Below are 103573 nucleotides of genomic sequence, written 5' to 3'. Positions count from 1 at the left end.
GTTCAGGCTATGGGGGACCCCCATCGCCCCGCCGAACGAATGCCCACACCCGGGCGGGAAATTGGGCGGGTAGCGCCGGGCGTAGGTCCTGCTCAGCGGGACGCCAGGTAGGCCGGGAGGGGGACGGCCGGGTCCAGGTCGTCGGACGGGAGCGGCGTGCCGTACGCGCGCGTGACCGGCAGGACGCCGCTCCAGTACGGCAGCGACAAGTCCTCGGGCTCGTCGTTGGGCGGGCCGGACCGTATCTTCGCCGAGACCTCCTCGAGGTCGAGCCGGATCACCGCGGTCGCGGCCAGTTCCTTCGCGTTGGCCCGGCGGGAGTCGTCGGCGCGGCCCGGCAGCACCTGGTCGACGATCGCGTCGAGGGCAGCGGCGCGCTCGGCCGCGTCCGTCACCTGCCGGGCGGTGCCGTGCACCACCACCGAGCGGTAGTTGACCGAGTGGTGGAAGGCGGAGCGCGCGAGCACCAGTCCGTCGACGTGGGTGACGGTGAGGCACACCGGCAGTCCGGGGTCGGCCGAGTCCGCCGAGTCCGCCAGGCCGGAGGAGTCCGCCGGGCCCGCCATACGCAGCGGCCGGGAGCCCGTCGAGCCGTGCACATACAGCCACTCGCCCACCCGGGCGTAGAGCGTCGGCAGCACCACGGGCGCGCCGTCGCGGACGAAGCCGAGGTGGCAGAGGTAGCCCTCGTCGAGGATCGCGTGGACGAGTTCGCGGTCGTACGCCGCGCGCTGCCGTGCGCGGGTCGGCACCGTGCGGTCGGTCGGCTCGTAGGCGGCTGAGGCCCCGTCGTGGGCGGAGTGGTCGGAGTGGGCGGAGTGAGCGGCGGCGTCCGTGTCCGGCATTGCGAAGCTCCATTGAACTAGTGCATAATCTCCTTTGTGCTAGGAGAGTATCGGATCGCCGGTCGTCGCGCAGCCGAGATTGCGGCCAGCGTGGAACAGGCCGTCGGATCAGGGGAGTTGAGCCCCGGTCAGCTCCTGCCACCGCTGCGCGAACTGGCGCAGCAGCTGGAGGTCAACCCGAACACCGTCGCGGCCGCGTATCGCACGCTGCGCGACCGCGGAGTGATCGAGACGGCGGGCAGGCGCGGCAGCAGGGTGCGGGCGCGGCCTGCCAGCACGTCCCGGGAGGCGATCGGCGTCGATGCCCCGCCGGGCGTCGTCGACGTCTCCAGGGGCAACCCCGACGTCGCGCTGCTGCCCCCGCTCGGCGAGGTGCTCGCCGAGGCCGCCGCCCGTAACGCCCGCCGCCCTGCGCTCTACGGCGACGCCCCCATCAGCGCCGAGCTGGCGGAACAGGCCAGGGCCGCATTCGCGGCTGACGGTGTACCGGACGGCCCCATTGCGGTCACCTCCGGGGCGCTCGACGCGATCGAGCGGGTGCTCGCCGCCCATCTCAGGCCCGGTGACGCGGTCGCCGTCGAGGACCCCGGCTGGGGCAGCGTGCTGGACCTGATCCCCGCGCTGGGACTGCGCGCCGTGCCCGTCGCCGTGGACGATGACGGGCCGCTGCCGCAGGACGTCGAGTGCGCGCTCCGGCAGGGCGCCCGCGCGCTCGTGGTCACCTGCCGGGCGCAGAACCCGACCGGCGCGGCGGTCACCGGCCCGCGCGCGGACAGCATCCGGTCCGTCCTGGAGAGCCATCCGGAAGTCGTGCTCATCGAGGACGACCACGGCCACGGCATCGTCGACCTGCCGCTCCACCCCCTGGCGGGCAGTTCGGCCCGCTGGGCGCTGGTCCGCTCAACCGCCAAGGCGTACGGGCCCGACCTGCGGCTCGCCGTGCTCACCGGGGATCCCGTCACCATCGACCGGGTGCGCGGCCGCCTGCGGCTCGGCCCCGGCTGGGTCAGTCATCTGCTGCAGGACGTCGTGGTGCAGCTGTGGCGGTCGGGTGCCGTGGACACCGCGGCCGTGGCCGCTGCGTACGGCGCCCGGCGGGACAGCCTGGTACGCGCGCTGCGCGAGCGCGGAATCGCCGCACACGGCCGCAGCGGCATCAACGTCTGGGTGCCGGTGGCCGACGAAACGGGTGCGGTCGCGCGGCTGCTGCAGTCCGGCTGGGCCGTGGCACCCGGGGCGCGCTTCCGGATGTCCTCGCCACCCGGGGTGCGGGTGACCGTCTCGACGCTGTCGGACGACGACATCGGGCCGGTCGCCGACGCCCTGGCGTCCGCGGCCGGCCCCGCACCCTCGGTGCGCTACGGCTGAGCGGCCGGCCGGAAGAAGACCGCGGACGACAGCTGGACCTTGCTTCCCGGCGTGAGGAGTTCGACCGCCCTGGGCCACTCGGCGGGCTCGGGGAGATCGAGCGCGGCCGCGAGCCGGGACGCGAAGCGGGGCATGACCGGAGCGGCTCCGGCCGCCAGAAGGCGCGCCGCCGCGAGTTCGAGCGCCACGGCCGTACGGCTCTCGTCCCGCCACTCCTCGCTGCCGGCCAGCAGGCTCTGCCCCTGGCCGAAGCGGACCACGTCCTCGACGATGCCGCCCAGCTCTGCTGCCGCCTGGCGAAGCGAGAACCCGTCCGGGCTCAGGCTTCCGGTCAGGGCGGCCAGCCGGTTGCCGAGACGGCCGAGGAAGGCCGAGTGCTCCGGGGTCCAGTTGCCCGCGTCCGGCGCGATGCCGGCATGGCGCTCGTCGATACGGCGCCCCAGGTCGTTCAGCCACTCCTGCCAGGTCCCGATGAGGGTGTCCTGGAGCATCGACTCGTAGGCGGCGCGCCGGAAGTTGGTACGCACCCCTTCGGGCCGGGTGCTCGAGAGGAAGTAGCGGACGGCGTCGACGCTGTCCGGGCCGAGGATCTCCTTGCCCCAGATAGCGTGCCTGCGGCTGGTGGAGAACTTGCTGCCTTCGAGCAGATAGAACTCGTTGACGTGGTAGTCGATGTCCGGTGCCCAGTCGGGGAACGCCAGCTTGTAGAGGACCGGGTAGAGCACCGAGTGGTAGAAGCTGTTGTCGTAGCCGAAGAAGTGGACGATCTTCCAGTCCGGCCGGGGGGCGAGGGCCTTCCACTCCTCGCCGAGCCGCCCGCCCAGGGTCTCGATGCCGTGCAGGAACCCGTACGACATCTCCGGCCACACCCAGATCACTTGACCCTCGGTGGCCTTCTCGGCAGGAGTCACTCCCCAGGTGGACGGGTGGGTGACGGGGACGTCGAAGCGCGGCCGGCCGAAGAGCCGGTGCGCGAGCTCCCCGAGCCGCGCCGGGACACGGCCGAGGCGGTGGTGCTCGCGGACGGTCTCACGGAACTCGTGGAGGGGCAGCGAGTACCGGCTGACGGCGGCCCGGCGCGGGACGGCCGCCGACTGCGCCGACTCCGGGTCCGCCAGGTCGGCGACGAGGTTCGGCTCCCCGCACTCCTCGCAGATGTTTCCGCCGGTGCCGGACGAGCAGTGCGGACAGCCGCCGCTGACGTCGACTTCGTAGAGGTACCGGCCCGTCTCCGAGTCGAAGAGCGCCTCGCCCTCCGCCGGAGCCACCGAGCCGGAGGCGACCAGACGCGAGAAGAACTGCCGCAGTCCCGCCGGGTAGGCCTCGTCGCTGCTCGTCACCGTGTACTGGTCCAGCGGGATGTCCATCAGCCGCAGTGTCTCGGCGATTTCGGCGCTGTAGTGAGCCGCGACCTCCGCGGGTTCCCGGTTCTCCCTGCGCGCGGCGCCGAGCACATAGCTCTGGTAATCGTCGCTGCCGGTCAGATGCCATGCCTGGGCACCGTTCATGCGCTGGAAGCGCACGTACGCGTCGGCGCCGAGGTACGGGCCGGACAGGTGGCCGAGGTGCAGATCGCCGTTGGGCGTCGGCGGGGTGGAGAAGACGAAGACCGGCCGGTCCCCGAAGGACTTGCGTTCGGGAGACAATGCCGACCTCAGCGCCCGGTCGGCGTCCCGCCAGTACTGCGTCAGGAAGACCAGATCCGAGTCGCCGGTGTTCTCCAGCACATGGGACTCGAAGGGCTCGAAGAGCGCGACGGTGCCGGGCTCCGCGACGTACCGCTCCCCGTCGACGACGAACTCTCCGCGGCCCGCGACGACGACGAAGCACTCGGTCTCGTCGTGGTGATGGCTGTCCGAGCTGCGGCCCGGGGCGACTCTGCCCCATCCGGCCCCCACGCCCAGACCCTCGACCGAGCTCATCTCGATGCCGAACGCCTCGTACAGCGCGCTCGGGTCGTACGTGTTGATGATCACGAGTTGTCCCTCTCTCCGTGGTGCGGAAGCTGGAGCAGACCGGCCGCCTCCGCGGCGACGGCGGGGGCCAGCCGGTAGCCCGAGCCGCACGCCGCACCCGCGAAGACCAGACGCCGGTGGCTGTCGAGGGCCGTCACCAAGGGCCCGCCGGTGGGGCTGTACGCGTCGCAGAAGACCCGCCCGGATACGCAGTGCTCGACGAGGCCGGGCGCGTAGCGGGCCAGGACGTCCCGGGCTTCCCGCAGGTTCTCCGGGGATATCCCGTCCGCGACCGTTTCCGGGTCGACGTCCCACTCCCGGCACGTATAGCTGAACAGCCAGTGGCCACGGTGGTGCAGCGGCAGCAGAAACGCGTCCTCGTCGTGGAAGACGATCGCGTGGTCGCCTTCTTCCGGCCGGACGTCGACGTGCATCGCCACGACCTTCTTCACGCGGGCGCCCAGCGGCGCGACGAGCCCCTTCCAGGCAGGAGCGGCGAGCCACGGACCCGGCGCGAGCACGGCCCGGTCGGCGATCACGGTCTCGCCGGTGCCAAGGCCCAGTACAACGGCCTGTTCTCCGGGCCGGACTTCGGTGACCCGCACGCTCTCGCGGAAGGAGACCTGCCCCCGGAGCCCTCGGCCGAGGAGGTGCGTGAGGGCGTGCACATCCGCGTACTGGCAGCCCTCGCCCTGCCAGGCCGCGGAGTCCGGGGGGATCCGGATCCGGTCGTCCGGCGGCTGCGCGACGCGCCGCAGACGGGCGCTGCCGAGGTAGATCCCGCGCAGTGCCGCCTCCCCGGCCTGGGCGGCTATCACGGTCATGGGCAGGGGGTGGACGGGCAGTTCGGGGTGGAGCGCCAGCAGCTTCGCGTAGTGGTCCTGGCTGTAGGCGGACATGCGGCGCACCCGCTCGGTCGCGCCGCGCGGGAAGGCCAGCCCCGCCGAGCGCCGGGTGGCGCCTGAGCCGATCGTGTCGCGGTCCAGGACCATGACCGAGGTGCCGGGGCTGCGGGCCAGAATCTCGCGGGCGGTCATGCAGCCGATGACACCGGCTCCGATGACCGCGACGTCCACGGTCGTACGCGTCGCGGTCCCGTCCACGGTCCCGTCCACGGTCGTACGCGTCGCGGTCCCGTCCACGGTCGTACGCGTCGCGGCCGTCATCCCGCGAGCCACGCGTTCTTGGCGGCGGTCTTCGTCGACCACTCGATGAACGACGCGAGCTGGTCGTCGCTGCGCACCCCGCGCAGCCGGTCGGCTATGCGCTGACTGCGCCAGGCGTTGAGGCTGAGGTTGGGGTCGGCCAGGCCACGTTGCTGCCGTGCGGCGTTCTGGACGAAGATGTCGCGCCCCGGCGGGCCGTCCCACTGCACGGCGAAGTCCTGGTCGACACGGAGCTCGCCGTCCTCGCGCTCCAGCCGGCCGGCGATCGGGGCCAGGAAATCCGTCGGTGCGGACCTGAATCCCGTCGCCCACACGACGACGTCCGCCTCGTGGTGCTCCACTTCCCCCGGCTGGTCGTTGTGCTGGGTCGCGATGTCCCACGTGCCGCCGATGCCACGGGTCACCTCGGTCACCTCGCGGTTGGGGTAGAGCCCGACCAGATCCGGTAACCCCTCGACGAACCTGTGGACGTACAGCCGCTGGTAGATCGACCGGAGGGTCTCCTCGGAGATCCCGTCGCTGCTCAGGATCTGCTGGTCGTTGAACGCCCTGCGCGCGTCACGCGGCAGGCCGGAGAAGTAGTCCGAGTGGGACGGCGTGTAGAAGTCGTTGGTGAACGGTGAGTCGTCGATCGGGAAGTAGTTGCGCCGCCGCGAGACCCACGAGACCCGCCGGGGCAGTTCGGCGCCCGGCCGGGATACGAGATCGAGGAAGGCCTCCGCGCCGGACTGGCCGCCGCCGATCACGACGATCCGCTTGCCGCCGAGGTCACGCGCCTTCTCCATGAACTCGCTGACGTGATACTGGGTAGGACCCAGCCAGTCCCGCCCCTGAGGCGGTACGAACGGGCGGCTTCCGATCCCGAGTACGACGTTGTCGGCCGTCACCGTGCGGCGGTCGGTGCGGACGCGGAAGACGCCGTCGAAGCCGATTTCCCGCACCTCCTCGCCGAAGACGATGTTGTCGTTGCGCGCGCAGGCCCAGGCCAGGTAGTTGCGGAACTCCTGCCGCGGCACGGCGGAGAACTGCGCGTTGAGGAAGTGGTAGACGCGCCCCTGGGCGTGCAGATAGGCGAGGAACGAAAAGGGGTTCGTCGGGTCCGCGAGGCTGACCAGGTCCTTGAACAGCGAGACCTGCAGGGTTGTCCCGGGTAGCTGCTGTCCGTCGTGCCAGCCGAAGGCCGCCTTCCGGTCGACGAAAAGGTTGGACACCTCGGCGTGCCCGTGGAGGAGTGATGCCAGGCTCAGGTTCGCTGGCCCCACCCCGACCCCGATACACCGATAGTGCGCCGGAGGGTGATCGGGACTCTCCTGTCCCATGTCCGGACCTCTCTTTCGAGTGACGATGGACGGATCATTGACTGCCGCCGACGTGGGTCACGCCCGGCGGCCTCAACGCACCGCGGAGAAGCGGGGCTCGAAGGCGGGAACGCCGGGGGCGTGCGCCTTCCACCACTCCTGGCCTTCGGGGGGAAGGGTGTAGACGGGGTCGTAGTACTCGTAGAGCCGCGTCAGGTCGTCCGCGTCGCCCGCGTCGAGGGCGGTGCGGTAGTTCTTGGACCAGTACGAGATCCCGTGCACCCGGTCGTAGTCGGTGAGCTGGTGGACCCAGCGCTTCCCGACGAAGGGAACGTCACAGACGATGCGCGGAGTCGCGAAACCGGGGAGATACCCCATGATCGCGTGCTGCAGATCCTGGGCCTCGGCGACCGATGTCCGCCAGTGCTCGCTGTACGGGATCATGTCGCACATGTAGAAGTAGTAGGGCATGATCGCGGCACGGTCGAGCAGTGCGAAGCACAGGTCCAGGAGCGCCGCCGGGCTGTCGTTCACCGTACGCAGCAGGACCGCCTGATTGCGGATGTCGCGCAGGCCGGCATCCAGCAGCAGCCGCGAGGCCCGGGACACGCTCCGGGTGATCTGCTGCTCGGCGTTGGCGTGCGTGTGCAGCGCGATCTGCACCCCACGCGAGCGCGCCGTGGCTGCCAGTCTCCCGACACCGGCCAGCACCTTGCCGTCCATCCAGTACTGCGGCAGCCCGATCAGCGCCTTGCTGGCCAGCCGTATGTCGCGTATGGAGTCGATCTCCAGCAGCGCGTTCACGAACGACTCGACCCGAGGCCACGGGACATTGGCGACATCGCCGCCGGAGACGACGACGTCCCGCACGCTCGGGGTCTTCCGCAAGTAGTCGATCATGGCTTGCAGCCGGGCTTCGGGCTTCAGCGTGAAACTGGTCTTGCTGACCTGCGGGGTGGAGTTCCCCACGAGGTCCATGCGGGTGCAGTGCCCGCAGTACTGCGGGCAGGTGGACACCAGCTCCGCCAGGACCTTGGTGGGGTAGCGGTGCGTCAGGCCCTCCGTGGCCCACATGTCGCGCTCGTGCAGGGAATCCCGTTCGGCGTACGGGTGGGAGGGGAAGTCGGTTCTGCGGTCGGAAAGGACCGGCAGCATGTAGCGGCGGACCGGATCGGCGTAGTAGGCGTCGGTGAGCGACCCGGGCCCGTCCGCCGGCGCGTCGGGCGCCATGGTGTTGATCATGTGCGGGGTGATGAGCAGCGACATGGTGGCGCGCTCGCGCTGGTCGCGCTCCAGGTCGGCGAAGAAGGTGTCGCCGAGCAGGTCCCCAGTGACCTCACGCAACTGGCGGAGGTTCTTCACGCAGTGGGCGCGCTGCCACTGCGGGGAGTTCCATTCCTCATCGGTGACGTCACGCCACCCGGATAAGCGGCGCGGATCGGGTTCCCCGGCTTCGTGGCGCCGGTACGCGTAGGGCTGCTGGAGGCCGTCGGACATGCGTATCCTCTCGGTCGGTTCGACGTCGGCGGCAGGCGGCGGGCCGTGGCAGCGGGGGTGCCGCCACTGCCACGGACCCGGCTCACGGGGCGGGTTACGGCGTCACGCCCCCGTCGGCCTGCCCGGCGACACGAAGGAGGGCGCGCAGACACTGGCGCCGGTGGACACCTGCTCCAGGGCGGTCATCCCGCCCAGTGCGCGGCGATAGGGCTCGCTCAGTTCGGTGAGCACATCGTGGAGCGGCTGATCGACCGCGGCGAGCTGCCGCAGCGCACCCTCCACCTGTTCGCGCCAGCGGCCCCTGATCTCCGGGTCTCCGCCCTGCTCCGTCGTGATCAGTCCACGGCAGCGCGGGCCGCGGCACCGGCACGCCATGCTCCAGCCGATGTCCTCGACGAAGGTCGCGTAGTCGCACGTGACCTCTTCGCCCGCGGCGATGTCCCGGACGGCCACGCCGAAGTCGAGACCGAGGTCGAGGACGTTGGCCTCACACGAGTGGTTCATCAGGTAGGCGCCGAGGCACGGCAGCAACAGACTGCCGTCGCTGAGGAGATGCCCGTACGTGTCGAGCGCCGCGAAGCGCGCGCCGGGGAGCGCCGCGACCTCCTCCTTGGACCATCGCGAACACTTGGTGCACGGATTCCAGATCGCCGTCCCGGCGGGAATGGTCTCCGTGGCGAACAGCCCGACGTTGTGCGTACGGCTCGCGCGTACGTCGATTCCCTTGGTCAGCACGGGATCAGAGAAGTTTCAGCGCATCGGCGAGACCGGACTCCAGCTCGTCCACCCTGGTATGGCTCTTCCCGAGGATCAGGTAGCGCCACTTGCCGTCGAACGCCAGCGTGTCCGAGGTGAGGACGACTCCCTCGTCGGAGCCCGGCTTGAAGTCCAGACCGGCCTGCCGGACCCGCGCGAGACCCGCGGCGAACTCCCGCTCCACGCCGCCCGGCCTGGAGTCGGCGATCCATACGGCTGCGCCCGCCCGCTCCTCTCCGAGCAGCCGCCTGACCAGCAGATCCAGGTAGGTGCACCCGGTCTTCCTGACGTTGCTCTCGGTCGAGTAGAGGACGTCGTCCGCGGTGATCCCGCCGTCGATGTCGAACGGGCCCCGATATCCGGCCTGATGCAGATGGCGGCCCAGAGCGAGGCCGCCCTCGACCAGTTCCTCCACGGCCGAGGAACTCGCCACCAGCGGCGTGACCTGGCCGCTGAAGCTGCCGTTGGGAGTTCGCATCTCGCCGACGTGCATCACCCGCGGGCCGTCCTCGTACACCTCCATCTCCACGGTGACGACACGGGCGAAGTCGAGCCGCTCCTCGACGACCCAGCCCGGAGGCTGGTCGGCGACCGAGGGCAGGTACGCGGCGAGCTTGGCATCGAGGCCGGGCAGGTCGCCGGCCTCCCAGAAGCTCACTCCGTAGCCGTTGGAGCCCCGGGCCGGCTTCACGACCGCCGCGCCCCTGTCGGCCAGGACCTTCCGCAGGGCGGCGGCCAGTTCGTCCGGAGTGCCGCAGCTGAAGCCGTGGGCGGTCCTGATGCCCAGCTCACCGGCGAGCTCCCGGAAGCCGGGCTTGGTGTTGATCCGGTACGCGGCCTCCACGGCTCTCGAGGGAACGCCCTCCGCGCCGTAGCCCTCCACCGGTACGCCGATCTCGGCGGCGAGTTCGACGGCGGGGCGGTCCTGGGCGAACGCCTGGAACCGAATGCCGGGCCGGTCCCGCGCCTCCCAACGCAGCCTGTCCACGAGGCCGCTACGGCGGACCGCGGCGGTCAGCGGAGCCAGGTCGTCGGCGGGCGCGTCCAGCAGCGTCACCTCGGACGGGGAGAACCCGAGCAGGTCGCAGGCGTAGTCGCGCAGAGGCCCCGACATGGGCCTGGGTGTGACGAGGACATCGCCCGGCCTGGTCAGCCAGATCTTGCGCGGGGACACGGCGATCAGGGCGTCCGCGTGCCGGTGCACCGGGACGGTGACCATCAGTTCGTTGACGAAGTTGCCGAAGACCAGCAGGGGATAGTCGCGCTGCACGGTGGTTCTCCTCACTACTCTCCGGGCTTCACGCCGCCGTAGACGGCGTGGCCCGCCTTCATCCAGTAGAGATCGACTTCGCTGAATCCCGCGTCGCGCAGCCAGCCGAGTTGGTCGAAGAGTGGGGACGGCTTGTCGAGGTCGTCCGGGTACTCGTAGCAGCTCCACTCCAGGGCGTGGAACTTCTCGTACGGTTCCGTGCCCCCGGTGCCGACGAGGCTCTGGGCCTTGACGGCCTCGTTCCACATCCGGCGCGCGAGTGCCACACCGCGCTCGCCGACCGGCTGGATCAAGTCCGCGATCACCAGGACCCCGCCGGGGCGCAGCATGGCGAACACATCGCGGAAGAGCTCGCGCTTGCCGTCCCCGTCCAGGTGGTGGATGGCCAGGGAGGACACCACGGCGGCCGGGGCCTCGTCGCGCGTTCGCCAGTCCTTCCCGGCGAGGTCGAACTGCTCGGTCCGGAACCGGGACTCGTAGGCGGACAGCTCGCGTCGCGCGGTGTCCAGCATGGTGCGGCTGAGGTCCAGGCCCACCACGGTGGCCTGCGGAAAGGCCTTGAGCAGCGCCTCGCTCAGCCGACCCTGGCCGCAACACAGATCCAGGAACTCGGCCGGATTCTGCGGCTCGGGAATGAGGGAGGTCACGACGTCCATCTGCACCTGGCGCTCGGGGACGAAGTACTCACCGAGCTCGATGAATTCGCTGGAATCCTGTTCTTCCCAGTCCTGCTGCTCGCTCAACTTGCTTCCTTTCGCTTTCTCATTGCGGTCGGAACGCCGTCGCCCACAGCCCAAAGGGGCACACGGGGGCCACTCTCACCATGAAGAAGAAATCAGCTTCGGCAGTCGATGAAATGCGCAGCGAAGCCTACGAATATCTGCCGCTCACATGTGCCCCGTCCCCCGGTTTCCTTGAGATCATACCTGTATTTCGACGCCGCTCCGCAGGAATCCGCCGATCGCCGTCACTACGGCCTCGGTGGCGTCGGCATGGCACATGTGCCCTGAGCCGGCCACGACTTCGGTGCGGCAATTTCCGAAGGACCGCGCGAGCCGCTCGAGATGACTCGGGCCCGCCCAGCCGTCCAGTTCCCCGCCGACGGCCAGAGTGGGACAGCGCACCTCGTCGGCATGGCTCATCGCTTCGTCCAGCGAAGGGAATACCGATTCATTGAAGTAGCGAAGCGCGTCGACATTCGCCGGCCACCGGGCGAGCTGCGCCTGCCAGGCTCTCGTGCGCTCCGACATCGGGCCCACCCAGAGCGGGATGACGCTCGCGATCAGCCGCCCGAGAGCGGCGTCGTCGGACGGATACGCGTCCCCCTGGGCCTCCAGGATTGCCAGGGCCTCCGCCACCTCGGGCTCGGACCGCCGCACGCGCTGGAAGTCCTCTGCCATCTCCTCGGCGTCGTCGCCGCCGTAAGCGGGCGTCGCCAGCAGCACCAGGCGCCGTACGAGACGCGGGTGACGTGCGGCGGCGAGCGAGGCGACCACTCCGCCGTGCGAATGGCCCAGAAGATCGACGGGCTCCCCTCCGGCCTCCCTCTCGATCCAGGCCACCAGGTCGTCCGCGTACTCGCTTAACGCGTATGCGCCGGGATCACCGGGCCGCGGGCTGCCGCCCGTGCCGCGCGGGTGCACCACCGCGACGGTGTGGCCGCCGGCCAGGGCGGTCAACGGCTCCAGGTAGCCGGGATGCATCCCGGGACCACCGGAGTGGCACACCAGCAAAGGACCGCTGCCCCACCTCGAGTCGGCCAGTCGCAGCACCATTCAGGCCTCCCGGGGGACAAGAAGGCGGGCGCAGACCGCGGAAGCCAGGGTGAGCGCCGCCGCGGTCGCGAGCGCCCGCTCGGGTGTCGTGGCACCCACCAGGAATCCGCCCGCCGCGGTTCCGATCGGAAAGCCGATCAGATTGACGCTGATGGAGACGGTCATGATGCGGCCCAGCCAGCCGGGGGCCGTACGCCGCTGCCGGAGCGAGAGCAGGCTGACGTTGACCGTCCCCTCCATCAGGCCGAACGCGGCCAGGCCGGCGCCAAGCGCGACGACCGAACCCAGCGCGCTGACCGGGAAGATCGCGACCGCGGCCAGCACGGTCGCGCCCACCATGTAGCGGCGCTCCACCCCGGACCGTACGAGCTTCCCGGCCACCAGCGCGCCCAGCCCTCCGCACAGGCCCGCGATCGCCCACATCAGGCCGACATAGCGGCCCGACGAACTCCCGTCGTCCGTGACCCACTTCGCGATCGCGACCGGCACGATGAGGACCAGCATCCCGTACGAGACCTGGAACAGGGAGTAGGAGGCCGCGAGGCCGCGCAGCGTGGCGTTGCGCAGCAGATACCTGATGCCCTCCCACGCCGAGCGCAGCAGGTGCTGCCGCTGCTCGCCCGGCTGTGCGGGCCCGCGCGCGGGGACGGAGCCGCCGCGCAGAAGGGCGAGGCTCAGCCCGGCCAGCGCGTACATGGCGGCCACGGTGAGCAGTGTGGGGTTGGCGCCGACGCCCGCGAACAGAGTTCCGGCGACCAGCGGCCCACCCACCTCGATCACCGAGTAGGTGCTCAGGTCAAGGGCGTTCGCCCGGTCGTACGCGGCATCCGGCACGAACCGGGGGAACAGGGTCCGGATTCCGCCGTCGGTCAGCGGGCTGGTCAGTGAGAACAGGGTCAGCAGCACGTAGAGAACGACTGGAGTCAGTTTCTCCGCCAGGGAGAAGACGGCGATGCCGCCGATGAACACGGCACTCGCGGCCGTGTCGAGTGCGACCGCGCGCAACGCTCCGAACCGGTCCAGTACGGCACCGGCGATGGGGCTCACAAGGAACCCCGGGAGAGTCAGAAAGAACCCGCTCATGCCTGCGACGGAGGCGGAGTCGAACTCGGCTATCGCATAGAGCACGATGACGAACAGCAACATACCGTGCGCCAGCCTGGACAGAGATGCGGCCAGCAGCAGTTGCGGGACGTTGCGACTCGTGAGGACTTGTCTGTAGGTGATGACCGGAGTTTCAGAGTCCTGTAAGTCCTGCGGCATCGGTGTCATTGTGCGGCGTTCACCCGCGAGTCAACCGGTCATCGACAATGCTCGACCAACCACGACGCACCACGCTTGCTCCCCCGTGTCCTGAAGATGACAATGTCCTCAAGCGGACAATGTCCTGAAGCTGACAATGTCCTGAAGCGGACATTGTCCTGATGGGGACATTGTCCTGAAGATGACAGTGACGCTTTCCCCAATCGGCCGCCAATGTTGCCACGGGCAGGGGATCTATGGAAGCCTCTTCCGCGGTCAATCCGACGCGCTGCGAAGTTGATTCTTGAACTCATGCATGAGTTCCAAAGGGGGAGGGGCGCTGTGACCGAGAAGGTCTCACGACGCCTGGACAGCGTTGATCTCGACATCCTTTACCTGGGCTGGCAGCGGGAAGCGGTCGAGGCGCTGCAGAGACTCGGCGCCCGGGTGACGTGCGTCGTCTCGTCGTCCGACCGCGTCAAGCCGGCCGAAGAGGGCTTCGAGGGAACGTTGGCGGTGGCCCGCGACCACACGCATACGGAGGATGTGCTGGGGGCGCTGGCTCATCTGGGCCTTGCCCCTGACGGGTTCTGGACCGCGTGCTCCGAGGACGAGTTCGCGATCGTCACAGCCGCGGTGCTCAGCAACCTCGGCTGCGAGCGCGTGACTTCGGTCTCCGGTGCGCTGTCTCTGCGCGACAAGGCCTTTCAGAAGCGGTTGGTGCGTCAGGCGGGCATCCCGACCGCCGAGTGCGCGCGCTTCCCCGACCTCGGCGCGGTCGCGGAAGCCGTGCGGTCCGGTGAGGTCGGCACCCCATTCGTGATCAAGCCGCCGGCCGGCGCAGGCTCCCAGCACACCCGCGTCGTCAGGGACGGGGAGGCCGTCAAGGACGAGGACGTCAGGGACGGGAGAGCCGGCGCCGGCGCGCTGGACGCCTTCGCGCGAGAGGTCGGCACCGCCACCGGCCCCTGGCTGGTCGAACGGTTCGTCCGGGGCGAGGAGTTGCACATCGACGGCGTGGTACGCGACGGCGCCGTGCTGCTCGTCTCGGTCAGCCGGTACCTGCACAACGTCGTCGAGGTCCACCAGGGCAGCCTCATCGCCTCCGCGACGCTCGACGAGGACGCGGAGCGGGAACTCGTGGACGGCGCCGTCCGGCAGACCGAGCGCGTGCTCGCCGCCCTCGGCCACGCCGACGGCGTCTTCCACCTGGAGGCCTTCCACGACGACGGCGCCCTGACCTTCAGCGAGTGCGCGGGGCGCATAGGCGGTGGAATGATCCTGGAGGCCGTCCGCGGCAAGCACGGCACAGATCTCTACGACGAGTGGGCCGCGGCCGTCCTTGACGTACCCTCGCCCGTCGCGCAGAGCGTCCGCGAACCCCTGAAGGACTCCTTCGGATGGGCGAATCTCGCGGCGCCCCCGGGACGTATCCGGAGCCTGCCGTCCCGCGAAGCCATCGAGGCCAGGCCCGGCGTGGTGCAGGGCCAGTTGTGGGCGGAGCCCGGTGACGTCATCGGCGACATGCGCCAGGGGTCGCACCTCCTCGTGGCCAAGGCCCTCGTACGCGCGCCGAGCGAGGCGACCGCCCGGACACAACTGGCCTCGGTCAACGCCTGGTTCGCCGACGCCCTGCAGATGGAGCCGGGCAGTGACGATGCATGACATCAGGCTGCTGTCACTCGCCACAGCCGGGGAGCTGACTCCCTGGGCCGATCTGTGCGGCTCGGCCGACCTGTTCTGCACCCCCCAGTGGCTCGCCGTGGAACGGGATGCCTCCGGGCCCTGGGTCCCCGCGGCCAACGCGTGTCTCGTCGCGGGCGACGGCGACCGCCTCACCGCGGGAGTCATCCTCCAGCAGTTCGACCTCACGGTCGATGACGACACCTGCCGCGTCGACAAGATGGTGCGCGCCCTTCCCGAGGCGGACGGCCTGACCGATGCCGAGCTGGCCGACGGCCTGCTCCCCTCCCTGATGTGCGGCGGCTGGTTCAACTCGACCGTCCTCACCGCCCCCGGTACGCCGGCCGAAGCCGCCGCCACGGTGCGCCGCGAACTCATCGCGCGGGCCATCAGCACCGGGCAGGAGTGGGGCAGCGCCTCGGTCTTCTTCCCCTACGTCAACGCGGCCGACAGCGGGCTGCGTTCGGACCTGAGGGAGGCCGGATTCCTGGAACTCCCGGCACCCGCACGGCACATCTTCGACTGCGACCACCCGAGCCACGACGCGTACCTGGCCGCCCTGCCCTCGCGCCGCAGGGTCCGCATACGGAAGGAGCTGCGCCAGTTCGAGCAGGCGGGAGTGACGACCGACCACACTCCGCTCGACGACTCCAACGTGGAGCGGATCGCCGCGCTGGCCCACAACCTCGAGCGCAAGTACGGACAACTGTCCTCTCCGGAGCAGCTCACCAGCTGGTTCACGGCGATCGCCAAGAACCTGCGGGCCTCGGTGTTCACGGCGGAACTCGGGGGACGGGTCTTCGCGATGACCATGTGGCTGCACCACGAGAACCGGCTGTACGGATTCCATGCCGGATTCGACTACGAGATCGGTCGCGGCCTGCCCATGTACTCCGTAGTGGGCTACCACCTGCCCATCGCGTACGGCTGCTCGAGTCCGGAGACGACGGTGCTCGAGTACGGCATCAGCGCGGACGAGGCCAAGCTCCTGCGGGGTACCGAAGCCATGCCGCAGGTCCTCAGCCTGAAGCCGCTCTCGGATCGGGCGAAGGCCGCCCTCGACGGGCTGGCACCCCTCGGTCCCGGGTGACGGCCGTGCCGAACACGATCAACTCCAGCGTGGCGCCGGAGCGGAGCGCAGGCCTGCGGGCCGACCCCGGCGGAACCTCGTAGGAAAGGCGAGTTCGCATGAGGGTCATCGCTTAGAGTCCCTTACATGTTGAACCTCGACCGCCTCCGCACCCTGGATGCCGTGGCGCGCCACGGCTCGGTCAGCGCCGCCGCCGAAGGGCTGCATGTCACGACCTCGGCCGTCTCGCAGCAGCTGGCCAAGCTGGAGCGCGAGGCGGGGCAGCAGCTGCTCGCCAAGAACGGCCGCGGCATCCGGCTCACCGACGCCGGCCGGCTGCTCGCCGAGCACGCGTCGCGCATCATCTCCCAGGTCGAGCTGGCCCAGTCGGACCTCGAGGCGCACCGCGGGCAGGCGGTGGGCGAGTTGCTGCTCGGCGCCTTCCCCACCTCCGTGCGCGGCCTCTTCCCGGGAGCCATGGCCGTCCTGCGCGCCGACCACCCGCAGCTGCGGGTCCGGCTGCAGGAGCTCGAGCCCGACGAGTCGCTGCCGCGTCTGGTGCGGGGCGACATCGACCTGGCCGTCGTCCTCGACTGGTACAACAGACCGCTCTCCCTGCCCGACGGGCTCGCCAAGGCGCCCCTGCTCGACGACCCCGCGGACGTCGCCATGCCCGCCGACCATCCGCTCGCCGACCGGACCGAGGTCGATCTCGAGGAGTTCGCGGACGACGAGTGGATCTCCTGGCCGAAGGGTGAGTTCTGCCACGACTGGCTCATGTTCACCCTGCGCAGCAAGGGAGTCGAGCCGCGCATCACGCACACGGCGGAGGAGCACCATACGCAGCTGACGCTGGTCGGTGCCGGGTTCGGGGTAACCGTCGCGCCACGCCTGGGCCGCGGTCCTGTGCCCGACAAGGTGCGTGTGGTACCCGTCAGGTCCACGATGCGGCGGCACATCTACGCCGTGTGGCGCGCGGACGCGGACCGCCGCCCCTCCATCCGGGCCGCCGTGGACGCGTTGCGCAAGGCCGCGCTGACCGTGGAGGACTGAGCGGCCCCGCCGCCTGCGCTCCTGGGCGCCGTCCGCGCCCGCCGCTGAGCCCCGTCCGCTTCCCTCAGCCCTGCGGGATCTTGCGGAAGTCCCAGGAGGCGACCGAGTCCGGGGTGAGGCGCAGCCAGGCGTGGCTGCCGTCGTGCGGCATCCGGTCCATCCCGAAGTACTTGGCCGCGAACAGCCGCTCCGGGGCCTCCAGGTCCGGGCACGGCTCGCCGGTGCGCGGTGCCTCGCCCACGAAGACACCGGTGCCGGACAGCTCGGCGCCCCGCAGCTCCCCGTACTCGTGGCCGTCGTCGACCACCACCGCGATGCGCGGATCGCTGCGCAGCTGTGCCCAGCGGCGGCTGCGGGTGATGGAGTACAGCCACAGCGACGTGCCGTCCCAGGCGAACCAGAGCGGGCTGACGTGCGGCCTGCCCTCTTCGTCCACCGTGGCCACGCGGCAGGTCCGCTGCCCGGCCAGGAAGGCGTTCAGCTCCTCCCCGGTCATCATGATCCGGCGGCCCCGGCGCTGTGTGACGGCCACAACCGTCCACCTCCCCTGTCCCCAAGCATTCTGACGGTACGTCAAGAAATCATGGGTGGTCTTCCGCCGTAGCGCAATGGAGGCTAGCGTCGCGCGCTGCGGGGACACGGACGCCGACACGGGCGGATGAGGGCGGACAAGGGGGAGACGTATGGGTGCGCAGGAACGGCTCGGCGAACTGCTCGAACCGGCGGCCGCCGCGCTGCTCACCGTGGAGTGCCAGCGGGGCGTGGTCGGGCCCGACAGCGCCCTGCCCGAGCTCGCCCAGGAGGCCCGCTCATCCGGCGCGCTCACCAACGTCGCCCGGCTGGTCGCCGCCGCCCACGACGCCGGTGTCCAGGTGCTGCACGCCGTGGCCGAGCGCCGCCCCGACGGGCGCGGCGCCAACCGCAACGCGCGCCTCTTCCGGGCCGCCGAGCGCCTGCCCGTACAGCAGCTGTCCGGCTCGACGGCCGTGCGGATCGCGGACCCCGTCCCGGTCGCGGACGAGGACCTGATCGTACGGCGCCTGCACGGCCTCTCTCCGATCGCGGGAACCGACGTGGACGCCCTGCTCCGCAACCTCGGCTGCCGCACGCTCATCGTCACCGGGGTGTCGGCGAACGTGGCGATTCCCAATGCCGTCTTCGACGCGGTCAACCTCGGCTACGCCGCCGTGGTGCCGGCCGACGCCATCGCGGGCGTACCCCCCGAGTACACGCCCGCGATGGTCCGGCACACCCTCGCCCTGGTCGCGACGGTCACCGCGACCGACGAGGTCCTGGCCTGCTGGAAGCGGCCACACCGACCTCGCTGAGGGGAACCCGCGAGGTCGCGCGAGGTCCCGCGAGGTGCGGGGGTCCGGCCGGGCTCCAGCCTGGCCCGGAGGTCAGCCCAGCTTGATCGAGTCGCCGTCGACGGTGACCTTCGCCCCGGGCAGCGGCTGCGTGGCCGGTCCCTTCTTCACGCTGCCGTCCGCGATGGCGAACTGGCTGTGGTGCAGGGGGCAGTTGATCGTGCCACCGGTCACCTCGTTCAACAGGGCGCCCTGGTGGGTGCAGAGGGCGGCGTACGCCTTGAACTCGCCCTCCGTCGGCTGCGTCACCACGACCTTCTGATCCTTGAAGACCTTCCCGCCGCCCACCGGGATGTCGGCGGCCTGCCCGAGTACGGCGCCTCCGCCGCCCCCGCTGCTTCCGCCGGACTCGGGCGCGGAGGCGTCGCCCCCGGACGGCTGCTGCTGCGCGTCGCCGCCGGAGTCCTCGCCCGAGTCGCCGCACGCGGCGAGCGCGGCGGCGAGACAGGTGGCGCCGGCCGCGGCGACCACGGTGCGGCGGCTCGTGGACCGCCCCGTCCCCTGAGTTCCCGTCATGGTGCTTACGTCCCCTTTGCTGCTGGGCTTCGCTGCTGGGCGTCTTCCCTGATCCGGCCCACGTGCCACCGTACGACCGGTTCAGTCGATCTGTACGGAGGGCGGCGCTCCGGTGTTCAGATGGCTTTCGATTCCGAGCGACTTCCGTAAGAAATTGATCTGGAAGAGGAGGAGATTCTCGGTCACATCCTCCCGGGCCACCAGGTGCGAGATCCCGGGCAGCGGCAGTACGGAGTGCGGTCGGCCCGCGGCCAGCAGCGCAGCGGACAGCCGCAGGCTGTGCGCCACGACGACGTTGTCGTCCGCCAGGCCGTGGACGAGCAGCAGCGGTCGGCTGAGCCGGGGCGCGTCCGCGATCAGAGAGGACCGCTCGTAGTTCTCCGGCTCCTCATCCGGGTGGCCCAGGTAGCGCTCCTTCCAATGGGTCTCGTACAGCCACGGGTCGGCCGGGGCCGCGCCCGCGACCGCCGCGTGGAAGACGTCGGGGCGGCGCAGCACCGCGCCCGCCGCGAGATAGCCGCCGTACGACCAGCCGCGGATCCCCACACGGGCCAGATCCAGGTCCCGGAACCGGTCCGCTGCCGCGTGCAGCGCCTCGACCTGGTCCTCAAGGGCGGGGCCGAGGGCGTCGCCGCGCACCGCCTTCTCCCAGTCGGGGCCCCGGCCCGGCGTACCGCGCCCGTCGGCCACCAGCACGGCGAAGCCCTGCTCGGCGAACCACTGCGACACGCACGAGAACCAGGTGCGGGCGCGGACGACGACCTGCATGGCCGGGCCGCCGTACGGGTCGAGCAGCACCGGCAGCTTCCCGGACCCGGGCTCGTACCAGGAGGGCAGATACAGGGCGCTGCGCAGGCCGCGGTCGCCCAGGCTCAGGAAGGCGGGCCGCGGGGTGACGGCGGGCTCCTCGGCGAGCGAGCCGATGCCGTCGCCGTCCGCCCGCGGCGCCGGCCGCTGATGCGGGCGCCCCCCGCGGAGCACGGTCGTGCGGTGGCCGCCGGGCGTACGGCTGTCCAGGACGACCGTGCCGCCGCCGGCCGCGGCAGTGTGCAGGCCGGGGCCTTCACTGAGCCGGACGCAGCCGTCCCCGGGCTCGTACGACCACACGTGCGTCTCGGTGGGCTCGTCGCTCGCCGTGAACAGCACGCGCTCGCCCTCGACGGCGAGCACCTCGCGCACCTGGAGCCCGGGCGGGGTGCGGACCTCCGCGCCGATGCGCAGCTCCCGAGTGCCGTCCCGCTCCTCCGCGTGCACGAGGGCGCCGGACGCCGTACGGGCCGGGGTCCCGGGCATCGGCTCCACCCAGGCCGCATCCCGCTGCTCGTGGAGGAGCCGCGTCGCCCCGGAGGCCGGGTCCGCCGCGAGGACGCGTACGGTCCGCTGATCGCGGCTCTGCACTGTGACCAGCGGACCGTGGGCGTCCCAGTGGGCGCCGGCGAGGTACTCGAAGGCCGCCCGGTCCCATCCCACTTCCACGGCGGTCCTGCGCTCCTCGAGGGAGAGGACGTGCAGCGAGACGTCCGCATTGGGGGTGCCCGCCGCCGGGTACGGGACCGAGCGCGGCGGCAGGTGCGGATTGGCCGGATCGGCGATATACCACCGCTGGACCTGCGAGGTGTCGACGCGGGCGGCGAGCAGCGCGGTGCCGTCGGGCGCCCACCAGAATCCGCGCAGCCGCCCGGACTCGGCCGCCACGTAATCCGGCAGCCCGTACGTCACCTCGGGGCCTTCAGGGGCGGCGAGCAGCCGGTCGTTCCCCTCGAGGTCCACCACGTGCAGCGCGCCCGCCGTGACATAGGCGACCGACCGGCCGTCGGGGGACGGGCGCGGACCGACCACAGGACCCGGCGTGCGGACCGCGAACGGCGCGCCGCCATCCGTCCGTACCACCCAGAGCGCACCGCCCAGCGCGAAGGCGGCGATGCGCATCCCCGGGTCGGTCGCGTACGCCACCACGCCCTCGGCCTGCTCCCTCGCCCGCTCGCGCAGGAACCGCTCCTCTTCCGGTACGCCGTCGCGGGCGGAGCGCGGGCCGGGCGGTTCGGCGAGGACCCGCTCCGCGCCGTCCTCCTCCCTGAGCCACAGCCGGCTCACCGGGTCGGAGCCGCCGCCGGTCCGCAGGAAGAGCACCCGGCGGCCGTCGGGGGAGACGGTGAACTGCCGGGGGACTCCGAGGGAGAAGCGGCGGGTGCGGGCCAACTGGCGGGGGAACTCGGGGAACTCGGGGCTCTCCGGGAAAGCGGCGGTATCCGGGGCGGAGTCTTCGGCGGCGTCCGTGGCGGTGTCCGTGGCTGCGTCCATGCGGGGACTCTGACAGGCCTGTCCGATCGTGGGAACAGCGCCCTCTAACCTGGGGGAATGCTTCCCGAAGTCACCGCCACCCGCTATGTCACGCCCTTGCGGGAGGGCGGTTCGCTGCCGGGCATCGTCGAGGCCGACGATCTCGGCACCTACGTCATGAAGTTCACCGGCGCGGGCCAGGGCCGCAAGACCCTCGTGGCCGAAGTGATCTGCGGTCGGCTCGGCCGCCGTCTCGGGCTGCGCGTGCCCGACCTCGTACAGATCCAGCTCGACCCGGTCATCGGCCTCGGCGAGCCCGACCAGGAGGTGCAGGAGCTGCTGAGGGCCAGCGGCGGCCTCAACCTCGGGATGGACTACCTCCCCGGCTCGCTCGGCTTCGACCCTCTCGCCTTCGAGGTCGGCTCCGCGGAGGCGGGGCGCGTGATCTGGTTCGACGCGCTGATCAACAATGTCGACCGCTCGTGGCGCAACCCCAACCTGCTGGTCTGGCACGGGGAGCTCTGGCTCATCGACCACGGCGCCAGCATGATCTGGCACCACAACTGGCCGACCGCCCGCACCGCGGCCGCCAAGCCGTACGACGCCTCCGACCACGTGCTGGCCTCCTTCGGCCCCGACGTCGACGCCGCTGCCACCGAACTGGCACCGCAGGTCACCGAGGACCTGCTGGCCGAGGCCGTGGCCGACGTCCCCGACGAGTGGCTCACCGACGAGCCTGGCTTCGACAGTCCCGACGCGGTGCGCCGGGCCTACGCCGAGGCGCTGGCGGAGCGCGCGGCCACGATCCACACCCGGATCACACTCGGGCCGCGCCGCGCCGAGAAGCCCTCGCAGGCGCCGGAGTGGCTGCGCGTCCGGGTCGACGGAAAGGCCGCGAAGTGACCGGGCTCCACAAGGGACGCGATGTCTTCGAGTACGCCGTGCTGCGCGTCGTCCCGCGGGTCGAGCGCGGCGAGCGGATCAACGCGGGCGTGGTGGTGTACTGCCGCGCGCGGTCGTCCGTGATCGCTCGCACCCACCTCGACGAGGAGCGCCTGCTGGCCCTGGACCCGTCGGCCGACGTGGCGGGCGTACGGGCCGCGCTGCACGCCGTCGAGGGCCTGTGCCACGGCGGGGACGAGGCCGGTGCGGCGGCCGGCGAAGACGCGGGGCGGCGCTTCCGCTGGTTGATCGCGCCGCGCAGTACGGTCGTCCAGCCGGGCCCGGTGCACACGGGACTGACCACCGACCCGGAGGCCGAGGCGGAGCGGCTGCTCGACCTGCTCGTGCGCTAGCACGGTGTGGGCGGGCGTCCCGGACGCCCCGGTCCACCGGGCCGGCGGACCGCCGAACCGCATGTGACATGCGCCGTCGGTGGGTATGGGCCGTTGACACCGGGTGCCGCTGCTTCTAGCGTTTCGTCGACCGACCTACTAAGCGGTTGCTCACTTCACCCGAGCCGAGGAGAACCCGCATGTCCACCACCGAGCAGCGCGTCGCGATCGTGACGGGCGGAGCCCGAGGCATCGGCGCCGCCACCGCCGTACGCCTGGCCGAGGAAGGCCGCGCCGTAGCCGTACTCGACCTCGACGAGGCGGCCTGCAAGGAGACCGTGGAGAAGATCACGGCGGCGGGCGGCAAGGCCATCGCCGTCGGCTGCGACGTCTCCGACGGTGCCCAGGTCGAAGCCGCGGTCGCGCGCGTGGTCGAGGAGCTGGGCGCGCCCACGGTCCTCGTCAACAACGCGGGCGTGCTGCGTGACAACCTGCTGTTCAAGATGAGCGAGTCCGACTGGGACACGGTCATGAACGTGCACCTCAAGGGCGCGTTCCTGGTCACGCGCGCGTGCCAGAAGCACATGGTGGACGCCGGGTTCGGCCGGGTGGTCAATCTGTCGAGCAGCTCGGCGCTCGGCAACCGCGGCCAGGTCAACTACGCGGCCGCCAAGGCCGGTCTGCAGGGCTTCACCAAGACCCTCGCCAAGGAGCTGGGCAAGTTCGGCATCACGGCCAACGCCGTGGCCCCCGGCTTCATCGTCACCGACATGACCGCCGCGACCGCCGCCCGCGTGGGCATGGACTTCGAGGAGTTCCAGGCAGCCGCCGCCAGTCAGATCCCCGTCCAGCGCGCGGGCAAGCCGGAGGACGTCGCCAACGCCATCGCCTTCTTCACGGGCGAGCAGGCGGGCTTCGTCTCCGGCCAGGTCATGTACGTCGCCGGCGGCCCGCTCAACTGAACAGGACGGACACGGACATGACTGCACAGGTTCAGAACAGCGGGAAGGTCGCGCTCGTCACGGGCGCGAGCCGCGGCATCGGATACGGCATCGCCGAGGCGCTCGTCGCCCGCGGCGACCGGGTGGCCATCACCGGTCGCAACGAGGACACCCTCAAGGAGGCCGTGGAGCAGCTCGGCGCCGACCGGGTGATCGGCATCGCGGGCAAGGCGCACGACGAGGCCCACCAGGCGGCCGCCGTCGAGCGGACGATGGAGGAGTTCGGCCGGGTCGACTACCTCGTCAACAACGCGGGCACCAACCCGGTCTTCGGGCCGATCGCCGAGCTGGACCTCGGGGTGGCGCGCAAGGTCTTCGAGACCAACGTCATCTCGGCCCTGGGCTTCGCCCAGCAGACGTGGAAGGCGTGGCAGAAGGACAACGGCGGCGCGATCGTCAACATCGCGTCCATCTCCGGCGTCTCCGCCTCGCCCTTCATCGGCGCGTACGGCGTCAGCAAGGCCGCCATGATCAACCTCACCATCCAGCTCGCGCACGAGATGGCGCCGGGTGTGCGGGTCAACGCCATCGCCCCGGCCGTCGTCAAGACCAAGTTCGCGGAGGCGCTCTACGAGGGGCGCGAGGCGGAGGCCGCGGCCGCCTATCCTCTGGGGCGGCTCGGCGTGCCCGCGGACATCGGGGGCGCGGCGGAGTTCCTGCTCTCGGACCGTGCGGGCTGGATCACCGGCCAGACGCTTCTTATCGAGGGCGGCATCCTCCTCAACGCCGGGGTCGCCTGACCGGTTTGCGTGACGGTGCGGCTGCGCGTCCGGGCGGGACCGGCCGCGCAGCCGCCCTGTCAGTGGCCGCCGGTAGGTTCTGCGGTGCAGAACGGATCGCACACCGGAGGTTGTTGACGTGATCGACATGCTGCCCGCGTCCTGGCGCGGCGTCCTCGGCGAGGAGCTGGAGAAGCCCTACTTCGCGGAGCTCACCGAGTTCGTCGAGAAGGAGCGGGCGAACGGGCCGGTCTACCCGCCGCGGACGGAGGTCTTCGCAGCGCTGGAGGCGACCCCGTACGACCGGGTGAAGGTGCTGATCCTCGGGCAGGACCCCTATCACGGCGAGGGGCAGGGGCACGGCCTGTGCTTCTCGGTCCGGCCGGGCGTGAAGACCCCGCCGTCGCTTCGGAACATCTACAAGGAGCTGCGGGACGAGCTGGGCCACCCCGTGCCCGACAACGGCTATCTGATGCCGTGGGCGGAGCAGGGGGTGCTGCTGCTCAACGCGGTGCTGACGGTCCGGGCGGGGGAGGCCAACTCCCATAAGGGCAAGGGCTGGGAGAAGTTCACGGACGCGGTCATCCGTGCGGTCGCCTCCCGGCCCGACCCGGCCGTCTTCGTGCTGTGGGGGAACTACGCGAAGAAGAAGCTCCCGCTGATCGACTCCGCGCGGCACGCCGTGGTCGAGGGCGCCCACCCGTCGCCGCTGTCCGCGAAGAAGTTCTTCGGCAGCAGGCCGTTCAGCCGGATCGACGCGGCGATCGCGGCACAGGGCCATGCGCCGGTCGACTGGCGGATCCCGGACCTCGGCTAGCGTCATCGACGGAGATCACGGAGATCACGGAGATCGCGAAGAGCACGGCGACGAGCGCAGGAGGTCCGGTGGCGGAGGAGCGGCGGGGTGAGGCGTCCCAGGACGCCGTCATGACGAGGATCGGCCAGGCGATCATGCTGCACAGAGGCGGCGACCGGGACGAGGCCCGCAACCGGTTCGCCGCGCTGTGGGAGGAGATCGGCGAGGACGGCGATCCGCTCCACCGCTGCACGCTCGCGCACTACATGGCCGACACGCAGGACGACCCGGCCGACGAACTGGCGTGGGACGTGCTCGCCCTGCGTGCGGCCGACAGCCTCACCGACGTCCGTGCCGCCGCGCACCACCAGGCCCTCGCGGTGCGCGCCTTCTACCCCTCGCTCCACCTCAACCTGGCGGCGGACTACGAGAAGCTGGGACAGCCCGCGGCGGCCCGCCGGGAGCTGGACCGGGCGCGGGAGCGTTCCTCGGCGCTCGGCGACGACGACTACGGCGACGGCATCCGGGCCGCCATCGCGCGCCTCGAACTGCGGCTGGGCGGCCGTCGGCCGTAGCGCTCGCCCTCGGGGATAGCGCGGCGGGCCGCCGGGGCCCGCCACGCTCCGCCACGCTGTGGGGCTTCTCGCTCGGGCACCGATGGTCCCGACTGGCGGCTCCGGCACAGCCGGTCCCGCCCACCGCTCATCCGGTCAGCCACGGCTCATCCGGTCAGCATGCCGCGCAGCAGCTCCGCGAAGCCGTCCCGCAGCTCCGGGAGCGTGGGGGTCCGGGCATGGTAGGAGCCGGCTGTGCAGGAAAACATGATCCCGTCGCACCAGGCCACCAGCGACAGCGCGTGCCGCTCGGGATCGCGGGACCCGGCTGCCGTCATGAGCTGGACCGCCGGCTCGCGGAAGGCCCGGCCCGAACTGTCGTAGATCTCGCGCAGCTCGGGCCGCCGGGTCGCCTCCAGGGCCAGCTCGTAGCGCGCGATGGCCAGCTGCCGATGCCGCGTCAGATACCGGTGCAGGGCGAGGGCGAGAGCGTCGGTCAACCCCCCGGATCCGCCGCCCGGCACCGGCATCTCCTCCGGCGTGAGCACCTGCGCCTCCCGTGCGGCCAGCCGCCGGACTGCCGCTTCGAGCAGCGCGGCCCGGGTCCGCGCGTGGTTCGAGGTCGATCCGGCCGGCAGGCCCGCCGCCTCGTCGACCGCCCGGTGGGTGAGTCCGCGCATCCCTCGCTCGGCGAGCAGGCCGAGGGCGGTGTCCGCGATCAGTTCGAGGCGCGAGGAGGTGCCGGTCGTGCTGGGTTCCATGACGTCAATCTACCGTCGGCACTACGGCTGTAGTACGGTGTTCACTACAGGTGTAGTACCAGGAGTCGGGGGAGGAGCCATGGGACAGCCAAGGGCCGTGGTGATCGGCGCAGGAATCGGCGGACTCACCGCCGCCGCGGGGCTGCATCGCGGCGGCTGGTCCGTCACCGTCCTCGAACGGGCCGCCTCGCTGGAGCCGGTCGGCGCCGGAATCGCGCTCGCCCCCAACGCCCACCGGGCCCTCGATGTCATCGGCGCCGGTGACGAGGTCCGTGCCATGTCCTTCTGGCAGGGCGAGGGCGGCCTGCGGCTGCCCAGTGGCCGCTGGCTGTCGCGCGCGACCAGCGCCGCCGCCGTCGAGCGGTACGGCGGCCCGGTGGTCGTCGCCCACCGCGCCGCCGTGGCCGGACTGCTCGCCGCCCGGCTGCCCGAAGGCGCCCTGCGGACCGCGGCCCCGGCCGCACTCGCGGACCCCGGCGTGCCGGGCACCCCCGGCGCGCCTGGCCGCCCCGCCCGCGTCACCACCCCCGCCGGGGACCTCGAAGCCGAGCTGGTCGTCGCCGCGGACGGCATCCACTCCGCGGTGCGGCGCGCCCTCTTCCCCGGCCACCCCGAGCCCCGCTACGCCGGGTTCACCGCCTGGCGGGTCGTTGTCCCCCCGCTCGAGGAGCCCTTCCAGCCGCACGAGACCTGGGGGCGGGGCACGCTGTGGGGAACGGTCCCGCTCCATGACGGCCGGGTCTACGCCTACGCCACCGCGGCCGTACCGCCCGGGGAGAAGGCTCCGGACAACGAGAAGGCGGAGCTGCTCCGGCGGTTCGGCGACTGGCACCACCCTGTGCCCGCCGTCCTGGCTGCCGCCGAGCCGGGCGTGGTGCTGCGCCACGACGTGTACGCGGCGGCCGCGCCGCTGCCCGCCCACCACCGCGGCCGCGTCGCTCTCCTCGGCGACGCCGCCCATCCCATGACCCCCAACCTCGGCCAGGGCGGCTGCCAGGCCATCGAGGACGCCGTCGTGCTCAGCCTGCTCGCGTCTCCGGACGGCGACGTGGCGGCGGCTCTCGCCGCGTACACCGACCAGCGGCTGGCCCGCACTACGGACGTCGTACGCCGGTCCGGCCAGATCGGAAGGCTCACCACCTGGTCCTCCCGGCCCGCCTTCGCCCTGCGCACCGCGCTGTTCGCCGCCGTCGGCCTCTTCGGACCCCGCCTCGCGCTGCGCGGCCTCGACGGCATCGCCGACTGGCGGCCGCCGCATGGTACGTATGCTGCCGGGGCACAGGAGGCGGAGAGCACGCGCGTCGCGCAGAACTGACGCTCAGAACTGATCACAACTGAGGAGACCCACGGTGAAGGTCGGCTGCATCGGGCTCGGCGAGATCGCCCAGAAGGCTTACCTGCCCGTCCTGGGCACCCAGCCCGGCCTGGAACTGCACCTGCAGACCCGCAACCGCGCCACCCTCGACCGGATCGGAGCGGCCCACCACATCCCCGGGGAGCGGCTCCACACAGGCCTCGACTCGCTCATCGAGGCCCGCCCGGACGCGGCCTTCGTGCACGCCGCCACCACCGCCCACGCCGAGATCGCCGGCCGGCTCCTCGAGGCCGGGATCGCGACGTACATCGACAAGCCTCTCGCCTACGAGTACGCCGACTCCGAGCGGCTCGTACGGCTCGCCGACGAGCGCCGGGTCAGCCTCGCCGTCGGTTTCAACCGCCGCTACGCGCCCGGCTACGCCCAGTGCCTGGAGCACCCCCGCGACCTGATCCTGATGCAGAAGAACCGGGTGGGCCTCCCTGAGGACCCGCGCACCCTCGTCCTCGACGACTTCATCCACGTCGTCGACACGCTCCGCTTCCTGGTGCCCGGCACCGTGGAGCACGTCGATGTCCGCGCCAAGATGCGGGACGGGCTGATGCACCACGTCGTGCTGCAGCTCTCCGGCTACGGCTTCACCGCCATCGGCACCATGAACCGGATGAGCGGGTCCACCGAGGAGATCCTCGACGTCTCGGGGCAGGACACCAAGCGGCAGGTCGTCAACCTCGCCGAGGTGATCGACCACAAGGGCCAGCCGACGGTGCGCCGCCGCGGCGACTGGGTCCCGGTGGCCCGCCAGCGCGGCATCGAGCAGATCGTCCTCGCGTTCCTCGACGCCGTACGGGCCGGGAAGGTGCTCAGCGCCGAGGATGCCCTGCGGACCCATGAGCTGTGTGAACGGGTGGTGCGGGAGGCCCTGGAGCAGGCCGCCTGAACGCCCGGGCCGCATCGAGAGCTCCGAAGGCGGCGAGCGCGGCCAGCGACCCGTACAGCGCCCAGTCGCCGAACCGGACGTACGGGCTGGTGCCGCCGCCGAGCGGCACCTCGTAGACCGTGGCGGTGCTGCTGCTCGTGCCCAGCCGGTCGCCCACCGCCTCGCCGCGCGGGCCGTGCACCGCGCTGACCCCGGTCAGCGTCGCGTGCACCATGGGCCGCCAGGTCTCCGCGGCCCGCAGCGCGGCCAGCGAGGCGTGCTGCCCGGGCGCCCAGCTCTGCTGGAACGTGCTGGTGGCCGACTGGGCGACGAGCACCTCCGTGCCGTCCCGCGCCAGCCGGCGGCTCATGTCGGGGAACGCCGTCTCGAAGCAGACCAGCGGTCCGATCCGCAGCCCGCCCCCGCCCGGCACGTCCATCACCACCGGTGCCGTACCCCGCCTGCGGTCCTCCGCCGCCGCCTCGCCGACCGAGGTGGCCCAGCCGAGCACGGACCGGAACGGGATGTACTCGCCGAACGGCACCAGGCGCATCTTGTCGTAGCGGGCCCCGGTCGGCCCGTCCGGGCCCACGAGGACCGAGCTCTTGAATATTCCGGGCCGTTCGGAGCGCCGCGCATCCACGTTCACCAGCAGGTCCGCCCCCACCTCGCGGGACAGCGCGGTCAGCCGGTCCCGCAGGTCGGGGCGGCGGCCCAGGTCGGAGCTGACGCTGCTCTCGCCCCACACGACCAGGTCCACGGCCTGCCCGGCCAGCTGCCGGGTCAGCGCCTCCTCCCGGTCGAAGCGCCGCTCCTGGCCGTCGACCCCGCCCTGTATGACACCGGGCTGGACGACGGCGATCCGCACGCTGCCCGTACGGTCGGGCAGCGGGGCCCAGGCCCATGCCGCGCTGCCCGCGACGGCGACCGTCAGCCCGCCGGCCACGGCGGCCGTACGGGCGGTGGGCAGCGCGACGCATATCGCAAACGCCGTGTTGAGCACCACGATCAGAAGGCTGACCAGCCACACGCCGCCGAGCGAGGCGAGCCGCAGCGCGGGCGTGACCTGCCACTGGCTGGCGCCGAGCAGTCCCCACGGCCCGCCGAGGAGATCCCAGGATCTGACCAGCTCCACCGCCAGCCAGCCGGACGGCACCAGCACCAGCGCGCCTGCCACCCGGCGCAGGCTCGGCGCGCCGCCCAGCAGCCGTCTGACCAGCAGGCCCCACGGCGCCCAGAGCACGCCCAGCAGCAGGCCCACGACCAGCGTGAAGACATGCAGATTCGGCATCAGCCAGTGGTGCACCGCCACCATGAAGCCGGCCCCGCCGAGCCAGCCGTCGTACGCGGCGCGGCGCCAGGTCGGGGCGGAGCGGATGAGGAGCAGCCACGGCACCAGGGCGGCGTACGCGAACCACCACAGCGACGGCTCGGGGAAGGCCAGCGCGGGCAGGGCGCCCGCGGCGGCCGCCGCAGCGCCCCGCTGCCACGGCGAGGCGAGCACGCGCCGCCACCGGTCGACCGACATCACCATGCCGCGCCTCCCTCGTCCTGGCCCTGTGGCCAGGGGGCACCGCCCAACGGTAGTTGGGGGAGTGCGACCAGTGTGATGGAGCGCGACGAGGGGCGACAGACGGCGTGGGCCGAGCCGGTGGCGGCCGCGGATGCAGGGCTCACGGCCGGCCGCCGCTTCCGCTGCCTGACCGGGATCCGGCGGAGGTTCAGCCGCGGGGCAGCACCGTGGCGAGAACCTGTGGCAGCGGGTACCAGTCGCTTGTGACGATGCTGCCGTGGTCGGCGGCGAGGGCGGCGACGCGGGCGCGCGCGTCGGCCTCCGGGGGGCCGACGGCGTCGATGGCGGGGGAGACCCCGTGCGCGTCGGTCATGATCAGCAGGTAGTGGCGCCGGTCGTACCAGGCCGTGTCGATAGCGGTGTCCGTGACGTACGTCGACGCGTCGCCGTCGAAGACGACGAACCAGGGGCGGATCGCCGGGTCCGCGTACCGGGACCGCGGGTCGGCCGCCGCGGCCCCGTGGACGGCCGGGAAGGCGGTGGCCCGGCTCAGGCTCCCGGACGCTGCCAGCTTCCGCAGGTGCCCCGCGTACTCGCGGTCGGTCCACAGCGTGTCGAACGGGTTGCTCTCCTCGACGGTGCCGGGGATCAGCTCGATCAGGAACGTGCCCGCGAGTGCGGACCTGGCCGGCCAGCCGCCCGCCCGCACCGCCTCGTCGAGAGTGGCGTAGCCGCCGAGGAGGTCGGAGGGGCGGAACAGCGCGTCGCCCAGCTTCTCGCCGACCAGGGCGTCGAACTCGTCGGGGCCGAGACCGCCCCGGTCGTTGAAGCCGTCCTTCAGCTCGATCTTCAGCAGGACGGGGCGGTGGCCGGGGTGGGCGTCGTGCCAGGCCCTGATGTCGGAGAGGCAGCCGTCCAGGCTCTGGTTGCGCGGCTTGGTGCGCAGTTCGGCCGGGGACGCGGCGTTCTCGCAGTTGTTGTCGCTGCCCACCGGGTTGTTGTGCGAGACCCGCCAGCGCTTGCTCAGCCCGTTGGTCCACACGTCGAGCTCCAGGAGCCCGGCGCCGGAGTCCAGCGCGTCGGCGAAGTACGGGTACTTGGCCTTCTCGTAGGCGTTGTGCACGCCGACCGACGTGGATCCGGAGTACGGGAGGGCTCCGGTGTCCGAGGTCCCTGCGCCGGCCGGCGCGGCTCCGGCGAGCAGAGCGGCCGCGGACACCAGGGCCACGGCCGTACCGGCGGGGCGGATTGTGCGCATGCGATGCCACCTTCGTGTGGGGGGTGGTGAAAGTGGCAGCAGCGTAAGGGAGTTGGGCCGCAATGAGGCGACCGCGGAGGGAATCGGAGGTGGACGGAGGACCGACAAGCGCGCGCCGTGCGGTGCGGCACGCCCTGGGTGCCGAGCTGTGCGGCACGCCCGGGAAACCGTCATGTGTCCTCGCGGGGCGGGCTGTCGACGGCGCGCCCGCTCAGCCGGACGTCACCGCCCGTCATCTCCGTGTCGGGGCCCGGTTTCGCCTGGAGCCAGAGCCGCCACCGCCGACGACTGGCCCACGATCTGGCCGTTCTGCCACCGGATCGTCGCTGCGGGCGAGACCTGCACCTACCCTCGCGACCTCGGCGAGGAGGAGGGCCGGGAGTGGTGGCTCCTGGAGCCCCCGGGGCACACGGTCGTCGCCGTCGACGACGAAGGGACCGTCCTCGGCTCGGCCAAGATGAACCCCAACCACCTGGGACCGGCGTCCCACATCGCGGGCGCCGGCTTCATGGTCGCCCCCGAGCACTCCGGGCAGACTCGGCTTCGAGATCGTCGGGACGCTGCCCGAGGGGCTCCGCCGAGAAGGGTTACGTCGGGCTGCACATCATGTACCGCCGCCTCTGACGGCGACCGCGCCGCCCAGGGATGACGTTGACAGCGTTCTCCGGTGGGCAGACGATCGGTGTGGAGGGAACCGATCGAGGAAGCTACTCAATGCCGGAGTACCGGAACATTCCGCTCGACCGCGAGACGGGGCCGCCGGACGGCGGCCTCGCGGAGCTCGTGGAGCAGGCGGCCTCATGCAATCCGGCCTGCTGCGGAGCCACCGCCACGGTCATCGCCCCCGACGGGACCGACCGCGGCGAACCACCCACGACCGCCGTCACCCACCCCGACCTGGCTCCGCTGGTCTCCGTGCAGTGGGAGTCGGGCGAGGGCCCGATCCCCTCGGCCCTGGCCACCGGCCTCCCGTCCGCCGCGGACGACCTGCTGCACGACAACCGGTGGCCCAGCTACCGGGCGAGGGCCCTGGACACGGGCGTCCGCTCCAGCATGACCCTGCCGTTCCGCCGCCAGTCCCTGACCGTGACCCTCACGGTCTACGGGTTCCGCCCCGGCTTCCTGCAGAACGCCGCATACGGCGCGACCGCCCTCCTCGGCGACCTCGCCACCACGGGACTGCTGCGCGAGCGCCAGTACCGCGAGGTCCTCGCCGAGGTGGACCAGCTCGACACCGCACTGCGCACCCGCCCCGTCGTCGACCAGGCCTGCGGCATCGTCATGTACGTGCTGGAGTGCGACGTGGAGCGGGCGATGACCCTGCTGCGCCGCCTGTCGCAGCGCACCAACCGCAAGCTGTCCGACCTCGCCGAGGCCCTGGTCCGTACCCGGGGGCGCGGCGCCGAGGCCCAGCTCCTCCGCCTGGCCGAGCAGCTGGAGAGCGAGGCCGGCGCCGCGGCCGAGCCGTGGAACGGACACGGACGCGCCGCCCGTCGCGCGCCGGCCCGCACTCTCTCCTAGCGTCGGCCTCAGCGCCGGCACCCCAAGGAGCACCCGCGATGACCACCCTGCAGCACTCGGCCCACGTCAGTGTCCATCTCACCGACTGCTCCCCGCAGGACGCGGACTCCGTGTTCGACGTCCTGGGGGCGGCGTTCCCCGCGGCCGTCGACCGGGAGACCGGAGCGCACTGCGAGCGGCCTCCGCTGCTGGCCAACCCGATGGTGTGGATCAGTACCTATGACGTACGCACCTCGGGCCCGGCAGGGGAGCCGGCGGTCCTCGGAGGACCGGTCACGGCCGACCTCTTCGGCTGTCACCGGCCCGTACGGCAGCTGGAGGAGGCGCTCTCCCGCTCGTTCAGGGTCGAGGAGGAGGGCCACGTCGTGCCCGGTGACCAGGAGGTCCAGGTCCGGCTGAGGCTCCGCAGCCGGGTCACCGTACCGTCGTGACCGAACGGGGCCACGGTGCGCTTGTGACCGTCCGGGGGCACCACGCCGTCGTCAACTCGCCCGCGGGAACCGCCGGTCGGGACTATCGAGGGGCTTGGCAGCCGCCGGGCAGGCAGGGGTCGCGGAGGTAGGAGAGCAGCTCGTGCGCGGCGGGCCCGAGCCGGTCGGAGGCGGGGACGGCGACCGAGACCTCCCACTCCGGCTCGGGGTCACCGGCCAGCGGCACGGCCACCACGACCGCCGCCGCCCCGCATACCGCCCGCAATAGGCGCACAGCAACTCCCGCCTCAGCCATGGGATGGTCAGCCCTCGATGAACGGGGACATGACACTCCATGGGAGGCGCTGTCCGCTGGATCCGTGCGGCCCAACTCCCCTTGGCCGGCGGGCGAACGTGTCGCTCACCGACCCGATTCGGCACCGATCGAGCGTCAGGTCGATAAGCCGTCCACTCGATGGGGTGAAAGGCATATGAGCCATAACCCGTATGGCCGTGCCGCGTTGTCTTCGGTGCGGGCGTGTGTCCCGCGGGTATCACTGGAAGGCAGGAAACGCATGAGACGGGTCGCCAGAAATGGCCTGGTCACCGCGGTGGCCACGGGCGGCGTGCTGGCCGCGGCCGCGGGGTACGCGCACGCCGACGCGGGTGCCGGGGGCACCGCAGCCAGGTCACCGGGAGTGGTTTCGGGCAACACCGTGCAGGCCCCGGTCCACGTCCCGGTCAATGTGTGCGGGAACACCGTCAACGCCGTGGGTCTGCTCAACCCCGCGGCCGGCAACCGCTGCGTCAACGACTCGCGCGGCCACGGCGGCGACTACGGGGAGGGCTCGCACTCCTCGGCACCGGTCGGCGCCACCGCTCACGCGCGAGGAAGGGGTTCCCCGGGCATCGCATCGGGCAACACCGTGCAGTTGCCGGTGGACGTCCCGGTCAACGTCACGGGCAACTCGGTCAACGTCGGCGGCATCGGCAACGCGGCCGTCGGCAACTCCTCCTCGAACGGCTCCGGGGACCGTCCCCACGAGCCCCGTACCCCGCAGCCTCCGACGGCGGACAAGCCGGTGCCGCCGCGGACGGCCGGCGTCCACGCCATCGCGCCGACGGAGACCGAGACCCTGGCCCAGACCGGCGCGGGCGTGCCGGGCTACGTCGTCCCGGCGAGCGCCGGACTGCTGCTGGGCGGCGCCCTGCTCTACCGCAGGTTCCGCCCGGCGCAGCACTGAAACGCCCCATCCCCACGCCTCCCCGAACCGCGCCCCCGTCACCGTCTCCCCCCTCGGTGGCGGGGGCGCCACCGCGCCGCCGTGCCACGCTGCCGGTACCGGGGTCTTTCGCCCTCCCCGCGCCCGCGGACCGGTTCAGGCTCGGCCCTCGTCCCGCGGCGGGGCCGCGACGCTGCTCTCGGCGCGCGACCGGCTGACGGGCCTGGTGTGGATGAAGAGGTCCTGGCGGCCCGGCGCCTCGCGGCGCTGGGGCAGCGGCAGCTCGTACCTGACCTCGCGCGCGTGGTCGGCGAGCTGGCGGGTCGGGTTGTAGACCCGGCTGAACTTCCACAGCATGCGGGCGAAGTTGGTCTGCCCGCGCGCGAGGTTGCGGCCGAGGACCCCCATCGCACCGATCGCCGTCCGCAGCCCCAGGTGCTTGCGGTTGATCACGGCCTGTGTGCGGACGAGTTCGCGGTAGAACACCTCCAGCGGGAGCCGCGTGGGCACCACCGCGTGCTGGATGTCGAACAAGCGGTAGTCCCGTGTGGTGAGTTGGCGCGCCTCGGTGTGCCAGATCTCGGTACCCGGGTACGGGGTCATCACCGTGAGGTGCACGATCTCCGGCACCGACAGCGCGAACTCGCGGACGATGCGGAAGCGCTCCTCGTCCCACGCGGGGTCGACGATGAGATTGATGGCGACGTTGATGCCCAGCTTGCGCGCCACTTCGAGCGCCCGGAAGTTCTCGTCCGGGCTGATGCGCTTGCGGAACAGGTCGAGGCCCTCGGCGTCGATGGCCTCCATGCCCAGGAACATGTACCTCAGCCCGAGGCTTGACCAGCGCTCGAACACATCCAGGTTGCGCAGCAGCACGTCGCTGCGGGTCTCCAGGTAGTACTGCTTGCGGATGCGCCGGCGCTCGAGTTCCGCGGCGATGCCGTGGCCGTGCTCGGGGCGGATGAAGGCGACGTCGTCGACGATGAAGACATGGGGCTCCCGGATGGTGGCCATCTCCTCGGCGGCGGCCTCCGGCGACGCCTTGCGGTAGCTGCGGCCGTAGAAGGTCCAGGCGGAGCAGAAGGAGCAGTCCCAGGGGCAGCCGCGGGTGAACTCGATGGAGGCGCACGGATCGAGTTCGCCGATGAAGTAGCGGTTGCGGCGGCGCATGAGATCCCGCGCGGGCCGGGGGTGGTCGAGGCTGTCCAGCATCTTCGGCGCCGGGCCGCGCCCCGCCGCGCTGACCACTCCCGGTACGGTCTCCAGGCCCCCGTCGCACGCCGCCTCGAGCAGCGGGGCGACCGCCGGCTCCCCTTCCCCGCGTACGACCGCGTCCACCGCGCCCTCCGCCTGGGCCAGCACGTGATCCGCGATGAAGGAGACGCTGTGGCCGCCGAAGAAGACGAAGCACCCCGGTGAGGCCGCTTTGGCCTGGCGGGCGATCTCGATCGCCTCGGGGATGTTGGCGAGATAGTTCAGGGAGATCCCGAGCGCCTCGGGGGCGAAGGACGCCAGCTCCCGGTCGAGCACCCGCCGGGAAAGCACCTGCAGGTCCACCACCCGTACCTGATGACCGGCGTCACGGGCCGCCGCCGCCACCCGCTCCAGCCCCAGTGGCTCGAGCCGGAGGAAGATCTCGGAGTACATCAGCGCACTGGGGTGGACCAGCAGCAGTCGCATGTCAGGCTCTCCGGTCGACGGAAGCAGAGGCATACCGTGTCCTTTATGAACCTTTCATGCGCTTTGTTCGGGGAGGCTCGCCGCCGCGGGACCCCTCGGTGCGGGGTGGAGCGTCCGGCGCCCCGGGCCCTCGATCAGAACGGGCCTATGGCGCGGATGGCCGCGCCGCGCAGCGCGTGAACGGAGGCGGGAAGGGTACGCCAGCTCGTGTGGCCCACGGTTCCGAACGGTTCCCGAGGACGGGGCGCGGGCCACGGTTCGAAGAGAAGGTGACACCATGCCAGTGGAGCCGAGCGTTGCCGCCGCTCCTCACAGGACCGATCCGGCCGGGCCGGACGAAGAGCCCGATCTCCTGCGCCAGTACCTCGCACAGATCGCCGCCACCCCCCTGCTCAATGCCGAGCAGGAGGTCGACCTGGCCAAGCGCATCGAGGCCGGTGTCTACGCGGACGAGCTGCTGCGGGAGGCCGAGGCCGACGGGCGCGAGCTGCCCGCGGAGGGCCGGTGGGAGCTGGAGGTCATCGCCCGCGACGGGCAGCACGCCAAGGACCACATGATCCGGGCCAACCTCCGCCTGGTCGTCTCCGTGGCCAAGCGGCACAGCCGTCGCGGCCTGCCGTTCCTGGACGTCGTACAGGAAGGGAACCTGGGGCTGATCAGGGCGGTCGAGAAGTTCGACTACACCAAGGGTTACAAGTTCTCCACCTACGGCACATGGTGGATCCGGCAGGCCATCGAGCGCGGCCTGGCCCAGTACGCCCGCACCGTACGGCTGCCCGTCCACGTCGTCGAAGACCTGTCAAAGCTCGGCCGGGCCGAGCGGAACCTGCAGCTGCGGCTCGGCCGGGAGCCGACCGCAGAGGAGGCGGCAGCCGAGACCGGCTTCCCGGTCGGGAAGGTCACCCGGCTGCGCCGGGTCGGCCGCGAGGCGATCAGCCTCGACACCCCCGTCGGCGACAAGGGCGAGACCGTGGTCGGCGACCTGATCGAGGACACCGAGGTGCTCCAGGCGCCGGATGTCGTGGAGTACCGCGCGCTCGCCGAGCAGCTCCGCCAGACCATCGGGACCCTGCCGCCCCGGGAGGCGATGATCCTCACCCTGCGGTACGGCCTGCACGACGGGAAGACGCACACGCTCAAGCAGGTCGCCGAGCATGTGGGGCTGACCCGTGAGCGGGTGCGGCAGCTGGAGAAGCACGCGCTGGCGCAGCTGCGGGCGCCGGAGCGGCACGAGCTGCTCCTCGACTGGGCCGGCTGACCCCGGCCGCCCCCCTGGGCCCCCGCGTCACATGTTGATCATGTGGCCCGCCAGGCCGTGGACCGCTTCCTTGACCGCCTCGCCGAGCGTCGGGTGCCCGTGCACGTTCCGCGCCACCTCGTGGACGGTGAGGTCCCACTGCTGGGCCAGCGTGAGCTCCGGCAGGAGCTCGGTCACCTCGGGGCCGATCAGGTGGGCGCCCAGGAGTTCCCCGTGCCGGCCATCGCTGATGATCTTGACGAATCCCACGGTGTCGCCGAGTCCGTGCGACTTGCCGTTGGCCGTGAAAGGGAACTTGGCCACCCGCACGTCGTAGCCCTGCTCGCGCGCCTGGGCCTCCGTCCAGCCGAAACTCGCGATCTGCGGCTGGCAGTACGTGGCCCGCGGGATCATCACGTACTCCAGCTCCATGGTCTCCGCACCGGCGATCGTCTCGGCCGCGACGATTCCCATCGCCTCGGCCGCGTGCGCCAGCATGAGCTTGGCCGTCACGTCGCCGATGGCGAAGATGTGCTGGACATTCGTACGGCAGCGGGCGTCGATGTCGATGGCGCCGCGCTCGGTCAGCCGCACGCCCGCGTTCTCCAGGCCGAAGCCCGTGATCCGCGGCTGGAAGCCGATGGCCTGCAGCACCTTGTCGGCCTCGAGGGTCTGCCGCTGCCCGCCGGTGGTGACGATGACATGCACCTTGTCGCCGGAGTCGTCGATGGCCTCGACGCGGGTGGACGGCAGCACGTTGATGCCCAGCTTGCGGTAGCGGCGCGCCAGCTCGGCCGAGACGTCCTCGTCCTCCAGAGGCACGATGCGGTCGAGGAACTCCACCAGCGTGACCTGGACGCCGTAGTTGTGCAGCACATACGCGAACTCGACGCCGATGGCGCCCGCGCCCGCGATCACGATGCTCTGCGGGAGCTCGTCGGTGAGGATCTGCTCCTCGAACGTCACCACCCGCGGGCTGAGGGATGTGCCGGGCAGGAGCCGGGTGGTCGCGCCCGTGGCGATGATGCAGTGATCGAAGGAGAGGGTCTCGGTGTTGCCGTCGGCGACCGTGACCTGGAGGGTGTGCGCATCGATGAAGCTGCCGATCCCCTCGTACTGGGTGATCTTGTTCTTCTTCATCAGGAAGTGCACGCCCTTGACGCGCCCGTCGGCGACCTTGCGGCTGCGGTTGAAGGCCTCGCGGTAGTCGAAACTCACCTGGCCGTCCACCCGGATGCCGAAGGTCTTGGCCTCCTGAGTGAAGATGTGCGCGAGCTCGGCGTTGCGCAGCAGGGCCTTGGACGGGATGCAGCCGACGTTCAGGCAGACCCCGCCCCAGTACCGCGCCTCGACGATCGCCGTTCTGAGGCCGAGCTGGGCCGCTCGGATGGCGGCGACATAGCCTCCCGGGCCCGCGCCCAGGACCACGACGTCAAAGTGTCCGCTCATGCACGGCAGCCTAGGCCGCGGCGCCCCGCCGCGCAGCGCGTCCCCCTTCGCGAAGGAGGCCGGAGTGGGGCATGGACAGCCCCTGGACGGCAGTGGGCTGCGGTGATGTCATGGAAGTGGCGTGGGCGTCGAGAGCGACTGTCCGGCACGGAGAAGCGGAAGCGTGTACCGCGCACCGTGCAATGAGGGCCCGCAAGAAGCGGGCGGCTCCGGCGCCCCGTCGCCGGGTTCGCCGGGCCGCCGCGGGCGAGCGCAGGGGCTGCCAGGGCCGGCAGGGATTGCTGAGGTAAGTCCGGCTCGGATCGCGGCGCGTGGACGGCGTTGTCCTTGCCGCTGTCGCCGCGGCTGGTCGGGTGCGATGCCCCGTCGAAGCCCTGGAGGACGAGGCTGCCGTCGATGTTCTCCCGGCCGTCGGTGAACGGACTGCCGGTGGTGTGTAGGAGTCGAAGCTGTCGTGAGCGAGCGTCACGACGGCTCAGAGCGTCCGCCAGTAGATCACCGGATGCGGGGGCTGCGAGGCCGGGTGTCCCAGCGGTAGCGGAACCAGGCGCGTCGGATCAGGCTACGCATGGTGACGATGGCGGCGGCCAGGGCGATGAAGAACTCCACGCAGGCCCTGCGGCGTTCGGTGCAGCGCCGGAGCTTGCCGAAGTTGTTCATCCACGAATTCGTCCGCTCCACCACCCAGCGCCCGTCCGCTGGTCCGTGACGACCTGCCCCCAGGCGTGGCTGGCATCCGCATCCTTCATTTAACTTGACAGCTAAATAACTACATGGTGAAGTAGCTGGGTGGATTCAGGGAGCAAGCCGGTCGATGTGGCGGCGGTGGACGATGAACGACTCGACGTCACCTTCGCCGCCCTGGCGGACCCCACGCGTCGGGCGATCGTGGCCCGCCTCGCCAGGGGGGATGCCACGGTGAACGAGTTGGCGGCGCCGTTCGAGATGTCCCTGCCGGCAATCTCCAAGCACCTCAAGGTGCTCGAACGCTCTGGGCTCATCTCGCGGACCCGGCACGCCCAGTTCCGGCCCTGCCACCTTGAGCGCGAAGCGCTCGACGCGGCACTGCTCTGGATCGAGGAAAGTCGACGGACCTGGACGGAACGCTTCGAGAAGCTCGACCAGTACTTGCGCGAGGTCCAGCAAGCACATTCCCCCGAGCCGGACCGGAAAGGACATGATTCATGACTGACCAGAAGCCTGCCGCTGGTGAACTCAGCTTCACCCGCGTCTTCGACGCTCCCAGAGAGCTCGTTTTTCGCTGCATGACCGAACCGGAACACCTTACCCACTTCTGGGGCCCCGTCGGCGTGAGCGCGCCGCTTGAGGACATCATCGTCGACGCACGTCCCGGCGGGGTCTTCGAGACCGTCATGGTCAACGACGCCGACGGCAGCCGGTACCCGACCCGAGCCGTCTATGTGGAGGTCAGCGAGCCGGAGCGACTCGTGTGGACCGAGACCCACAGCAGGATGACGATGACCGCGACCTTCGCCGACCTCGGCGACGGACGCACCGAGGTGCACATCCACCAGACGAACGTACCCGAGGCGTTCCGCAGCCCAGAGGCACAAGCCGGCTTCCTGTCCTCGCTCGACAAGTTCGCCGCGTACCTGAAAACCCTCGCGCGCGAATCCGGACGATAGTCCGACCGGAAAGGCGATACACCGATGGAGAAGACATACATCACCGAGGCAATCGCGGCTGAACGACGAGAGCTGGCGGACGTGCTGAGCGCCTTGCCCCCCGCCTCGTGGGAGACGCAGACACTGTGCGCCGGATGGCGCGTGCGCGAGGTCGTCGCACACGTGACCATGCCGTTCCGGTACTCGACCGCACGATTCATCCGCGAACTCATGACCTCGCGGGGCAACTTCAACCGCATGGCAGATCGCTGCGCCAGGCGGGACGGGCAAGCCCCGACGGGCGAGCTCGTCGCGGCCCTCCGCAACAACGAGTGGTACCCGTGGCAACCGCCCGGCGGCGGCTTCGAGGCCGCACTGACCCACGATGTGATCCACGGCCTGGACATCACCGTGCCGCTGAACATCACCCGCCAGATCCCCGAGGAACACCTGCGGATCGTCCTGGAGACGATCACAGGCCCGAAAAGCCTCAAGCACTTCGGCGTCGGCCTGGACGGGATCGAGTTGCGAGCCGATGACATCGACTGGTCATTCGGGACGGGAACGCCGCTGACCGGCCGGGCTCAGGATCTCGCGCTCGTCATGTGCGGGCGCAAGCTCCCGGCGGGACGGCTACGGGGCGACGGCCCACGCACCCACTTCGCCACGTCATAGACAGTGGTAGGTCATGGGCACGGGCGGACATGGTAGTCAGGCCTGCACAGCACTTTCGTGGAGTTGTTGACGCTCTGCCGCCTGGGAGGGGCCGTGCCTGCCGTTCCAGCATGCATCCTGGAGCCACTGCGTGAGGAGTTCCTCGCGCAGTTGCCCGAGCACCACGAGAAGCATCCGTGGGGTTGCCACAACCCCCGCATCGCCGATGAGCTGGTCTTCGACCGACTGATTCTGGTCCTGGTGTCCGGGATGGGGTACGAACGGGTGGCCGACGGGACCTGCTCGGCCACCACGATCCGGCGCCGCCGCGATGAGTGGATCGCGTGCGGTGCGGGCGAGGCGATTCAGCTGGCGGCATTGGCCGCCTACGACCGCATGATCAGCCTGGAGTTGGGGCATCTGGCCGCCGACGGCTGCCAGACCAAGGCGCCCTCGGGTGGGCAGTGCGCGGGCAAGAGCCCGGTGGACCGCGCCCAAGCAGGGCCTCAAGCGCTCGCAGCTCACCGACGGCTACGGCATCCCACTGGTCACCGACCCCGCACCGGCCAACATCCGCGACCACACCCTCCTTCCGGGGACCTTGGACCACTTCCGCAATCTCGGCAGGGAACTCGGCCCGTTACCGGAGCACCCGACGCTCAGCCTGCACGCGGGTTACGACTACCGATGCGTCTACGAGGACCTGGCGGGCCGGCAGGTCATCCCGCTGATCGCCAAGCGCGGTGAGCGGACGCCGATCCAGGCGGACGGGCGCTGGGTGGTGGAGCGGACGAATTCGTGGATGAACAACTTCGGCAAGCTCCGGCGCTGCACCGAACGCCGCAGGGCCTGCGTGGAGTTCTTCATCGCCCTGGCCGCCGCCATCGTCACCATGCGTAGCCTGATCCGACGCGCCTGGTTCCGCTACCGCTGGGACACCCGGCCTCGCAGCCCCCGCATCCGGTGATCTACTGGCGGACGCTCTTAGAGGGTGCCGAATTCGCAGCCCTCTTTGCGGACGACCTCCAGCTGCCCCTCCATGTCGTTCTCGTGCGAGAAGAGGTTGACCGGGTAGTCCGTCCTGTCCTTGCCCCCGCGCCCACCCACGCCGCGCCGGGCGACGCCGAGTGCCGCGTCAGCGGGGCTCGCGAATGTCCACCAGGGGGCTCGGCTCGCCGTCGTGGCCCGGGATGGCACGAGGGGCCCGGGCAGGCGGAAAAAGCTCGGGGCGCGGGGGCGGTTAGCGCCTGCCTCCGCGGCCGCGGGGCGCTGCGTCCTCGGCCCGCAGGCGCTCCACCTGCGCGGATGCCTCCCGGGCTCGCCTGCGGTCCCGTTCGGCCGTCTCGTGCGCCCGCCGCGCCGGGGCGCGGGCGGTGCGTTCGGCCTTCCTCGCCTCGGTCAGCGCTTCCCGGGCCTCCCGCAGCGCGGCCTCCAGCTCCCGCACCCGGTCCTCGGCCTCGTGCCGCCGATCCTCCGCTGCGGCGAGCCGCCGCTCCGCGACGGCGGCTTCCTTCTCCGCGGCGCGGGCCTCGCGCTCCAGCCCGTCCGCCTCTGCGCGGGCCTCGGACAGCCGCTCCCGCCGCTCCCGCTCCGCGCGCGCCTTCTCCTCGGCCTCCTCCGCGCGCCGGGACAAGTAGGTCACCGACGCCGGCCGGGCCGGTGCGGAAACGCGCGACGGGGCCTTGCGCTGCGGCGCCGGTTCGCGGGGGCGCAGCGGATGCACGGTGGCGCTGACCGGCGGGCCGAAACCGGCAGGCGGCGCCAGAGCCTTGGTCATACGCCCGGTGGCCAGCTCCTCGGCGGCGTCGGGGTCGGCGAGCGCGGCCTGCACGGTGGCCTCCACCTCGCGCAGCACGCTCTCGCCCACCGGTCGCCCGGCCTCGGCGGCCAGCCGCTGGGTCTCCTGGGACAGGGCGGTCACCAGCCGCCGCTGCTGCTGCGACAGCGCGCGCAGTTGCCGGCCGTCCAGGTCCTGGTGGGCGCGGCGCAGCTGCTCGCCGAGCCCGAGCAGCGCGGTGATCCGGTCGCGATCGCTGCGGACGAGGAGGTTCAGGGCCCAGGCGGCCAGGGTCGGGCGCCGCAGCGCGCGGATCTTCGCCGCCTGCCCGCGGGGCGCGGTCTTCGCCGCCTCGTCGCGCGCGGCGGTGAACTGCTCGGGCGGCAGCGCGTACAGCTGGTCGGCGACCTCTTCCCAGCCCATACGGTCAGGTTCGCATCATTCCGCACCCGACGGCTGGATTGGTGGGGTGACCGGAGCAAGGAATTCGGCGCGACGGCGGGCGGGTCCGGCAGGCCGGATTCATTCCCGCACATGTGGCCGGCGCCGGGGAAGACTCGCCACACGACCCTTGTCGGTTCGATCCACCCGGCCATGGCAAGTGACCGAAGGAGAAGGCACCTTGTCGGACGACGCCACACGGACGCCCCGCCGTACGGTTCTCAAGGCCGCCGCCCTCGGCGCTGCGGGGGGCCTCGTCCCCCCGGCCGTTCCGGCGGGGGCGGCCGTCCGTGAGAGCGCGGAGCCCGGCACCGCCCCCGCCACCCCTCCGGCCGACCTCGAGCGCCGGGCGCTGGCCCTCCAGCCGCCCGCCTTCCTCCTCGAGACCGCGGTCCCGCCCCGGATGGCGGCAGGGAAGGGATCCCGGCTCAGCATCAGCGACCGGGCCGCGATCTGCGGCGGCCACTCGCTGCGCTGGGACCACGACGCACGGTCCCGCATCGTCGTCCGCGCCGACCTGGCGTACGGCGCCGACCCGTACCGCCCGCTCGACGACCAGGCGTGGCAGGGCACCGTGGACACCTTCTCCGTCTGGGTCTTCAACGAGGAGCCCGCCGACGACGCGATCCGCTTCGAGTTCGGCCGGGGCGAGCGCACCGACGCCTGGTTCGACTTCCGCCTCGGCTTCACCGGCTGGCGCACCGCCTGGGTGCGCTACGGGTACGACATGCACGGCCGGGCGCACCCGGACATGGACACCGTCCGCATCATCGCGCCGCGCCGCTCCGGCACCCTCCATCTGGACCAGCTCCTGCTCAATGTGGCGGTGCGGCCCGACGGGCCCACCCGTGACGTGCAGGTGCCAGAGGTCTGCCGCGAGGGCGACGCGTGGGACGCCCAGCACTGGCAGGCCCTCTACCTCTTCGACCAGCTCCTGAAGAAGCGTCAACTACCCGCACCCGCCCCCTCGGAGGAGGACCGGGCCTCCCTGCGCACACTCCTCGCCCGCTACCACGACGAGTACCTGGCCGCGGCTGTGAGGGTGGACGACGCCTACGTGGCCGCGCTCACCGCCCAGGTCGCGGAGCTCGGCGTACCGGAGCGCTCCTCGACCGGCACCGGCCGCCCGGTCCTCTCGTACCAGTCCCAGATCTATCCGCCGCAGATCGCCGCGGACCTCACGTCCTTCGTGGGCGCGGCGACCCTGCGCGGCTGCACCGACCTGATGAAGACGGTCGCCCAGGCGCACGACGCCGCGGGCGACGCCCACCGTCCCGCCCTCGCCGAGCTCTACCTGCGGCTCGTCGCCCACCTCCGTGACCAGGGCTGGACGCACGGCAGCTGCCAGGGCACGATCCACCACCTCGGCTACGACGCCCGCGGCTACTACGACTCCGTCCACCTGATGCGTGACGTGCTGCGGGACGCGGGTCTGCTCGGTGCGGTGCGCGCGGACGTGACCTGGCTGACCGGCCTCGGCCGGATCTTCCGCGGCTGGGACCACCGCATGGCGTACGGCAGCGTCATGGACATCCTGGGCACCACGTTCCGGGGACTCCTCGCGGCCGTCCTGCTGTACGAGAGCGAGGCGGAGCAGGTGGCGTATCTGCACGCGCTGCGCGACTGGCTCGACCGGGCCCTGCTGCCCGTCCCCGGCATCCAGGACGGCATCAAGCCCGACGGCACCACCTTCCACCACGTCGGGTTCTATCCGGACTACGCGCGCGACGGCTTCAGCGGCCTTGCGCCGCTGGTCTACGTGATGGGCGGCGGGACCTTCCGTATCTCCGAGCGGGCCCACGCCTGGCTGAAGCGGGCCCTGCTGACCATGCGGCTGTACGCCAACAAGTTCCACTGGCCGATCTCCCTCACCGGCCGCCACCCCAGGGGCACCACGGCGCTGTCCGTGACCCCGTACGAGTGGCTGGCGTTCGCCGGAACCCCCGACGGGTCGAGCGACGTCGACCCCGAACTCGCCTCCGCCTTCCTGCGGTTGCTTCCCGCCGAGCCCAGCGACCGGCAGAAGCGGCTGGCCGGGCGGCTCGCCGCCCGCGGCATCACCGCGGAACCGGACCCGTCCGGCACCTGGGCCCTCAACTACGCGGCCCTCGCCGTCCACCGGCGTGACAACTGGCAGGTCACGGTCCGCGGGCACAACCGCTACCTGTGGAGCACCGAGGTCTACGAGGGCGCCAACTGGTACGGCCGCTACAACACCTACGGCCAGATCCAGGTGCTGCACCGCGGCGATCCGGTGACCAACGCCGACAGCGGCTACAGCCAGCCCGGCTGGGACTGGAACCGCCGCCCCGGCACCACCACGATCCGTAAACCGCTGCCGCACCTGCGCGCCGACCTGACCGGCACGATCGAGGAAATGCTGCTCACCGACGAGCGGTTCGCGGGCGCGCATGCCATCGACGGCCGTCATGGCATGTTCGCGATGCGGCTGCACGAGCACCCGAAGTACGACGGCTCGCACCGCGCCCGCACGGCGGTCTTCCTCTTCGACGACCGGATCGTCGCCCTCGGCTCCGGGATCGGGAACGACGACCGGGTGCACGAGACGGAGACCACCCTGTTCCAGACCCGGCTGGCCGCCCCGTCGGACCCGACGTACGTCGAAGGACCCGAGCCGGTGACCGCCTTTCCGTACGAGCGGCCCGGCATCGAACTCCGCGAACCCCGCTGGCTGCTGGACGACAAGGGCATCGGCTACTACCTGCCCGCGGGACAGCGCATCGGCGTCCAGCGGACCACCCAGCACTCGCGCGACCAGGCGACCGATGCCCCCACCAGCGGCGACTTCGCCACCGCCTGGATCCGGCACGGCACCGCGCCCCGGGGCGGCCGCTACGAATACGCGATGGTGGTCCGGGCCACGCCGGAGCGGATGGCCGCGTTCACCGAGGAGATGGCGGATCCGGCGCGCGCACCGTACACCGTCCTCCGGGCGGACACCACCGCGCACATCGTCACCGACCGTGCCACGGGCATCACCGGCTACGCCGCCTTCGAAGCCGTGGACCGGCTGGCCGGGGAGACGGCGGTGCGCGGCGTGGACACCCCGTCGATGCTGCTGACCCGCCGGGACGGCGACGCCCTGGTCCTGGCCGTCTGCGACCCCGACCTGCGGCTGTACGAAGGCATCGACCGCGACCAGTACGAACACGGCCGCTACGTCGGCCACTTCAGCCCCTGGTCCAGGCCCTGGCTCACCAGCCCGAGCCGGCCCCACACTCTGCGCGTGACGCTCCGCGGCCACTGGCGGGCAGCCGGAGCCGGCGAGCCGTGCCGGACGCGCCGCCAGGGAAGGGCGACCGTCGTCGAGTTCGAGACGGTGGACGGCCGGCCCGTCCAGGCGCGGCTGCTGCCGGCGCCCGCGCGTCGCATCAAGCCCTAGGCAGGCGTCCAGACCGACCGGTATGGTGCGCTGCCTGCCCGCCGGAAGGATGCGACGCGGCAGAGGCTCGTTGCTTGTTGAGGGGGGTGCCGTGCGGGAATACAGCCTTCCGCACCTGGTGGAGGCTCCGCGTTCGGGTGGTCTCGCGGACTCGGTCTACCAAGTCGCCGAGAGCGACCCGAAGCTGGCGCAGCTCGCCAGGCGCGGCGATCCGGACGGCGGCGAGTGGGTCCAGGTGACCGCGGCCGAGTTCCGGGACGAGGTGCTGGAGCTCGCGAAGGGGCTGCTGGCGAGCGGCATCCAGTTCGGCGACCCGGTCGCGGTGATGTCCAGAACCCGCTACGAATGGACCCTGTTCAGCTATGCGCTGTGGTCCATCGGAGCCCAGGTCGTCCCCGTCTACCCGACCTCCTCCGCCGAGCAGGTGGGCTGGATCCTGTCCGACGCGGGCGCGGTCGCCATCGTGGTCGAGCACGAGGACCACGCCATGACGGTGGGCGCGGTGTGCAACAGCCTCCCGCTGCTGCGCCGGATCTGGCAGCTCGACGACGCGTGCGTGCAGCGCCTCGCCGAACAGGGGCGGAACATCCCCGACACGCTGGTGCACCGTCACCGGCAGGCGGTGGGACCGAACGCGACCGCCACCATCACGTACACCTCGGGCACCACAGGACGGCCCAGGGGGTGCGTGATCACCCACGCCAACCTCGCGGCCGAGTGCGACACCCTCTTCGCCGGGTGGAACGAGCTGCTCGCCGAGCGCGGCGAGCAACCCACCCTGCTCGCCTTCCTGCCGCTGTCCCACATCTACGGCCTGATGGTGCAGGTGTTCTGCATGCGCGGCGGTGTCACGCTCGGGCACCAGCCCGATCTCGCGCCCGCCTCGCTGCTGCCCGCACTCGCGTCCTTCCGGCCCACCTTCGTCTTCGCGGTCCCGTACATCTTCGAGAAGATCTACCGCAGGGCGCGGCAGGCGGCCGAGGAGTCCGGCAGACAGGACCTCTTCGACCGGGCCGTGGACATCGCGGTGCGCTACGCCGAGGCCGTGGAGCGGCGGCACATGGGTCTGGGGCCCGGCCCGGGGCCGTGGCTCCGGGCCGCGCACGCCGTGTTCGACCGCATGGTGTACGGGCGGCTGCGGTCCGTGCTGGGCGGCCGGGTGCGGTACGCCGTGTCCGGCGGGTCGACGCTCCGGCGCGAGCTCGGCCTGCTCTTCGCGGGCGCCGGCATCACCATCTACGAGGGCTACGGCCTGACCGAGACCACCGCGGCGGTGACCGGCCAGCCCGTCGGCTTCGTCCGGTTCGGCACCGTGGGCCGGCCGCTGCCCGGGTGCGCCGTCCACATCGCCCGTGACGGGGAGGTGTGGGTGTACGGCGACGTGGTCTTCGCGGGCTACCACCGCAACCCGGCGGCCACCGGGGCGGTGCTGCGCGACGGCTGGTTCGCCACCGGCGATGTGGGCTACCTGGACGACGACGGCTATCTCGTCATCACCGGGCGCAAGAAGGACATCATCATCACCAGCGGCGGCAAGAGCACCTCCCCCCAGGTGCTCGAGGAGCGGATCCGCGCCCACGCCCTGGTCTCGCAGTGCCTGGTCGTCGGCGACAACCGGCCGTACATCGCCGCACTCATCACCCTGGACCCCGAGGCGCTGGAGCACTGGCTCCGGCTGCGCGGCAAGCACATGTCGGGCCCCTCCTCCCACGACCCTTCGCAGGCTGTCCTCGACGAGGAGCTGCGCACCGAGATCCAGCGGGCGGTGACGGCGGCCAACAGCGCGGTGTCACGGGCCGAGTCCGTCCGGGCCTTCCGGATCCTGCCCTTCGAATTCAGCGCGGCCGACGGGCTGCTGACCCCCTCGCTGAAGCTGCGGCGCGGCGCGATCGTGCAGGCGTACGCGCAGGACATCGAGGACCTGTACGCGTTCTGAGGCGGGCACGGGCAGACGGCCGAGCGCCGGCTCGCCGCGCCCCGCACCCGGGGCGACGATGCTTCCGGCAGACGTCGCCGCGGAAGGACGGGCAGACAACGGAGGGGAACGTCTTCGGCGCTTTCCAGCCCCAGGGCGCAGCGGGCTGACCGACGTCCGTGCCATGCCGCACCGTGCCCGTGCCGCGACCTGCCGCGCCGTTCCGCGCTGTTGAGGAAATCGCACGCGGGGCTCGTATTGCGTGGGGAGGCGGAACAAGAGAAGAGACGAGGAGCCACGCATGCGCGCTGTCCGTGTCGCCGAGTTCGGCCCGCCCGAGGTCATGCGGGTGGAGATCGTGCCGGACCCCGAACCGGGCGAAGGCGAGGTGCTGGTCGATGTCGCCGCGGCGGGTGTCCAGTTCGTCGAGACGCTGGTGCGCGCGGGGAAGTCGGCGCAGGTGCCGCGGCCGTACACGCCGGGCCGGGACGTCGCAGGAGTCGTGAGCGCGGTCGGACCCGGGGTGGACCCGGGACTCCTCGGCAAGCGGGTGGCCGGGCAGACCGCCCGCTCCGGCGGCTACGCGGAGCGGGCGGTGGTGGCCCGCCGGGCCCTGCACGTGCTGCCCGACCACCTCTCCCTGGACAGCGCCGTCTGCCTGCTCGGACAGGGCCTCACCGCCGTCGGCCTGATCGAGATCGCGGCATTGCGCGAGGGCCAGACCGTGCTCGTCGAAGCGGCCGCGGGGGGAGTGGGCAGTCTGCTGGTGCAGCTCGCCAAGGTCGCGCGGGCGAAGGTCATCGGGGCGGCCAGGGGCGAGCACAAGCTGGATGTCGTACGGAAGCTCGGCGCGGATGCCGCCGTGGACTACGGCGTGCCCGGGTGGGCCGGTCTCGTACGGGAGGCCGCGGGCGGTTCCGGGGTGGACGTGGTGCTGGACTCGGTCGGCGGGGACGTGGGGCGGGAGGCCGTGGACACGCTCGCTCCTGGCGGTCGGTTCATCGTCTACGGCATCGCGTCGGGCCGCGGCACCGAGATACCGGGCGGACTCGTCTACGGCCGTGGGCTGACGGTCATCGGCTACGGCAGCAGCACCCCGGGCCACGACCCCTCGCGCTTCCGTGCGCTGCAGGGCCGGGCCCTGGCCGAGGCCGCCATCGGCAGGATCACGCCCGTGATCGGATGGCGCTTCCGGCTGGAGGACGCCCCGGCCGCGCACGCCGCGCTCGCGGGCCGGGAGACGGTGGGCAAGGTGATGCTGATCCCGTGAACGGCCCGATCCTGGGCCCGACCCGAGACCGAGACCGAGCCCGAGCCCGAAACCGAGCTCGGGAGGACTCGGTCTCGGGCCCGGGGGCTCTCAGCGGAGGTTCTCCAGGACCGTGGCGTTCGCCAGACCGCCCGCTTCGCACATCGCCTGCAGGCCGTAGCGGGCCCCGCGCTGCTCCATGGCGTTGACGAGGGTGGTCATCAGCCGCGTACCGCTGGCGCCCAGGGGGTGTCCGAGGGCGATGGCGCCGCCGTTGACGTTGACCTTGGCCGGGTCCGCGCCGGTCTCCTGCTGCCAGGCCAGCACGACGCTCGCGAACGCCTCGTTGATCTCGAACAGGTCGATGTCGTCGAGGCCCAGTCCGGCCCGGCGCAGCACTTTCTCGGTGGCGGGGATGATGCCGGTGAGCATCAGCAGCGGGTCGGAGCCGGTGACCGCGAAGCTGTGCAGCCGGGCCAGCGGGCGCAGGCCGAGCCGGGCGGCGGTCTCGCTGCTGGTGATCAGCACGGCCGAGGCGCCGTCGTTGACCGGGCTGCTGTTGCCGGCCGTCACCGACCAGTCGATTTGCGGGAAGCGCTCGGCGAAGCCCGGGTCCTCGAAAGAGGGGCGCAGACCGGCGAGCACATCGGGCGTGGTGTTGGGCCGTACGGACTCGTCGGTGTCGACCAGGCCCTTCTCCGTGGTGACAGGCGCGAGTTCGGCGGCGAAGCGTCCGTCCGCGTGCGCCTGGGCCGCGCGCTGGTGGGAGGTGGTCGCGAACTCGTCCATCCGCTCCCGGCCGACCGACCACTTGGCGGCGATCAGCTCGGCGCTGATGCCCTGCGGAACCAGGCCCTCCGGGTAGCGCGCGGCGAGCGCCGGGCCGAACGGGTCGGCACCCGCGGGCACGTTGGACCACATCGGCACCCGGCTCATCGACTCCACCCCGCAGGCCACCACCACCTCGTACGCGCCGGAGATAACGCCCTGGGCGGCGAAGTGGACGGCCTGCTGGGAGGAGCCGCACTGCCGGTCGACGGTGGTCGCGGGCACGGACTCGGGGAATCCGGCGGCCAGCCAGGCGTACCGGGTGGTGTTCATCGCCTGCTCGGCCACCTGGTCCACGCAGCCGCCGACGACGTCGTCGACGAGGGCCGGATCCACACCGCTGCGGTCGATCAGTGTGCGCAGCGTGTGACCGAGCAGGTCGACCGGGTGGACTCCGGCGAGCGCGCCGGACGGTTTGCCTTTTCCGACGGGCGTACGGACGGCTTCGACGAGGACGGCGTCGCGCATGGCGATCGACTCCTTGGGGTTGAGGTTGTTCAGGAAGGTGCGCCGAGGACGCGGCGGGCCTGCCGCGCGAGGGCCAGCAGGTGCCCGTCCGCGTCCCATACGGCGCTGTCGTCCACGGCCCAGCCGCTGCCCGCGTGCTCGCCGCGGATCCGTACGAGCGCCCAGCCGGTGGCCGGTCCGTCGTCCAGCGCCGAGCCGTAGTGCACGGTCAGCTCGGCGGTGGGGACCGGCCGCGGGGCCGTCCAGAGGGCGAAGAGCGCCGGAGGTGGCGCGTCCGCGAGGACGGTCACCGCCCCGGCGTCCAGCGGGCGGCCGTCGCGGAACCGCATCCAGGCGACGAGCTCGGCGCTCTCGCCGCCGCCGAGCGGACGCGCGGGGGTGGCGGGCCGGATCTCCAGGCGCTGCGCGAAGGTGGCCAGGGCCTGGGGGAGTGCGAGGGGAGGGCAGTTGCCGGGCCCGGGCACGGCGGGGGCCGGGCTGCCGTGGTGGTACGGGCCGGGGCGCGGGCTGCCGAAGGTCGCCGAGCCGAGCAGGGCCTGCTCCCCGCCCTGCTCGGCTCGCAGCCCGGCCACCGCGGTGCCGCGCCCCGACCGCTCGACGGTGGTGTGCAGGGCGAGCGGGCGATCGTCGACCCGGGCCAGGAAGTGGGTGGTCAGGGAGCGCACGGGCCGGTCGTGGCCGGAGTCCAGGGCCAGCCGCGCGCGCATGGCGCCGAGACCGAGGGCCGCGAGATACCCGCCGTGCGCACCGGGCCCGGATCCCCAGGAGCGGTCGACCCGGACCACAGCCGGGGGTTCCCCGTCTCCGGGCAGCGCCTCTCCGAACGTGACGGCAGTCGTGGTCATCGCGGACCAACCCCTCGGCTGTGAGTGAGTTTGGAAACTGGACTCACAGTACCCCAGTGAGTTTGATAAGCAAACGCACACCTCTAAACTGTGAGCATGAAGACCCGGCGCCCCTGCTCGATCGCGGACACCCTCGGCGTGATCGGCGAGAAGTACTCGATCCTGGTCCTCCGCGAGGTCTTCCTCGGCGTGCGGCGCTTCGACGCCATGACCCGCAACATCGGCGCCCCGCGCGACGTCCTCGCGGCGCGGTTGCGCCACCTCGTCGAGGCGGGCGTGCTGGAGAAAGTCCCGTACAGCGAGCGCCCGCCGCGCTACGAGTACCGGCTGACGGAGGCCGGGCAGGACCTCCGGCCGGTCCTGCTCACGCTGATGCAGTGGGGCGACCGGCATCTCTCCGGCCGCCCGCCGGTGGTCTTCGAGCACGACTGCGGCGCCGACCTCGAACCGCTCGTCGTCTGCCGCTCCTGCGGCCGTGAGGTCGACTCCCGCTCCCTGACCCCGCGCCACGCGGACCCCGACTGGGCCCGGGCCTGACGCGCGGCGAGGCGCCCGCGCCACCCGGGCGGCGGGGGCGCGCTGCGGGGTTGCGGGACCGTACGTCCTGGACGTGAACCTCTGCGCCTCGTCCTGGATCGAACCGTTCTGGGGTCCGGGCTCCTGACGGGACCCTTGTCCGGAGCCCTCGGCCGCTCTTAGGGTGAACGGCCAGTCATGCCGACCAGTCGGTATGGGCGAGGGCGGAGGTCGTCGTGTCGCAGAGCGGACGTGTCGAGGACTATCTGGCAGACGTGCGCGCCCGGCAGCGCCGGGTGTGGCCGCGCGAGGTGCCGGCGGAGGTCGTCCATCCCCAGGGGGAGCGACCCCTGACCGAGTATCTCGCGCACTGGTCCGGGCACTGCCCGGACCGGGTGGCGATCAACTTCTACGGGCGGCGGATCGGTTACGCGGAACTCGAGGACCTCACGGCCCGCTTCTGCGGCTGGCTGCAGCGGACCGGGGTGCGTCCCGGCGACCGGGTCGGCGTGCTCCTGCCCAACTGCCCCCAGTTCGTCGTCGCGATGCTCGGCATCCTGCGCGCGGGAGCCGTGCACGTACCGGTGAACCCGATGTTCCGGGAGCACGAGCTGCGGCACGAGCTGGCCGACGCCGGAGTCGAAGTCCTCGTTGTCCTCGACTCGTTGCGGCCGCTCGTGGACGCCGTACGGGAGGACACCGCCGTACGCGAGGTGCTCGTCACGCGGATGGCGGACTTTCTTCCGGCAGACCCTGACCTGCCGGTGCCGCCTGGCCTGTCCGGCACTGGGGACGGTGCGGCGAGCGCAGGGGACGGTGCGGCGAGCGCATGGAACCGGGCGCTCGGCGGAGCCCGCGGGCGGGACCATCCGGCCGACCTCGACGCGCTCGCGGCCCTCAACTACACCGGCGGGACCACCGGCCTGCCCAAGGGCTGCGAGCACACCCAGCGGCACATGCTCTACACGGCGGCGACGGCCGCGGCCGCCGGGGGCATGGACCTCTCCGGGGACCGGCCCGACGTCCTGCTGATCTATGTGCCGGTCTTCTGGATCGCGGGCGAGGACTTCGGGATTCTGCTGCCGCTCCTCACCGGAAGCACCATCGTGCTGCTCGCCCGATGGGACCCCGAGGCCGTCCTGCGGGCGGTCGAGCGCTACGGCGTGACACTGATGCTCGGGACCGTGGACAACTACGTCGAGCTGATGGATCATCCGCGGTTCTCCGGAGCGGCCCTGTCCAGCCTGACGCAGCCGCGCGCCATGTCCTTCGTCCGCAAGCTCACGCCGCGGATCCGCGCCCGCTGGCGGGCGCTGGTGGGCGGGCACAGCGTGCTGCGCGAGGCGTCGTACGGCATGACCGAGACCCACACCGCCGACTCGATCACCGCGGGCTTCCAGGACGGCGACCACGACCTGCTCACCGAGCCGGTCTTCTGCGGGCTTCCGGTGCCCGGCACCGACTTCATGGTGGTGGACGAGAAGACCGCCGAGCCGCTGCCGCTGGGGGAGCGCGGCGAGATCCTGGTCCGGTCACCCTCCCTGATGACCGGCTACTGGCGGCAGCCGGAGGCCACGGCCCGGGCGCTGCGCGGCGGTTGGCTGCACACCGGGGATGTCGGACTGATCGACGAGGACGGGTGCCTGCACTACCTCGGCCGCAACAAGGAGATGATCAAGGTCTCGGGGATGAGCGTGTTCCCGTCGGAGCTCGAATCGCTGCTGGCGCGCCACCCCGATGTGCTGTCAGCCGCCGTGGTGCCGATGGACGACCCGTCAAAGGGCCAGGTCCCGCTGGCGTTCGTGGAGCCCCGGCCGGGTGCCGCGCTAGAAGCGGAGCAGCTGCGGGCCTGGGCGCGCGACAACATGGCCGCGTACAAAGTGCCCGTCGTGGTCTGCGTCGACGCCCTGCCGATGACCACGACCGGCAAGGTCAAGAAGGGTGAACTGCTCGATCGCGCGGCACGGATCGCCGGGGCGAACGCCGCACCGGCCGCGGACCGGAAGGGCGACTGACGATGGGAATGGCCAAGCTGCTGGTGGCGAACCGGGGCGAGATCGCCGTCCGGGTCATCCGCGCCGCCCGTGAACTCGGCCTCCAGGCCGTGGCGCTGAGGTCCCGCGACGAGGCGGACGCGCTGCACACCCGCCTGGCGGACGACGTCGTGGAGCTGGAAGGCGAGGGCCCTGCCGCCTTCCTGGACGCGGCCGCGGTGGTCGCCGCGGCCGTACGCGCCGGCTGCGACGCCGTACACCCCGGCTATGGGCTGCTGGCCGAGAACGCCGACTTCGCGCGGCAGTGCGGCGACGCGGGCCTGACCTGGGTCGGGCCCCGCCCGGACGTGCTCGACGTCTTCGGCGACAAGAGCGCGGCCCGGCGGCTCGCCGCCCGCCTCGGGGTGCCCGTACTCCCGGCGACCGAGGGGGACACCGCGCTCGAGGCGGCCCGTGCGTTCATGCTCGGCCTCGGCGAAGGGGCGGCTGTGATGGTCAAGGCGCTCGCGGGCGGCGGCGGGCGCGGCATGCGCGCCGTGCACGACATCGAGGGGCTGGCCGAGGCCATGCGGCGCTGCCGCTCGGAGGCCGCCCACGCCTTCGGCTCCGACGCGGTCTACGTCGAGCAGCTGCTGCCGCGGCCCCGCCATGTCGAGGTGCAGGTGCTCGGCGACGGCACGGGCGCGGTCGTCTCCTGCGGCGACCGCGACTGCAGCCTGCAGCGGCACCGGCAGAAGCTCGTGGAGATCGCGCCCGCACCGGACCTGTCCGATCCGGTCCGTGCGAGGCTGCACGACGCGGCGCTCCGGATGGCCCGGGACGTGAGCTACGAGGGCCTCGGCACCTTCGAGTTCCTGCTGGACACCGGCCAAGACCCCGGCGCCCTCTTCTTTCTGGAGGCCAATCCGCGGGTCCAGGTCGAGCACACCGTCACCGAGGAGGTCACGGGAACGGACCTGGTGAAGGCCCAGCTGAGGGTGGCGGCCGGTGACACGCTCGACCGGATGGGCGTCGAGCGGCCGCCGGTCCCGCGCGGGTGTGCGGTGCAGGTGCGGGTGAACGCGGAACGGCCGCTTCCCGACGGGTCGGTGCTGCCGGCCGCCGGGACGCTGGACTCCTTCTGGCCGCCGAGCGGGCCAGGCATCCGCGTGGACACGGCCGCGTTCCCCGGCAGCCGGATCAGTCCGCGGTTCGACTCGCTGCTCGCCAAACTGGTCGCGCACGACGGCTCGGGCGGACTGCCCGAAGCGCTGGCCCGCGCCCGGCGGGCACTGGCCGAACTGCGAATCGAGGGAGTCGACACCAACATCGGTCTGCTGCGCGGGCTGCTGGAGGCACCCGACGTCATCGCGGGGCGGCTGCACACCGGGCTGGTCGACGAGCTGCTGCCGGGGCTGCTGGCGGGCCTGATGCCGGAGGCGGTGCCCGAGCCCGGACCGGAGGCACCCCAGGCACCCCATGAGGCGGGCACTCCCGCTCCCGCTCCCGGGGACGTACTCGCCGTGGACGCCCCCATGCCCGGCACGGTCGTCGAGGTCGCCGTCCACGAGGGGCTGCGCGTACGGGCCGGAAGCACGCTGCTGGTCCTGGAAGCCATGAAGATGGAGCACCTCGTCGAGGCGCCGTGCGACGGCGTGGTCCGCTCCCTCGGCGTGGAGCCCGGCGTCCTCGTCGAGCACGGAGAGCGCCTGGTGCTGATGGAGGCGGCCGAGGCGGAAGCGGGGGAGGCGCCGCAGGACGAGCAGGCGGACCTGGACGAGCCGCGCCCCGACCTGGAGGAGGTGCTCGCCCGCAAGGAACTCGGTGCGGACTCCGGCCGTCCCGGGATGGTGGCCCGCCGGCATGCCGGGGGCCGGCGCACGGCTCGCGAGAACATCCTCGACCTGTGCGACCCGGGCAGCTTCGTGGAGTACGGCGGCCTGGCCATCGCCGCTCAGCGCTCGCGCCGCTCCCTGGAGGACCTGGTCCGCCGCACCCCCGCGGACGGGCTGGTCGGCGGGGTCGGCACGATCGGCGCCGGCAGCTTCGGCCCGGAGGCCGCGCGCGTGGTCGCCATGTCGTACGACTACAGCGTGCTGGCCGGAACCCAGGGCCATATGGGGCACCGCAAGAAGGACCGGCTCTTCGAACTCGCCGAACAGGCGGGACTGCCCGTCGTCCTGTTCGCGGAGGGCGGCGGCGGCCGTCCCGGTGACGTGGACGGCACGACGGTCTCCGGTCTCGACTGCATGGCGTTCTGGCTGTTCGCCCGGCTCAGCGGGCAGGTGCCGCTGGTCGGCATCGGATCCGGGCGTTGCTTCGCGGGCAACGCGGCGCTGCTCGGCTGCTGCGACGTCATCATCGCCACGCCGGAAGCGAACATCGGCATGGGCGGCCCGGCGATGATCGAGGGCGGTGGCCTCGGCCGGTTCGCGCCGGAGGACATCGGGCCGTTCGAGGTCCAGACGGCGAACGGCGTCGTCGACATCGAAGCGGCGGACGACGCGGACGCGGTACGGCTGGCCCGGCGGTATCTGTCCTACTTCCAGGGTCCTGTGGGGGAGTGGGAGGCCCCCGACCAGCGGCGGCTGCGCCACCTCGTACCCGAGAACCGCGTGCGGGCGTACGACGTCCGGGCCGTCCTCGAGACACTCGCCGACACCGGCTCCGTGCTCGAGCTCAGGCGGCGGTTCGGGCGCAGCGTCATCACGGCCCTCGCGCGCGTGGAGGGGCGGCCGTGCGGGATGCTCGCCAACGACCCGCGGCACCTCGGGGGCGCCATCGACTCCGACGCCGCCGACAAGGCCGCCCGCTTCCTGCAGCTGTGCGACGCGTTCGGGCTCCCGGTCGTCTCGCTGTGCGACACTCCGGGCTTCATGGTCGGCCCAGACGCCGAGCGGACCGCCACCGTCCGGCACGTCAGCCGGATGTTCGTGGGCGCCGCCGCGCTGACGGTCCCCATGGGGGTCATCGTGCTGCGCAAGGGATACGGGCTCGGCGCGCAGGCGATGGCGGGCGGCGGCTTCAGGATTCCCCGGTTCACCGTGGCCTGGCCGACCGGCGAGTTCGGGCCGATGGGCCTGGAGGGCGCCGTACGGCTCGGCTATCGCAAGGAGCTCGAGGCGATCGGCGACCCCGCCGAGCGCGAGCGGGAGTTCGAGCGCCGGGTCGCGGCCGCGTACGAGCAGGGCAAGGCGCTCAACGTCGCGTCGGTCTTCGAGATCGACGACGTGATCGACCCGGCCGAGTCGCGGCGCTGGATCAGCACACTGCTGCGTGAGGCGGGACCCGGCACGCGCGGATCCCGCCCGTTCGTCGACACGTGGTGAACCCTGCGCCGCCCAGGTGTCCCGCGGATCGCGCCGCCAACGGCGGGCGCCGTGATCCTCCGGACGCCCAGCCGGGCGAGACCGCGGCTTCGGCACTCACCCCTGCTCTGTTGTGGGGTGCTCGTCTGTGGGGTGCTCGTCCTCGGAGCCCGGTGGCACGATCCGCAGGGTGCGCTCCAGCCAGGCCGAGACCAGGTCGATGGGAGCCTCCAGTAACGTGACGCCGTCCGGGGAGGTCAGGGAAACGTGGAGCAGGCTGCGCTCACCCGCCTTCGACGGCCAGATCCGCACATCGCCGTAGCCGGCCGGCCGGTAGATCCCCTCGACCAGCAGCTGGCGCGCGAAGGACCAACTCACCGGCGACTGCGACTCGGTGTGGAAGGTGAAGTGCACCGCGTGCGGATCCTCCGTGCGGTACGTCAGACGGGCGGGGACGGGGATCCTGCGCTCCGGTGACAGGGCCAGGCTGAACACCAGGTCACGTTCCACCACCGTGTGTATCAAAAGCCCTCAGCCATCCCGTCGCTTACGGATCTTCATGCCGTCCCCACCGACTCCTCACGCCCTGGGGGCGATCTTCTTACGGGAAGTCAACCCGTCAGGGATATGGGGGCGGTAGGTTCCTCGGTCGTCGAATGCGCTTAAACCGCTTAATCTCCGACCCGGGGACCGAACCCGCCGTGAACAAGCCCAACCAGGCGTTGCAGCAGGCGATTCGCGCGGCTGGATGCAGCTACGCGGAGCTCGCGAGAGAGGTGCGGACCGTCGCCGCCGAGAGCGGCAGGACCCGGCTGCGGACCAACTCCTCCGCCGTGTCCCACTGGGTGTCGGGCACCCGCCCGAACGACGTCACCTCGGCCTTCCTCGCCGAGGCCCTCTCCCGGAAGCTCGGGCGCCCGGTCACGGCCGAGCAACTCGGCCTGGGGACGCGCGGGGAAGCCCCCGACGGCCGTGAGCCGGCTGTGGCAAGCGGGCCGGCCGGGGATCCGGCGGACGCCCTCACGCGCCTGGGGCGAGCCGACATCGAGCGCCGTACGGCCGTGACCTCGGCGGCCTACTCCGTCGCCGCTGCCGCGCTCCCGCTGGGCTGCGCCGACGAGTTGGCGGCCCGCGGCCGTTCCGCCGCTCTCGGCTCGGGGACCGCGGGCACGGGCGAGATCGAGGCGGTGAAGGACATGACCCGGCTGTTCACCGCCATCGACGAGCGCTACGGCGGACAGCACGGGCGCTCGGCGGTCGTCCAGTACCTGGTGTCCGACGTGGCCGCGCTGTGCAGGGCGAGATTCCGCACCGAGAACCAGCGGCGGGAGATGCTGTCGGCGGCCGCGTCCCTGGCGTATCTCGCGGGGTGGAAGGCGTACGACGCGGGCGAGATGGGACTGGCCCAGCGGTACTACCTTCAGGCGTACCGGCTGACGCAGGAGGCGGACAACGAGCTGCACGGGGCGTTCATCCTGCGGATCCTGGCCCACCACGGCCTGGAGGCCGGCCGCCCCGAGCACACGCTGGCGCTGATCGACGCGGCGCTCGACCGGGTCAAGGGGCGCACGGACCCCGCTACCGAGTCCCTCTACGTCATCACCCGCGCCCGCGCGCTCGCGGCCGAGGGCATCCGGCGCGAGGCCGTTGCCGAGTCCGCCCGCGCGGCGCGGATGGTCGAGGGCGCCGACGAGTCCGAGATGCCGTACTGGGCAGCGCTGTGGGGTTCTGCGGCGGCCTGCGTGGAGGCTCACACCGCCAAGGCGGCCGTGAGCCTGGGTGAGTTCGCCGCGGCCGAGCGTCACTTCTCCCGGGCGGTCTGGAGCCGGTCCGGCTCCGAGTACCAGCGCATCGCGGCGCTGAGCGTCGCCCACGAGGGATCCATGCAGTGCCGCCAGGGGCGCCTCGAGCAGGCCTGCGACACCTGGGCCAGGGCGCTGGACATGATGACCGGAGTGCGCTCGGCCCGGGTGCGCGGGGCCGTCGCCGACATGAGCGAGGACCTCGGGCCGCTGATGCGGCGCGGTGCCCGCACGGCCCTGGACTTCGACGAACGGGTCCGGGCGTGGTGGCGGGACGGGCGGGCGTGACGGTGCGGCTCACGACCGCGGGCGCCGCAGGCACGGGATCCGGCGCGTCGGCCCCTGGGCCGCCTGGTGTACCAGCGGGATCCGATGCGCCGGGGACGGCGCGGCGGATTCCCGGACGCACTCCTTCCGTGGCCCGGATCGCCGCCGCCGGATTCGCCGGTACCGTCATCGAGTTCTACGACTTCTTCCTCTACGGCACCGCCGCGGCCCTCGTCTTCGGACCGCTGTTCTTCCCGAACTTCTCACCGACCGCGGGAACCCTCGCCGCTTTCGGCACCTTTGCCACCGGGTTCCTGGCCCGGCCGGTCGGCTCGGTGATCTTCGGACACATCGGTGACCGCCTCGGACGGCGCCCGGTCCTCCTCCTGACCGTCCTCCTGACGGGGCTGGCCACCGTGGCCGTGGGCCTCCTGCCCGGGTACGACCGCCTGGGCGTCGCCGCCCCCGTCGTCCTGGTGCTGCTCCGCTTCCTCCAGGGCCTGGGTCTGGGCGGCGAGTGGACCGGTGCCGTGCTGCTCGCCACGGAGCACGCGCCTCCCGGGCGCCGAGGCCTCTGGGCGGGCTTCCCGCAGACCGGCCCCGCGATCGGCTTCCTGCTCGCCAATGGAATGACCCTGGTGCTGTCCGCGGCCCTGACGGACGAGCAGTTCCGGGCGTGGGGCTGGCGGGTGCCGTTCTGGTTCGCCGGACTGCTGACGATCGCCGGGTATGCGCTGCGCGCCCGGCTCGAGGAGACCCCGGAATTCCGGGAGCTCGCGCGGAACCGCTCGCTGGCCCGCTCGCCGGTGGCGCAGGTGCTGCGCGGGCAGTGGCGTCGCGTACTGCTCGTGGCCGGAGCGGTGACGGCCGGATACGCGATGCACTACGCGGTGACGACCTGGTCGCTCGCCTACGCCACGCAGCACCTCGGCATGGCGCAGGGAGCGGTGCTGACCTGCCTCATGGTGGCGATGGCGGTGATGGGCGCGGCCACGCCGGTCGCGGCCCTGCTCGGCGACCGCTTGGGGCGGCGGACGCTGAGCCTGGCCGGGTGCGCGGCGATGGCGGTGTGCGTGCTCCCATACCTCGCCGTGCTGAGGACGGGAGAACCGGTCCCGCTCCTGGCCGCTTCGACGGTGACCCTGCTGGCGCTGATCGCCACGATCGGGGTCCAGGGCGCGTACATCCCCGAGCTCTTCGACGCCCGGCTGCGGTGCACGGGAACGGCGGTCGCGTACAACCTGGGCGCGGTGCTCGGCGGGGCACTGACTCCGCTGGTCGCCACGCGGCTCGCCGGGGGCGGGAGCGGCTCCGGGACACGGGGTGTGGCGCTCTACCTGCTGGCGCTCTGCGTGCTCAGCCTGGGCTGTTTCGCCGCGCTGCCGGACACCCGGGCCGCTGCCGGAGCCGCCGCCGGGGCCCCCGCCGCCGAGCCCGGCGGGGCGGCTGGAGCTGCGGGCGGGGCGAACACGGGGCAGCCTGGTCGCATGGAGGATGAGACCCAGCGGCGGCAGCCGCCCGTGGTGGTGGACCCGCCGCTCGACGGCCGCCGCCGCGTAATGATCAACGGTGCCGACGTGGGAGCCGCAGTCAGCGCGGACGAGCTGCGCGGGATGCTGCGTCGCGCGGACCTGGCCGGGGAGGACGTGAATCTCGACGATCCCGGCCTGATCGAGTGGCGCGGCGGCGGACCGGACGACTGGCCGGCCACCTGACACCCCGCCGTCAGCTCCCCGCTGTCAGCTCCTCGCCGACGGCACCTGCTGACGGCCCCGCTGAGCCGCCCCCGTCGCCCACTACCCGACCATCCGACTGGTCGGTACGGTGGAGTCCGACGTGCCGGGGAGCCGAGGGGCGGACCCTGGGGGGCGGACTCCTGGCTGGGTAGGGATGGGGGGCTCATGATGGCTGCTGTTCACGGGCACTGCGACACGAGGTTCGAGGCCGTACGGGAGGCCTTCGACGAGAACTTCCGCACGGGAGGGGAACTCGGGGCGGCGGTATCGGTGCTGGTCGGTGGTCGGCTCGTGGCCGACCTGTGGGGCGGCTGGGCGGACGTGGCGCGCACCCGCCCGTGGGAGAGGGACACGCTGGTCAACGTGTGGTCCACGACCAAGGGCGTGACGGCCCTGTGCGCGCACCTCCTGGCCGATGAAGGGCTCCTCGATCTGGACGCGCCGGTCTGCGGCTACTGGCCGGAATTCGCCGCCGCAGGCAAGGAGAAGGTGACCGTCCGCCATCTCCTCTCCCATCGGGCGGGTCTGCCGGGCCCGCGTGAACCGCAGTCGGTCACCGACCTCTACGACTGGGACCTGACCGTCTCCAGGCTCGCGGCGACGGAACCCTGGTGGGAGCCCGGCAGCAGGTCCGGATACCACGCGGTGAGCTACGGCTTCCTCGTCGGCGAGGTGATCCGCCGGGTGTCGGGCCGGACCGTCGGCGCGTACCTGCGGGAGAAGGTGACAGGCCCGCTGGGCATCGACTTCACCATCGGCCTGCCCGGAGCGGCGGACGGCAGGGCCGCGCAGCTGGTCGCCGGGCGGCGCGATCCGGGCAGCGAACAGGAGAGGGTCTTCGCGCAGTTGGATGCGGCCGCCCTCGCCGCGCTGGGCAACCCCGTCGTCGGCCCGGACGACGCCAACACGCTGCCCTGGCGCCGGGCCGAACTCCCCGCCGTCAACGGCCACGGAACCGCCCGCGCGGTCGCCGCGCTCTACGGCATCCTCGGTGGCGGCGCGCCCCCCGGGCAGCGGCGGCTGCTCAGCGGCTCCGCGGCCGAACGCGTACGGGAGGGCCAGGGGGCGTGCGTCGACCTGGTGCTGGGAGCGGGTTTCGGCGGTGAGACCGAGATCGCGCTGGGCTGCTGGCTGAGCGGATCGCGTCGCTCCTACGGCCCCAACCCGCGCGCTTTCGGCCATGACGGCTACGGCGGCTCCTTCGGTCTGGCCGACCCCGAGGCAGAAGTCAGCATGGGGTACGTGATGAACCGCATGGGTCCGCACATCGCGGACGACCCCCGCAAGATGGCCTTGATCGACGCCGTCTACGGCGCGCTCTGAGCACGCCGGAAGCGTCAACTCCGGTCATCCGGCGCCCCGGGTGACGACCCTCGTCCCATCCTGACCCGAAACCGCGATTTCTCGCCGTTCCCCGAGTCTTGTTTCGGTCTTGCCGTGGCCGGGTTGCGGCGGGGACATTACGGACTATGGCGGTAGTTGTGCTGGTGGGGGCCCTGGACACCAAAGGCGTGGAGTACGGCTGGGTGAGGGACCGGCTGCGTCGCAGAAGTGTCGAAGTGGTGCTCGTCGACGTCGGCATCATCGGTGAGCCGCTGGTACGGCCCGACGTACCGCGCTCCGAAGTGGCGCACGCCGCGGGGACCGATGTGCGCTGGCTGAAGGAGATGGGTGACCGGGGCGCGGCGGTGACGACCATGGCCAGGGGAGCGGCCGAGGTCGTGCGCCGACTGCACGCCCAGGGCCGGCTGCACGGGGTGATGGCCGTCGGCGGCAGCGGCGGCACGTCGATGGCGACGCGGGCGATGCGCGCCCTGCCGCTGGGCGTACCGAAGTTGATGGTGTCGTCGATGGCCGCGGGCGATGTGACCCCGTACGTCGGGTCGTCCGACATCGCCATGATGTACAGCGTTGTCGATATCGCGGGGATCAACCGGGTCCTGGCGCCGGTCCTGGCCAACGCGGCGGACGCGATCGCGGGCATGGCGAAGGGCTATGCCGCCTCGCCTGCCGCGCGCTCGGTGCAGTGGGGGCGTGCGGGCGGCCGCCCGGTGGTCGCGGCGACCATGGCGGGCGTGACGACGCCGGGCGTCGACGCCGCCCGGGAGCGGCTGGCCGAACTGGGCTACGAAGTGCTGGTCTTCCACACCAGCGGCGCGGGTGGCCGGTCACTGGAGGCGATGGCAGGGCAGGGCCTCTTCGCCGGTGTGCTGGATCTGACGCTCAGTGAGCTGGCCGACGACCTGGTGGGCGGCATCCTCTCCGCGGGACCCGACCGGCTCCGGGCCGCCGGGCGCCGGGGCACCCCGCAGGTGGTCAGCCTGGGGGCGCTGGACATGGTGAAGTTCGGTCCTCTCGAATCGCTTCCCGAGCGCTTCCGCTCCCGCCTGGTCCGGGTCCACAACCCGTCCATCACGGTGGTCCGCACCTCGGTGGCGGAGTGTGCCGAGCTCGGCCGCCGCGTCGCCGCGAAGCTGCGGGTGGCGACGGGGCCCGCGGCGGTGTACGTCCCGAGGCGCGGGCTCTCGACGCTCGGCGCCCCGGAAGGCCCGTATCACGACCCCGAGGCGGACCGTGCGCTGTTCACGGCGCTGCGCGAGGGACTGCGCTCCAGCGACGTCGAGCTCCGGGAGCTCGACACGCACGTCAACGACCCGGAGTTCGGCCGTGCCGCGGCCGAGCGGCTGCACGAGATGATCACCGCGGGCAGGGTGCGGGCGGCCGGCTGAGCGGCTCCGGTCGTCCTCCCAGTCGTCCTCCCGGTCGTCTTCCACGAGGCCTGAGCAGGAGGCCAATAACAGGTGACCGCCGTGCACGGAGGGGGCGAGGCCTTGATTGCGTTTTCAACTCAGCCCTATGCCGCAGGCGCTCACGGGGACCATACTGCGGGGCCATGACCCTCACGGCCGACACCATCACCGCTGAACGGCTCGAGGAACTCCTCGCCGATCAATCCATCCCCGTCGTGCACCGGACTCTCTGGCTCCTGCTGTGGGAAGGGGAGGTGCCCGTCCTCGAGTTGCTCTCCCTCGACGTCGGGGACGTAGCGCTCGACTCCTTCGGCGAGCGGGCCACCGCCCTGCTCAGCGAACTGATCGGGGACCGGGACGCCGGCCCGCTGTTCTCCGTCGGAAGCCGCTCCCTGAGCTGGGAAGAGGCGGTGCAGGCAGCCAGCGATCAGGGGCACGGCATCCACGCCTTCCGTACCGGCGGCAAGCGGAGCCGGCAGCCCTAGTAACCGTCGGGCCGGGTACGTCTCACCCGTCGCCGCCGTACGTCCGGCGGTCCGGCGCCGGGGAAGTAATGAACCGCAGCCGTATTGACGGGCCTTGGACGCCGGTCTGAGAATGACGTGTCATTCCGCCGATGCCAGGGGGGCCCGTGCCGAAGGGTGTGGTCGACAAGCGGGACGCGATCCTGCGCGCTGCGGGGAAGGTCTTCGCCGAGCGCGGCTATCACGCGACGGGCATTTCCGACATCGCCCGGGAGCTCGGCGCCGGGCACGGCACGTTCTACCGGTATTTCAAGAACAAGGAGGACATCGCGCGCAGCGTGGTGTCGCGCGCCCTCGGGCGAGTGACGGACGCGCTGTCCGATGAGGACCCGGGCTCCTCCGAGACGCTGGGGCAGTACCGGGAGCAGGTCAGGCGGATCGGCCACAAGCTGTTCGATCTCGTCGTCGCGGAGCCCGAGTTGTGCCGCATCCTCTTCTACGACGCCATAGCGATAGACCGGGCGGAGCCACGGGCCGCCGGGCAGGCCATGGAGGCGGCGGCCGCGTACACCGCCGCGTTCATCCGCAACGGGCAGGACCGGGGCTTCCTGCGCCGGGACGTGGATGCGCACGTGGTCGGGCTCGCGGTGAACGGGGTGATCGTGACCGGGGCGGTACGGCTCCTGCATGTGCAGGACCCCGGCGCCATGCGCGAGCCGTGGATCCACACGGTGGAGACCCTCATGTTCGACGGCCTCGGCTCCTCCTGAGCCGCGGGCCGCAAGGACCGCAGTTTTCTTTTGTCTTCCGAGCGGAATGACGTGTCATTCCGGAAAGGGGAGCACGATGGTCCAGGTCGACGTCTTCTGGTCGTACGGCATCGGCGCGAGCTTCGCGACGGCCGCGGCCCACCAACTCCGCAGCAGGGCCCGCGGCGCCGACGGCGCTGCCCGGTGGTCCTGGTCCGACCCTTACCTCATGGCCACCGTCCTCTACTGCGCGGTGCTCTTCGCGCCGAGCGGCGCATGGCTGCTGTGGGGCTTCCCCGACTGGGAGACGATGCAGGTGGCGCGCGGGCACGGTTCGCTGCCCGCCTGGCTGGTCGCGCTGTTCGCCGCGACCAACGTGAGTCAGGGCGTGCTCGGCTACTGGGTGGCGGCGCGGCTGATCGCCTCCGGCCGGGCCTACGCCGCCTTCCTCCAGGCGGGAGTGGGCTACCTCGGGATGTTCTTCATCCTCGTCCACGGCTGGGACGGGCGCGGGTACCAGCGGTTCTTCTCCGCGGACCGGGAGGTGTTCGCGGCCTGGCCGAGCCGGCCCGGTCCGGATGAGGCCCTGTCGCGCGCGGGCGACTGGCTGAGCTCGCCGGTCGCCCTGACGCTGTACGGGATGGGAGCCGTTCTCGTCCCGGTGATGCTGGCGCTGATGGTGTCCTGGCTCAGGTCCGGGCGACGCGAGCCGGGTGCCGCCGCGGCACCGGGCCGGCTCCGCATCGTGGGTGCCGTGCTCGGTGCCGTCTTCGGCGTGGCGCTGGGTACAGCCGTGGCCGCCAGCGTCCTCGTCCATCTGCTCGGCTGGTGGCTCGGCGTCCCTGTCGCGGCCGCCGTCACAGCGCTGCTCGTCGTACGCCGGGGAACCGGCGCGGCGCACCGCGTCTTCGGGCTGCTCGCGCTGCCGGACCGCCAGGCGCCCCGGCCGCGGAGCGTGCTCGCTGCCGGGCGCTGACCCCGTCCGCCTGGAGGCGGGGAACTCCCTGCGGACGTGGGCCGACTACCTCGACCGGCCGGCGCAGGCCGGCCCGGTCGAGGGCGGCAACCCCGACACCGTGCGGTGGATCGTCGGCACGGTCCACCCGGGCAAGGTGGAGGCGGCGACGTAGATGCGCTCCGTCTCCGCGTTCCGGAAGAGGGACCTCGGCCCGGGCGCACCCGCAGCCCGGAGGAGCGACGGTCCCGCTCTCTTGCTCGCCGCGGCGCTGCTCGCCGCGCTGACGGCCACCGTCTCCTGACGGTCGACGGACATCGCGCCGGGCCCACGTCTGGTCGGTGGTCTTCCGGCGGTCGGCCGGCGAGGAGCCGCGCCCGGCACCGACGACTTGATCGTCTGGCAGCTCCGGGTGCCCCGGGCGCTGCTCGCCAGGGCGTTCGCCCAGGAGCCCGACGTCCTGGTCCTGGACGAGCCCATCAACCACCCCGACGTACAGCATCAGGTGGAGCTGCTCGCGCTGCTGCGCACCCGGCGCCGTACGACCCTCATCGCGCTGCAACGGTCTGAACGCCGCCGCCTCCCTGTGCGACCGCCTGCACGTGCTGCACGACGGCGCCGTCGTCGCCCTCGGGACTCCGCGGGACGTTCTCACCCCCGAGCTGCCGGAGGGGTCTTCGGGGTATGCGCGGCGGTGGTAGAGCACCCGCTCGCCCGCGACCCGCTGATCGCTTTCGACCACCGCTCCCCGGCGGCGGACGCCGGGGAGCGTGATCGGCGGAGCGCTGCCGCTCCGAAGCGACGGGGCCGGCCGTCTCGCAGGACGAGCCCCGCGACCTATCGGGCCGGAAGGACCGTCCGGCCGGCTCAGGCCCCGAGGGCCGCACGGGCCGCCGGGACGACCTCTTCCGCGAACAGCGCCAGCTGCCGCTCATGGTCGTCCGCGGGCCAGTAGACGAACCCGTTCATGCCGAAGTCCCGTACGGCGGACCCGAGTTGGTCGACCCACTGCCGTACCGACCCCTGGAAGGGCGCGGAGGACTCTGGGCCGATGATGCCGCCCAGGTTGTAGACCTTGCGGATCGCCGCCGGGTCCCGGCCGGCTTCCTCCACGCCCCTGTCCAGCTGAGCGACCGCATCCCCGAGCCGGTCAAGGCCGAGGAAGCCGAGCGACGGCAGCCACCCGTCGGCCCGCGCCCCGGTCAGCCGGATGGTCCTCGGCCCGTACGCGCCGAGCCAGATCCCCAGGTCCGGGCCGGGAGCGGGCCCCGGGTGGACACCGGCCAGGCGGTAGTGCTCTCCCTCGAAGCGGACGGACCGCTGCCCGCTCCACATCAGGCGAATGACCTCAACGGCCTCCTCCAGCGCGTCCGCGGCCTCCCTGCGGTCCCGCCGCGGCCCGCCCATCGCGGCGATGGCGTCCCAGAAGGCGCCCGCCCCGAGCCCGAGCTGGACGCGCCCGCCACCGGTCAGCACATCGAGGCTGGCGGCGGCCTTCGCGAGCATCGAGGGAGGGCGCAGCGGCAGATTGGCCACGGTCGGGACGAAGGTGATGCTCCGCGTCCGGGCGGCCAGATAGCTGATGAGCGTCCAGGTGTCGTAGAACGCGGACTGGTACGGATGGTCCTGCACGGTGACCAAGTCCAGCCCGGCGTCGTCCACCAGACGTGCCAGCCGCTCCGGGGCCTGCGGATCGGCCCAGGTGGGATCGATGTTCGCGCCGAACAGCACAGGGAGTGTCATGGGCCGAACCCTAGGCGGCGCCGGGGCAGGAGCGTGGGCGGCGCGGCCATGACCGGCGCCACCACGCTGATCGGCCTGCTCCGCGCGTACGCCACGCTGGGCCCCGCCGCGCCGTGGCTGCTCACGCTGCTGCGCGCCCCGCAGGGCCTCCGTCGGGGGCGAGTTCGGCGGCGCCGTATCGGTCATGGCGGAGTTCGCACCGCCGGGCAGGCGCGGCCTGTACGGGTCGTGGCAGTCCTTCACCGTTGCGCTGGGCCAGCTCGGGGGCGCGGGCGCGGCAGCGCTGCCGGCGACCGCCCCGACCGAATCCGACCTCAACGCGTGGGGCCGGCGGCTGCCGTTCCTGCTGACGCTGCCCATGGGGCTCGCAGCCCTGTGGGTGCGGCTGAGGCTGGAGGAGACCCCCGCGTTCCGGCGGTCCCGGGAGGCGTCAGGCGCGTCCGGCAAGCAGGAGACGGTCCGGACCGCCGACGCGGCCGATGGCCACCGCTGGCGAAGTGGTCAGGGCCATCGAGCTGGGCGCGGCCGGCTCATAAGCCGCTACACGAACAGCGCCTCCACGTACACCCACGCGCCGTCGTGCCGGACGAAGCGGCTCTTCTCGTGGAGTTCGCCGGGGCGACCGCGGTGGGTGTAGCGGGCGCGGAAGGTCACGGTGCCGGTGGTGTGGAAGGCGCTGCCCTCTGTGGTCTCCAGGATCTCCAGCCCCAGCCACCGCATCCCGGGCTCGAAGCCGACGCCGGGCGGGCGGGTGCCGGGATGCCACGTCCGCAGCAGGTACGCCTCGTCCTGGACCGCGAAGGCGCTGTAGCGGGAGCGCATCAGCGCCTCGGCGGTGGGGGCGGCGGCCTCTCCGGCGTGCAGCCGCCCGCAGCAGTCGCCGTACGCGGCCGCCCGCCCGCAGGGGCACGGCGAGGTGGCGGTGGTGACGGGGCGCCGCTGGGGGCGTGAGCTGCGACGGGACATTCCCTCATTGTCCGCCACGCGCACCACGCGGCGGACATACGGCGACACCATCCGTGTCCTCCGGTGGCTCGCCCCCGGCCGGGGGCGGGAAGATGGACGTGCTGGAGCCGCACAAATCGGATGGCTGACCATGGGCACTTCCGATGCCGCGAATACGCAGGGCCGGTTGGGTACGCCGCTTGTGGCCGTGGCGGTGCTGGACGAGGACGGCACGATCGTCTCCTGGGGCGGGGCCGCCGAGCGGATGTTCGGCTACGCGCCGCAGGCCGTGCTGGGGAGGCCCGGGGCGTCCGTGCTGGTCCACGAGGACGACAGGGGACCGCCGGGCGGCGGCCTCGACCGGCTCCTGGCGGATACCGACCGGGACACGCTGCTGGCCGTCCGGCACCGGGACGGGCGGCGCGTCGACGTCGGAGCGCGAGTCTGCCCGATCACCGGTCCGGGGGGTGAGCCGCAGTGGATGGTGATGGCCTTCGACGTGGCCCGGATGCCGTGGTGGACCGAGGAGCGCTCGCTGCTCGACCAGCTGCCCTCCCAGGCGCCGGTCGGCATGGCCGTGGTGGACAGGGACCTGCGCTGCATCTGGCTCAACGACGCGCTGGTGGCCAGTGGGGGACTGGCGCGTGAGGAGCGCCTCGGCCGGCGCTTGAGCGAGGTCCTGCCGGACCTGCCCGCCGCGGACCTCGAGGACCGGATGCGCCAGGTCCTCGAGGCCGGGGAGGCCATGATCGACTACGAGTTCAGGGGTCGCACCGAGGCATACCCCAAGCAGGACCGTGCCTACTCGGCGTCGTTCTTCCGGCTCGACGACGCGGAGGGCGGCGTTCTGGGCGTGTGCTACATCGTCGTCGACGTCACCGACCGCTGGCGGGCCCGGCAGCGGCTTGCGATCCTCAACGACGCCAGTACGCGTATCGGCAACAGCCTGGACGTCCGGCGTACCGCACAGGAGCTGGCCGAAGTGGCCGTACCCATGCTCGCCGACTTCGTCTGCGTCGATCTGCTCGCCTCGGTCGTCAGGGGGGAGGAACAGGAGCCGGGGCCGCTCGGCCCTGATGTGCCTCTCGTCCGCAGCGGGCAGCAGTCCGTCCGGGAGGGCTGCCCGGAGGCGTCGGTCGCCGTCGGCGAGCCGGTCGGATACGCCTCGTCAGCGCCGCTGGTTCTTGCGCTGCGCGAGGGGCGCTCCGCGCTGGAACCGGTCTTCGCCGCGGGCCTGTGGGCGGAGGACGACCCGCTGCGGGCCGCGAAGATGTGGGACTTCGGGATCCACTCGGCGATGGTGGTTCCGGTGGCGGCACGCGGGGTGACGCTGGGGGCGGCCGCGTTCTACCGGTGGCAGCGGCCCGAGTCGTTCGAGCGGGACGACCTGGTCCTGGCGGAGGAGTTCGTCGCGCGGGCGGCCGTCTGCATCGACAACGCGCGCCGCTACACGCGCGAGCACGCCTCCGCGCTGGCGCTGCAGCGGAGCCTGCTCCCGCAGGCGCTGCCCGAGCAGACCGCGGCCGAGGTCGCCCACCGCTACCTGCCGGCGGGTGAGCGCGGCGGCGTCGGCGGGGACTGGTTCGACGTGATCCCGCTGTCCGGCTCCCGTGTGGCGCTGGTGGTCGGTGACGTCGTCGGGCACGGGCTGCACGCCGCGGCCGCCATGGGGCGGCTGCGGGCCGCCGTGCACACCCTGGCGGATCTGGACATGCCCCCGGACGAGCTGCTGGCTCATCTCGACGACCTGGCCATCCGGTTGTGCGCGGAGGACACCGGCACCGGCGTGGCGGGCGACACCGCGGTGCTGGGGGCCACCTGCCTGTACGCGGTGTACGACCCGGTGACCCGGCGCTGCGGTCTCGCCAGGGCCGGGCACCCCGCGCCCGCGATCGTCACGCCCGGCGGCGCGGTGGACTTCCCCGACCTGCCGGCAGGGCCGCCGCTGGGCCTGGGCGGCCTGCCGTTCGAGGCTCTCGAGGTCGAGCTGCCCGAGAGGAGCCTGCTCGCCCTCTTCACCAACGGCCTTCTCCTGGTGAACGCCCACGACGTCGGCGCCGGGGCGGACCGCTTGTCCCAGTCGTTGTCGTCGCTCTCCCGGGCGCACGCCGACCGGCCGGTGGAGGACATCTGCGCCGCTGTGATCGACTCGATGATCGACACGGACCGCCGCCCCGACGACGACGTGGCCCTGCTCGTCGCCCGTACACATGCGCTCGGCGCCGACCGGGTCGCCTCGTGGGACCTGCCAGCGGACCCGGCCGTCGTCGCCGACGCCCGCAGCCGCACGGCGCGGCAGCTCGCCGAATGGGGCCTGGAGGAGATCGGCTTCACGAGCGAGCTGCTGGTCAGCGAGCTGGTGACCAACGCCATCCGGTACGGCGTCGCTCCCATCCGGCTGCGCCTGATCCGGGACCGGGGGCTGATGTGCGAGGTGTCCGACGGCAGCAGCACCTCCCCTCGCCTGCGGCACGCGCGCACGACCGACGAGGGAGGCCGGGGGCTCCTTCTCGTCGCGCAGCTGAGCCGGCGCTGGGGAACCCGCCACACCGCCGCGGGCAAGACCATCTGGGCGGAGCAGACCCTGGACGAAAGCGTCCTCGGCTGATCACTGTCCGGGGGTGAACCGGTCAGCGCCCGGGGGATGAACCGGTTCCGCGTCCGCGGGATGAACCGGTCCCGCGCACCGGCCGTTGACTTCGGGTGGCAGGGCCGAACACCCCACGGAGTTGAGAGAGATGGCATGGAAGCCGAGCAGAGGCGCGGCGAAGAGCGTTCTGGCGCCGGCACTTCTCGTCGTGGCCGCTGCGAGCGGGCTGACAGGTTGTGAGGTGGGCGGAGACGACGGCGGTGGGCCCCGGGGTCACCCTCCCAGGTCCGCGGTCGGCCGGCCTTCGTCGGCCGCCGGCCCGCTCGCCGCCGCCTCCGCCGCGGCCGGCCTCCTGCCCGTACGCGCTCTGGTGCGCATACGGGAGACCGCGACCCCGCCCAGGCACAGCAGGCCACCGAAGAGCGTGAGCCAGCCGGGGACTTCGCCGAGGAAGATCCAGGACATGAGGACCACGAGGCCCGGCACCGCGTAGGTCGAGGCGCCCATCTTCCCGGCGGTCGTGCGGGACAGCGCGTAGGCCCATGTGCTGAAGGCGAGAGCGGTCGGGAAGACGCCCAGGTAGACGACGTTCAGCGTCGCGGACAGCGGGGCCTCGGCGACCTGCGAGACCAGTTGGCCGGCGAAGGGCAGGCACACCAGGGCCCCGATCAGGCAGCCGAAGGCCGTCACTTGGAGAGGCGTGGCGTAGGCGAGAGCGGGCTTCTGGCTCACCACGCCCGCCGCGTACGCGACGGCCGCGAGCAGGCAGAGCAGAACCCCGCCGAACGACGACGTACCGCCGCCGGACATGGACAGTCCCACCACGACAGCCCCGAGGAACGACACGGCGATTCCCGCCAACAGCCTGAGCGGGAAGCCCTCCTTGAGCAGCCAGCCGCCGAGGAGCGCGACCAGGACCGGCCCCACGTTGACGATCATGGCGGCCGTTCCCGCGTCCACCTCACGCTCGCCCCAGTTCAGTGCGACCATGTATCCGCCGAACCACAGGACGCCGGAGGTGAGGATGCCGGGCCACGCCCTGCGGGGCGGGAGTCCGCCCCCTCTGACCACCAGAACGACGCCGAGCACGACGGCTCCCGCCAGGAGTCTGCCGAAGGCGAGGGCGCCGGGCCCGAAGTGGCCCACCGAGCTGCGGATCGAGACGAAGGCCGACGCCCACAGCACCACGGTCACCGCTGCCGCGGCGAGCGCGAGACCGTTGATGCGGCTTCCTGCGTTCCGGCTTCCTGCGCCCGAATAGTCCTCTGCCGGCCTCGATCCGAAACGCAGTCTCACAGCACCGATCCCTCCAGTCGCCTTCAACGGCAGCCTGAGGCAGGCGAACTGATAGCACAAGCGAGAAAAAGTTGAAGGACGGCGTAGCATCGCTTACAGGTTGGATCGAGCCGTGCCCTCCGGCCGCCCGCCGACCTGACTGACTAATTGCGCGATATGCGCAATACGGGCAGCTCACGATTGCGTGTATTGCGCAGGTTCCAGGGGGCGCCCATCATGCGCTGGAGGAAGCCCGGCCGACCCTCTCCGTTGCCGTTCTCTGCGGATCGACGTAGGGAGTGAGTAGGGAACAAATGGGGCGAAACGCTACAGGGGACGAAACGCTGAACGGGATGGGCGGGCGACCATGAGCGGATCCGAGGCGGAGCCCAGCGGGGGCCTGGGAAGCCCGTTCGATGTGACGCACGCGGCCGCCATAGTGGTGGACGAGAGCGGAGTGGTCGAGCGGTGGAGCCCGGGCGCCGAGGAGCTGCTCGGGTACCGCGCGGAGGAGATGGTCGGCCGTCCCCTCGCGGACGTGCTCGACGACGGCAGCGCTCTGCCGACCGCCCTGTCCGACGGACGTCGGGACGGCGAGGGGCGCGGCGGCCTGGTGGCCGTACGCCACCGTGACGGCCGCCTGATGGACCTGGCGTTCCGGGCCTGCCCGCTGTGGGGGACGGTCGAGAAGCCCAGCTGGCTGGTCGTCGTCACCGAGGTGGCCGGGCTGCGCGCCTGGGAACGCGAGCAAGCGGTGTTCCGCGGACTGTTCACCCAGTCGCCCATCGGCATGGCCGTCGTCGATCCCGATCTGCGCTACCTGTTGATCAACCCGGCGCTGGAGCGCATGGACAGCGTGCCCGCCCGGGAGCACATGGGCCACCGGCTCGGAGAGGTGGTGCCCGGTCTCGACGCGGACGTACTCCAGCGCGAGGCCCGGCACGTCCTGGAGACGGGCGAGCCCCGGCAGACCCACGAGACGATCGGGCCGGTCCGCGCCGACCCCTCGTTCCCCCGTCACAACCGGGTCAGGTCCGGCTCGTCCTACCGCCTCGAGGACGCCTCGGGCGAGGTTCTGGGGCTGTGCCATACGGTCCTGGACGTCACCAGCCACTACCGGGCCCGGCAGCGGCTCGCCCTGGTGAACGAGGCGAGCGGGTCGATCGGCACCACCCTGGACCTCGACAGGACCGCCCAGGAACTGGCCGAGGTGCTCGTCCCGCGGGTCGCCGACTTCGTGTCCGTCGACCTGCTGGACGCGGTGGTCCGCATGCGGGAACTGCGTCCGGGGCCGGTCAGTGCGACGGAGCCGCTGCGCCGGGTCGCGCACCGTTCACTCCAGGAGGACCTCCCGGAGGCCGTCGTCGAGCCCGGTGAGCCGACCAGCTACCCGGAAGGGTGGGCGCCCATCGAGTGCCTGGTCTCCGGCCGTCCGGTGCTGAGAGCTGTGGTGGACCTTTCCGCCCGGTGGATCGCCCAGGACCCCGTCCGCGAGGCCCGGATGCGCGAACTCGGCATGCACTCCGCGATGGCGGTGCCCCTGCGGGCCCGCGGCATCACCATGGGCGTGGCCACCGTGGTCCGGTGGAAGAACCCGGACCCCTTCGACGAGGACGATCTGCTGCTCGTGGAGGAGCTGGGTGCCCGTGCGGCCGTCTGTATCGACAACGCCCGCCGTTTCGCGCATGAGCACAACGCGGCCCTCACGCTGCAGCGCAGCCTGCTCCCGCGCGATCTGCCGGAGCAGAGCGCCGTGGAGGCCGCGTACCGCTATCTGCCCGCTGACATGCAGGCCGGCGTGGGGGGCGACTGGTTCGACGTCATCCCGCTCTCCGGCGCGCGGGTGGCGATGGTCGTCGGCGACGTGGTCGGCCACGGCCTGCACGCGGCGGCCACCATGGGGCGACTGCGGACCGCCGTCCACACCCTCGCCGACCTCGACCTGCCGCCGGACGAACTCCTGGCCCATCTCGACGACCTGGTGGTCCGGCTTTCCGAGGAGGTGGAGGAGGCCGAGTCCCCGCACAGCGGCGATGTGATCGGGGCGACCTGCCTGTATGCCGTATACGACCCGATCTCGCGCCGGGCCACCTTCGCCCGCGCCGGCCACCCCAGCCCCGCGATCGCCCATCTCGAAGCTCCCGTGGAGCTGCCCGACATCCCCGCGGGACCCCCGCTGGGCCTTGGCGGCCTGCCGTTCGAGTCCGCCGAGATGGAGCTGCCGGAGGGCAGTGTCGTCGCCTTCTTCACCGACGGTCTCATCGAGGCGGCGGACCGGGACGTGGACGTCGGTTTCGAGCGCCTCTTCTTCGCGCTGGCCCACCCCGACCGCCCACTGGAGGAGATCTCCGACACCATGGTGCGCACGCTCCTGCCGGACCGCCCCAGCGATGACGTCGCCTTCCTCGTCGTCCGCACCCGCGCTCTCGGCAGCGACGACGTCATCTCCTGGGATCTGCCCGCCGATCCCGCCGTCGTCGCCGAGGCCCGGCACCGCACCGGCCGGCAACTGGCCGCCTGGGGTCTCGACGACTCGGTGTTCACCACAGAACTGATCGTCAGCGAACTGGTCACCAACGCCGTCCGCTACGGCGCCGGGCCGATCCGTCTGCGCCTGATCCGGGACCGGAACCTGATCTGCGAGGTCTCCGACTGCAGCAACACCTCGCCGCACCTGCAGCGTGCGCGGGGCATGGACGAGGGCGGACGCGGTCTGTTCCTGGTGGCCCAGTGCGCTGCCCGCTGGGGCACCCGCTACACCCCCGAGGGCAAGACCATCTGGGCGGAACAGCCGCTCACCCGGGCCCCCTGGGCGGCACGCGGTCGCTAAGCGTTCCGGCCGCCCACGCGCAGTGCGTCGACCACGCGCTCCACGTCGGAGATACGGTCGGCGAGCACGCCGGTTTCCTTGCCCTCCGCATCCCGCAGCTGGAGTTCGATCTGAGCCAGCCGCTCGGCGATCTCCGTCAGCCGCTCCCCGCTTTCCGCTGCCGTCTCCTGGCCCGCGGGCCGGGGCTGCTCCTCCGCTTCCTGCGCCGCCTCCTCCGCGGGCCCGGCCGGCCGCACCGCTTGCGCCGGCTCCGCGGGCCGCTTCTCGCCGACCAGCAGACGCCGCAACTGCTCGGCCTGCGCGGCGAGTTGGCGGTTCTTGCGGTGCAGTTCCAGGAAGACGTTGACCTTGGTGCGCAGCAGCCACGGATCGAAGGGCTTGGTCAGGAAGTCCGCGGCGCCCACCGCGTAGCCCCGGTAGGCGTAGTCCGTGTCGGCGTCGGTGCCGGTCAGCAGGATGACGGGCACGTCCTTGGTCTGGTCGAGGCGCTTGATGTTGGCGGCGGTCTCGAAGCCGTCCATTCCGGGCATCAGGACGTCGAGGAGTACGACCGCGAACTCCTGCCGCAGCATGGCCTTGAGGGCCTCTTCTCCGGAGTGCGCGCGGACGACGTGCTGGTCGAGTGAGCCGAGTACGGCTTCGAGCGCGACCAGGTTCTCCTCCATGTCGTCGACGATGAGGATGCTGGACTTGTCGGATGCGGGAGTGCTCATGTGCCCTGCCTCGGCGGATTCTCTTCGTCCTTCCCGGGTGTCTCCGGTTTCCCGGATTCCCCGGCTTCCCCGGCTTCCTCGGAGTCGTCCGCTTCCCCGGCGTCCTTGGTGTCGAGCACCCCGCAGACCGCCGACAGCAGGCGGTCCACGTCCACCGGCTTGGGTACGTAGTCCGAGGCGCCGCTGTCGATCGCCTTCTCGCGGTCGCCCGGCATGGCCTTGGCGGTGAGTGCGATGATCGGCAGGTCGGCGAGCCGTGGCGTGTCCCGGATGGCGCGGATCGTCTCGTACCCGTCCATCTCGGGCATCATGATGTCCATCAGGACCAGCGACACGTCCGGAGACCGGTCGAGGACCTCGAGTCCCTCGCGGCCGTTCTCGGCGTATTTCACCGTGATGCCGACGCGGCCCAGCACATGCGTGAGCGCGAAGACGTTCCGGATGTCGTCGTCGATGATGAGGATCTGGCGCCCTGCCAGCAGACGGCCCGGGCGTCCGCAGACCCACTCGGTGAGCCGGGTCGTCTCCGGCCAGGTGTCCTCACGGTGGTCGGCGGCCCGTGTTCCCTGGCCGCCCAGGTCGCTTCCGGTGCCGGATGGGGGGCCCGGCCTGGAGTCGGGCGTGGTGGGCGGCGGCGCGGTCGGCAAGGGTGCGGCCTGCGCGGGGAGTGGCGCCGCGACGGTGGTGGCCGCCGGGCGCAGCGCCGCAAGATCGGGCGCGGAGGCCGCGGCGGGGTAGTGGGAGGGAACGTAGAGCGTGAACCGGGAGCCGACGCCCTGCTCGCTCTCCGCGGTGATCCGGCCGCCGAGCAGCCCGGCGATCTCGCGGCTGATGGACAGGCCGAGCCCGGTGCCCCCGTACTTGCGGTTGGTGGTGCCGTCGGACTGCTGGAACGCGTCGAAGATCACCGGCAGTTTCTCCGGCGGGATGCCGATCCCGGTGTCCTCGACCGAGAACGCAATGACGGCCTCAGCGTTCCGCAGGGTCTCCTCCTCGAAGCCGGCTCCCGGTACGCGCTCGACGCGCAGGTCCACGCCGCCGGACGAGGTGAACTTGACCGCGTTGGACAGCAGGTTGCGCAGCACCTGCTGGAGGCGCTGCTCGTCCGAGTACAGCTCGCGCGGCACGTCGTCGCCGACCGACACCTCGAAGGTCAGCTTGCGGTCGTGGGCGAGCGGCCGGAACGTCGCGTGCACGTAGTCGAGCAGCTTGGTCAGCGGCAGCTTCTTCGGGTGCACGTCCATCCGGCCCGCCTCGATCTTCGACAGGTCCAGGATGTCGTTGATCAGCTGGAGCAGGTCCGAGCCCGAGCGGTGGATGGTGGCCGCGAACTGCACCTCCTGTTCGGACAGCCGCTCATCCGGGTTGTCGGCGAGCAGCCGGGCCAGGACCAGGAGGGAGTTGAGCGGGGTGCGCAGCTCGTGCGACATGTTCGCCAGGAACTCCGACTTGTACTGCGAGGAGGTGGCGAGCAGCGCGGCCTTCTCCTCCAGCTCGGCGTTGGAGCGCTGCAGCTCGTCGGTGCGCTTGCGCAGCTCGGTGGTCAGCCGCTGGGACTCCGAGAGCAGTGATTCCGTACGGGAGTTGGCGATGATCGTGTTGATCGAGACGCCGATGGTGTTCACGAACTGGTCGATGAAGGCCAGGTGGACCTCGCTGAACTTGCTGAACGAGGCCAGCTCGATCACCCCGAGCACCTCGTCCTCGAAGAGGATCGGCAGGATGACGATGCTGGCGGGCGGTGCTGCGCCGAGCCCGGAGTTGACGGTGATGTAGTCCGGCGGGACATCGGTGATGAGGATCCGCTTCTTCTCCAGCGCGGCCTGGGCGACCAGCCCGCGCCCCACCGTGCCGGACGCGGCCCCGCGGCTGCTGCCGCCGGCCGCGTCGGTGCCGTATCCGGCGATGAACTGCAACCCCTTGCCGGGCTGGGCGCCCGCCTCGGCCAGGAAGAACGCGCCGAACTGGGCGTTCACCAGCGGTGTCAGCTCGCGCAGGATCAGGTCGGCGACCTCGACCAGGTCGCGGTGGCCCTGCATGAGGCCCGCGATACGGGTGAGGTTGGACTCCAGCCAGTCCTTGGCGCGGGTGGTCTCGCGGAGGTTGGCCACCATGAGGTTGACGTTGTTCTTCAGCTCGGCGACCTCGCCCTCGGCTTGCACCGAGATGGATCCCGACATGTCGCCCTGGGCTACGGCGCTGGCGACTTCGGCGATCGCGCGGACCTGGGTGGTGAGGTTCGACGCGAGCTCGTTGACGCTCGTGGTCAGCCGCTTCCAGGTCCCGTAGACGCCCTCGACGCGGGCCTGGCCGCCCAGTTGGCCCTCGCTGCCGACCTCGCGGGCCACGCGGGTGACCTCGCTGGAGAAGGAGGAGAGCGTGTCGACCATCGTGTTGATGGTGGTCTTCAGCTCCAGGATCTCGCCACGTGCGTCCACGTCGATCTTCTTCGACAGGTCGCCCTGGGCGACGGCGGTCGCGACCTGGGCGATGTTGCGGACCTGGGAGGTGAGGTTGTCGGCCATGAAGTTGACGTTGTCGGTGAGGTCCTTCCATACGCCGGAGACGCCGCGTACCTGGGCGCGTCCGCCCAGGTTTCCCTCGGTGCCGACTTCGCGGGCCACGCGGGTCACCTCGTCCGCGAACGCCCGCAACTGGTCGACCATGGTGTTGACCGTGTCCTTCAGCTCGAGGATCTCGCCGCGTGCGTCGACCGTGATCTTCTTCGACAGGTCGCCGTCAGCCACGGCGGTGGTCACCTGGGCGATGTTGCGGACCTGGGAAGTCAGGTTCAGCGCCATGAAGTTGACGTTGTCCGTGAGGTCCTTCCACACCCCCGAGACGCCCCTGACCTGCGCCTGACCGCCCAGGTTCCCTTCGGTGCCGACCTCGCGGGCGACACGGGTCACCTCGTCCGCGAACGCCGACAGCTGGTCGACCATGGTGTTGATCGTCGACTTCAGCTCCAGGATCTCGCCCTTCGCCTCGACCGTGATCGTCTTGCCGAGGTCACCCTCCGCGACCGCGGTGGCGACCTGGGCGATGTTGCGGACCTGGGAGGTGAGGTTGTCGGCCATGAAGTTGACGTTGTCGGTGAGGTCCTTCCACACGCCGGAGACGCCGCGTACCTGGGCGCGCCCGCCGAGCCGCCCTTCGGTGCCGACTTCGCGGGCCACGCGCGTCACCTCGTCCGCGAACGCGGAGAGTTGGCCGACCATCGTGTTCACGGTGCTCTTGAGCTGGAGGATCTCGCCCTTCGCGTCCACGGTGATCTTCTGGCTGAGGTCGCCGTTGGCGACGGCGGTGGTCACCTGGGCGATGTTGCGGACCTGCGAGGTCAGGTTCGACGCCATGAAGTTGACGTTGTCGGTGAGGTCCTTCCACACGCCGGAGACGCCGCGTACCTGGGCGCGCCCGCCCAGCTGCCCTTCGGTGCCGACTTCGCGGGCCACGCGCGTCACTTCGTCCGCGAACGCCCGCAGCTGGTCGACCATCGTGTTCACGGTGAGCTTCAGCTCGAGCAGCTCGCCCGTGGCCTCCACCGTCACCTGCTGGGTCAGATCGCCGCGCGCCACCGCCGTGGTGACGACCGCGATGTCGCGCACCTGCGCCGTCAGCCGCGAGGCCATGGTGTTGACGGCCTCCGTCACGTGGCGCCAGTCGCCGGACAGGCCCTGGACCTTGGCCCGGCCGCCCAGCCGGCCTTCGGTGCCGACCTCGCGGGCCACCCGCGTCACCTCGCCGGTGAACCGTGACAGCTGGTCCACCATGCGGTTCACCCCGCGTCCCAGGCGGCGCAGATCGCCGCGGAGCTGCCGGTTTCCGGCGTGCAGGTCCACGTGTTGGGTCAGGTCGCCGTCGGCGACCGCGTCCAGCACCCGCGTGGCGTTCGAGACCGGCACCACCAGCGCTTCGATCAGCGTGTTCGCGGCTTCCACGCTCGTCGCCCAGCCTCCCTGGCCGGGGCTGGGCGCGATCCGCTCGTCGAGCCTGCCCTGCCGCACCATCTCGCGCCGTACGCGCTGCAGCTCGGCGGCCAGATGCTCGTTGCGCGCCACGATCTGGTTGAACACCCCGGTCATCTCGGCCACGGCACCTTCGCCGCCGCCGTCGACACGAACGGTGAAATCTCCGTCGCACAGCGAGTTCATCGCCGTGAGCAGGGGGCGGAGATCTGCTGCCCTGACCCACGCCTCAGCCGGGGCGGAGCCTGGGGGGCCTGGGGAGGCCGGGGACCGACTGGCGGTGGACGCTGAAACAGGCGGGGCCGGATCGAGTGCCATAACAGCCCATTCTCCGTGATCTACGCATACAGGCGTGTCCTAGTATAAGACCGTCAAAAGAGACGAAATTGCCGGTAAGCGTCCGAGGTGCCCATGGAGCTCTCGCCCACGTACCAGCAGGTGTCCGAGGCGCGAACGAGGCTGCCAGCCGACCGCCTCGCGGCCTCGGCGGCGCGTACGTTCGTGCGGAGCGCGCTGATCGAACGGGCCGCCCCGTGGGACTCCTCGTCGGACGCGATCACCGACCGGCTGGTGGACGACGCCGTGCTCCTCGTGGACGAACTGGTCACGAACGCGGTGATACACGCCGGCACCGAGATCGAGGTCGTCTGCCGTCTGGAAACCGGACACCGGCCTGTCGCCTCGCCGCTGCTCGTGGGGGAGCCGGCCGACGAGGCGCCCCTGGCCGAGGAGGGCCCCGTGGGGGTGGTGGTCGAGGTGGTGGATCACCACCCGTCCAGCCCGGTGAGCCGGGGGCCGGACGCGCGGCACGGCAGGCGCGGCCTGGGCCTCCAAGTGGTGGGCGCCCTGGCCGAATCGTGGGGCGTGACGTACCGGCCCACCGCCAAGACCGTGTGGTTCCGCCTGGTGGCCGGGGATGGTGAGCGGGAGGCCGGCGGGCCGGCCGGCGGCGAGCACCGCCGCGATACGCGCTTTGTGGCGGCCCCCGCGCCTGCCGAGGCGCCGGTCCGCCGCGATCGCACCGGGAGGCGGGTCGACCGCATTGGACCGTCGTTCCTCGCCGAGGCCAGCGAGCTGCTGGCCGGGCAGCTCGACCAGGACATGGTGGCCGCGCTCGCGGGGCAGCTCCTGGTCCCCAGACTCGCGGACTGGTGCGGCGTGTGGCTCAGCGGCGACGGTGGCAGGATGCGGCTCTCCCGCATCTGGCACATGGACGAGCGGCTGATCGACGCACTGCGCCCGCTGCTGGAGAAGAACCCGCCGCCTGCCAGCCTCCGCACCACGGGATTCCCCTGGCCCTGGCCCGGGGGCGGCGGCGGAGTCGGCTCGGCGCTGGCCTTCCCCCTCGTCGCGGGCGGCGCCTGCCAGGGCGTGATGCTGCTCGGCCGCGCCGGAAGGGAGGAGATGACCGACACGGTCATGCGCAAGGTCGAGGACGTGGCGCGGCTGGTGGGGCAAGCGGTGGTGACGGCCCGTCAGTACACCCAGCAGACCACGATCAGCCGGGCGCTCCAGCGCAGGCAGCTCCCTCCCTCCCTGGCGAGCGTCCCGGGCGTGGAATCGGCGATCGTCTACGAGCCGTACTCCGAGCATCAGACCGTCGGCGGCGACTTCTACGACGTGTTCCCGATGGGCGGCCGCCGCTGGTGCTTCCTGCTCGGCGACGTACAGGGCAAGGACCCGGAGGCGATGTCCGTCACGGGCCTGGCCCGGCACCTCGTACGGCTGCTGGCCCGCGAGGGCCACGGCGTCGAGTCCGTGCTCCACCGGCTGAACATCGCGATGGCGGAGGAGAGCGCGGAGGCCGTGGCGTACGGCGGCGAGCACGTGAATCCGCGGTTCCTCAGCCTGCTGTACGGCGAGCTCGAGCCCGACCTGGTCAGGGGCGGTGCGCGCTGCACCATCGCGAGCGCGGGCCACCCGCTGCCCCTGAGGCTGTTCGCCGACGGAAGGGTCGAGCCCGCGGCGGATCCGCAGATGCTGCTGGGCATCGACAGGAGCACCCGGTTCACCGCCAACTCCTTCGACCTCGCGCTGGGCGAGACGCTGCTGTGCGTGACCGACGGCGTGACCGAACGCCGCAACGGGAACCGGCAGTTGGACGACGACGACGGCCTGTCCGAGGTGCTGCGCGGGTGCGCCGGGATGAGCGCCCTGGCCGTGGCGGAGCGCGTGCGGCAGGTGACGCACGACTTCGGCCCCGAGCCGCTCGAGGACGACCTCGCGGTGCTGGTGCTGCATGCGGTACGCGGTCCGGTGCCGGCCCAGTCGCCCGGACCCGGCGCTGGCCGGGCGACGGGCCGTTGACCGGTTGACCTGGGCTGATTCTGCCCTGAGGTACGGTTTGCGACCTTTATGCAGGCATACGAGCATGAAGAGGAGCCTTACGGAGGTGGCGTATGTCTGCACGCGGTCCGGCGCTCACGGAACGTGGCCGAACACTCGAGGAACGCGGTCCGGGCCCGGTCCGGGTCACCTTGTCGGTCAACGGAGTTGAACACGCCCTGGAGATCGAGCCGCGTGTCAGCCTGCTCGACGCCCTGCGGGAGCACCTGCACCTGACTGGGGCGAAGAAGGGCTGCGACCAGGGCACGTGCGGCGCCTGCACGGTGTGGGTCGACGGGGCCCGGGTGCTCGCCTGCCTCACGCTCGCGATGACCTGCGAAGGCCGGGAGGTCACCACCATCGAAGGGCTCGCGGAGGGCGGCGAACTGCACGACATGCAGAGGGCCTTCATCGCCGAGGACGCCTTCCAGTGCGGCTACTGCACGCCCGGCCAGATCATGTCCGCCGTGGCGCTCCTGAAAGAGGGCCACGCGGCCGACGACGACGGGATCAAGGAGGGGATGAGCGGCAACATCTGCCGCTGCGCGGCCTACCCGCACATCCGGGCCGCCATCCGCGCCGTCCGCGACCAAGCCTAGGGAGTCCGTACCGTGCGGCCCATCACCTACTCCCGCGCGACCGACGCGGCCAGCGCGGTCGCCACCGTCAGCGCCGACCCCACGAGCGACTTCCTGGCCGGCGGCACCACCGAGGTCGATCTGCTCCGGCAGAACGTCCTCACCCCGCGCCGGCTCGTCGACATCAACGACCTTCCCCTGACCGGCATCGAGGCCCTGCCCGACGGAGGCCTGCGCATCGGCGCCCTGGCCCGGATGAGCGAGGTCGCCGCGTCGCCCTTCGTCCGCGAGCGCTTCCCGGTGATCTCCCAGGCCCTGGAGCTCGGAGCGTCCGCGCAGCTGCGCCACATGGCCTCCATGGGGGGCAACCTGCTGCAGCGGGTGCGCTGTTCGTACTTCCGCGACGCGGAGTCCCCCTGCAACAAGCGGGAGCCCGGGACCGGCTGTTCCGCGATCGAGGGCTTCAGCCGGGGACACGCCGTGCTGGGCACCAGCGAGCACTGCATCGCCACGCACCCCTCCGACGTGGCCGTGGCCTTCATGGCGCTCGACGCGCGCGTGCACACCCAGAGCCCCGGCGGCGAACGGGTCTACCCCATCGACGACTTCTACCTCCTGCCCGGCGACTCCCCGCACCGCGAGCACCCGCTGGAGCACGGCGAGCTGATCACCGCGATCGAGGTGCCCGCCATGCCCGTGGCCCGGCACTCGCTGTATCTGAAGGTCCGCGACCGGGAGTCCTATGAGTTCGCCCTGGCCTCGGTGGCGGCCGCGCTGTCCATCGTGGACGGCACGATCGCGGACGTACGGCTGGCGCTCGGCGGTGTGGCCACCAAGCCGTGGCGGGCCATGCACGCCGAGGACTTCCTGATCGGGGCGTCCGCGCAGCGGGACAACTTCGCCCACGCCGCCCGGGTGGAGCTGGCCGTCGCCCGGCCCACCCCCATGAACGCCTTCAAGATCGAACTCGCTCAGCGCACACTCGTACGCGCCCTCGAGACGCTCACGGGGAACGGGAGCCCCGCATGACCACGGCCATCGGACAACCCCTCGACCGCGTGGACGGCCGCCCCAAGGTCACCGGCGCCGCCCGCTACTCCGCCGAGATCCCGGTCCCGGACATGGCGTACGCCTATCTCGTCGGCTCCCGCATCGCCGCCGGCCGCATCACCGCCATCGACGCGAGCGCCGCCCGGGCCGAGGAGGGCGTCCTCGCCGTACTGACCCATGAGAACCTGCCGAAGATCGCGTCGCAGCCGCCGCTGATCCCGTCGCTGGCCGGCACGGCCGCGCCCGGGCAGACGTTCTTCCCCATGCAGGACGAGGCCGTGCACTACGCGGGCCAGCACGTCGCGATCGTCGTCGCCGACACCTACGAGCGGGCCCAGCACGCGGCGAGCCTGCTGCGCATCTCCTACGAGGAGACTCCGCCGGTCACCACCATCGAGCAGGGCCGGGACCAGGCGTACGAGCCCGAGGCCATCTTCGGCGGTTTCCTGCCGGCCCGCATGGAGCGCGGGGACGTCGAGGCGGGCCTCGCACAGGCGGAGATCCGGCTGGACGCCGCCTTCACCTGCGCCGCGAACCACCACAACCCCATCGAGCCCTGCGCCACCACCGCTCAGTGGGACGGCGACGAGCTGGTGCTGCACGACACGACACAGGGCGTCAACGCCACCCAGATCACCGTCGCCCGGCTCCTGGGGATCCCGCTGTCGAAGATCCGCGTCATCGGCCACTACGTCGGCGGCAGCTTCGGCTCCAAGGCCATGATCCACAACCATCCGGCGCTGGCCGCGATGGCCGCCCGGGAGGTCGGAAGGCCGGTCAAGCTCGTGCTCACCCGGGAGCAGATGTTCACCTCGGCCGGCCACCGGGAGGAGCAGGAACAGCACATCACCCTGGGCGCCACGCGCGACGGCCGCCTCACGGCGCTGCGGCACCACAAGCTCTCGCCCACCTCGCACTTCGACCACTGGGCCGAACCCTCGCTCGGCGGCGCCTCGCAGCTCTACGCCTGTCCCAACTACGAAGGCGTCTACCGGCTCATCCGGGCCAACACCATGACGCCGACGTTCATGCGCGCGCCCGGCGAGGCGACCGGTGTGTTCGCCCTCGAGTGCGCCATGGACGAGCTCGCCGAGCGGCTCGGCCTCGACCCGCTCGAACTGCGCCTGCGCAACCACACCGACGTCGACCCCATGACCGGGCACCCCTGGTCCAGCAGCGGTCTCAAGGAGTGCTACGAGCGCGGCGCCGCCCGCTTCGGCTGGCAGGACCGCGACCCGCACATCGGCTCTCGGCGCGACGGGAACTGGCTGCTCGGCACCGGCATGGCCACCGCGGCCTACCCGGTCCACCCGCCCAGCAACCCGCAGCGCGCCCGCGCCCGTATCTACGCCGACGGCACCGCCGTCGTGCAGGCCGCCACCCCGGAGTTCGGCACCGGCGTGGCCACCGTCATGACCCAGGTCGCCGCCGAGGCACTCGGCCTGCCCGCGGACCGATGCCGCTTCGAGAACGGGGACACCGACCTGCCCAACATCGCGGCCGCGGTCGGCTCCGCGGGCTCCGGCATGATCAGCGCCGCGGTCCACACCGCCGCCACCGCGCTGCGCGATCAGCTCATCGCCCAGGCCGTCGCGGACACTGGCTCCCCGCTGCACGGGGCCGATCCGTCGGACGTCGTCGTACGCGACGGTGTCATGACCGCCGGCACCGCATCCGAGTCGTACGCCGGCCTCCTGCAGCGCAACTTCCAGCCCGACGCCGAGGCTTACGGATCCTGGAGCCCGCCGGGCCAGGACGTCCCGTACGGGATGATGACCTTCGGCGCGCAGTTCGCCGAGGTCGCGGTGGACCCGGAGCTGGGACTTGTCCGGGTGCGGCGGATGACGGGCGCCTTCGCTCCCGGCCGGGTGCTCAACCCCAGGACGGCCCGCAGCCAGCTCATGGGCGGCATGCTCTGGGGCCTGGGCCAGGCGCTTCTGGAGGCCAACTCCATGCAGCCGCGCACCGGCCGCTGGGCGAGCTCCAGCCTCGGCGAGTACCTGGTCGCGGTCAACGCGGATGCGCCGGATGTCGACGTCGAACTCGTCGAGGTCGAGGACACCGTCGTGAATCCGCTGGGCGTCAAGGGCGTGGGCGAGGTCGGCCAGGTCGGAGCAGCCGCCGCGATCGCCAACGCCGTTCACCACGCCACCGGCCGCCGCTTCCGGAAGCTGCCCATCACCGTCGAGGACTTGCTGCTCTGACGGGTGGCACGCGCGTGTGGCTCGGCCATCGCGCTACCCGGGGTGATCGCTCCTACCGCTCCGATGAGATCGTTTCCGCCCAGGGAAAGCCATGAGGATCGTGGACGGCGGACCGGCATGGCCGGCCCGCTCATGGGTACCGCGGCGTACATGACCGGAATCGAGCTGCACAGCGCAGCATTCAGCGACCACAGCACCATCCCCCTCCGCTACTCGAAGGACGGGGAGAACGTCTCGCCACCCCTGACCTGGTCGGGAGTGCCGGACGACACCGAAGAGCTGGTCCTCCTGTGCGAGGATCCCGACGCCCCCTCCGGAAGCTTCGTCCACTGGCTGGTCACCGGCATCCCGCCGGACAGCCACGGCGTGGACCCTGGGCAGGCACCCCCCGGCACCGCCTTCACCAACGGATTCGGGGACCGGGGGTGGGACGGGCCGCTGCCACCGGTGGGTGACAATGCGCACCGGTACATCTTCCACCTGTACGCCCTGCCCGACCGGATCTCCCTGTCCGGCCGCCCGACGGCCCGTGAGGTCCACCGCGCCATCGACCGCCAGGGCGAGCTTGCCAGCGGCACGCTGGTCGGCCTCTACCAGCGCTGAGTCACGGCCCCGGCGGGCTCGGGACCGGGCGCCACGGCGGGTTCAGGACCGGGCGCCACGGCAGGACCGGGCGCCGCCCGGAGCCGCCTGTCCGTCAGGCGGTCCCTGACGCGCCACAGCCACGCGATATCGCGTCCGAAGGACCAGACCAGCAACGCCAGCGCCAGGAGGACCGCTGCGGCTGCGGGAAGGCGCGGGAGGACCCCTGCGCCGGCCACGACGAGGACGATCCCCTGCAGCGCGGCCACCGCCTTGCGGGCGGTGCTCGGAGGGAGCGGCCCGCGCAGCCATGGCAGCACCCGGGCCGCCGCGACGAACGCGTACCGCATCGCGCCGATCAACAGCACCCATGCGCCCAGCGACCTGGCGATGTGGACACTGAGCACCAGTATGAGGAAGGCGTCGACCTCCATATCGAAGCGGGCCCCCAGCGGGGACGCCGTCCCGGTGCGCCGGGCGACCTGGCCGTCGACCGCGTCGAGGATCAGTGCCACCGTGGCGAGCACGACCAGGACCGCGACCGGCGGTCGGCTCCCGAAGGAGTCCGCGACCAGCGCGGTCACCCCGCCGACGAGCGTCGCCCGGGCCAGGGTGACGCCGTTGGCCGGCCCGAAGGACCGGGTCCACGACCGGCGCAGCGCGAGCGTGAGCATCGTCCAGGTGGCGAGGGCGAACGCCGTACCCGTCAGCCACCCCACGGGTCCCAGACCGGCCGCCGTGCCGAGCAGGGCCAGCAGGAGGATCTGCGCGCCCAAGCCCGCTGTTGTCTCCTGCCGGAACAGTTTTGTGCCGTACTCGCTGTACCTGTCGTAGCCGTCGTATCCGTCGTACCCGTCGTACAGGGCCACCGTGCCCCCTCCGGCTCTGTGGCAGAGTCGATCAGTGCCGCGTACCGTATCCGCGGACGTCGTGCCTACTAGAACGTGCACCGCCACCCGAATGTTCAGGAGGAGGCCGATGAAGCGCGACGCCCGCGCCTTCTGGCTCCGCTATCCCGGCCACGGTGAGATCCGGACGGTCGCCCTGCCGGAACCCGCCGCCGGCGAGGTTCTGGTGCGTACGCTCTGCTCCGGTGTGAGCCGGGGAACGGAGACGCTCGTCTTCCGCGGCGGCGTACCCGAGAGCCAGTACACCGCGATGCGGGCGCCGTACCAGGACGGCGAATTCCCCGGTCCCGTCAAGTACGGCTATCTCAACGTCGGCCTCGTCGAAGAAGGACCGCCGTCCCTGCTCGGCCGTACGGTCTTCTGCCTCTATCCGCACCAGACGCGTTACGTCGTCCCCGCCGGCGCCGTGACCCCGGTGCCGGACACGGTCCCCGCCCCCCGGGCCGTACTGGCCGGGACGGTGGAGACCGCGGTCAACGCCCTGTGGGACGCCGCACCGCTGATCGGCGACCGGATCGCCGTGGTCGGGGCCGGCATGGTCGGCGCCTGCGTCGCCGCCCTCCTGGCTCGCTTCCCCGCCGTCCGCGTCCAGCTGGTCGACGCGGACCCCGCGCGTGCGGACATCGCCAAGGCGCTCGGCGTCGGCTTCGCGCTTCCCGAGGACGCCGCGGGCGAGTGCGACCTCGTCGTCCACGCCAGCGCCACCGAGGACGGCCTCGCGCGCTCACTGGAACTCCTCGCCCCCGAGGGGACGGTGCTCGAACTGAGCTGGTACGGCGACCGGCGGATCAGCCTGCCGCTGGGGGAGGCCTTCCACTCCCGCCGCCTGGTCGTGCGCGGCAGCCAGGTGGGCACGGTGGCACAGGCCCGGCGCTCCCGCCGGACCTTCGCCGACCGGCTCGCGCTCTCCCTCGACCTGCTCGCCGACCCCGCCTTCGACGCGCTGATCACCGGCGAATGCTCCTTCGAGGAGCTGCCGCAGGTACTGCCCCGGCTCGCCTCCGGCGACCTCCCGGCGCTGTGCCACCGCGTCCTGTACGACTCCGTCGCGGATTCGGTCTGAACAAGTCCGAGCAGGACTGAGCAAGGAGAACGGACCGGCCGTACTACACCACACACCTCGGCAGAGGGAGACGTCCCGCACCCTGGAGGGCCATCCGTTGTTCAGCGTCACCGTCCGCGATCACCTCATGATCGCTCACAGCTTCCGCGGCGAGGTCTTCGGACCCGCACAGCGCCTGCACGGAGCGACCTTCATCGTGGACGCCACCTTCCGCCGCGCCGAGCTCGACGCCGACAACATCGTCGTCGACATCGGACTGGCCACCCGGGAACTCGGCGGTGTGGTCGGCGAGCTCAACTACCGCAATCTCGACGACGAACCGGCCTTCGCCGAGACCAACACCTCCACGGAATTCCTTGCCAAGGTCATCGCCGACCGCCTCGCCGACCGTATTCACGCCGGCGCCCTGGGCGAGGGGGCCCGCGACCTCACCGGCATCACGGTCACCCTGCACGAATCGCATATCGCCTGGGCGAGTTACGAGCGCACCCTGTGAAGGCCCACCCTGTGAAAGCCCACCCTGTGAACCGCGGCGACGCCACCACGACGGCCGTGCGCTCGGTGCACATCGTCATGCCCGGCGACGTCCGGGACCCGGCCGCACCGAGCGGCGGCAACACCTACGACCGACGGGTGTGCCGGGACCTGCCCGGCCTCGGCTGGCAGGTCCGCGAGCACGCCGTCGCGGGCACATGGCCACGGCCCGGACCTGCCGCCCGCGCGGAACTGGCCCGGGTTCTCGCGGAGCCGACGGACGGCGCCGTCGTGCTCCTCGACGGGCTCGTCGCCTGCGCCGTCCCCGACATCGTCGTCGCCGTGGCGCGGCGGCTGCGGCTGGCCGTGCTGGTGCACCTGCCGCTGGGCGACGAGACGGGCCTGGCTCCCCGCGTTGCGGCGGACCTGGACGCCCGGGAGCGCAGGACCCTGCACGCCGTGCCGGCGGTCGTGGCGACCAGCGGCTGGGCTGCCCGCCGGCTCGTGGACCACCACGGGCTCGCACCCGGCCGGGTCCATGTCGCCGCGCCCGGCGCCGACATCGCGCCCCTGGCGTCCGGCACCGACGGCGCCTCGCGGCTGCTGTGCGTCGCCGCGGTGACCCCGCGCAAGGGACAGCACAGGCTGGTGGAGGCCCTGGCGACCGTCGCCGGCCTGCCCTGGAGCTGCACCTGTGTCGGCGGACTGCGCCACAACCCCGGCTATGTCGCCCGAGTCCGCGAGCTGATCGAGAAGTCCGGCCTCGGACACCGGCTGCACCTCACCGGCCCGCAGGCGGGCGCGCAGCTGGACGCGAGCTACTCCGCCGCCGACCTCCTGGTGCTCACGTCGTACGCCGAGACGTACGGCATGGTCGTGACCGAGGCCCTCGCGCGCGGAATTCCCGTCCTGGCGACGGCCGTTGACGGCGTCCCGGAGGCGGTCGGTCGCGCGCCCGACGGCAGCGTGCCGGGCATCCTCGTGCCGCCGGACGACCCGGCGGCGCTCACCGCGGCGCTGCGCCGCTGGTTCGGGGAGCCCGGCGTGCGCCGCCGGCTGAAGGCGTCAGCACGCCAACGGCGCGCCGTGCTGGACGGCTGGGAGACGACGTCGCGCAGTATCGCCGGTGTGCTGGAACAGCTCCGACACGAGCCGCGGAGGGCCGCATGAGTACGACCGACGCGCCTCGTTACACCCCCGAGTGGCTGGAGCTGCGGGAGAGCGCCGACGCCGCCGCCCGCGCACCCCAGCTCCTCGACTCGCTGCGCCGTCACCTGGCGGACCCGCCGCGGCGCGCCCGAGAGCTGGTGATCCGCGATCTCGGCTGCGGCACCGGCTCCATGGGACGCTGGCTCGCCCCCCGGCTGAACGGCCCTCAGCACTGGATCCTGCACGACCGCGACCCCGATCTGCTCGACCGGGCACGCGCGGCAGCGTCCCGTACGGCCGCCGACGGCAGCCGCGTCACGGTATCGACGGAGCGCGGGGACATCGCCCGGCTGACCGCGGACGGCCTTGCCGGCACCTCGCTCGTAACGGCCTCCGCTCTGCTGGACGTGCTCACCCGCGACGAGGTGGACGGGCTCGCCGCGGCCTGCGCCGGTGCCGGATGCCCGGCGCTGCTGGCGCTCTCCGTGGTGGGGCGGGTCGAGCTCACACCGGCCGACCCGCTGGACACCGAGATCGCCGGGGCCTTCAACGCCCACCAGCGGCGCAGCGATCGCGGCCGCCGCCTGCTCGGCCCCGACGCCGTCGCGGCGGCCTCCGAGGCCTTCGCCCAGCAGGGCGCCACGGTACGGGTGCACGCCAGCCCGTGGCGGCTCGGCCCTGGGGGCACTTCCCCTGCCTTCGGCGGGGGCACCCCCACCCAGGGCGAAGCCTCTGGGGGAGAGTCCGCGCTGACGGCGGAGTGGCTGCGGGGCTGGGTCGGCGCGGCCTGTGAGCAGCGGCCGGACCTGGCGTCGCGCGCCGACGCGTATCTGCGGCGCCGGCTGGCAGCGTGCGCGGCGGGCGAGTTGCGGGTGGTGGTGCACCACAGCGATCTGCTCGCACTGCCCCGGCAGCAGGCGAGGATCTCGTGATCCCGCGCGCGGCCTGGGCCCGGATCCGGACCGTCGCCGGACTGGCCATCCTCGCGGTGCTGCTGTGGCGGCTGGGCACCGGCGCCTTCCTGGAGGGCCTGGGCAGGATCGACGGCCCGACCCTCCTGGCCGCTCTCGGTCTCGGCCTGATCACCACCGTGTTCAGCGCCTGGCGCTGGTGCCTGGTGGCCCGGGCCCTGAGCCTCCGGCTGCCGATGGGCCGCGCCGTCGCGGACTACTACCGGGCACTGTTCCTGAACGCGGCGCTGCCCGGCGGCGTCCTCGGCGATGTGCACCGCGCCGTACGGCACGGGCGGAACGCCGGTGACATGGGCCGGGGCGTACGTGCGGTGGTCCTCGAACGGGCCGCGGGGCAGGTGGCCCTCGTCGTCGTCGGCGTGACGGTACTGCTCGCCCGGCCGTCCCTGGCCGTGACAGGGGTCCACCATCTCGCCACGACGCCGGGCGCCGCACCGGCCTTCGCCGTGGTGTGCGGGCTCGTGGTGATCGCGGCCGCCGTCTGGCTCCGCCGGAAGCCGGGCACCTCGCGATGGCGCCGCGCGGTCCGCGCCGCGCTGGCCGAGGTGCGCCTCGCGCTGCTGGCCCGCGGTAGCTGGCCGGGAGTGGTGATCTCATCCGTCGCGGTGGTGGCGGGGCACCTCGGCACGTTCCTGCTCGCCGCCCGGGTCGCGGGATCCGCCGCACCATCGGCCGAGTTGGTGCCCCTGATGGTGCTGGCGCTGCTCGCCATGGCGCTGCCGCTGAACGTCGGCGGCTGGGGGCCGCGCGAAGGCGTCACCGCGTGGGCCTTCGGCGCCGCGGGCCTAGGCGCGGCCCAGGGGCTGACCGTCGCCGTGGTGTACGGAGTGCTCACCTTCGCCGCGAGCCTTCCCGGCGTCGGCGTGCTCGCCGGCCGGTGGCTGGCCGGGCTGCGGCCCGAGCGGTCCGAGGGGCCGCAGCTCGAGTTCGAAGAGGGTGTCCTCGCCGAGGGCGGCGCGTCGCACCGGCGGGCGGAGCGCGTCCCGCATCACCGGCGTGCCGGGGAACCGGAGACCCGGAACGCCGTCGCCGAGCAGGACCGGTGCCACGGTGACGTACAGCCGGTGCAGTTGCTGCTCGTGCAGGAAGCGCGACACGGTGACGCCGCCGCCCTCGATCAGCAACCGGCCGAGGCCGCGCCGCGCGAGGGCCTGCACCAGGCGCTGGGGCGAGAACGCATCGCTGTCCGGCAGAGTCAGCACGTCGACGCCGTCCGGGACGGTCTGCTCCCGGTCACTGCCGGCGCCCACCACCCACAGGGTCGGCGCGGCTCCGTCGGTGAACACCCGGCGCCGCAGCGGCACCCGGCCGCGCGGATCGAGGACGACGCGCACCGGGTTGGCCCCCGCACAGGCGCGCACCGTCAGTTGGGGGTCGTCCGCGACGGTGGTGCCGGCCCCGACGACCACCGCGTCGGCGAGCGCACGCAGGCGGTGAAGATGGCGGCGGTCCTCCTCGCCGGTGACGAAGTCGGCGTCGCCGGTACGGGTCGCGATGAAACCGTCCAGGCTCTGCCCGAGCTGGGCGAACACCAGGCGCGGACCGGCCAGGCACAGCGGCAGATAGCGGTCGGCGAGCAGTGCCGCCCCGGGTGAGGCGTCCTGCCCCCACCGTCGGCAGCCGTCGGGGCCCAGGACCAGCCCCGCGGCCTCGGCGTCGGCCGCGGACCGGATGCGGTGCAGCCGGTCCCAGGCCTCCGCCGTGTCCAGCACGCTGCGGCGGTGCTCGGCGCGGCCGGTCATCGTATGTCCCGCGGGGCTTCGGCCGACGATGCGAGAAGTGAGAAGTACTCACCGAACGAATCGACAAGTCCGGCCAGCAATTCCTTTCCCTTCCCGGCGGACGCCATTGACGGGCGGCCGATGACGCCGGATTCCGTGTAGGCCGTCATACCGAGGGTGAGCAGATGTTTCCGGTCGTCGGCGAGACAATCGGAGGTTTCATAACCGGGGCGGACCAGTTCTGGATGGGCATGCAGCAGGATGGAGGTCTCCACTTCTCCCGCGTGCATATCGCTGTTCGACGGGGTCTGCACACCCGCCCTGGCGCGCGCCGCATCCCAGTCCGCCGGGCCCGGGAAAAGCGCCATCCGGGTACCGCCGCCGGCGGATTCCTGAACCACGTTGCGTAGTACGTAATTTCCGCCGTGTCCGTTCACCAGAATCAGGGTGCTGATACCGGACCGGCGGAGCGAGTCGGCGATGTCCCGTACGACGGAGTAGAGGGTCGTAGCGGAGATGCTGACGGTCCCGGGCCAGGCCGCATGCTCGTGTGAACAGGAGATCGTGACGGGCGGGAGGTGGTGGACCGGATACGCGGCGGCGACCTCCCGGGCGATGGTGCAGGCGATGACCGTGTCGGTCACCAGCGGAAGAAAAGCGCCGTGTTGCTCGAAGCTGCCGACGGGAAGGACCGCGACATCGGGCCGTCCGGCCCTCACGTCTTCGGTTGTGCCCAGCGGCAACAGGCCTGGGGCGGTTCCATGCGTTCCCCAACCTCCCATGTTTTTCCGGCCTTTCACTCTTCGCTCTCGGTTCTGCGGGATGCGGCCAGGTTACGTTACCCGGGAACCCCCTGCCCACCGGCCCGAACACGACGAATCGGACGCCCGGTTGAAGTTTCCCCCGCCATTATTCGCTTACGCCCGATGAGGATTTACCAGCAGGAGTAAGATCCGCGCCATGACGGAAAGTGAAGTCGTGTTCGACCGCGGTGCTCGTCCATCAGATGTCGAACGAGTGGTGAATGTCCGACTCCCCACCGTACACGGCGATTTTCTCGCTATTGGCTACCTGGACCGCAATGGCGGGGATGAGCACGTAGCGCTGGTGCACGGCGACGTCGGGGGAGAGAGAGCGCTTACCCGCGTGCATTCGGAGTGCCTGACCGGAGATGCCTTCGGGTCCGCGCATTGTGAGTGCGGGGAGCAACTGTCGGCAGCGCTGCGCGCCATCGTGGCAGAGGGGCGCGGCATTCTCGTCTACCTCCGGGGCCACGAGGGCCGGGGAATAGGGCTGTTGGCCAAGCTGCAGGCGATGAAGCTCCAGACGGAGGGACTGGACACGGTCGAGGCGAATCTCGCTCTCGGGCTCCCGGTGGATGCCCGTGACTACCGGGCGGCGGCGGAGATCCTGCACGACCTCGGTGTGGAATCCGTACGGCTGCTGTCGAACAACCCGCGCAAGCGCGAGGCGCTGCTGCGGCACGGCATCAAAATCGCCGAACAGGTCCCGCTGCTGATACCGCCGGGTGAGGAGAACATCCGCTATCTGCGGACCAAGCGAGAGCGCCTCGATCACTACCTGCCGCACTTGGACGGCGCGGCCGACTGGTCGTGACGACGACGTGCGTGACCCGGGCGGCCGTACGTGACCGGGCGCTCTCGCGGTGTCCGTTATCGGGCCGTTCCGAAGTCCTGCGTCCAGTAATGGCCGGGCTGCGCGAGGCCGACACCGATCTCCTTGAAGGAGCAGTTCAGGATGTTGCGCTTGTGGCCGGGGCTGGACATCCAGCCCTCCATGACGCTTTCGGGTGTGGTGTAGCCGTAGGCGACGTTCTCGCCGTAGGTGCTCCAGTTGTAACCGGCACGCGTGATCCGGTCGCCCGGAGACGATCCATCGGAGCCCGTGTGTGACATGTTCCGGCTGTCCGCCATGTCTTTGCTGTGATCTTGAGCGGCCTTCGCCAGCTTGTCGTTCACGGTCACCGGTGCACATCCGGCCTTGCGGCGCTCGTTGTTGACGAGTTCCACCACGCGGGCCGAGTCACTGGAGGCTGGGGCGGTGGAGGCCGGGGCGGTGGACTTCGGAGTGGTGGACTTCGGAGCGGCGGACTTCGGAGCTGAGGATTTCGAAGCGCTCGGAGACGCGGTGGGGGTCTTCGATGCTCGCGAAGCCGGCTTGGCGTGCGATCGGCCGTCTGCCCACCGGTGATGGGAGGACTCCCACCGGCGATCGGAGGACTCGCTCTGCCAACGGCTGTGAGACTCACCGCCCTTGTTCTCCTGCCAGTCCATACAGGCCATGGCGGCGGAGGGCACACCCACGGCGGCTATGGCGATGGCGGCGATGGTTATCTGCCGGTAATGCGTATTCCTGCGGTGCTTCGACATGGGTGACCTCGCTCGTAAATCGCGGGGCGCCTCGAGTGGGGTCGGCTCTGCACGGACCCTGTGCCTGAGCTGCGGAGACGCCTTGCGGAGCCGTCATTCTTAGGACCGCCGGACGTGCAGGGCAACGAGCATGTGCTACTAAGGAGCTTCGTAGGAACCGAGGGCTCTTGCGATCGGGGCAAGGGAATGCGTCCCGCCTCTCGGAGCATTTCCGGCCATTCTGTCGCCCTGTCAGAAGCCTTTATTCGCCGCATAGGCGGGCGGATGCGGCTGAGCTAGCCACAGGCCATCGAACCCTGTGCGAAGTATGTCGGTTTCGGGGCGGACAAATCCCCTATTCCGCATGGCGGTCACCTACTATCCCGCCGCGTTGGTGCCGGATATCGGTGTGACGGATGTCACGAGTCTGCGGGTTTGGGTATCCGGGCGTGCACTCCTGGTGACGGAATGCGCCCGTGGTGCTCACGCGCGTGCGGCCCCCGTGCGCGCCCCCGGAGGCCCGTCAAGCCGACGCGCCGCTACTCCCCTCGGCCCAACCCGTACGGCCCCCGGCTGCGGGCCCCCGGACCTCGGTACACGCTGCGAAGAGGCGTGAGAAGTGCACCGAGGCGAGAGGAGACCGGCATGCGCTGCGCGCTGCGCACAAAGGCGGCGGCCTGGGGGCTGGCGCTCGGGGCGCTCGCCGCCTGTTCCGCACAGGGGACGGCGCCAGGGGGACCCACCCAGCCCAGCGGCCCCAAGAAGGCCGCGCGGGGTGAGGCCTCCGCAAAGGGTCGCCCCTTCACCGTCGTGGCGACCGGCGACGTGATCCCGTACCCCTCGGTCATCCGGCAGGCGCAGACCGACGCGGGCGGCGCCGGCTTCGACTTCAGCCGCATCCTGGCCGGGGTCAAGCCCGTCGTCGACCCAGCCGACCTGGCGGTCTGTCACATGGAGACCCCGTACGGACCCCCGGATGGGCCGTTCACCGGCTACCCCATGTTCCAGTCCCCGCCGGACGTCGCCCAGGGCCTCCGCGCCACCGGATACGACAGCTGCTCGACCGCCTCGAACCACACCCTCGACGCCGGTGCGGAGGGCCTCCACCGCACGCTCGACGCCCTCGACGCGGCAGGCGTACGGCACGCGGGCTCGGCCCGCAGCGCCGGCGAGGCCGCCCGGCCCGCACGGCTTCGGGCCGGCGGCGCGGACGTGGCCCACCTCGCGTACACCTATGGCACGAACGGCGTGCCGCTGCCCGAGGGGCAGCCGTGGGCGGTGAACCTGCTCGACCCCGAGCGGGTCATCGCCGACGCGCGGGCCGCCCGCCGCGCCGGGGCCGACGTGGTCCTGGTCAGCGTCCACTGGGGCACCGAGTGGCAGCAGGCGCCCGACGGGAAGCAGCTGGACCAGGCCCGGCGGCTCACCGCCGCCCGTACGGGCGGGAAGCGGGACATCGACCTCATCATCGGGACGCACAACCATGTGCCGCAGCCGTACGAGAAGGTCAACGGCACCTGGGTGGTGTACGGGCTCGGGGACCAGGTGGCGAGCTTCGTGCCCGGGAAGGCCCGGGGCAACGAGGGCTCGATGGCCCGCTTCACCTTCGCGCCCCAGGGGGACCGCTGGACGGTCTCGAAGGCGGAGTTCCTCGTCGGGCACTCGGACGTCGGGCCGCCGTTCCGGGTCGTCACCGCGACGCGGAACCGATTCCCCGAGGTACGGGACCGGGTACGCGAAGCCGTTCTGAGCCGGGGCGCGGCTCAGGACGGCCTGACGGAAGCGACTGCGGGGGAGTGACGCGGAGTGGCGGGCTCCGGGTCAGCCTGCGGGGTCAACGCGGGGGCTCAGCACACGGAGGTCTCAGCACGCGGGGTCATCCCGCGGGGTCAGCCCGCGAGTTCAGCCCGCGGACTCGCCCGCCTGCGGATCCAGGGCTCCCGTCCCGACCAGGATGTAGAGCGCGATGCCCAGCAGGATCCGGTAGATCACGAAGGGCATGAAGCTCTTGGTCGAGATGAAGCGCATGAACCAGGCGATGACCGCGTACCCGACGAAGAAGGCGACGATGGTCGCGAAGATCGTCGGCCCCCACGACACATGGCCCTCGCCCGCGTCCTTCAGCTCGTACAGTCCCGACGCCAGGACCGCGGGGATCGCGAGCAGGAAGGAGTAGCGGGCGGCGGCCTCGCGGGTGTAGCCCATCAGCAGACCGCCGCTGATCGTCGCGCCCGACCGCGATACGCCGGGGATCAGCGCCATGGCCTGGCACATCCCGTAGATCAGGCCGTCCCGGACACCGAGCTCGGCGAGCGTCTTGCGGTCCCGTACGGCGCGGTGCTTGCCGCCCGCCTCGTCCCGCGCTGCGAGCCGGTCGGCGACGCCCAGCACGACGCCCATGACGACCAGGGTGGTGGCGATCAGCCGCAGATCGCGGAACGGCCCCTCGATCTGGTCCTTGAGCGTGACTCCCAGCACGCCGATCGGAATCGACCCGACGATCACCAGCCAGCCCATCTTGGCATCGTGGTCGCTGCGCATCGCCTTGTTGAACAGCGACTTGACCCAGGCGCCGACGATCCGCGCGATGTCCTTGCGGAAGTAGATGATCACGGCGGTCTCGGTGCCGATCTGGGTGATCGCCGTGAAGGCGGCGCCGGGGTCGTGCCAGTCGGCGAAGGCCGCGGTCAGCCGGAGATGAGCGCTGGAGGAGATCGGTAGGAACTCGGTCAACCCCTGGACGAGACCGAGGATGAATGATTCGAACCAAGACATGAAATGCTATGCCATCCAAGAGACGATCACGGTCTGACCAGGAAACCTGTGGGTCAGAGGCCCAGGGTGGGCTGCCAGGCGATGCGCACGTTCGATCATGTGAATAGGGTCATGGGCGTACTCATGCTCACCTTTGCTGGCTTGGCTGACGGTGCGTCAGGTCCTCTGGGCGGCTTGTGGACGCTGTAGCAGGTGATGATCGCGCCCAGTCGGAGGCAGCGTAGCGCCCCTGGATGTTCGGCCGTCGCCGGGCCCCTCGCGGGGGGAGGGAGGCGGTGTCTCGCGGCAGCCGTGCGGCGGCGGTCCACAGGGACGACCGGCGGCGGTCACAGGAGTTCCGAGACGATGGCCGCTCCCACAGCGCCGGCGCTGAGATAGCGAGACATGTCGTGGGCCGCTGTTCCGTTGCTGACGGACACGTCCTCGACCCGCGCACCGAAGGTCGTGGCAAGGCGTGGTTCCAGGGCTACGAGGTCTCGGGGGTCGCACACGTTCACCCACCGCACGACCGAGCCCGGCCACGCGCCGACGCCGTTCACCGGGGCCGGCTTGAGCCGGTCGAAGAACAGATGTCTGACGCCGAGCGGCGAGCCGGTGGTCACCAGCGTGCGCACCGGCCATTCCGGGTGGGCGCACAGCGCCTCGTAGGCCACGATCGAGCCGAGGGAGTGCCCGACCAGCACGCGGGTCCGCGGCGAAATGGCCTCCGCCACCCGGTTGATGACGCTCTCCCGGAGCCCTTCCTCCTGGAAGTAGCGCAGGAGTTGCTTGATGTTCCCCACCAGCATGTGCTCCGCGACTCCCATGAAGAACCGCGACCTGCCGAGCGCACTGACCACGCGCTTGATCGCAGAAGTCCGCGAGGGATCGAAGAGCGACTGTGCCGCGTCCTGGAGAGTCCTGGTGTCCGGCCGTGGTACGGCGAGATCGGCCCGGGCGGCAGTCTCCCACCACTGCAGCAGCAGGTCCGTCTCGAGCCCGGGTGCGACATCCCGGGCCGAGAGCCTCGGTCCCGTAAGCGCCTCCGGAGCCCCCGCGGCACGAAAGAGGTCCTGGTAGCCGGGGAAGGACACCTCCCACCGCAGCTCGCCCGCCCGGGCCCGCACATCGGGATCGTCGCGCACGGCCCGGTCGACCGCATCGCGCAGGGCTGCCGTCAGCCGGCTGCGCCCGGCGGCCCTGTCCTCGTCAGCCCTGCCCATCCCGTGGAGTACGACGACCTGCGCGCCGGGGCTCGTCGCCCGGCCCGACCGCGGGGTTTTCGCCGGCCGGGAGAGGTGCCGCAGGGCGGTGCCCAGCTCTCCTGGATCGTTCAGGCGTCCGGCGGCGGCGGCATGCACGGACAGATAGCGCGAGACGTAGGGCTCGGCGCGGGACCAGTCGTGGGTGCCGTCGGCCGCACGAGGGAGGTGCGAGAGGAGCACCTCGGTGATCGCCGTGTGCGCGGCCACGTCGTCGCAGTCCTCGCGCAGGGCGTCGGCGAGCGACTGATGGCACAGGCGGTAGCCGGCCCTGCCGTCCTCGTGTCCCTCGACGACACAGATGCCGGCCAGTCGCCGCAGCCACGCCACGTCCTCGTCCGTATACCTCCGGCGGGACATCCGGGAAGCCACTTGGGCCCACAGCCCCGCGGACGGAAGTCCGGGGCCCTGGCAGAAGGCGAGGGGGCGCAACAGGTCGCGGGCGGGCTCGGCGGCCGTGCCGAGCTCGGAGTCCAGCTCCCGGAGCAGCGTGAGCCCGATGTCGCGCGGCAGCGACGCTCGCCATGCGGGGTCGCGGGGGTCGGGGACGGCGTCCGCGGCGGCGAGGGCGCGGGCGACGATCCGGGCCGTGAGGAAGGATCCGCCCACCGCGGTCACGGCTTCCGCCACTTCGCGGACCACCGGTGGCGGTGCCTCCCGGTAGGGACTGTGGGGCGAGGACTCGAGCAGCATCAGGACGGTGTACGCCGTGAGGTCCGCGGGATCGCTGAACCTCTCCGTATCCAGGTCGAGCATCGTGAAGGCCCCGTCACTGTCTCCCAGTTGGGGCAGAAGAGAGCGGCGGGTGCCCAGAAGCAACCGGATGCGGCCCCGACCGTGATCCATGAGCGGACGCAGCACCGAAGCGATGAGCGTGTCCGGGGTGGCCGCCTCGTCGAGACCGTCGATGACCGCGGTCAAGGGCCGCGGGGACCCTTCCAGACCCGCCAGGAGTTCCCTGGGGTGGTCGGTGGAGAGCTCGGCGGCGGCCGCCAGCTCCGCCACCACGTGCCGGTCGGTCAGTTCCCGGGCGGAGAGGGCGACATCGACACTGCCCAGGGGCGGGATCGCCCGGGAGGGCAGCTCCAGGGTCGACAGGGGCACCCTGCTCCTGAGCTGGGGACTGGTGAGCGCGGCGATCGCCCCCAGGACCGTGGACTTGCCGGAGCCGGGATCGCCGCAGACCACCAACGCCGGTGGGTGCGGTCGCGGCTCATTGAGCCAGGCGGAAATCTCGGTCAGCGCCTGGTGACGCGCGGTGAAGGACCAGCCGCCGCCCGCCGTCAGCGATGCCTGCGCCCCGGCCAGGAAATGGGAGTTGAGGCGCGCTTCACGGCGTGCTGCGTGCCCCGTCCCGGCAGCCCTCGCGGTCTGCGGCGCACTGGAGTCCACCGGTGAAGGCGCGGGAAGGTGCCGGGGGCTGGGCAGGAACGCCGGCTCGTCGGGCGGCCCGAGGCGGGACAGGTGAATCCGGGGACCGGAGCCGGGGCCGGCGAGCTCGGTCATGCGCCGGGCGATGGCGTGCAAGGGCAGGCAGGGGTGATCCTCTTCCGTCGCCAACTCGTCCACCGCGACTCGCAGAAGGCGGGGAAGATTCCCCGCGTCCGCGTGACCCGATGACACGCACTCCAGGACGGAAACCGCGGCTTCCGCTCCGGCCCCTGCTGTATCGCTCCGCGACGGCGGGGAGAACGCCGCACCCGCACCGGGTGCATCGGCACCACATCTGTCCACCAGCAACAACAGATGGCGTACGCCCATGCCGCCGAGAAACCGGTGGACCCGCTCCGCGAGGCTCACGGCGTGTGCCGCCACGTAGACCGTGAGGAGGTCGCCGGGGCGGCGGTCCGCGGACTGGCAGAAGGCGTGGATCTGCTGGGCCAGCTCCTCAGGTGTCAGGTCCTCGGCGCTCGTTGTGGCGTCCTGGTATCCGAGGCCGGCGAACAGTTCCACCACCATGCGGCGGGACGCGGTGAACTCCTGGGCGTCCGTGAGCGTCACGGCGATGAGGAACCTTCTCGCCTCCCGCGCGCCGACGGACGGAGCACGCTCCGAGGCGCCGGACTCCGTGCCTGCCGGCACCCCTCTGAGCAGCCGCAGGCCGTCGCGGTGCGCCGCGGCGAAGGGCTGGAGGTCGGCCGGCAGAGCCAGCGGACCGCTGGGATCGACGAGGGCCGCGAGGAAGGTCGGCTGCCCGGTCTCCTTCTCGATGAAGCGACTCAGCGCCCAGTGGACCTTCCAGGCGTCCTCCCGTGCCAGGGACCGGTGCAGCACCTCCCGAACGCCGGGGCGGAAGGTGAGAAGCAGCTCGCTGTCGCCGGTGCGCGGCGGAGGCTCCTCGAACAGGCCGCTGACCACCACTTCGGCGAGGTCGCTCACCTCTGCGTCGGGAAGCATCGTGTGCTGGATGAGGCGCATCACCGGCAGCGACAGCGTCCGCTGGCCGGAACAGAGCACCGCGAGTCGGCGGGCCTCGGGGGAGGCGAGCATTCTGAAGGCCCTGACGGTGTCCTCGGGGTGGGCGGGACCCAAGCCGTCGTCCTCGTCGTCCTCGTCGTCCCAGGGTTCGTCGACCTGGGGCTCCGCATCCTCCGCCCCGCTCCCGGAGCCTGTGCGTGCGGTGAGGGAGGAGGGCGAAGGCAGGAGTACGCCGCCGCAGCCGCCTCTCTCGGTTCCCATGAGAGTGCCGGACCATTGCCCCAGTGAGTCGGGCGACAGGTCGGTCGTCGGCAGCGCAGTCCAGCCGGCGTCGTCGTCGCGGCCCGGGTGCAGCCAGGAGAACAGGGGCGCGGAGAAGGAGAGATCCCCTCCGTGCGCACCGCGCCTGCCCGGACGCAGCCGGGCTGCCTGGGCGTTGAGACCGGTGTGCTGCCATAGCCGGTCGGGGAGCGGGTTGAGCAGTACGGTGGCGGTCGAAGCCGCCCAGTTGCGCAGGTCCTGCCAGATGCCCGTACGGTCCCAGCCCCTGGCCACGCAGTCGGAGCAGACCAGGACCAGGCGCCGGGCTGCCGGGTCCCTCAGCCGGCCCGACGTGACGACGTGGCCTGTCGGGTCGCGCAGTACGGGGTCGTCCTGCGAGACGTCCAGTCGCCAGGTGTGGACGGTCTGGAAGGCGCCCAGTTGCTGCAGCATCCGGATCAGTTCGTCGAACGGCTCTCGCCACACCTCCATCGACGGACTGTCGTCCAGAACCACGTCGAGGTGGAACCACCGCTCCGGCACTGCGGAGAAGACCGGCACCACATCACCGCTGCGCACATACGCGTGAATCGTGCTCTCGACGTCGAGGGTGCGCCTGCGGCCACGCGGGAACTGGTGCTTGAGCGGGCGCAGGGAGCGCGCGACGTTCAGCTGCCGGGGGAGGGAAGGGCCTCGTTCGACGTACACTCTGCTAGCGCGCTGCAGGCCCGCCCCACCGACGTTGTCGTACAGGTCTCCCGTGCCCGCCGCGGGGGCGGGCTCGTCCATGCCCCCGCCGCAGGCCGCCGTGGTGTCGGCGGCCGGGTCCTCCGCCGCTTCCCGCTTCCCGGGCTGTCCGACGGCCTCGCGGGGAAGCTCCTCGGCCCCGTGACCGGCCTGGCGGTCGATGGCGTCGGCCAGCCAGAGG

General features: G+C 71.8%; 80 protein-coding genes and 8 pseudogenes (1 of these 88 cut by a window edge). 52 read left to right on the top strand and 36 right to left on the bottom strand.

What is annotated here, in order from left to right; genetic code table 11:
* Positions 1–92: 92 nt before the first annotated feature.
* The gene (locus ACTWP8_RS05315) at positions 93–845 is read right to left on the bottom strand and encodes a pyridoxamine 5'-phosphate oxidase family protein (RefSeq protein WP_443320968.1); all 753 of its coding nucleotides are present in this window, start codon (positions 843–845) and stop codon (positions 93–95) included.
* A 36-nt stretch (positions 846–881) separates the two neighbouring features.
* Here ACTWP8_RS05315 and ACTWP8_RS05310 point away from each other — a divergent pair, with 36 nt between their 5' ends.
* Positions 882–2213: an aminotransferase class I/II-fold pyridoxal phosphate-dependent enzyme gene (locus ACTWP8_RS05310; RefSeq protein WP_443320967.1), complete on the top strand. Its 1332-nt coding sequence runs from the start codon at positions 882–884 to the stop codon at positions 2211–2213.
* On the opposite strand, the gene ACTWP8_RS05305 is transcribed toward ACTWP8_RS05310, so the two are convergent.
* The 9 genes from ACTWP8_RS05305 to ACTWP8_RS05265 form a co-directional block, all read right to left on the bottom strand.
* Positions 2204–4189 carry a class I tRNA ligase family protein gene (locus ACTWP8_RS05305; protein WP_443320966.1) on the bottom strand — a complete coding sequence of 662 codons (1986 nt, stop codon included), beginning with the start codon at positions 4187–4189 and terminating at the stop codon, positions 2204–2206. The genes ACTWP8_RS05310 and ACTWP8_RS05305 overlap by 10 nt on opposite strands.
* A complete protein-coding gene (locus ACTWP8_RS05300) occupies positions 4186–5334 on the bottom strand; it encodes an NAD(P)/FAD-dependent oxidoreductase (protein ID WP_443320965.1) in 1149 nt (382 codons plus the stop codon). Before ACTWP8_RS05300 ends, ACTWP8_RS05305 begins: the two co-directional genes overlap by 4 nt.
* Positions 5331–6653 carry a lysine N(6)-hydroxylase/L-ornithine N(5)-oxygenase family protein gene (locus ACTWP8_RS05295; protein WP_443320964.1) on the bottom strand — a complete coding sequence of 441 codons (1323 nt, stop codon included), beginning with the start codon at positions 6651–6653 and terminating at the stop codon, positions 5331–5333. Before ACTWP8_RS05295 ends, ACTWP8_RS05300 begins: the two co-directional genes overlap by 4 nt.
* Before the next feature lie 72 nt (positions 6654–6725).
* Complete coding sequence (locus ACTWP8_RS05290; protein WP_443320963.1) at positions 6726–8129, bottom strand: KamA family radical SAM protein; 1404 nt, start codon at positions 8127–8129, stop codon at positions 6726–6728.
* A gap of 102 nt (positions 8130–8231) precedes the next feature.
* On the bottom strand, positions 8232–8864 hold the full coding sequence (locus ACTWP8_RS05285; protein ID WP_443320962.1) for an SET domain-containing protein: 633 nt from the start codon (positions 8862–8864) through the stop codon (positions 8232–8234).
* 4 nt (positions 8865–8868) lie between these two features.
* Positions 8869–10155, bottom strand: a complete 1287-nt coding sequence (locus tag ACTWP8_RS05280) for a preATP grasp domain-containing protein (protein WP_443320961.1) — start codon at positions 10153–10155, stop codon at positions 8869–8871.
* Positions 10156–10169: 14 nt separating this feature from the next.
* The gene (locus ACTWP8_RS05275; RefSeq protein WP_443320960.1) at positions 10170–10898 is read right to left on the bottom strand and encodes a class I SAM-dependent methyltransferase; all 729 of its coding nucleotides are present in this window, start codon (positions 10896–10898) and stop codon (positions 10170–10172) included.
* A 177-nt stretch (positions 10899–11075) separates the two neighbouring features.
* Positions 11076–11930: an alpha/beta fold hydrolase gene (locus tag ACTWP8_RS05270; RefSeq protein ID WP_443320959.1), complete on the bottom strand. Its 855-nt coding sequence runs from the start codon at positions 11928–11930 to the stop codon at positions 11076–11078.
* Entirely contained in the window at positions 11931–13193 is a 1263-nt protein-coding gene (locus ACTWP8_RS05265) for an MFS transporter (protein ID WP_443320958.1), read from the bottom strand. It lies immediately after the preceding gene.
* 321 nt (positions 13194–13514) lie between these two features.
* Between ACTWP8_RS05265 and ACTWP8_RS05260 the strand changes: the two genes are divergently transcribed.
* The 3 genes from ACTWP8_RS05260 to ACTWP8_RS05250 all read left to right on the top strand — a co-directional run bounded on the left by ACTWP8_RS05260 (position 13515) and on the right by ACTWP8_RS05250 (position 16977).
* Positions 13515–14837, top strand: a complete 1323-nt coding sequence (locus ACTWP8_RS05260; protein WP_443320957.1) for an ATP-grasp domain-containing protein — start codon at positions 13515–13517, stop codon at positions 14835–14837.
* Complete coding sequence (locus ACTWP8_RS05255; protein WP_443320984.1) at positions 14830–15945, top strand: GNAT family N-acetyltransferase; 1116 nt, start codon at positions 14830–14832, stop codon at positions 15943–15945. The genes ACTWP8_RS05260 and ACTWP8_RS05255 overlap by 8 nt, the downstream gene beginning before the upstream one ends.
* A 126-nt stretch (positions 15946–16071) precedes the next feature.
* On the top strand, positions 16072–16977 hold the full coding sequence (locus tag ACTWP8_RS05250) for a LysR family transcriptional regulator (protein WP_443320956.1): 906 nt from the start codon (positions 16072–16074) through the stop codon (positions 16975–16977).
* 64 nt (positions 16978–17041) lie between these two features.
* Here ACTWP8_RS05250 and ACTWP8_RS05245 read toward each other — a convergent pair whose 3' ends face one another.
* The gene (locus ACTWP8_RS05245) at positions 17042–17509 is read right to left on the bottom strand and encodes a pyridoxamine 5'-phosphate oxidase family protein (RefSeq protein WP_443320955.1); all 468 of its coding nucleotides are present in this window, start codon (positions 17507–17509) and stop codon (positions 17042–17044) included.
* Between the two features lie 151 nt (positions 17510–17660).
* Here ACTWP8_RS05245 and ACTWP8_RS05240 point away from each other — a divergent pair, with 151 nt between their 5' ends.
* Positions 17661–18305, top strand: coding sequence for a cysteine hydrolase (locus ACTWP8_RS05240; RefSeq protein ID WP_443320954.1), 645 nt, complete (start codon positions 17661–17663; stop codon positions 18303–18305).
* A gap of 72 nt (positions 18306–18377) precedes the next feature.
* On the opposite strand, the gene ACTWP8_RS05235 is transcribed toward ACTWP8_RS05240, so the two are convergent.
* Positions 18378–18860: a Rieske (2Fe-2S) protein gene (locus tag ACTWP8_RS05235; RefSeq protein WP_443320953.1), complete on the bottom strand. Its 483-nt coding sequence runs from the start codon at positions 18858–18860 to the stop codon at positions 18378–18380.
* Positions 18861–18941: 81 nt separating this feature from the next.
* Complete coding sequence (locus tag ACTWP8_RS05230) at positions 18942–21161, bottom strand: prolyl oligopeptidase family serine peptidase (RefSeq protein ID WP_443320952.1); 2220 nt, start codon at positions 21159–21161, stop codon at positions 18942–18944.
* A 57-nt stretch (positions 21162–21218) separates the two neighbouring features.
* Here ACTWP8_RS05230 and ACTWP8_RS05225 point away from each other — a divergent pair, with 57 nt between their 5' ends.
* The 6 genes from ACTWP8_RS05225 to ACTWP8_RS05200 all read left to right on the top strand — a co-directional run bounded on the left by ACTWP8_RS05225 (position 21219) and on the right by ACTWP8_RS05200 (position 25505).
* Positions 21219–22043 (top strand): HipA family kinase, encoded by an 825-nt coding sequence (locus ACTWP8_RS05225; RefSeq protein WP_443320951.1) that lies wholly within the window; start codon positions 21219–21221, stop codon positions 22041–22043.
* On the top strand, positions 22040–22435 hold the full coding sequence (locus ACTWP8_RS05220) for a DUF3037 domain-containing protein (RefSeq protein WP_443320950.1): 396 nt from the start codon (positions 22040–22042) through the stop codon (positions 22433–22435). The genes ACTWP8_RS05225 and ACTWP8_RS05220 overlap by 4 nt, the downstream gene beginning before the upstream one ends.
* Positions 22436–22614: 179 nt before the next feature.
* On the top strand, positions 22615–23376 hold the full coding sequence (gene fabG / locus ACTWP8_RS05215; RefSeq protein ID WP_443320949.1) for a 3-oxoacyl-ACP reductase FabG: 762 nt from the start codon (positions 22615–22617) through the stop codon (positions 23374–23376).
* A 17-nt stretch (positions 23377–23393) separates the two neighbouring features.
* Positions 23394–24155, top strand: a complete 762-nt coding sequence (locus ACTWP8_RS05210) for an SDR family oxidoreductase (RefSeq protein ID WP_443315238.1) — start codon at positions 23394–23396, stop codon at positions 24153–24155.
* Positions 24156–24282: 127 nt separating this feature from the next.
* Positions 24283–24951 carry a uracil-DNA glycosylase gene (locus ACTWP8_RS05205; protein ID WP_443320983.1) on the top strand — a complete coding sequence of 223 codons (669 nt, stop codon included), beginning with the start codon at positions 24283–24285 and terminating at the stop codon, positions 24949–24951.
* 110 nt (positions 24952–25061) lie between these two features.
* On the top strand, positions 25062–25505 hold the full coding sequence (locus tag ACTWP8_RS05200; RefSeq protein ID WP_443320982.1) for a hypothetical protein: 444 nt from the start codon (positions 25062–25064) through the stop codon (positions 25503–25505).
* A 146-nt stretch (positions 25506–25651) separates the two neighbouring features.
* Here the strand turns inward: ACTWP8_RS05200 and ACTWP8_RS05195 are convergent, their stop codons facing one another.
* Positions 25652–26245: a TetR/AcrR family transcriptional regulator gene (locus ACTWP8_RS05195; protein ID WP_443315237.1), complete on the bottom strand. Its 594-nt coding sequence runs from the start codon at positions 26243–26245 to the stop codon at positions 25652–25654.
* A 79-nt stretch (positions 26246–26324) separates the two neighbouring features.
* Here ACTWP8_RS05195 and ACTWP8_RS05190 point away from each other — a divergent pair, with 79 nt between their 5' ends.
* Positions 26325–27560 carry an FAD-dependent monooxygenase gene (locus tag ACTWP8_RS05190; protein ID WP_443320948.1) on the top strand — a complete coding sequence of 412 codons (1236 nt, stop codon included), beginning with the start codon at positions 26325–26327 and terminating at the stop codon, positions 27558–27560.
* A gap of 34 nt (positions 27561–27594) precedes the next feature.
* Entirely contained in the window at positions 27595–28500 is a 906-nt protein-coding gene (locus ACTWP8_RS05185) for a Gfo/Idh/MocA family protein (RefSeq protein WP_443320947.1), read from the top strand.
* Here the strand turns inward: ACTWP8_RS05185 and lnt are convergent.
* Positions 28424–30007, bottom strand: coding sequence for an apolipoprotein N-acyltransferase (gene lnt, locus ACTWP8_RS05180; RefSeq protein ID WP_443320981.1), 1584 nt, complete (start codon positions 30005–30007; stop codon positions 28424–28426). The genes ACTWP8_RS05185 and lnt overlap by 77 nt on opposite strands.
* Before the next feature lie 193 nt (positions 30008–30200).
* Positions 30201–31250 carry a phosphatidylinositol-specific phospholipase C domain-containing protein gene (locus tag ACTWP8_RS05175; RefSeq protein WP_443320946.1) on the bottom strand — a complete coding sequence of 350 codons (1050 nt, stop codon included), beginning with the start codon at positions 31248–31250 and terminating at the stop codon, positions 30201–30203.
* A gap of 298 nt (positions 31251–31548) precedes the next feature.
* Between ACTWP8_RS05175 and ACTWP8_RS05170 the strand changes: the two are divergent.
* The 3 genes and pseudogenes from ACTWP8_RS05170 to ACTWP8_RS05160 all read left to right on the top strand — a co-directional run bounded on the left by ACTWP8_RS05170 (position 31549) and on the right by ACTWP8_RS05160 (position 33202).
* Positions 31549–31874 (top strand): annotated as a pseudogene (locus tag ACTWP8_RS05170) (GNAT family N-acetyltransferase).
* A 90-nt stretch (positions 31875–31964) separates the two neighbouring features.
* Entirely contained in the window at positions 31965–32771 is an 807-nt protein-coding gene (locus ACTWP8_RS05165) for an ANTAR domain-containing response regulator (RefSeq protein ID WP_443320945.1), read from the top strand.
* A 38-nt stretch (positions 32772–32809) separates the two neighbouring features.
* A complete protein-coding gene (locus ACTWP8_RS05160; RefSeq protein WP_443320944.1) occupies positions 32810–33202 on the top strand; it encodes a hypothetical protein in 393 nt (130 codons plus the stop codon).
* An 82-nt stretch (positions 33203–33284) separates the two neighbouring features.
* On the opposite strand, the gene ACTWP8_RS05155 is transcribed toward ACTWP8_RS05160, so the two are convergent.
* Entirely contained in the window at positions 33285–33476 is a 192-nt protein-coding gene (locus tag ACTWP8_RS05155) for a hypothetical protein (RefSeq protein WP_443320943.1), read from the bottom strand.
* A gap of 280 nt (positions 33477–33756) precedes the next feature.
* Here ACTWP8_RS05155 and ACTWP8_RS05150 point away from each other — a divergent pair, with 280 nt between their 5' ends.
* Positions 33757–34425: a chaplin gene (locus tag ACTWP8_RS05150; RefSeq protein WP_443320942.1), complete on the top strand. Its 669-nt coding sequence runs from the start codon at positions 33757–33759 to the stop codon at positions 34423–34425.
* A gap of 135 nt (positions 34426–34560) precedes the next feature.
* Here the strand turns inward: ACTWP8_RS05150 and hpnR are convergent, their stop codons facing one another.
* Positions 34561–36084 carry a hopanoid C-3 methylase HpnR gene (hpnR, locus tag ACTWP8_RS05145; protein ID WP_443320941.1) on the bottom strand — a complete coding sequence of 508 codons (1524 nt, stop codon included), beginning with the start codon at positions 36082–36084 and terminating at the stop codon, positions 34561–34563.
* A 277-nt stretch (positions 36085–36361) separates the two neighbouring features.
* On the opposite strand from hpnR, the gene ACTWP8_RS05140 reads away from it, so the two are divergent.
* Positions 36362–37342 carry a sigma-70 family RNA polymerase sigma factor gene (locus ACTWP8_RS05140; protein WP_443320940.1) on the top strand — a complete coding sequence of 327 codons (981 nt, stop codon included), beginning with the start codon at positions 36362–36364 and terminating at the stop codon, positions 37340–37342.
* Between the two features lie 27 nt (positions 37343–37369).
* Here the strand turns inward: ACTWP8_RS05140 and lpdA are convergent, their stop codons facing one another.
* Together lpdA and ACTWP8_RS05130 are read right to left on the bottom strand one after the other, a co-directional pair.
* Positions 37370–38770, bottom strand: a complete 1401-nt coding sequence (gene lpdA / locus ACTWP8_RS05135) for a dihydrolipoyl dehydrogenase (protein ID WP_443320939.1) — start codon at positions 38768–38770, stop codon at positions 37370–37372.
* Positions 38771–39265: 495 nt separating this feature from the next.
* A pseudogene (locus ACTWP8_RS05130) lies at positions 39266–39463 on the bottom strand (transposase); the annotation flags it as partial.
* A gap of 123 nt (positions 39464–39586) precedes the next feature.
* Here ACTWP8_RS05130 and ACTWP8_RS05125 point away from each other — a divergent pair.
* The 4 genes and pseudogenes from ACTWP8_RS05125 (at position 39587) to ACTWP8_RS05110 (ending at position 42016) form a co-directional block, all read left to right on the top strand.
* On the top strand, positions 39587–39958 hold the full coding sequence (locus tag ACTWP8_RS05125) for an ArsR/SmtB family transcription factor (protein WP_443320938.1): 372 nt from the start codon (positions 39587–39589) through the stop codon (positions 39956–39958).
* The gene (locus ACTWP8_RS05120; protein WP_443320937.1) at positions 39955–40416 is read left to right on the top strand and encodes an SRPBCC family protein; all 462 of its coding nucleotides are present in this window, start codon (positions 39955–39957) and stop codon (positions 40414–40416) included. Before ACTWP8_RS05125 ends, ACTWP8_RS05120 begins: the two co-directional genes overlap by 4 nt.
* Positions 40417–40440: 24 nt before the next feature.
* Positions 40441–41070, top strand: coding sequence for a maleylpyruvate isomerase family mycothiol-dependent enzyme (locus ACTWP8_RS05115; protein WP_443320936.1), 630 nt, complete (start codon positions 40441–40443; stop codon positions 41068–41070).
* A 93-nt stretch (positions 41071–41163) separates the two neighbouring features.
* Positions 41164–42016: pseudogene (locus ACTWP8_RS05110) on the top strand (transposase).
* A 17-nt stretch (positions 42017–42033) separates the two neighbouring features.
* Here ACTWP8_RS05110 and ACTWP8_RS05105 read toward each other — a convergent pair.
* Entirely contained in the window at positions 42034–42246 is a 213-nt protein-coding gene (locus tag ACTWP8_RS05105) for a hypothetical protein (RefSeq protein ID WP_443320935.1), read from the bottom strand.
* 43 nt (positions 42247–42289) lie between these two features.
* Positions 42290–43249 (bottom strand): hypothetical protein, encoded by a 960-nt coding sequence (locus tag ACTWP8_RS05100; protein WP_443320934.1) that lies wholly within the window; start codon positions 43247–43249, stop codon positions 42290–42292.
* Between the two features lie 199 nt (positions 43250–43448).
* Between ACTWP8_RS05100 and ACTWP8_RS05095 the strand changes: the two genes are divergently transcribed.
* The 3 genes from ACTWP8_RS05095 (at position 43449) to ACTWP8_RS05085 (ending at position 49855) form a co-directional block, all read left to right on the top strand.
* Positions 43449–46670 carry a chondroitinase family polysaccharide lyase gene (locus ACTWP8_RS05095; RefSeq protein WP_443320933.1) on the top strand — a complete coding sequence of 1074 codons (3222 nt, stop codon included), beginning with the start codon at positions 43449–43451 and terminating at the stop codon, positions 46668–46670.
* Positions 46671–46761: 91 nt separating this feature from the next.
* The gene (locus ACTWP8_RS05090) at positions 46762–48606 is read left to right on the top strand and encodes an AMP-dependent synthetase/ligase (RefSeq protein WP_443320932.1); all 1845 of its coding nucleotides are present in this window, start codon (positions 46762–46764) and stop codon (positions 48604–48606) included.
* Between the two features lie 280 nt (positions 48607–48886).
* Positions 48887–49855, top strand: a complete 969-nt coding sequence (locus ACTWP8_RS05085) for a zinc-binding dehydrogenase (RefSeq protein WP_443320931.1) — start codon at positions 48887–48889, stop codon at positions 49853–49855.
* Positions 49856–49945: 90 nt separating this feature from the next.
* Here the strand turns inward: ACTWP8_RS05085 and ACTWP8_RS05080 are convergent, their stop codons facing one another.
* Together ACTWP8_RS05080 and ACTWP8_RS05075 are read right to left on the bottom strand one after the other, a co-directional pair.
* Entirely contained in the window at positions 49946–51130 is a 1185-nt protein-coding gene (locus tag ACTWP8_RS05080; RefSeq protein WP_443320930.1) for a thiolase family protein, read from the bottom strand.
* A gap of 29 nt (positions 51131–51159) precedes the next feature.
* Entirely contained in the window at positions 51160–51975 is an 816-nt protein-coding gene (locus ACTWP8_RS05075) for an acyl-CoA thioesterase (protein ID WP_443320929.1), read from the bottom strand.
* A 96-nt stretch (positions 51976–52071) separates the two neighbouring features.
* On the opposite strand from ACTWP8_RS05075, the gene ACTWP8_RS05070 reads away from it, so the two are divergent.
* From ACTWP8_RS05070 to ACTWP8_RS05060, 3 genes are all read left to right on the top strand, one after another.
* The gene (locus ACTWP8_RS05070; protein WP_443315220.1) at positions 52072–52512 is read left to right on the top strand and encodes a winged helix-turn-helix transcriptional regulator; all 441 of its coding nucleotides are present in this window, start codon (positions 52072–52074) and stop codon (positions 52510–52512) included.
* A gap of 215 nt (positions 52513–52727) precedes the next feature.
* On the top strand, positions 52728–54506 hold the full coding sequence (locus ACTWP8_RS05065; protein ID WP_443320928.1) for an AMP-binding protein: 1779 nt from the start codon (positions 52728–52730) through the stop codon (positions 54504–54506).
* A 2-nt stretch (positions 54507–54508) separates the two neighbouring features.
* Complete coding sequence (locus ACTWP8_RS05060; RefSeq protein ID WP_443320927.1) at positions 54509–57793, top strand: carboxyl transferase domain-containing protein; 3285 nt, start codon at positions 54509–54511, stop codon at positions 57791–57793.
* A 96-nt stretch (positions 57794–57889) separates the two neighbouring features.
* Here ACTWP8_RS05060 and ACTWP8_RS05055 read toward each other — a convergent pair whose 3' ends face one another.
* Positions 57890–58294 carry an SsgA family sporulation/cell division regulator gene (locus ACTWP8_RS05055; protein ID WP_443315286.1) on the bottom strand — a complete coding sequence of 135 codons (405 nt, stop codon included), beginning with the start codon at positions 58292–58294 and terminating at the stop codon, positions 57890–57892.
* A 179-nt stretch (positions 58295–58473) separates the two neighbouring features.
* Between ACTWP8_RS05055 and ACTWP8_RS05050 the strand changes: the two genes are divergently transcribed.
* From ACTWP8_RS05050 to ACTWP8_RS05010, 9 genes and pseudogenes are all read left to right on the top strand, one after another.
* Positions 58474–59862 (top strand): hypothetical protein, encoded by a 1389-nt coding sequence (locus ACTWP8_RS05050; protein ID WP_443320926.1) that lies wholly within the window; start codon positions 58474–58476, stop codon positions 59860–59862.
* A gap of 128 nt (positions 59863–59990) precedes the next feature.
* Positions 59991–61298, top strand: a pseudogene (locus ACTWP8_RS05045) (MFS transporter); the annotation flags it as partial.
* A gap of 447 nt (positions 61299–61745) precedes the next feature.
* Positions 61746–62900 carry a serine hydrolase domain-containing protein gene (locus tag ACTWP8_RS05040; RefSeq protein WP_443320980.1) on the top strand — a complete coding sequence of 385 codons (1155 nt, stop codon included), beginning with the start codon at positions 61746–61748 and terminating at the stop codon, positions 62898–62900.
* Positions 62901–63046: 146 nt separating this feature from the next.
* A complete protein-coding gene (locus tag ACTWP8_RS05035; protein WP_443320925.1) occupies positions 63047–64306 on the top strand; it encodes a Tm-1-like ATP-binding domain-containing protein in 1260 nt (419 codons plus the stop codon).
* Between the two features lie 164 nt (positions 64307–64470).
* A complete protein-coding gene (locus ACTWP8_RS05030; protein WP_443320924.1) occupies positions 64471–64812 on the top strand; it encodes a hypothetical protein in 342 nt (113 codons plus the stop codon).
* A 131-nt stretch (positions 64813–64943) separates the two neighbouring features.
* Positions 64944–65561, top strand: coding sequence for a TetR/AcrR family transcriptional regulator (locus ACTWP8_RS05025; RefSeq protein WP_443320923.1), 618 nt, complete (start codon positions 64944–64946; stop codon positions 65559–65561).
* 76 nt (positions 65562–65637) lie between these two features.
* A complete protein-coding gene (locus ACTWP8_RS05020; protein ID WP_443320922.1) occupies positions 65638–66516 on the top strand; it encodes a hypothetical protein in 879 nt (292 codons plus the stop codon).
* 154 nt (positions 66517–66670) lie between these two features.
* Positions 66671–66799, top strand: a complete 129-nt coding sequence (locus ACTWP8_RS05015; protein WP_443320921.1) for a hypothetical protein — start codon at positions 66671–66673, stop codon at positions 66797–66799.
* Between the two features lie 114 nt (positions 66800–66913).
* Positions 66914–67255, top strand: a pseudogene (locus ACTWP8_RS05010) (ABC transporter ATP-binding protein); the annotation flags it as partial.
* A gap of 107 nt (positions 67256–67362) precedes the next feature.
* On the opposite strand, the gene ACTWP8_RS05005 reads toward ACTWP8_RS05010, so the two are convergent.
* The gene (locus ACTWP8_RS05005; protein WP_443320920.1) at positions 67363–68238 is read right to left on the bottom strand and encodes an LLM class flavin-dependent oxidoreductase; all 876 of its coding nucleotides are present in this window, start codon (positions 68236–68238) and stop codon (positions 67363–67365) included.
* A gap of 48 nt (positions 68239–68286) precedes the next feature.
* On the opposite strand from ACTWP8_RS05005, the pseudogene ACTWP8_RS05000 reads away from it, so the two are divergent.
* Positions 68287–68662: pseudogene (locus ACTWP8_RS05000) on the top strand (MFS transporter); the annotation flags it as partial.
* Positions 68663–68778: 116 nt separating this feature from the next.
* Here the strand turns inward: ACTWP8_RS05000 and ACTWP8_RS04995 are convergent.
* Positions 68779–69204: a YchJ family protein gene (locus tag ACTWP8_RS04995; RefSeq protein WP_443320919.1), complete on the bottom strand. Its 426-nt coding sequence runs from the start codon at positions 69202–69204 to the stop codon at positions 68779–68781.
* A 130-nt stretch (positions 69205–69334) separates the two neighbouring features.
* Between ACTWP8_RS04995 and ACTWP8_RS04990 the strand changes: the two genes are divergently transcribed.
* Entirely contained in the window at positions 69335–71791 is a 2457-nt protein-coding gene (locus ACTWP8_RS04990; protein ID WP_443320918.1) for a SpoIIE family protein phosphatase, read from the top strand.
* Positions 71792–72046: 255 nt separating this feature from the next.
* Here the strand turns inward: ACTWP8_RS04990 and ACTWP8_RS04985 are convergent, their stop codons facing one another.
* On the bottom strand, positions 72047–72997 hold the full coding sequence (locus ACTWP8_RS04985) for a DMT family transporter (RefSeq protein WP_443320979.1): 951 nt from the start codon (positions 72995–72997) through the stop codon (positions 72047–72049).
* A 418-nt stretch (positions 72998–73415) separates the two neighbouring features.
* On the opposite strand from ACTWP8_RS04985, the gene ACTWP8_RS04980 reads away from it, so the two are divergent.
* Positions 73416–75878 carry a SpoIIE family protein phosphatase gene (locus tag ACTWP8_RS04980; protein ID WP_443320917.1) on the top strand — a complete coding sequence of 821 codons (2463 nt, stop codon included), beginning with the start codon at positions 73416–73418 and terminating at the stop codon, positions 75876–75878.
* On the opposite strand, the gene ACTWP8_RS04975 is transcribed toward ACTWP8_RS04980, so the two are convergent.
* Together ACTWP8_RS04975 and ACTWP8_RS04970 are read right to left on the bottom strand one after the other, a co-directional pair.
* Positions 75875–76591, bottom strand: a complete 717-nt coding sequence (locus ACTWP8_RS04975) for a response regulator (protein WP_443320915.1) — start codon at positions 76589–76591, stop codon at positions 75875–75877. The genes ACTWP8_RS04980 and ACTWP8_RS04975 overlap by 4 nt on opposite strands.
* Positions 76588–80874 (bottom strand): HAMP domain-containing protein, encoded by a 4287-nt coding sequence (locus ACTWP8_RS04970; protein WP_443320914.1) that lies wholly within the window; start codon positions 80872–80874, stop codon positions 76588–76590. The genes ACTWP8_RS04975 and ACTWP8_RS04970 overlap by 4 nt, the downstream gene beginning before the upstream one ends.
* Before the next feature lie 93 nt (positions 80875–80967).
* On the opposite strand from ACTWP8_RS04970, the gene ACTWP8_RS04965 reads away from it, so the two are divergent.
* The 5 genes from ACTWP8_RS04965 to ACTWP8_RS04945 all read left to right on the top strand — a co-directional run bounded on the left by ACTWP8_RS04965 (position 80968) and on the right by ACTWP8_RS04945 (position 87316).
* Complete coding sequence (locus ACTWP8_RS04965; protein ID WP_443320913.1) at positions 80968–82863, top strand: SpoIIE family protein phosphatase; 1896 nt, start codon at positions 80968–80970, stop codon at positions 82861–82863.
* A gap of 92 nt (positions 82864–82955) precedes the next feature.
* Positions 82956–83480: a (2Fe-2S)-binding protein gene (locus tag ACTWP8_RS04960; RefSeq protein ID WP_443320912.1), complete on the top strand. Its 525-nt coding sequence runs from the start codon at positions 82956–82958 to the stop codon at positions 83478–83480.
* 12 nt (positions 83481–83492) lie between these two features.
* Positions 83493–84488: an FAD binding domain-containing protein gene (locus ACTWP8_RS04955; protein WP_443320911.1), complete on the top strand. Its 996-nt coding sequence runs from the start codon at positions 83493–83495 to the stop codon at positions 84486–84488.
* A complete protein-coding gene (locus ACTWP8_RS04950) occupies positions 84485–86713 on the top strand; it encodes a xanthine dehydrogenase family protein molybdopterin-binding subunit (protein ID WP_443320910.1) in 2229 nt (742 codons plus the stop codon). The genes ACTWP8_RS04955 and ACTWP8_RS04950 overlap by 4 nt, the downstream gene beginning before the upstream one ends.
* Before the next feature lie 150 nt (positions 86714–86863).
* Positions 86864–87316: a YbhB/YbcL family Raf kinase inhibitor-like protein gene (locus ACTWP8_RS04945; protein ID WP_443320909.1), complete on the top strand. Its 453-nt coding sequence runs from the start codon at positions 86864–86866 to the stop codon at positions 87314–87316.
* On the opposite strand, the gene ACTWP8_RS04940 is transcribed toward ACTWP8_RS04945, so the two are convergent.
* The gene (locus ACTWP8_RS04940; RefSeq protein WP_443320908.1) at positions 87304–88164 is read right to left on the bottom strand and encodes a CDP-alcohol phosphatidyltransferase family protein; all 861 of its coding nucleotides are present in this window, start codon (positions 88162–88164) and stop codon (positions 87304–87306) included. The genes ACTWP8_RS04945 and ACTWP8_RS04940 overlap by 13 nt on opposite strands.
* A 109-nt stretch (positions 88165–88273) precedes the next feature.
* Here ACTWP8_RS04940 and ACTWP8_RS04935 point away from each other — a divergent pair, with 109 nt between their 5' ends.
* From ACTWP8_RS04935 to ACTWP8_RS04915, 5 genes and pseudogenes are all read left to right on the top strand, one after another.
* Complete coding sequence (locus ACTWP8_RS04935) at positions 88274–89266, top strand: zinc-dependent alcohol dehydrogenase (RefSeq protein WP_443320907.1); 993 nt, start codon at positions 88274–88276, stop codon at positions 89264–89266.
* A gap of 97 nt (positions 89267–89363) precedes the next feature.
* The gene (locus ACTWP8_RS04930; protein ID WP_443315197.1) at positions 89364–89762 is read left to right on the top strand and encodes a 6-pyruvoyl trahydropterin synthase family protein; all 399 of its coding nucleotides are present in this window, start codon (positions 89364–89366) and stop codon (positions 89760–89762) included.
* 77 nt (positions 89763–89839) lie between these two features.
* Positions 89840–90910, top strand: coding sequence for a glycosyltransferase family 4 protein (locus ACTWP8_RS04925; protein WP_443320978.1), 1071 nt, complete (start codon positions 89840–89842; stop codon positions 90908–90910).
* Positions 90907–91821, top strand: coding sequence for a methyltransferase domain-containing protein (locus ACTWP8_RS04920; protein WP_443320906.1), 915 nt, complete (start codon positions 90907–90909; stop codon positions 91819–91821). Before ACTWP8_RS04925 ends, ACTWP8_RS04920 begins: the two co-directional genes overlap by 4 nt.
* Positions 91821–92777: pseudogene (locus tag ACTWP8_RS04915) on the top strand (lysylphosphatidylglycerol synthase transmembrane domain-containing protein); the annotation flags it as partial. The gene ACTWP8_RS04920 and the pseudogene ACTWP8_RS04915, both read left to right, overlap by 1 nt.
* 162 nt (positions 92778–92939) lie before the next feature.
* Here ACTWP8_RS04915 and ACTWP8_RS04910 read toward each other — a convergent pair.
* Both ACTWP8_RS04910 and ACTWP8_RS04905 read right to left on the bottom strand, forming a co-directional pair.
* A pseudogene (locus ACTWP8_RS04910) lies at positions 92940–93602 on the bottom strand (RibD family protein); the annotation flags it as partial.
* On the bottom strand, positions 93599–94363 hold the full coding sequence (locus ACTWP8_RS04905) for a creatininase family protein (RefSeq protein ID WP_443320905.1): 765 nt from the start codon (positions 94361–94363) through the stop codon (positions 93599–93601). The pseudogene ACTWP8_RS04910 and the gene ACTWP8_RS04905, both read right to left, overlap by 4 nt.
* A 178-nt stretch (positions 94364–94541) precedes the next feature.
* Here ACTWP8_RS04905 and ribA point away from each other — a divergent pair, with 178 nt between their 5' ends.
* Positions 94542–95198 carry a GTP cyclohydrolase II gene (gene ribA, locus ACTWP8_RS04900; protein WP_443315194.1) on the top strand — a complete coding sequence of 219 codons (657 nt, stop codon included), beginning with the start codon at positions 94542–94544 and terminating at the stop codon, positions 95196–95198.
* A 56-nt stretch (positions 95199–95254) separates the two neighbouring features.
* Here ribA and ACTWP8_RS04895 read toward each other — a convergent pair whose 3' ends face one another.
* A complete protein-coding gene (locus ACTWP8_RS04895; RefSeq protein ID WP_443320904.1) occupies positions 95255–95614 on the bottom strand; it encodes a CAP domain-containing protein in 360 nt (119 codons plus the stop codon).
* A 981-nt stretch (positions 95615–96595) separates the two neighbouring features.
* Between ACTWP8_RS04895 and ACTWP8_RS04890 the strand changes: the two genes are divergently transcribed.
* Complete coding sequence (locus ACTWP8_RS04890) at positions 96596–97750, top strand: CapA family protein (protein WP_443320903.1); 1155 nt, start codon at positions 96596–96598, stop codon at positions 97748–97750.
* Positions 97751–97852: 102 nt separating this feature from the next.
* Here ACTWP8_RS04890 and ACTWP8_RS04885 read toward each other — a convergent pair whose 3' ends face one another.
* Together ACTWP8_RS04885 and ACTWP8_RS04880 are read right to left on the bottom strand one after the other, a co-directional pair.
* Complete coding sequence (locus ACTWP8_RS04885) at positions 97853–98725, bottom strand: undecaprenyl-diphosphate phosphatase (protein ID WP_443320902.1); 873 nt, start codon at positions 98723–98725, stop codon at positions 97853–97855.
* A 326-nt stretch (positions 98726–99051) separates the two neighbouring features.
* Positions 99052–103573: the 3' portion of an SAV_2336 N-terminal domain-related protein gene (locus ACTWP8_RS04880; protein WP_443320901.1), read on the bottom strand. 77 nt of this gene lie beyond the right edge of the window; the window shows 4522 of its 4599 coding nt (coding positions 78–4599); the start codon falls outside the window, past its right edge; it ends in the stop codon at positions 99052–99054.

This window comes from Streptomyces sp. 7N604 (assembly GCF_052245475.1).
GTDB lineage: Bacteria > Actinomycetota > Actinomycetes > Streptomycetales > Streptomycetaceae > Streptomyces.
Note: the sequence above shows the minus strand (reverse complement) of the source record. Positions and strands in the feature narration are given on the sequence as shown.

Bases quoted from the DNA above. Each gene is read 5' to 3' on its own strand.
- lnt (WP_443320981.1), bottom strand. From the start codon at position 30,007: ATGTCGGTCGACCGGTGGCGGCGCGTGCTCGCCTCGCCGTGGCAGCGG.
- ACTWP8_RS05060 (WP_443320927.1), top strand. From the start codon at position 54,509: ATGGGAATGGCCAAGCTGCTGGTGGCGAACCGGGGCGAGATCGCCGTC.
- ACTWP8_RS05265 (WP_443320958.1), bottom strand. From the start codon at position 13,193: ATGCCGCAGGACTTACAGGACTCTGAAACTCCGGTCATCACCTACAGA.
- ACTWP8_RS05080 (WP_443320930.1), bottom strand. From the start codon at position 51,130: ATGCGCGACGCCGTCCTCGTCGAAGCCGTCCGTACGCCCGTCGGAAAA.
- ACTWP8_RS04965 (WP_443320913.1), top strand. From the start codon at position 80,968: ATGGAGCTCTCGCCCACGTACCAGCAGGTGTCCGAGGCGCGAACGAGG.
- ACTWP8_RS04885 (WP_443320902.1), bottom strand. From the start codon at position 98,725: ATGTCTTGGTTCGAATCATTCATCCTCGGTCTCGTCCAGGGGTTGACC.
- ACTWP8_RS04920 (WP_443320906.1), top strand. From the start codon at position 90,907: ATGAGTACGACCGACGCGCCTCGTTACACCCCCGAGTGGCTGGAGCTG.
- ACTWP8_RS05195 (WP_443315237.1), bottom strand. From the start codon at position 26,245: ATGGAACCCAGCACGACCGGCACCTCCTCGCGCCTCGAACTGATCGCG.
- ACTWP8_RS04935 (WP_443320907.1), top strand. From the start codon at position 88,274: ATGAAGCGCGACGCCCGCGCCTTCTGGCTCCGCTATCCCGGCCACGGT.
- hpnR (WP_443320941.1), bottom strand. From the start codon at position 36,084: ATGCGACTGCTGCTGGTCCACCCCAGTGCGCTGATGTACTCCGAGATC.
- ACTWP8_RS05160 (WP_443320944.1), top strand. From the start codon at position 32,810: ATGACCACCCTGCAGCACTCGGCCCACGTCAGTGTCCATCTCACCGAC.
- fabG (WP_443320949.1), top strand. From the start codon at position 22,615: ATGTCCACCACCGAGCAGCGCGTCGCGATCGTGACGGGCGGAGCCCGA.
- ACTWP8_RS04960 (WP_443320912.1), top strand. From the start codon at position 82,956: ATGTCTGCACGCGGTCCGGCGCTCACGGAACGTGGCCGAACACTCGAG.
- ACTWP8_RS05100 (WP_443320934.1), bottom strand. From the start codon at position 43,249: ATGGGCTGGGAAGAGGTCGCCGACCAGCTGTACGCGCTGCCGCCCGAG.
- ACTWP8_RS05120 (WP_443320937.1), top strand. From the start codon at position 39,955: ATGACTGACCAGAAGCCTGCCGCTGGTGAACTCAGCTTCACCCGCGTC.
- ACTWP8_RS05205 (WP_443320983.1), top strand. From the start codon at position 24,283: ATGCTGCCCGCGTCCTGGCGCGGCGTCCTCGGCGAGGAGCTGGAGAAG.
- ACTWP8_RS05140 (WP_443320940.1), top strand. From the start codon at position 36,362: ATGCCAGTGGAGCCGAGCGTTGCCGCCGCTCCTCACAGGACCGATCCG.
- ACTWP8_RS05075 (WP_443320929.1), bottom strand. From the start codon at position 51,975: ATGACCACGACTGCCGTCACGTTCGGAGAGGCGCTGCCCGGAGACGGG.
- ACTWP8_RS05300 (WP_443320965.1), bottom strand. From the start codon at position 5,334: ATGACGGCCGCGACGCGTACGACCGTGGACGGGACCGCGACGCGTACG.
- ACTWP8_RS05070 (WP_443315220.1), top strand. From the start codon at position 52,072: ATGAAGACCCGGCGCCCCTGCTCGATCGCGGACACCCTCGGCGTGATC.
- ACTWP8_RS04890 (WP_443320903.1), top strand. From the start codon at position 96,596: ATGCGCTGCGCGCTGCGCACAAAGGCGGCGGCCTGGGGGCTGGCGCTC.
- ACTWP8_RS05005 (WP_443320920.1), bottom strand. From the start codon at position 68,238: ATGACACTCCCTGTGCTGTTCGGCGCGAACATCGATCCCACCTGGGCC.
- ACTWP8_RS04945 (WP_443320909.1), top strand. From the start codon at position 86,864: ATGACCGGAATCGAGCTGCACAGCGCAGCATTCAGCGACCACAGCACC.
- ACTWP8_RS05115 (WP_443320936.1), top strand. From the start codon at position 40,441: ATGGAGAAGACATACATCACCGAGGCAATCGCGGCTGAACGACGAGAG.
- ACTWP8_RS05225 (WP_443320951.1), top strand. From the start codon at position 21,219: ATGCTTCCCGAAGTCACCGCCACCCGCTATGTCACGCCCTTGCGGGAG.
- ACTWP8_RS04990 (WP_443320918.1), top strand. From the start codon at position 69,335: ATGGGCACTTCCGATGCCGCGAATACGCAGGGCCGGTTGGGTACGCCG.
- ACTWP8_RS05015 (WP_443320921.1), top strand. From the start codon at position 66,671: ATGCGCTCCGTCTCCGCGTTCCGGAAGAGGGACCTCGGCCCGGGCGCA.
- ACTWP8_RS05230 (WP_443320952.1), bottom strand. From the start codon at position 21,161: ATGGACGCAGCCACGGACACCGCCACGGACGCCGCCGAAGACTCCGCC.
- ACTWP8_RS05175 (WP_443320946.1), bottom strand. From the start codon at position 31,250: ATGCGCACAATCCGCCCCGCCGGTACGGCCGTGGCCCTGGTGTCCGCG.
- ACTWP8_RS05210 (WP_443315238.1), top strand. From the start codon at position 23,394: ATGACTGCACAGGTTCAGAACAGCGGGAAGGTCGCGCTCGTCACGGGC.
- ACTWP8_RS05020 (WP_443320922.1), top strand. From the start codon at position 65,638: ATGGTCCAGGTCGACGTCTTCTGGTCGTACGGCATCGGCGCGAGCTTC.
- ACTWP8_RS05025 (WP_443320923.1), top strand. From the start codon at position 64,944: ATGCCAGGGGGGCCCGTGCCGAAGGGTGTGGTCGACAAGCGGGACGCG.
- ACTWP8_RS05315 (WP_443320968.1), bottom strand. From the start codon at position 845: ATGCCGGACACGGACGCCGCCGCTCACTCCGCCCACTCCGACCACTCC.
- ribA (WP_443315194.1), top strand. From the start codon at position 94,542: ATGACGGAAAGTGAAGTCGTGTTCGACCGCGGTGCTCGTCCATCAGAT.
- ACTWP8_RS05270 (WP_443320959.1), bottom strand. From the start codon at position 11,930: ATGGTGCTGCGACTGGCCGACTCGAGGTGGGGCAGCGGTCCTTTGCTG.
- ACTWP8_RS04995 (WP_443320919.1), bottom strand. From the start codon at position 69,204: ATGTCCCGTCGCAGCTCACGCCCCCAGCGGCGCCCCGTCACCACCGCC.
- ACTWP8_RS05165 (WP_443320945.1), top strand. From the start codon at position 31,965: ATGCCGGAGTACCGGAACATTCCGCTCGACCGCGAGACGGGGCCGCCG.
- ACTWP8_RS04925 (WP_443320978.1), top strand. From the start codon at position 89,840: ATGCCCGGCGACGTCCGGGACCCGGCCGCACCGAGCGGCGGCAACACC.
- lpdA (WP_443320939.1), bottom strand. From the start codon at position 38,770: ATGAGCGGACACTTTGACGTCGTGGTCCTGGGCGCGGGCCCGGGAGGC.
- ACTWP8_RS05190 (WP_443320948.1), top strand. From the start codon at position 26,325: ATGGGACAGCCAAGGGCCGTGGTGATCGGCGCAGGAATCGGCGGACTC.
- ACTWP8_RS04950 (WP_443320910.1), top strand. From the start codon at position 84,485: ATGACCACGGCCATCGGACAACCCCTCGACCGCGTGGACGGCCGCCCC.
- ACTWP8_RS04905 (WP_443320905.1), bottom strand. From the start codon at position 94,363: ATGGGAGGTTGGGGAACGCATGGAACCGCCCCAGGCCTGTTGCCGCTG.
- ACTWP8_RS05200 (WP_443320982.1), top strand. From the start codon at position 25,062: ATGACGAGGATCGGCCAGGCGATCATGCTGCACAGAGGCGGCGACCGG.
- ACTWP8_RS04970 (WP_443320914.1), bottom strand. From the start codon at position 80,874: ATGGCACTCGATCCGGCCCCGCCTGTTTCAGCGTCCACCGCCAGTCGG.
- ACTWP8_RS05150 (WP_443320942.1), top strand. From the start codon at position 33,757: ATGAGACGGGTCGCCAGAAATGGCCTGGTCACCGCGGTGGCCACGGGC.
- ACTWP8_RS05240 (WP_443320954.1), top strand. From the start codon at position 17,661: ATGGGTGCGCAGGAACGGCTCGGCGAACTGCTCGAACCGGCGGCCGCC.
- ACTWP8_RS05035 (WP_443320925.1), top strand. From the start codon at position 63,047: ATGGCGGTAGTTGTGCTGGTGGGGGCCCTGGACACCAAAGGCGTGGAG.
- ACTWP8_RS04980 (WP_443320917.1), top strand. From the start codon at position 73,416: ATGAGCGGATCCGAGGCGGAGCCCAGCGGGGGCCTGGGAAGCCCGTTC.
- ACTWP8_RS05250 (WP_443320956.1), top strand. From the start codon at position 16,072: ATGTTGAACCTCGACCGCCTCCGCACCCTGGATGCCGTGGCGCGCCAC.
- ACTWP8_RS05295 (WP_443320964.1), bottom strand. From the start codon at position 6,653: ATGGGACAGGAGAGTCCCGATCACCCTCCGGCGCACTATCGGTGTATC.
- ACTWP8_RS05255 (WP_443320984.1), top strand. From the start codon at position 14,830: ATGCATGACATCAGGCTGCTGTCACTCGCCACAGCCGGGGAGCTGACT.
- ACTWP8_RS04975 (WP_443320915.1), bottom strand. From the start codon at position 76,591: ATGAGCACTCCCGCATCCGACAAGTCCAGCATCCTCATCGTCGACGAC.
- ACTWP8_RS05290 (WP_443320963.1), bottom strand. From the start codon at position 8,129: ATGTCCGACGGCCTCCAGCAGCCCTACGCGTACCGGCGCCACGAAGCC.
- ACTWP8_RS05030 (WP_443320924.1), top strand. From the start codon at position 64,471: ATGACCCTCACGGCCGACACCATCACCGCTGAACGGCTCGAGGAACTC.
- ACTWP8_RS05085 (WP_443320931.1), top strand. From the start codon at position 48,887: ATGCGCGCTGTCCGTGTCGCCGAGTTCGGCCCGCCCGAGGTCATGCGG.
- ACTWP8_RS05235 (WP_443320953.1), bottom strand. From the start codon at position 18,860: ATGACGGGAACTCAGGGGACGGGGCGGTCCACGAGCCGCCGCACCGTG.
- ACTWP8_RS05040 (WP_443320980.1), top strand. From the start codon at position 61,746: ATGGCTGCTGTTCACGGGCACTGCGACACGAGGTTCGAGGCCGTACGG.